The sequence below is a fragment of the Amycolatopsis silviterrae genome (genome assembly GCF_042684085.1).
In the GTDB taxonomy this organism is placed as follows: Bacteria; Actinomycetota; Actinomycetes; order Mycobacteriales; family Pseudonocardiaceae; genus Amycolatopsis; species Amycolatopsis silviterrae.
In genome coordinates this window covers 171583-283879 of sequence record NZ_JBHUKS010000023.1, presented here as the reverse complement: position 1 = coordinate 283879, position 112297 = coordinate 171583, and the positions used below count along the sequence as shown (strand labels likewise).

The 112297-nt window shown below is 69.1% G+C and carries 106 protein-coding genes and 2 tRNA genes (2 of these 108 running past the window's edge); 49 read left to right on the top strand and 59 right to left on the bottom strand.

The genetic code is table 11. The features are described from left to right. Both ACFSVL_RS29670 and ACFSVL_RS29665 read right to left on the bottom strand, forming a co-directional pair. A protein-coding gene (locus ACFSVL_RS29670; protein WP_378308847.1) for a DUF983 domain-containing protein crosses the window boundary here: on the bottom strand, nt 1-316 show its 5' portion. The gene continues 125 nt to the left of window position 1, outside the view; 316 of the gene's 441 nt are visible here — the first part of the coding sequence; the start codon lies at nt 314-316; the stop codon falls past the left edge of the window. A gap of 69 nt (nt 317-385) precedes the next feature. Further along, nucleotides 386-1999, bottom strand: coding sequence for a zf-HC2 domain-containing protein (locus ACFSVL_RS29665; RefSeq protein ID WP_378308846.1), 1614 nt, complete (start codon nt 1997-1999; stop codon nt 386-388). A 210-nt stretch (nt 2000-2209) separates the two neighbouring features. On the opposite strand from ACFSVL_RS29665, the gene ACFSVL_RS29660 reads away from it, so the two are divergent. Together ACFSVL_RS29660 and ACFSVL_RS29655 are read left to right on the top strand one after the other, a co-directional pair. After that, nucleotides 2210-2282 (top strand) — tRNA-Gly (locus ACFSVL_RS29660). A 250-nt stretch (nt 2283-2532) separates the two neighbouring features. Beyond that, nucleotides 2533-3996: an alkaline phosphatase family protein gene (locus tag ACFSVL_RS29655; RefSeq protein WP_378308845.1), complete on the top strand. Its 1464-nt coding sequence runs from the start codon at nt 2533-2535 to the stop codon at nt 3994-3996. Between the two features lie 42 nt (nt 3997-4038). On the opposite strand, the gene ACFSVL_RS29650 is transcribed toward ACFSVL_RS29655, so the two are convergent. The 4 genes from ACFSVL_RS29650 to ACFSVL_RS29635 form a co-directional block, all read right to left on the bottom strand. After that, on the bottom strand, nt 4039-4440 hold the full coding sequence (locus ACFSVL_RS29650; RefSeq protein ID WP_378308844.1) for an Imm7 family immunity protein: 402 nt from the start codon (nt 4438-4440) through the stop codon (nt 4039-4041). 26 nt (nt 4441-4466) lie between these two features. Beyond that, the gene (locus ACFSVL_RS29645) at nt 4467-4976 is read right to left on the bottom strand and encodes a DUF2716 domain-containing protein (protein ID WP_378308967.1); all 510 of its coding nucleotides are present in this window, start codon (nt 4974-4976) and stop codon (nt 4467-4469) included. Between the two features lie 223 nt (nt 4977-5199). After that, nucleotides 5200-5835 carry a hypothetical protein gene (locus tag ACFSVL_RS29640; protein WP_378308843.1) on the bottom strand — a complete coding sequence of 212 codons (636 nt, stop codon included), beginning with the start codon at nt 5833-5835 and terminating at the stop codon, nt 5200-5202. A gap of 76 nt (nt 5836-5911) precedes the next feature. Beyond that, nucleotides 5912-6403: a hypothetical protein gene (locus ACFSVL_RS29635; protein WP_378308842.1), complete on the bottom strand. Its 492-nt coding sequence runs from the start codon at nt 6401-6403 to the stop codon at nt 5912-5914. Between the two features lie 127 nt (nt 6404-6530). On the opposite strand from ACFSVL_RS29635, the gene ACFSVL_RS29630 reads away from it, so the two are divergent. The 3 genes from ACFSVL_RS29630 (at nt 6531) to ACFSVL_RS29620 (ending at nt 13072) form a co-directional block, all read left to right on the top strand. Further along, on the top strand, nt 6531-8081 hold the full coding sequence (locus tag ACFSVL_RS29630; RefSeq protein ID WP_378308841.1) for a hypothetical protein: 1551 nt from the start codon (nt 6531-6533) through the stop codon (nt 8079-8081). A 136-nt stretch (nt 8082-8217) separates the two neighbouring features. Next, nucleotides 8218-9405, top strand: a complete 1188-nt coding sequence (locus ACFSVL_RS29625; protein WP_378308840.1) for a hypothetical protein — start codon at nt 8218-8220, stop codon at nt 9403-9405. After that, complete coding sequence (locus ACFSVL_RS29620) at nt 9398-13072, top strand: FkbM family methyltransferase (protein WP_378308839.1); 3675 nt, start codon at nt 9398-9400, stop codon at nt 13070-13072. Before ACFSVL_RS29625 ends, ACFSVL_RS29620 begins: the two co-directional genes overlap by 8 nt. A gap of 21 nt (nt 13073-13093) precedes the next feature. Here the strand turns inward: ACFSVL_RS29620 and ACFSVL_RS29615 are convergent, their stop codons facing one another. After that, the gene (locus tag ACFSVL_RS29615; RefSeq protein WP_378308838.1) at nt 13094-14245 is read right to left on the bottom strand and encodes a hypothetical protein; all 1152 of its coding nucleotides are present in this window, start codon (nt 14243-14245) and stop codon (nt 13094-13096) included. 194 nt (nt 14246-14439) lie between these two features. Here ACFSVL_RS29615 and ACFSVL_RS29610 point away from each other — a divergent pair, with 194 nt between their 5' ends. After that, a complete protein-coding gene (locus ACFSVL_RS29610; protein WP_378308837.1) occupies nt 14440-16044 on the top strand; it encodes an acyltransferase family protein in 1605 nt (534 codons plus the stop codon). 131 nt (nt 16045-16175) lie between these two features. On the opposite strand, the gene ACFSVL_RS29605 is transcribed toward ACFSVL_RS29610, so the two are convergent. Continuing rightward, nucleotides 16176-16844, bottom strand: a complete 669-nt coding sequence (locus tag ACFSVL_RS29605; protein WP_378308836.1) for a response regulator — start codon at nt 16842-16844, stop codon at nt 16176-16178. After that, entirely contained in the window at nt 16841-17959 is a 1119-nt protein-coding gene (locus tag ACFSVL_RS29600) for a sensor histidine kinase (protein WP_378308835.1), read from the bottom strand. Before ACFSVL_RS29600 ends, ACFSVL_RS29605 begins: the two co-directional genes overlap by 4 nt. Nucleotides 17960-18096: 137 nt before the next feature. On the opposite strand from ACFSVL_RS29600, the gene ACFSVL_RS29595 reads away from it, so the two are divergent. Further along, complete coding sequence (locus ACFSVL_RS29595; protein ID WP_378308834.1) at nt 18097-18678, top strand: dihydrofolate reductase family protein; 582 nt, start codon at nt 18097-18099, stop codon at nt 18676-18678. Here ACFSVL_RS29595 and ACFSVL_RS29590 read toward each other — a convergent pair. After that, a complete protein-coding gene (locus ACFSVL_RS29590) occupies nt 18666-19511 on the bottom strand; it encodes a helix-turn-helix transcriptional regulator (protein WP_378308833.1) in 846 nt (281 codons plus the stop codon). The genes ACFSVL_RS29595 and ACFSVL_RS29590 overlap by 13 nt on opposite strands. Before the next feature lie 103 nt (nt 19512-19614). Here ACFSVL_RS29590 and ACFSVL_RS29585 point away from each other — a divergent pair, with 103 nt between their 5' ends. The 4 genes from ACFSVL_RS29585 to ACFSVL_RS29570 are packed head-to-tail and all read left to right on the top strand — an operon-like array spanning nt 19615 to nt 22950. Continuing rightward, a complete protein-coding gene (locus tag ACFSVL_RS29585; protein WP_378308832.1) occupies nt 19615-21057 on the top strand; it encodes an MFS transporter in 1443 nt (480 codons plus the stop codon). A 46-nt stretch (nt 21058-21103) separates the two neighbouring features. Beyond that, entirely contained in the window at nt 21104-21628 is a 525-nt protein-coding gene (locus tag ACFSVL_RS29580; protein ID WP_378308831.1) for an RNA polymerase sigma factor, read from the top strand. Beyond that, nucleotides 21621-22514, top strand: coding sequence for a VOC family protein (locus tag ACFSVL_RS29575; RefSeq protein ID WP_378308830.1), 894 nt, complete (start codon nt 21621-21623; stop codon nt 22512-22514). The genes ACFSVL_RS29580 and ACFSVL_RS29575 overlap by 8 nt, the downstream gene beginning before the upstream one ends. 52 nt (nt 22515-22566) lie before the next feature. Further along, nucleotides 22567-22950: a hypothetical protein gene (locus ACFSVL_RS29570; RefSeq protein WP_378308829.1), complete on the top strand. Its 384-nt coding sequence runs from the start codon at nt 22567-22569 to the stop codon at nt 22948-22950. A gap of 27 nt (nt 22951-22977) precedes the next feature. On the opposite strand, the gene ACFSVL_RS29565 is transcribed toward ACFSVL_RS29570, so the two are convergent. Together ACFSVL_RS29565 and ACFSVL_RS29560 are read right to left on the bottom strand one after the other, a co-directional pair. Continuing rightward, nucleotides 22978-23358: a VOC family protein gene (locus ACFSVL_RS29565; protein ID WP_378308828.1), complete on the bottom strand. Its 381-nt coding sequence runs from the start codon at nt 23356-23358 to the stop codon at nt 22978-22980. 136 nt (nt 23359-23494) lie between these two features. Beyond that, on the bottom strand, nt 23495-24802 hold the full coding sequence (locus tag ACFSVL_RS29560; RefSeq protein ID WP_378308827.1) for a UDP-glucose dehydrogenase family protein: 1308 nt from the start codon (nt 24800-24802) through the stop codon (nt 23495-23497). A 173-nt stretch (nt 24803-24975) separates the two neighbouring features. Here ACFSVL_RS29560 and ACFSVL_RS29555 point away from each other — a divergent pair, with 173 nt between their 5' ends. Further along, a complete protein-coding gene (locus ACFSVL_RS29555) occupies nt 24976-25734 on the top strand; it encodes an SDR family NAD(P)-dependent oxidoreductase (protein WP_378308826.1) in 759 nt (252 codons plus the stop codon). A 53-nt stretch (nt 25735-25787) separates the two neighbouring features. Here ACFSVL_RS29555 and ACFSVL_RS29550 read toward each other — a convergent pair whose 3' ends face one another. The 3 genes from ACFSVL_RS29550 to ACFSVL_RS29540 form a co-directional block, all read right to left on the bottom strand. Further along, complete coding sequence (locus tag ACFSVL_RS29550) at nt 25788-26468, bottom strand: class I SAM-dependent methyltransferase (protein ID WP_378308825.1); 681 nt, start codon at nt 26466-26468, stop codon at nt 25788-25790. A 160-nt stretch (nt 26469-26628) separates the two neighbouring features. After that, nucleotides 26629-27264: a PadR family transcriptional regulator gene (locus tag ACFSVL_RS29545; RefSeq protein WP_378308824.1), complete on the bottom strand. Its 636-nt coding sequence runs from the start codon at nt 27262-27264 to the stop codon at nt 26629-26631. Nucleotides 27265-27749: 485 nt separating this feature from the next. Continuing rightward, nucleotides 27750-29396, bottom strand: a complete 1647-nt coding sequence (locus ACFSVL_RS29540) for a TM0106 family RecB-like putative nuclease (protein ID WP_378308823.1) — start codon at nt 29394-29396, stop codon at nt 27750-27752. Between the two features lie 107 nt (nt 29397-29503). On the opposite strand from ACFSVL_RS29540, the gene ACFSVL_RS29535 reads away from it, so the two are divergent. Then, entirely contained in the window at nt 29504-29983 is a 480-nt protein-coding gene (locus ACFSVL_RS29535; RefSeq protein WP_378308966.1) for a DUF6474 family protein, read from the top strand. A gap of 66 nt (nt 29984-30049) precedes the next feature. Here ACFSVL_RS29535 and ACFSVL_RS29530 read toward each other — a convergent pair whose 3' ends face one another. The 4 genes from ACFSVL_RS29530 to ACFSVL_RS29515 are packed head-to-tail and all read right to left on the bottom strand — an operon-like array spanning nt 30050 to nt 33627. Beyond that, complete coding sequence (locus ACFSVL_RS29530; RefSeq protein WP_378308822.1) at nt 30050-31021, bottom strand: glycine betaine ABC transporter substrate-binding protein; 972 nt, start codon at nt 31019-31021, stop codon at nt 30050-30052. Then, entirely contained in the window at nt 31021-31800 is a 780-nt protein-coding gene (locus tag ACFSVL_RS29525; RefSeq protein WP_344282079.1) for an ABC transporter permease, read from the bottom strand. Before ACFSVL_RS29525 ends, ACFSVL_RS29530 begins: the two co-directional genes overlap by 1 nt. Next, nucleotides 31797-32993, bottom strand: a complete 1197-nt coding sequence (locus ACFSVL_RS29520) for an ABC transporter ATP-binding protein (RefSeq protein ID WP_378308821.1) — start codon at nt 32991-32993, stop codon at nt 31797-31799. Before ACFSVL_RS29520 ends, ACFSVL_RS29525 begins: the two co-directional genes overlap by 4 nt. Further along, entirely contained in the window at nt 32980-33627 is a 648-nt protein-coding gene (locus ACFSVL_RS29515) for an ABC transporter permease (protein WP_378308965.1), read from the bottom strand. Before ACFSVL_RS29515 ends, ACFSVL_RS29520 begins: the two co-directional genes overlap by 14 nt. A 280-nt stretch (nt 33628-33907) precedes the next feature. Between ACFSVL_RS29515 and ACFSVL_RS29510 the strand changes: the two genes are divergently transcribed. The 4 genes from ACFSVL_RS29510 (at nt 33908) to ACFSVL_RS29495 (ending at nt 36888) form a co-directional block, all read left to right on the top strand. Next, complete coding sequence (locus tag ACFSVL_RS29510) at nt 33908-34447, top strand: hypothetical protein (protein ID WP_378308820.1); 540 nt, start codon at nt 33908-33910, stop codon at nt 34445-34447. A 103-nt stretch (nt 34448-34550) separates the two neighbouring features. Beyond that, the gene (locus tag ACFSVL_RS29505) at nt 34551-35297 is read left to right on the top strand and encodes a YcnI family copper-binding membrane protein (protein ID WP_378308819.1); all 747 of its coding nucleotides are present in this window, start codon (nt 34551-34553) and stop codon (nt 35295-35297) included. Next, nucleotides 35297-35863, top strand: a complete 567-nt coding sequence (locus tag ACFSVL_RS29500) for a copper resistance CopC family protein (RefSeq protein ID WP_378308818.1) — start codon at nt 35297-35299, stop codon at nt 35861-35863. Before ACFSVL_RS29505 ends, ACFSVL_RS29500 begins: the two co-directional genes overlap by 1 nt. Beyond that, nucleotides 35860-36888 (top strand): copper resistance D family protein, encoded by a 1029-nt coding sequence (locus ACFSVL_RS29495; protein WP_378308817.1) that lies wholly within the window; start codon nt 35860-35862, stop codon nt 36886-36888. The genes ACFSVL_RS29500 and ACFSVL_RS29495 overlap by 4 nt, the downstream gene beginning before the upstream one ends. Nucleotides 36889-37059: 171 nt before the next feature. On the opposite strand, the gene ACFSVL_RS29490 is transcribed toward ACFSVL_RS29495, so the two are convergent. Together ACFSVL_RS29490 and ACFSVL_RS29485 are read right to left on the bottom strand one after the other, a co-directional pair. Beyond that, nucleotides 37060-37950 carry a phosphotransferase gene (locus ACFSVL_RS29490; protein ID WP_378308816.1) on the bottom strand — a complete coding sequence of 297 codons (891 nt, stop codon included), beginning with the start codon at nt 37948-37950 and terminating at the stop codon, nt 37060-37062. A 17-nt stretch (nt 37951-37967) separates the two neighbouring features. Then, nucleotides 37968-39275: a tetratricopeptide repeat protein gene (locus ACFSVL_RS29485; RefSeq protein WP_378308815.1), complete on the bottom strand. Its 1308-nt coding sequence runs from the start codon at nt 39273-39275 to the stop codon at nt 37968-37970. 420 nt (nt 39276-39695) lie between these two features. On the opposite strand from ACFSVL_RS29485, the gene ACFSVL_RS29480 reads away from it, so the two are divergent. The 3 genes from ACFSVL_RS29480 (at nt 39696) to ACFSVL_RS29470 (ending at nt 46227) form a co-directional block, all read left to right on the top strand. Next, a complete protein-coding gene (locus ACFSVL_RS29480; protein ID WP_116205318.1) occupies nt 39696-40055 on the top strand; it encodes a hypothetical protein in 360 nt (119 codons plus the stop codon). A 14-nt stretch (nt 40056-40069) separates the two neighbouring features. Beyond that, nucleotides 40070-40492 carry a hypothetical protein gene (locus tag ACFSVL_RS29475; RefSeq protein WP_378308814.1) on the top strand — a complete coding sequence of 141 codons (423 nt, stop codon included), beginning with the start codon at nt 40070-40072 and terminating at the stop codon, nt 40490-40492. A 530-nt stretch (nt 40493-41022) separates the two neighbouring features. Further along, nucleotides 41023-46227, top strand: coding sequence for an RHS repeat-associated core domain-containing protein (locus ACFSVL_RS29470; RefSeq protein WP_378308813.1), 5205 nt, complete (start codon nt 41023-41025; stop codon nt 46225-46227). 43 nt (nt 46228-46270) lie between these two features. On the opposite strand, the gene ACFSVL_RS29465 is transcribed toward ACFSVL_RS29470, so the two are convergent. The 4 genes from ACFSVL_RS29465 to ACFSVL_RS29450 are packed head-to-tail and all read right to left on the bottom strand — an operon-like array spanning nt 46271 to nt 49764. Further along, entirely contained in the window at nt 46271-46687 is a 417-nt protein-coding gene (locus ACFSVL_RS29465; protein WP_378308812.1) for a carboxymuconolactone decarboxylase family protein, read from the bottom strand. Next, nucleotides 46684-47148, bottom strand: a complete 465-nt coding sequence (locus ACFSVL_RS29460; protein WP_378308811.1) for a MerR family transcriptional regulator — start codon at nt 47146-47148, stop codon at nt 46684-46686. Before ACFSVL_RS29460 ends, ACFSVL_RS29465 begins: the two co-directional genes overlap by 4 nt. 41 nt (nt 47149-47189) lie before the next feature. Then, complete coding sequence (locus tag ACFSVL_RS29455; protein WP_378308810.1) at nt 47190-48449, bottom strand: MFS transporter; 1260 nt, start codon at nt 48447-48449, stop codon at nt 47190-47192. After that, entirely contained in the window at nt 48442-49764 is a 1323-nt protein-coding gene (locus tag ACFSVL_RS29450) for a GH1 family beta-glucosidase (RefSeq protein ID WP_378308809.1), read from the bottom strand. Before ACFSVL_RS29450 ends, ACFSVL_RS29455 begins: the two co-directional genes overlap by 8 nt. 114 nt (nt 49765-49878) lie before the next feature. On the opposite strand from ACFSVL_RS29450, the gene ACFSVL_RS29445 reads away from it, so the two are divergent. Then, complete coding sequence (locus ACFSVL_RS29445) at nt 49879-50538, top strand: TetR/AcrR family transcriptional regulator (RefSeq protein WP_378308808.1); 660 nt, start codon at nt 49879-49881, stop codon at nt 50536-50538. A 4-nt stretch (nt 50539-50542) separates the two neighbouring features. Here the strand turns inward: ACFSVL_RS29445 and ACFSVL_RS29440 are convergent, their stop codons facing one another. Further along, complete coding sequence (locus ACFSVL_RS29440) at nt 50543-51730, bottom strand: amino acid deaminase/aldolase (RefSeq protein WP_378308807.1); 1188 nt, start codon at nt 51728-51730, stop codon at nt 50543-50545. Nucleotides 51731-51830: 100 nt separating this feature from the next. On the opposite strand from ACFSVL_RS29440, the gene ACFSVL_RS29435 reads away from it, so the two are divergent. Continuing rightward, on the top strand, nt 51831-53132 hold the full coding sequence (locus ACFSVL_RS29435; RefSeq protein ID WP_378308806.1) for a D-arabinono-1,4-lactone oxidase: 1302 nt from the start codon (nt 51831-51833) through the stop codon (nt 53130-53132). Here ACFSVL_RS29435 and ACFSVL_RS29430 read toward each other — a convergent pair whose 3' ends face one another. Genes ACFSVL_RS29430 through ACFSVL_RS29420 form a run of 3 tightly spaced genes read right to left on the bottom strand, consistent with a single transcriptional unit; the run spans nt 53133 to nt 55431 of the window. Then, complete coding sequence (locus ACFSVL_RS29430; protein WP_378308805.1) at nt 53133-54077, bottom strand: ribose-phosphate diphosphokinase; 945 nt, start codon at nt 54075-54077, stop codon at nt 53133-53135. Further along, complete coding sequence (locus tag ACFSVL_RS29425; RefSeq protein ID WP_378308804.1) at nt 54077-54727, bottom strand: SDR family oxidoreductase; 651 nt, start codon at nt 54725-54727, stop codon at nt 54077-54079. Before ACFSVL_RS29425 ends, ACFSVL_RS29430 begins: the two co-directional genes overlap by 1 nt. A gap of 41 nt (nt 54728-54768) precedes the next feature. Next, nucleotides 54769-55431, bottom strand: a complete 663-nt coding sequence (locus ACFSVL_RS29420) for a hypothetical protein (protein ID WP_378308803.1) — start codon at nt 55429-55431, stop codon at nt 54769-54771. A 419-nt stretch (nt 55432-55850) separates the two neighbouring features. Between ACFSVL_RS29420 and ACFSVL_RS29415 the strand changes: the two genes are divergently transcribed. The 4 genes from ACFSVL_RS29415 to ACFSVL_RS29400 are packed head-to-tail and all read left to right on the top strand — an operon-like array spanning nt 55851 to nt 59626. Further along, the gene (locus tag ACFSVL_RS29415; protein ID WP_378308802.1) at nt 55851-56921 is read left to right on the top strand and encodes an HpcH/HpaI aldolase/citrate lyase family protein; all 1071 of its coding nucleotides are present in this window, start codon (nt 55851-55853) and stop codon (nt 56919-56921) included. Further along, nucleotides 56918-57772 carry an HpcH/HpaI aldolase/citrate lyase family protein gene (locus ACFSVL_RS29410; protein ID WP_378308801.1) on the top strand — a complete coding sequence of 285 codons (855 nt, stop codon included), beginning with the start codon at nt 56918-56920 and terminating at the stop codon, nt 57770-57772. Before ACFSVL_RS29415 ends, ACFSVL_RS29410 begins: the two co-directional genes overlap by 4 nt. A 43-nt stretch (nt 57773-57815) precedes the next feature. After that, nucleotides 57816-58934 carry an AAA family ATPase gene (locus ACFSVL_RS29405; RefSeq protein ID WP_378308800.1) on the top strand — a complete coding sequence of 373 codons (1119 nt, stop codon included), beginning with the start codon at nt 57816-57818 and terminating at the stop codon, nt 58932-58934. Beyond that, nucleotides 58931-59626, top strand: a complete 696-nt coding sequence (locus tag ACFSVL_RS29400; protein WP_378308799.1) for a DUF4276 family protein — start codon at nt 58931-58933, stop codon at nt 59624-59626. Before ACFSVL_RS29405 ends, ACFSVL_RS29400 begins: the two co-directional genes overlap by 4 nt. Here the strand turns inward: ACFSVL_RS29400 and ACFSVL_RS29395 are convergent. The 8 genes from ACFSVL_RS29395 to ACFSVL_RS29360 are packed head-to-tail and all read right to left on the bottom strand — an operon-like array spanning nt 59619 to nt 67933. Continuing rightward, on the bottom strand, nt 59619-61004 hold the full coding sequence (locus tag ACFSVL_RS29395; RefSeq protein ID WP_378308798.1) for an amidase: 1386 nt from the start codon (nt 61002-61004) through the stop codon (nt 59619-59621). The two genes, ACFSVL_RS29400 and ACFSVL_RS29395, sit on opposite strands and share 8 nt — an antisense overlap. A gap of 15 nt (nt 61005-61019) precedes the next feature. Further along, nucleotides 61020-61778 (bottom strand): SDR family NAD(P)-dependent oxidoreductase, encoded by a 759-nt coding sequence (locus tag ACFSVL_RS29390; protein ID WP_378308797.1) that lies wholly within the window; start codon nt 61776-61778, stop codon nt 61020-61022. Continuing rightward, nucleotides 61775-63199 carry an aldehyde dehydrogenase family protein gene (locus ACFSVL_RS29385; RefSeq protein WP_378308796.1) on the bottom strand — a complete coding sequence of 475 codons (1425 nt, stop codon included), beginning with the start codon at nt 63197-63199 and terminating at the stop codon, nt 61775-61777. The genes ACFSVL_RS29390 and ACFSVL_RS29385 overlap by 4 nt, the downstream gene beginning before the upstream one ends. Beyond that, nucleotides 63192-63959 (bottom strand): ATP-binding cassette domain-containing protein, encoded by a 768-nt coding sequence (locus ACFSVL_RS29380; protein ID WP_378308795.1) that lies wholly within the window; start codon nt 63957-63959, stop codon nt 63192-63194. Before ACFSVL_RS29380 ends, ACFSVL_RS29385 begins: the two co-directional genes overlap by 8 nt. Beyond that, nucleotides 63956-64690: an ATP-binding cassette domain-containing protein gene (locus ACFSVL_RS29375; protein WP_378308794.1), complete on the bottom strand. Its 735-nt coding sequence runs from the start codon at nt 64688-64690 to the stop codon at nt 63956-63958. The genes ACFSVL_RS29380 and ACFSVL_RS29375 overlap by 4 nt, the downstream gene beginning before the upstream one ends. Then, entirely contained in the window at nt 64687-65502 is an 816-nt protein-coding gene (locus tag ACFSVL_RS29370) for an ABC transporter permease (RefSeq protein ID WP_378308793.1), read from the bottom strand. Before ACFSVL_RS29370 ends, ACFSVL_RS29375 begins: the two co-directional genes overlap by 4 nt. Continuing rightward, nucleotides 65502-66446, bottom strand: a complete 945-nt coding sequence (locus ACFSVL_RS29365) for an ABC transporter permease (protein ID WP_378308792.1) — start codon at nt 66444-66446, stop codon at nt 65502-65504. The genes ACFSVL_RS29370 and ACFSVL_RS29365 overlap by 1 nt, the downstream gene beginning before the upstream one ends. Beyond that, nucleotides 66443-67933 carry an ABC transporter substrate-binding protein gene (locus ACFSVL_RS29360; protein WP_378308791.1) on the bottom strand — a complete coding sequence of 497 codons (1491 nt, stop codon included), beginning with the start codon at nt 67931-67933 and terminating at the stop codon, nt 66443-66445. The genes ACFSVL_RS29365 and ACFSVL_RS29360 overlap by 4 nt, the downstream gene beginning before the upstream one ends. 75 nt (nt 67934-68008) lie before the next feature. Here ACFSVL_RS29360 and ACFSVL_RS29355 point away from each other — a divergent pair, with 75 nt between their 5' ends. Continuing rightward, the gene (locus ACFSVL_RS29355; protein ID WP_378308790.1) at nt 68009-68746 is read left to right on the top strand and encodes a FadR/GntR family transcriptional regulator; all 738 of its coding nucleotides are present in this window, start codon (nt 68009-68011) and stop codon (nt 68744-68746) included. 105 nt (nt 68747-68851) lie between these two features. Here ACFSVL_RS29355 and ACFSVL_RS29350 read toward each other — a convergent pair whose 3' ends face one another. From ACFSVL_RS29350 to ACFSVL_RS29335, 4 genes are all read right to left on the bottom strand, one after another. Continuing rightward, nucleotides 68852-69454: a class F sortase gene (locus tag ACFSVL_RS29350; protein ID WP_378308789.1), complete on the bottom strand. Its 603-nt coding sequence runs from the start codon at nt 69452-69454 to the stop codon at nt 68852-68854. Further along, nucleotides 69454-70170, bottom strand: coding sequence for a hypothetical protein (locus ACFSVL_RS29345; RefSeq protein WP_378308788.1), 717 nt, complete (start codon nt 70168-70170; stop codon nt 69454-69456). The genes ACFSVL_RS29350 and ACFSVL_RS29345 overlap by 1 nt, the downstream gene beginning before the upstream one ends. Before the next feature lie 237 nt (nt 70171-70407). Beyond that, on the bottom strand, nt 70408-71439 hold the full coding sequence (locus tag ACFSVL_RS29340; RefSeq protein ID WP_378308787.1) for a trans-sulfuration enzyme family protein: 1032 nt from the start codon (nt 71437-71439) through the stop codon (nt 70408-70410). A gap of 46 nt (nt 71440-71485) precedes the next feature. Beyond that, nucleotides 71486-72322: a LysR family transcriptional regulator gene (locus ACFSVL_RS29335; RefSeq protein WP_378308786.1), complete on the bottom strand. Its 837-nt coding sequence runs from the start codon at nt 72320-72322 to the stop codon at nt 71486-71488. A gap of 78 nt (nt 72323-72400) precedes the next feature. On the opposite strand from ACFSVL_RS29335, the gene ACFSVL_RS29330 reads away from it, so the two are divergent. Next, nucleotides 72401-73177 carry an EamA family transporter gene (locus tag ACFSVL_RS29330; protein WP_378308785.1) on the top strand — a complete coding sequence of 259 codons (777 nt, stop codon included), beginning with the start codon at nt 72401-72403 and terminating at the stop codon, nt 73175-73177. Here ACFSVL_RS29330 and ACFSVL_RS29325 read toward each other — a convergent pair. Continuing rightward, nucleotides 73131-76346, bottom strand: a complete 3216-nt coding sequence (locus tag ACFSVL_RS29325; protein ID WP_378308784.1) for a penicillin acylase family protein — start codon at nt 76344-76346, stop codon at nt 73131-73133. The two genes, ACFSVL_RS29330 and ACFSVL_RS29325, sit on opposite strands and share 47 nt — an antisense overlap. Before the next feature lie 163 nt (nt 76347-76509). Between ACFSVL_RS29325 and ACFSVL_RS29320 the strand changes: the two genes are divergently transcribed. The 5 genes from ACFSVL_RS29320 to ACFSVL_RS29300 all read left to right on the top strand — a co-directional run bounded on the left by ACFSVL_RS29320 (nt 76510) and on the right by ACFSVL_RS29300 (nt 80665). Next, nucleotides 76510-76884, top strand: coding sequence for an FKBP-type peptidyl-prolyl cis-trans isomerase (locus ACFSVL_RS29320; protein ID WP_378308783.1), 375 nt, complete (start codon nt 76510-76512; stop codon nt 76882-76884). Nucleotides 76885-77006: 122 nt separating this feature from the next. After that, the gene (locus ACFSVL_RS29315) at nt 77007-77765 is read left to right on the top strand and encodes a S1 family peptidase (RefSeq protein ID WP_378308782.1); all 759 of its coding nucleotides are present in this window, start codon (nt 77007-77009) and stop codon (nt 77763-77765) included. Nucleotides 77766-77890: 125 nt separating this feature from the next. Next, nucleotides 77891-78625 carry a S1 family peptidase gene (locus tag ACFSVL_RS29310; protein WP_378308781.1) on the top strand — a complete coding sequence of 245 codons (735 nt, stop codon included), beginning with the start codon at nt 77891-77893 and terminating at the stop codon, nt 78623-78625. Between the two features lie 36 nt (nt 78626-78661). Then, a complete protein-coding gene (locus ACFSVL_RS29305; RefSeq protein ID WP_378308780.1) occupies nt 78662-78997 on the top strand; it encodes a hypothetical protein in 336 nt (111 codons plus the stop codon). Between the two features lie 108 nt (nt 78998-79105). Next, on the top strand, nt 79106-80665 hold the full coding sequence (locus tag ACFSVL_RS29300; RefSeq protein WP_378308779.1) for a hypothetical protein: 1560 nt from the start codon (nt 79106-79108) through the stop codon (nt 80663-80665). Here the strand turns inward: ACFSVL_RS29300 and ACFSVL_RS29295 are convergent, their stop codons facing one another. Next, nucleotides 80666-82678 carry an NB-ARC domain-containing protein gene (locus ACFSVL_RS29295; protein ID WP_378308778.1) on the bottom strand — a complete coding sequence of 671 codons (2013 nt, stop codon included), beginning with the start codon at nt 82676-82678 and terminating at the stop codon, nt 80666-80668. 237 nt (nt 82679-82915) lie between these two features. Here ACFSVL_RS29295 and ACFSVL_RS29290 point away from each other — a divergent pair, with 237 nt between their 5' ends. Continuing rightward, entirely contained in the window at nt 82916-84463 is a 1548-nt protein-coding gene (locus tag ACFSVL_RS29290; RefSeq protein WP_378308777.1) for a hypothetical protein, read from the top strand. Here ACFSVL_RS29290 and ACFSVL_RS29285 read toward each other — a convergent pair. From ACFSVL_RS29285 to ACFSVL_RS29275, 3 genes are read right to left on the bottom strand one after another with little or no spacing between them, the layout of a single operon-like run. Beyond that, on the bottom strand, nt 84425-86470 hold the full coding sequence (locus tag ACFSVL_RS29285; RefSeq protein WP_378308776.1) for a hypothetical protein: 2046 nt from the start codon (nt 86468-86470) through the stop codon (nt 84425-84427). The genes ACFSVL_RS29290 and ACFSVL_RS29285 overlap by 39 nt on opposite strands. A gap of 40 nt (nt 86471-86510) precedes the next feature. After that, a complete protein-coding gene (locus ACFSVL_RS29280; RefSeq protein ID WP_378308775.1) occupies nt 86511-86954 on the bottom strand; it encodes a hypothetical protein in 444 nt (147 codons plus the stop codon). Beyond that, nucleotides 86954-87118, bottom strand: a complete 165-nt coding sequence (locus tag ACFSVL_RS29275; protein ID WP_378308774.1) for a hypothetical protein — start codon at nt 87116-87118, stop codon at nt 86954-86956. Before ACFSVL_RS29275 ends, ACFSVL_RS29280 begins: the two co-directional genes overlap by 1 nt. 308 nt (nt 87119-87426) lie before the next feature. Here ACFSVL_RS29275 and ACFSVL_RS29270 point away from each other — a divergent pair, with 308 nt between their 5' ends. Then, nucleotides 87427-88269: a hypothetical protein gene (locus ACFSVL_RS29270; protein ID WP_378308773.1), complete on the top strand. Its 843-nt coding sequence runs from the start codon at nt 87427-87429 to the stop codon at nt 88267-88269. 200 nt (nt 88270-88469) lie between these two features. On the opposite strand, the gene ACFSVL_RS29265 is transcribed toward ACFSVL_RS29270, so the two are convergent. Then, nucleotides 88470-88555, bottom strand: a tRNA-Leu gene (locus ACFSVL_RS29265). Nucleotides 88556-88685: 130 nt separating this feature from the next. On the opposite strand from ACFSVL_RS29265, the gene ACFSVL_RS29260 reads away from it, so the two are divergent. From ACFSVL_RS29260 to pknB, 7 genes are all read left to right on the top strand, one after another. Continuing rightward, nucleotides 88686-89909, top strand: a complete 1224-nt coding sequence (locus ACFSVL_RS29260) for a DUF3662 and FHA domain-containing protein (protein WP_378308772.1) — start codon at nt 88686-88688, stop codon at nt 89907-89909. A gap of 102 nt (nt 89910-90011) precedes the next feature. After that, nucleotides 90012-90473, top strand: coding sequence for an FHA domain-containing protein FhaB/FipA (locus tag ACFSVL_RS29255; protein WP_037718919.1), 462 nt, complete (start codon nt 90012-90014; stop codon nt 90471-90473). Next, nucleotides 90470-91846 carry a PP2C family protein-serine/threonine phosphatase gene (locus tag ACFSVL_RS29250; protein ID WP_378308771.1) on the top strand — a complete coding sequence of 459 codons (1377 nt, stop codon included), beginning with the start codon at nt 90470-90472 and terminating at the stop codon, nt 91844-91846. The genes ACFSVL_RS29255 and ACFSVL_RS29250 overlap by 4 nt, the downstream gene beginning before the upstream one ends. Further along, nucleotides 91846-93333, top strand: coding sequence for an FtsW/RodA/SpoVE family cell cycle protein (locus ACFSVL_RS29245; protein WP_378308770.1), 1488 nt, complete (start codon nt 91846-91848; stop codon nt 93331-93333). The genes ACFSVL_RS29250 and ACFSVL_RS29245 overlap by 1 nt, the downstream gene beginning before the upstream one ends. Continuing rightward, nucleotides 93330-94793 (top strand): peptidoglycan D,D-transpeptidase FtsI family protein, encoded by a 1464-nt coding sequence (locus tag ACFSVL_RS29240; RefSeq protein WP_378308769.1) that lies wholly within the window; start codon nt 93330-93332, stop codon nt 94791-94793. The genes ACFSVL_RS29245 and ACFSVL_RS29240 overlap by 4 nt, the downstream gene beginning before the upstream one ends. Before the next feature lie 3 nt (nt 94794-94796). Continuing rightward, the gene (locus tag ACFSVL_RS29235) at nt 94797-96035 is read left to right on the top strand and encodes a serine/threonine-protein kinase (protein ID WP_378308768.1); all 1239 of its coding nucleotides are present in this window, start codon (nt 94797-94799) and stop codon (nt 96033-96035) included. Further along, entirely contained in the window at nt 96032-97999 is a 1968-nt protein-coding gene (gene pknB / locus ACFSVL_RS29230) for a Stk1 family PASTA domain-containing Ser/Thr kinase (protein ID WP_378308964.1), read from the top strand. The genes ACFSVL_RS29235 and pknB overlap by 4 nt, the downstream gene beginning before the upstream one ends. 62 nt (nt 98000-98061) lie before the next feature. Here pknB and ACFSVL_RS29225 read toward each other — a convergent pair whose 3' ends face one another. The 4 genes from ACFSVL_RS29225 to ACFSVL_RS29210 form a co-directional block, all read right to left on the bottom strand. Further along, complete coding sequence (locus ACFSVL_RS29225; RefSeq protein ID WP_378308767.1) at nt 98062-98388, bottom strand: effector-associated constant component EACC1; 327 nt, start codon at nt 98386-98388, stop codon at nt 98062-98064. A 105-nt stretch (nt 98389-98493) separates the two neighbouring features. Beyond that, nucleotides 98494-99138, bottom strand: a complete 645-nt coding sequence (locus ACFSVL_RS29220; RefSeq protein WP_378308766.1) for a hypothetical protein — start codon at nt 99136-99138, stop codon at nt 98494-98496. Next, nucleotides 99126-99929 carry an ABC transporter ATP-binding protein gene (locus tag ACFSVL_RS29215; RefSeq protein ID WP_378308963.1) on the bottom strand — a complete coding sequence of 268 codons (804 nt, stop codon included), beginning with the start codon at nt 99927-99929 and terminating at the stop codon, nt 99126-99128. The genes ACFSVL_RS29220 and ACFSVL_RS29215 overlap by 13 nt, the downstream gene beginning before the upstream one ends. Before the next feature lie 14 nt (nt 99930-99943). After that, a complete protein-coding gene (locus tag ACFSVL_RS29210; RefSeq protein WP_378308765.1) occupies nt 99944-100588 on the bottom strand; it encodes an aminodeoxychorismate/anthranilate synthase component II in 645 nt (214 codons plus the stop codon). A 110-nt stretch (nt 100589-100698) separates the two neighbouring features. Between ACFSVL_RS29210 and ACFSVL_RS29205 the strand changes: the two genes are divergently transcribed. Then, the gene (locus ACFSVL_RS29205; RefSeq protein WP_378308962.1) at nt 100699-102015 is read left to right on the top strand and encodes an FAD-dependent oxidoreductase; all 1317 of its coding nucleotides are present in this window, start codon (nt 100699-100701) and stop codon (nt 102013-102015) included. Here ACFSVL_RS29205 and ACFSVL_RS29200 read toward each other — a convergent pair. Then, on the bottom strand, nt 102012-102914 hold the full coding sequence (locus ACFSVL_RS29200; protein WP_378308764.1) for an NADP-dependent oxidoreductase: 903 nt from the start codon (nt 102912-102914) through the stop codon (nt 102012-102014). The genes ACFSVL_RS29205 and ACFSVL_RS29200 overlap by 4 nt on opposite strands. Nucleotides 102915-102964: 50 nt before the next feature. Between ACFSVL_RS29200 and ACFSVL_RS29195 the strand changes: the two genes are divergently transcribed. Then, nucleotides 102965-103543: a TetR/AcrR family transcriptional regulator gene (locus tag ACFSVL_RS29195; RefSeq protein WP_378308763.1), complete on the top strand. Its 579-nt coding sequence runs from the start codon at nt 102965-102967 to the stop codon at nt 103541-103543. On the opposite strand, the gene ACFSVL_RS29190 is transcribed toward ACFSVL_RS29195, so the two are convergent. Together ACFSVL_RS29190 and ACFSVL_RS29185 are read right to left on the bottom strand one after the other, a co-directional pair. After that, nucleotides 103536-104192 carry a response regulator gene (locus ACFSVL_RS29190; protein WP_378308762.1) on the bottom strand — a complete coding sequence of 219 codons (657 nt, stop codon included), beginning with the start codon at nt 104190-104192 and terminating at the stop codon, nt 103536-103538. The two genes, ACFSVL_RS29195 and ACFSVL_RS29190, sit on opposite strands and share 8 nt — an antisense overlap. Next, entirely contained in the window at nt 104132-105919 is a 1788-nt protein-coding gene (locus ACFSVL_RS29185; protein WP_378308761.1) for a sensor histidine kinase, read from the bottom strand. The genes ACFSVL_RS29190 and ACFSVL_RS29185 overlap by 61 nt, the downstream gene beginning before the upstream one ends. Nucleotides 105920-106086: 167 nt before the next feature. On the opposite strand from ACFSVL_RS29185, the gene ACFSVL_RS29180 reads away from it, so the two are divergent. From ACFSVL_RS29180 to ACFSVL_RS29170, 3 genes are all read left to right on the top strand, one after another. Beyond that, nucleotides 106087-106803, top strand: coding sequence for an ABC transporter ATP-binding protein (locus ACFSVL_RS29180; protein WP_378308760.1), 717 nt, complete (start codon nt 106087-106089; stop codon nt 106801-106803). Continuing rightward, nucleotides 106803-107528: an ABC transporter permease gene (locus tag ACFSVL_RS29175; protein WP_378308759.1), complete on the top strand. Its 726-nt coding sequence runs from the start codon at nt 106803-106805 to the stop codon at nt 107526-107528. Before ACFSVL_RS29180 ends, ACFSVL_RS29175 begins: the two co-directional genes overlap by 1 nt. Nucleotides 107529-107620: 92 nt before the next feature. Beyond that, nucleotides 107621-108007, top strand: coding sequence for an SCO5389 family protein (locus ACFSVL_RS29170; RefSeq protein ID WP_378308758.1), 387 nt, complete (start codon nt 107621-107623; stop codon nt 108005-108007). On the opposite strand, the gene ACFSVL_RS29165 is transcribed toward ACFSVL_RS29170, so the two are convergent. Genes ACFSVL_RS29165 through ACFSVL_RS29150 form a run of 4 tightly spaced genes read right to left on the bottom strand, consistent with a single transcriptional unit; the run spans nt 108004 to nt 110343 of the window. Next, nucleotides 108004-109002, bottom strand: coding sequence for an LLM class flavin-dependent oxidoreductase (locus ACFSVL_RS29165; RefSeq protein WP_378308757.1), 999 nt, complete (start codon nt 109000-109002; stop codon nt 108004-108006). The genes ACFSVL_RS29170 and ACFSVL_RS29165 overlap by 4 nt on opposite strands. Then, nucleotides 108972-109130 carry a hypothetical protein gene (locus ACFSVL_RS29160; protein ID WP_093572273.1) on the bottom strand — a complete coding sequence of 53 codons (159 nt, stop codon included), beginning with the start codon at nt 109128-109130 and terminating at the stop codon, nt 108972-108974. Before ACFSVL_RS29160 ends, ACFSVL_RS29165 begins: the two co-directional genes overlap by 31 nt. Then, the gene (locus ACFSVL_RS29155; RefSeq protein WP_449224390.1) at nt 109130-110077 is read right to left on the bottom strand and encodes a class E sortase; all 948 of its coding nucleotides are present in this window, start codon (nt 110075-110077) and stop codon (nt 109130-109132) included. The genes ACFSVL_RS29160 and ACFSVL_RS29155 overlap by 1 nt, the downstream gene beginning before the upstream one ends. Beyond that, nucleotides 110032-110343 carry a hypothetical protein gene (locus ACFSVL_RS29150; RefSeq protein ID WP_378308755.1) on the bottom strand — a complete coding sequence of 104 codons (312 nt, stop codon included), beginning with the start codon at nt 110341-110343 and terminating at the stop codon, nt 110032-110034. The genes ACFSVL_RS29155 and ACFSVL_RS29150 overlap by 46 nt, the downstream gene beginning before the upstream one ends. 408 nt (nt 110344-110751) lie before the next feature. On the opposite strand from ACFSVL_RS29150, the gene crgA reads away from it, so the two are divergent. Continuing rightward, nucleotides 110752-111018 (top strand): cell division protein CrgA, encoded by a 267-nt coding sequence (gene crgA / locus ACFSVL_RS29145; RefSeq protein ID WP_378308754.1) that lies wholly within the window; start codon nt 110752-110754, stop codon nt 111016-111018. Between the two features lie 133 nt (nt 111019-111151). Next, the gene (locus tag ACFSVL_RS29140; RefSeq protein WP_378308753.1) at nt 111152-111532 is read left to right on the top strand and encodes a PH domain-containing protein; all 381 of its coding nucleotides are present in this window, start codon (nt 111152-111154) and stop codon (nt 111530-111532) included. On the opposite strand, the gene ACFSVL_RS29135 is transcribed toward ACFSVL_RS29140, so the two are convergent. Further along, nucleotides 111518-112297, bottom strand: the 3' portion of a protein-coding gene (locus ACFSVL_RS29135; RefSeq protein WP_378308752.1) for a rhomboid family intramembrane serine protease. It continues 183 nt past the right edge of the window; 780 of the gene's 963 nt are visible here — the last part of the coding sequence; its start codon lies beyond the right edge, outside the window — the gene reads right to left on this strand; the stop codon is at nt 111518-111520. The genes ACFSVL_RS29140 and ACFSVL_RS29135 overlap by 15 nt on opposite strands.

The window sequence follows — 112297 nt, the reverse complement described above, 5'->3', positions numbered from 1 at the left end:
ACGGCCGGTCGCCCGCGACGTCGCCCTCGGTCTCGGCGACCACCGTCCACGGGCGGCGCAGAATCCATCGCAGCGGGAAGAACAGCACCACCAGGAGCAACGCCAGCAGCACCCACGCGGGCACCTTGACCACGTCCGGGGTCCAGATGACCAGCGCGGCCACCAGGAACACCATGACCACGATCATCGCGATGCCAGGCCCGTAACTGCCTGCGACGTCGTGTTCGAAATCGTCCGCGGTGGCGGGAGCCCGCCATTCCATCTGGGCACGGACCACCCAGTCGCGACCGTCTTCGCCGCGTACCAGCCGGTTCATCCTGTTGCCTCCCGGGCGACGCCGAACTCGGTCAACGTTACCGTGACCGCGCGGTCGAGCGCGAGGTGCTCACCGAGAGTGACCGTCGGTATGCCGGGTTTTGCCTGTTCGGCGGCCCGCGTCCGTTGAGGAATCGGCCGAATTGGTGACATCCTGCCCGTCCGTGGAACGGGTCTTGGCGGACCGCGCGGACTTCACGGGCTTCTCCGAACCAGCAGAACCAGCCGCGGCGGAGGACTCCGGAGCGGCCGAAGCGGCATGCCGCGACCCGGCCGGCGTCGTGGTGACCGACGGCGGCAGGTACGAATCCGGCGACGGCACGTACGACGAGTGCGGCGGAGCGTACGACGAACTCGTGGTGTCCGTCGTCGTGCTCATGACCCCCGGGCTGGACGAGTTGGTGGACGTGTCCAGATCCGACCGCGACTCAGTGCTCGACGACCGGCTCGTCATCGGCGAACCCGAACTGCTGCTGTCCTGGCCAGGAAGATCGTCCCGCGGCGTCGTACCGGAGGTGTCCGACGTCGACGACTCGCCTTGCGGAGCCGGCTGATGCACCGCAGGCAGATTCGGCATCTGGGCCACGCCCAGATGCGGCGAAATCCCCGGATGAATCGCCGACCGCGCCGGCCGCGCACTGCCGTAGAGCTTCCCGGCGATGACCCGCGGCCCCTGCTGCGCCGGCGGCGGAGGCTGCTCCGGCGGTTGCAACGCCAGCTCCGGCGCACCGCCGCCCAGCCCGACGTTCTGCGCCGGATGCGACCCGAACACCAGCGGACCGGCGGTCAGGCTCACCGCTCCCGCCGCCGCGGTCGACGCCAGCGCCAGCCCGACCTTCACCTTCGAGCCGAACACCACGCTCTTCACCGTCGCGATCGCGCCGCTGGCCTTCCCGATCCCGGCCAGCGCCGGAACGGCGACCACCAGCACCTCGGCATGCGCCCGCAACGACGAGCACACATCCCGCAGCTCGTCCTGCGTCGCCCGGCACGACGGACACCCCAGCAAATGCGCCTTGATCCGCTCCGCCTCCGCGCCGGTGACACTGCCCGCGGTGAACCCGCCCAGCTTCTCCACCACCGCCCGGCACGTCTCCGGACCGCGATTCACCGACAAATGCGCCTGCAGATACGCCGCCCGCAGCCCTTGCCGCGCCCGCCGCGCCAACGCCGCCGTCGCATTCGCCGACAACCCGAAATGCGGAGCCACCATCGACGGCTGCTCGCCCTCGACCTCGGTCTGCCACAACACGGTCCGCCATCGCTCCGGCAAACTCGTGAACGCCGTGGTGATCAACGTGTGCTCGGCCGTCCGCGCGGGCGTGTCCACCCCAGCACCCGCACGGAACGTCAGCTCGTCATCGGTCACCGGAACATCGCGCCGCGCCCCGTGCCACTCCCACGACACCCGGCGCGCCACGGTCAGCAAATAAGCCCGGATGTAGTCCCGCGGACCCGCACCACGGCGCAACGCCTGCAGCACGCGGAAGAAGGTCTCCGCGGTGATGTCCTCAGCTTCGGAGCGATCGGAGGCAAGGCTCTGCGCCAATCTGCGCACCGCCGCCGCATGCAGCTCGAACAACTCCCCGAACGCGGCATCCTCGCCGTCTCGCAGCCGCTTCAAAAGTGCCTGCTCGTCGGATTCCGAGGCCGCTGGTGGCGGCGCCGTGCCCAGCTCGGTCATCCGGCAAGGCACCTCCTCCCCCGAAGGACTCACCACTGAAGTCGATTGGGGACACCATACGGAGCAGAGCGCCCGTCGTCACCCCTTGTGCGCCCGGCGTGACGCGCGAGCACCAAGTCTCAGCAGGTCCACGCCTATGTCGGGGCCCCCGAAAGTGTCACCGGGACGACGGTATAGAGTGTGTTCAACACCGAGCACCAAGCGGTTAACGCGGATGTAGCGCAGCTGGTAGCGCATCACCTTGCCAAGGTGAGGGTCGCGGGTTCGAATCCCGTCATCCGCTCAGGTCCTGAAGGCCCTGTATCCACGGAAAGCGTGGATACAGGGCCTTCGCCATATCACCCGGGGGCCGAGCCCCCGGACCCCCACGGTGCTTTGGTGGCGGTTGGGTGCGTCGTTGCTCGCGGGGCGGGCGTAGAGCCAGCGTAGAAGGTCTAGACCGCTGGCGATCTGGGTGTGTGCGTTGGGGGCGTTCATGAATTGTTTTTACTTGGTTGGTTTTTGACGTTGGTGGGGCGCGGGACCGTTGGCGCATGACTGAGTTGACTCGTCGGCGGGTTCTTGGGGTGGCTGGGGCTGGGGTTGCTGCGGCTTCTGCTTCGTTGTTGCCGGGCAGTGTTCGGGAGGCGCTGGCTCGGGGGGTGCCGGGGCGGGGGTCGCTGGCTGATGTTGAGCATGTTGTGTTGCTGATGCAGGAGAACCGGTCGTTTGACCACTACTTTGGGACTTTGTCTGGGGTTCGGGGGTTTTCCGATCCGGGGGCGGCTCGGTTGCCTGACGGGCGGTCGGTGTTTTACCAGCCTGATGCGGTGAATCCGGCTGGGTATGCGTTGCCGTTTCATCTCGACACGCATGCGACTAACGCACAGAAGATTCCGTCCACCTCGCACGCTTGGCAGGTCCAGCACGACGCCCTCAACGGGGGCAAGATGGACAACTGGCTTCCCGCGCACCGCAAGGCGGACGGGAAGAACGGGCCCTACGTGATGGGCTATCACACCCGCGCTGACCTGCCGTTTCAGTTCGCGCTGGCGGAGGCGTTCACGATCTGCGACGCCTATCATTGCTCGGTCCTCGGGCCGACGTGGCCCAACCGGATGATGTGGATGACCGGCACGATCGACCCGGACGGGAAGCACGGCGGGCCGATTCTCGACAACAAGGCACCGGCGGGTGGCTACACGTGGACCACCTACGCCGAGCGGCTCCAGGCGGCCGGCGTGAGCTGGAAGGTGTACGAGCAGAGCGACACCTACGGCTGCAACATGCTCGAGAACTTCGCGAACTTCAAGAACGCGGACAAAGACTCACCGCTCGTCGTCAATGGCACGACCCACCGGCCCGAGGGCCAGTTCGAGTACGACGCGCGCAACGACAAGCTGCCCACCGTCTCCTGGATCATCTGCACTTCGACCGCGTCCGAGCATCCCGACTACACGCCTGCCGAAGGTGCGGCGTTCGTCGCGTCCAAGATCGACGCGATCGCCTCCAACCCGGACGTCTGGGCCAAAACCGCGTTCATCCTCAACTACGACGAGAACGACGGCCTCTTCGACCACGTCATCCCGCCGATGCCGAAGCCCGGCACCCCGCACGAGTTCGTCACCAAGACCTCGCCCGGCGGTACCAAGGGCAACGGGCTGTCCGTCGGAGCCGGTTATCGGGTGCCGTGCATCATCGTGTCGCCGTGGACCGCGGGCGGTTGGGTCGCGACCGAGGCCTTCGACCACACGTCGACCCTGCAGTTCCTGGAGAAAGTCACTGGCGTGGCCGAACCCAACATCTCCGACTGGCGGCGCTCCACCTTCGGCGACCTGACCTCGGCGTTCCGGTTCCGCGACCAGAAGGCAAAGCCGCCGACGCTGCCCGACACCTCCGGGCCGCTGACGCTCTCCCGTTACGAGGCCACCCACTTGCCCGCGCCGAAATTCCCCGGCACTGGCCAGAAACCGCCGGGGCAGGAGCCCGGCAAGCGCCCGCAGATTCCGCCGCGCTGAGCCAGCCGCCCCTGTCCGCGGCCTGATCGGGCGGGCAGGGGCTCACAACTCGTAGCTGTCCAGCGCGGTCGGCGCGACGGGCGACAAATGCGGATCGCTGTGGTCGGTGACCTGGCCGCGCGCCATCCGGTACACGCGGAAATCGTTGTCGTGCTCGGGGTCCTGGTCGTCCCACACGTGCAGCAGGCCGTAGGAACCGGGGGCCAGTTCGCCGACCCGCGCGAAGGTTTCCAGCAGCTGCGGCCCGATTGCGCCGCCGTGCTTGTCCAGACCACCCAGATGGAGCATCGGCAGCCCGGCGCTCCACCGCAAATCCACCAAATCCAGCGTGCCCGCGTCGCGCAGCGACCGGTTGACGCGCTCGACCAGCCGCTGCAGCAAAGCCGCGTCGTCGTCGCCCGTTGCGGTGGCGGCGATGGTCACCCAGCCGTGGTATTCGAACACGTGCGAGACGGTAGCAGCGGCGATGCTCAGCGGGTCAGCGCAGAGGGCTGGCCGTCCCGGCGCAGCTGGTTCGCGAGGATGCCGTCGGCGTGCTTTTCGACCGCCGGGAGCAGTTTGTCCCCGAAGACGCACAGGGTGCGCTCCCACGGGTGGCCGAGGGTGCCGTAACTGAAGTCGGCGGCGAGGAACAGGTGGTAGTCGCCGCGCGGGAAGACCGAGACCGGCCAGGGCGCGTCGTGGCGCATGCGGTGCGGCCAGAACTTGAACGACTGGTGCTGCCAGTGCAGCACCCACAGCCAGTCGTCCTCGGCGGTCGTCTCCTGCAGGGCGGCCAGCACCGCGCGGGCGACGTCGTGCTCCTCCACCGCGTACGGGCCGAGGCGGAACTCGGCCGAGGCACGGTCGTACTCGCCGGTGGAGAGATCCCAGGCGGCCGACGGGCGCGGCTCATGGAAACCCGGCCAATCGTGCGCGAAGGTGCTCGGCCAGAACCTGAGCTTGTCGTGCACCCAATACCAAGCGGGCTCGTCGGCCACTCGCGAGAGCGGCTCCCAGGCTGCAGCAGCGTTCACTTGTCGACCTCGAAGTCATCGACCGGGCTCGAAACTGCCGAAAGCTTCGTGTCCGGGGCCGGGATTGTCCAGTCCACCGGAGCCGAGCGCCAAGCTGTCACTCGACCGGGTGGCCTGCGGACCGGGAACCACGACCCGGTCCGCAGCTACCTTTACCCGACCGGCCCTCCGGTCATGCACGCAGCCGTTATGCGGCGCGCCACAGCGTGACGAACGCGGACGCCTCGCTGGCCGCCCACGGCCGCAGCCGCTCCCGGTCCCGCGCCGACAAGGTGAACTCCTTCGCCCGGCGCACGTCCACGACCAGCGCCTCGCCGCCCGGAAGCAGATCCGGCATCCCCTCGGTGAGCAGCCACAACGCGAGCTGCGCGGCGTCCCGGGTGAGCGGCTCCTCTTTGAAGTACAGCCAGGTGGCGTACTTGCGGCCGTTCGACTTCCGCAATCCCAGCTGCGGGCTGATGCCGATTTCCAGCTCGCCGAGCGCGAACTTCGCCCGCCCCACCTCGACCAGCTTCGGATCGCGCCTGCCGAGGTAGCGCAGCCAGCCCTCGGCGATGGCGGCGTAGTGCGGCCGGGTGCGTTCGTCGGCGTTGTTGACCAGCGCGCGCATGGCGACCTCGTCCTGCCGGGCCGCCCGGCCGGCCCGGACCGCGTTCGCCGCGCGCCGGTAGTAGTTGAACGCCGCCCGCGCCGGGTCCTCGTAGAGCCGGCGCTGCCTGCGCACGAACGACGAACGCGACGGTCCCTTGCTGGCGCTGTATCCGACGAACGTGGGCAGCGTGACGTAAGCCGGCTTGGGTGTGCTCAGCTTCGGACTAGTCATGGGCGGCCGCCTTCCGGTGGATGGTTTCCCCAGTACACGCCCAATTTTAGAACATATGTACGACAGTTTTTGCCGCTCAACGGGTGACCGGCGGCCACGGACCGGCCAGTACCTCGCGCGCCTGCTGCAGTACCTGTTGCTCGCAGTAGCTGACCGGGGTGACGTCGGTCGGAATCCAGGTCGCGAGCATCGACAGCCACTGGCGAAGTTCGGCGAGCGCGGCGGGGTGGCCGAGCCGTCCGTCGAAGGCTTTGACGCTCTTCGCGGCTTCGGCGAGCGGGACGTCGCCGCGCACCATTTCGCCGAGGTGTTCGCCGAGCAGCTGCCATTGGGCGGCCGTGGCGTCGGCCGGGAGTTCGATGCCCAGCTCTTCCACGACGTGCGAGAAGGCGGCGGAGACCGCCTGGTGGTTCCGGTGGTCGAGGCCGGCCAGTTCGGGCAGGGAGGGCGCTTCGAGGCCCTCGCCGACGGCCCGCGCCCCGGCCTCGACGAGTTCGGCGGCGGTGATGTCGAGACCGGCGAGCCGATCCACGGCAAGGGCGGCGAGCGCACCGCGCGCGGAGGACATGCTCCCGATCGTACGGACGCCGTTTCCCTGGCGGGCCGCTGATCTCGGCTGATCTTGTGCGCCTGAGCCCCACGGAGCCGGGCCGCATGGAACACTATCGCCCGAACCGGTGACAGGGGGTTGCGTGATGAGCTGGCAGGAAGAACTCCGGCGGTTGGACGCCGAGTTGGCCGCCGGCCGCCTGGGCCACGCCGAACACCGCCGCCAGCGCGACGAACTGCTCGCCGAGGCGTCGGGCGGCGGGACGGCTTCGCCAGTGGCGTCGCCGTTGCGGCAGGACGCGCCCTCGGCCAGCGGGTCGCCCGCCTGGAGCACCCCGGTGACGTCGGACAGCTCGGACAGTTCCGCGGCGCCGAGCAGTCCGAGCACGGAGACGCCGGACGCCACCGGAACTCCGCGGAACGTCGCGACGATCACCGGGCACGGTCCGTTCGACGGCCCGACCACGGCTCTGCGGATCGGGCCGGACGGCGCCACCTTGCCGAGCGATCAGCCCGGCGGCACCGCGGCACCGGAGCAGCCCGCCGCCAGCTCAGCGCCTACTCCCGCCGCCGACCCGGCAGCGCCTTCCGGCCCCAGCCCGACAACACCTTCCGCGGCCAGCCCGCCGGGGTCCTTCTTCTCCCCGCAGCCGAGCCCGGTCACGCCGCCGCCAAGCCAGCCCAACCCGGCCGCACCGCACCAGCCTCAGCAGCAGATGCCCGCGCAGCCGGGAACCTGGCCCGGCGTCGCTCCCGTGCAGTGGAACACCCCCGGCCAGCAACAGCCGCAACAACAGCCGGTCGTCGGATGGGCCAGCACGAACCCGGCGATGCCGGCGCCGGAACCGCCCGCGGTCGAGTCGTTCCTGAACTCCGGGGCGACGGTCCCGTCCGCGGAGAAGACCCAGCCCGCCTTCTCGCACACCCCGGGCACCCCGTTCTCCACCGACCGGCCGACGACCGCGCCCAGCCCGGCCGACGACCGGCCCACCGCGGTCTTCGGGGCGGTCCCGGCCAACGGCGGGCAGCCGGAGCCGCGCCGGCTCTGGGAGGACGAGGGCAAATCGCGCGGGTCGAAGCCGACCTGGCTGTTCCTGTCGCTGGCCGTGCTCGTGGTGCTGGCGCTGGTCGTCGGCGTCATCTGGTTCATCGGCAACAAGGACGACACGTCCGGCACGGCCTCGCCGCCACCCGCCTCCTCGTCCGTGCCGAACACCCAGCCGCCCTCGCTCGAGGACAAGCTGCCGACGCTGCCGGGCACCGCGAGCCCGCAGAACTCGACGATGGCGCTGGACAAGGCGGTCCAGGCCAAGGCCGTCTCCGACGCCGACGCGAACCTCATGCGCGCGGCCGGCGCGGACCAGCTCGTCTACCACGCCTACGCCGGAGCCGACGGCGGCACGACGCTCATCGCCGTCCCGACGCCGTCCAAGGCGCAGGCGGGCCAGCTCGTCCAGGGCCTGCGGCAGAACCTCGTCACCGGCGGGTTCGACAGCAGCCCGCTCGGCCCGGCGGCCACCGATCTGCTCTACTCCGCGAGCAGCCCGGCCGGACGCGTGCTGGCCTCCTGGTACACCTCGGGCGGGGTGTCGATCGGCATCGGCGTGTCGGGCCCGGTCGGCCAGGATCCGGCGGCGCTGCGGTCGCGGATGGAAGAGATCCGCGCGAAGGTCGCGGCCGCGCTGCCCGCCAGCTGAACTCACCCCGGCTCGGAAGGCGACCCGCCAGGTCACGTGGGGTCGGACCCGTGCACAATGTCCACGTCGTCACACCACAATCGGGTAGCGACGACGCATTGACCCGTCGCCATGCCGACAGATAAGGGGGGCCCTGGTGTCCTGGCAGGAGGAGCTGCGCCGGCTGGACGAGGAGCTCGCGTCAGGGCGCCTCTCCGCGGACGACTATCGCATCCGGCGTGATCAGGTGCTGTCCTCGGCCGTGGGCCAGCAGGATCAGCCCGCCCCGCCGCCGCCGAGCCAGAGCGCGGACTCGACCCAGGTGATCGCCCCGGTCAGCCCGCCCGGCGGCATGCCGCAGCAGCCGCCGCAGGCCCCGCAGCAGCCGCCCGCCGACGGCGGTGCCGAGCGCACCCAGGTCGTGCAGTCGTGGCAGCAGCAACAGCAGCAGCCGCCCGCGGACGCCGGTCCCGAGCGGACCCAGGTCGTGCAGCCGCAGCAGCACCAGCCGCAGGCGCACTACTCCCCGCCCGGCGGGTTCCCGCAGGGCGCGCCGTCCTCGCCGCCCGGGGGCTTCCCGCAGCAGCAGCCGTGGAACGCGGCCGAAAGCGACCAGACCCCGCCGTGGGGCGGCGGCGACCTGCCTCCGCTCGGCCCGTCCGGGGGCGACTCCGAATGGGTCCGCCAGGGTCCGGAGTACTTCAGCGACAAGCCGAAGAAGAGCAACGGCAAGAAGATCGGCGCGATCGTCGGCGCCGTGGTCGTGCTGGCCGGCATCGCGTTCGGCGCGTACTGGCTGTGGGGCCGCGACAGCGGAGGCGGCGGCACCGAGCAGACCACCGCGCAGCACAGCTCGTCGGCGGCCCCGAAGCCGCCGGACCCGCTCGGCGTCGCGAACATGCCGGGCAAGGCCGAGACGCACGACGACATCACGTCGTTCTCGCAGGTCGACACGCTGAAGTACCTGAACCCGCAGGAGCTGAGCGCCTACCAGTCGGCGGGCGCGTCGAAGGTCAAGTTCGTCGTGTACCACCTGGACGACGGCAACCTGATCACGCTCTTCCTGGCACAGGCCAGCAGCCCGACCGCGGCGAAGACCGCGGCCGAGAAGCTGATGGACGTCCAGGTCACGAACGGGGCCAAGCGCGACACCACCGCCCCGAACGGCGTGTACGCCACCTCGATCGACGCGAAGGAAGGCCAGTCGGCCCAGGCGCGCGGGCACTACGCGCACGGCAACGTGGTCGTCCGCGTCGAGGTGTCCGGCAAGGCAGGCGCCCAGACGAAGACCGACTTCACCACCGCGCTGAACCAGCAGCTCACGGTTCTGACCGCCGATGCCTGAGCCCGGGACCACCGCCTGCACGATCGTCGCCCGGAACTATGTGCCAGCCGCGCGCGTGCTGGCCCGCTCGTACCTCGAGCACCATCCGGGCGGCCGCTTCGTCATCGCGGTCATCGACGCCCCGCGCGACCAGTCGGACCGGGCCGGCGACGGACTCACCGTCGTCGGCCCGGCCGCGTTCGGCATCGACGAGGACGACTACCTGCGGATGGCGACCGCGTACTCGGTCACCGAACTCGCCACGTCGGTCAAGCCATACCTGCTGCGCGAGCTGCTGAAAGAGTCCGAGGCCGCGATCTACCTCGACCCGGACATCGAGCTGTTCGCGCCGATCCCCGAGGTCGCCGAACTCGCCAAGAAGCACGACATCGTGCTCGCGCCGCACTTCCTGACCCCGTTGCCGCAGGACGGCATGGAGCCGGACGACGCGGTGATCATGGGCACCGGCATGTTCAACCTCGGCTTCATCGGCGTCGGCCGCGGCGCCGGGCCGTTCCTCGACTTCTGGGCGGGCAGGCTGCGCCACGACGCGATCGTCGCGCCCGAGCAGCAGCTGTTCACCGACCAGCGCTGGGTCGACCAGGTGCCGTCGCTGTTCCGGCACCACGTGGTCACCGACCCGGGCTTCGACGTCGCGTACTGGAACCTCCACGAGCGTCCGATCGGCCGCGACGAAGCCGGCGACCTGACCGCTGGCGGCGCGAAGCTGCGCTTCTTCCACTTCAGCGGTTACCGGCCGGAGAAGCCGTGGCTGCTCAGCTTCCACTGCGCGCGCAAGCCTCGCGTGCTGCTGTCGCACAACGACGACCTTCGCGCCATCTGCGATTCGTACGGCACGAAGCTGCGCGAAGCGGGGTACGCCGAGTCGCTCGACTCGATTCCGTACGGCTTCAAGGACTTCCGCGACGGCACGCCGGTGCCGAAGCTCGCCCGGCGCGTGTTCCGCGAGGGCTGGATCAAGACCGAGCGCAAGAAGAAGCCCGCGCCGCCGCACGCGTACGCCGAGGACGGCGGGCTCGCACTGCGCGAATGGCTCGCCACCCCGGAGGACCAGGGCCAGGCCGCGGCCGGGTTGAACCGGCTGACGCACGCGATCTGGGCGTCGCGGATCGACCTGCAGATGGCGTTCCCGCACCCGTATGGCGACGACGCCGACGGCTTCCGGCACTGGTGCGCCGGGTCCGGCGTCTCCGAGGCCGGGCTGCCGGAGTGGGCGCTGCCGTCCGAACCGGTCGCCACGCGTCCGCCGCACGACGAGTTCGGCGTGAACCTGCTCGGTTACCTGACCGCTGAGCTGGGGCTCGGCGAGATGGGCCGGATCGTGCTCGAGGCGATCGAGACCGGCGGCGTGCCGGTGGTCTCGGTGCTGGAGGAGAAGGCGGTCTCGAACCGCACCGGGATCGAGCGGCCGGCGACGGTCGGCGATCCGCGGTTCCCGGTCAGCGTGTTCGCGGTGAACGCGGACCAGACCCGCACGATCCTCACCAACCACCCCGAGGTCGGTGCCGGGCGCTACCGGATCGGGCTGTGGGCGTGGGAACTCGAGGATTTCCCGCAGTGGCAGCACGAAGCGTTCGGAATGCTCGACGAGATCTGGACGGTCAGCGACTTCTGCCGCCGGGCGTTCGCCGCGCACTCGACGATCCCGGTCAAGACGATCCCGGTGCCGGTGCGCGATCCCGGTGAGCCGTCGCCGCCCGCGCGCGAAAAGGGCGAACCCGTGCGCTTCCTCTTCGCCTTCGACTTCAACAGCGTCGCGGAGCGCAAAAACCCTTGGGGCGCAGTCGAAGCGTTCCAGCGGGCGTTCCCTGGCCGCGACGACGTCCGGCTCACCGTCAAGGCGATCAACTCGAAGCTGCACCCGCAGGCCGCCGAACGGCTGCGCGCGGCGGTCCGCGGCGACGACCGGATCGAACTGATCGAGCGCTACCTCAGCGTCGCCGAGCTGCACGAGCTGTACGAGACCAGCACGGCTTACGTTTCGCTGCACCGCAGTGAAGGCTTCGGGCTCACCGTCGCCGAGGCGATGGCGCGCGCGATGCCGGTGATCTCGACGGACTACTCCAGCACCACCGAATTCCTCGACGCGTCCACCGGCTGGCCGATCCCGTACCGGCTGGTGCCGGTCGGCGAGGGCAACTACCCGTACCACGCCGACGCGGTCTGGGCGGAGCCCGATCTGGACGCCGCCGCGGCCGCGATGGCGCAGATCGCCGACGACCCGGCCGAGGCGATCGCCCGCGGCCGCCGCGCGCGGGAGGTCATCCTGCGCGAGCGGTCGATGGCGACCGCGGCCGAGTGGATGCGGCGCGAGCTGGAGCAGGCGCACGAGACGTGGCAGGAGCGGCAGCGCGCCGCGACCCCGCCGCCAGAGCACCCGCTCAGCCCGCTGCAGCAGGCGACCGAGGCGTTGCGCTGGCGGCCGGAAGCGGACACGCCGTCGCGGCTGCCGCTCGCGCCCGCGCTGCGCAAGGCCGTGCTGCGCGCGATCGACCACTACGACGTGCACCAGCGCCACGTGATGGGCGCGCTGCTCGACGCCACCGAGGAAAGCAACCGGCGGTTGCTGGACCGGATCGAAGGCCTGGAACGCAACATCGACGAGTCCCGCCGCGCCGCGCTGTCCACGCGCACGCTCGGCGAACGGCTCGAAGCGTTGCGCGGCACGGTCAACGAGCTGCGCCGGCAGGCCCCGGAAACGGACCTCGCGCTGCGCAATCTCGAAGCGGACGTGGCGAAGCTGGCCGAGGGCTACGACGGCGTCGGCGCGCAGGTCGAAACCGCGGCGGGCACCGTGCACAAGATGTTCGCGAGCCGCGACGAACGGCTCGACGCCGACGAGAAGGCCATCCAGCGAGTGACCCTCGACGTCAGCGCGATGCGGGACGCGGCCCGGCTCCGGCACGCTCCGGTGCCGCGCGGGGCGGACGTCGTCCAGTGCGACGTCGGCGCGCTCCTGATGCCGATCGACGAGGTCATGCTGCCCTGGATCCTGTTCCACCGGTCCTGGGAGGACAGCGAAGCCGAGCTGATGGCGTCGCTGGCCGAGGGCGCGTTCCTCGACGTCGGCGCGCACGTCGGCTACCACACGCTGCGGCTGCTGCGGGCCACGCCGGAAGTGACCAGGGTGATCGCGGTGGAGGCCGACCCGGTCAACGCCTCGTACCTGCGCCGCAACGTCGAGGTCAACCTGCCCGCCGCGGCGGGCGAGCTGGTCACCGTGGTCGAGTCGGCCGCGTGGGACGAGCCCGGCACCGTGCACCTCGCGCAGGCGACCCCGGGCAACAGCGGCGACAACCGCGTCACCACGGACGGCTCCGGCGTCGAGGTCCCGGCGGTCCGGCTGGACTCCGTGCCCGAGGTGACCGAACAGCGGATCGGCCTGGTGAAGGTCGACCTGCAGGGCCGCGACCACCGTGCGCTGGCGGGGCTGGCCGAGGTGCTGCGCCGCGACCGGCCGCACGTCGTGTGCGAGTTCGACCCGGGCGCGATCGCGGAACTGGGCGACGACCCGGCCGCCGTGCTCGCCGGATACCGCTCGCTCGGCTACACGCCGAAGGTGGTCACCGACGACGGTCCGGCGGACAAGGTGCTCAAAGACCCGGCGATCATCGCCGCGGCCAAGGCGGACGAGAAGGAATTCGTCACGCTGTGGCTGGCCCCCTGAGCTGATCGCGCGCGTGGTGCCTCAGGGCGCCACGTGCGCGATGGTCAGCAGGAACGCGCCGTACCAAGCACTTCCGACGGTGATCACCGGCAGCAGCACCGCCAGTACCCGGTTCGGCAGCTTCGCCAGCATGAGCGCGACCGGCACGGTCAGCACGAACGCCGGCAGCAGGAAACGCGCACGGGACTGGAAGAAGTTCGAGGAGCAGAGCGCGATCACGACGGTGAGCGTGCCGTAGATCTGCCACGGCAACGGCAGCCGCGTGGCCCACGTCCAGAACTGCAGCACGACCGCGGCGAGCACGACGAGCGCGGTCACGGTGATCCAGCTGGCGTCGTCCGAGGTGAGGCCGTCGCGGACCTGGGTCCAGGTGAAGACGCCGAAGTCGAAGTGCATCTGCCACGCGTTCTGCAGCCAGAACCAGCCGTCCGGGCGGCCGGTCTGGATCCAGACGTAGCCGAGATAGCCCAGCAGGCCGAGCGGCGCGATCAGCCCGCCGACCCACGGCCGCCAGCCGTCACGACGCTGGAACACCGCGATGAGCGCGGCGATCCCGACGGCGGCGATCAACGCGCCCGAACTCGCCCTGGTCAACCCGGCCAGCACCGCGAAACCGCCCGCGACCAGCCATTCCCGGCGCGCGAGCATCACGAACGTCCAGGACACGAGCGCCATCAGCAGCGATTCCGAGTACGCCAGGTGCAGCGCCGTCGAGCCCGGCCCGATCGACCACAACACGGCGACCAGCAGGCCCACCCGCGGTCCGGCCAGGTCGCGGCCCAGCACGAACAGACCCCACGCGGCCGCGCATCCGGCCAGCAGCGAGATCGTCATCCCGGCCCCGAGCGGCGGGATCCCGACCAGGGTGAGAAGAGCCACCATCGCCGGGTACAGCGGGAAGAACACCAGGCTGTTCTCGCCGGGCAGGCCGTCGGCGTCGAGCGTGACCGGCTGGTCGTAGCCGTGCTGTGCGACCGACAGGAACCAGTTCGCGTCGAAATTGTCGATGAACCGGCCTGGCGACACGTCGGCCTTCCAGCTCATCATCCACAGCACGCCGAACGCGAGGACCTGAAACAGCAGGTAGAGGCTGATCGCGGGGGCGGCGTCGCGGAACGCGGCACGCAGGGTCGGTGAACGCTCGACGGCACCGTCGAGACTGGACTGCTGCACGCTCCCCGAACTCCTGAACTCACTCGCGCAAAACCGGACGAATTCCTGCCTGATCGTACCTGGCAACCACATAATCCGAGGCCAGACCGGGTTTTGTGAATTATCCCCTTGTCACCGCCAAATGCGGGGAGTACGTCCGTGGCCCGCCGGAGAGGCGGTAACCTTCACCAGGTTGCCGGTAGCGGAAGACGGGGGTGATCACGCTGGCCGAGCCGGATTCCGCTGCCCTGGCCGAGCCCTCGTCCGCGACGCCGAAGAAGACCCGGATCGTCTTCATCGACATCGGCCGCGGCCTCGGTGCGCTGCTGGTCTTCTACAGCCACATCGTCCATCCGTGGATCATCGCGAAGAACGAGAACGCCCCGTACGCCGATTTCATCGAGGCGCTCACGAGCGACCCGATGCACATGTCGAAGCAGGGCATCGGACAGATCGCGGTGCCGTTCTTCTTCCTGGTGAGCGGTTTCGTCGTGACGCCGATCGCGCTGCGCCAGGGTCCGGGGCGCTTCGCGCTCAACCGGTTCATCCGGGTGTACGCGCCGATGCTGTTCGTGGTGCTGCTGACGGTGTTCCTGCTTCTGGTGAACCTGCACCCGCCGTCGACCGGGCAGGCGCAGACGCTCAACCCGTTCACTGTCTTCACCAACACCGCGCTGGTCAACTACCTGATTTTCCCGCAGGTCGTGCTGGTGCCGGTGGCCTGGACGATGATCGTCGAGGTCATCTTCTACCTGCTGCTGATGGCGGTGCTGCCGCTGCTGCGCCGGTGGGTGTGGCTCGGGATCGCGGTGGAGCTGACGTTCATCTTCGTGGTGATGATGAGCCGGTCGCAGCTGGGACCGTCGTGGTCGCTGTTCGCGGTGAACGTCTCCTACCTGCCCGCCATGGTGATCGGCCAGGTCGTCTGGGCGACGACCAAGAAGAAGATCCCGCTCTGGACCGGCGCGCTGTACGGCGGCTGCGCGTGGTCGCTGTACGTGCTGGCCGACATCATCAACGTCGGCCGCGTGGACAGCTCGTACAACCTCGCGCTGGCGTTCGCCGTCGCCTGCTTCCTGATGGGCATGTTCGCCGAGGACCGGCTGAAGCAGCGCAAGATCTGGACCATGCTGTCCGAGCGCAGCTACTCGATCTATCTGCTGCACATGCTGGTCACGTTCGTGCTGCTGCAGCTGCTGCGCCCGGCGGTGCCGCTGCCGATCGCGCTGCTGATCGTGATCCCGGCGGTGTTCGGGGTGGTCGAGCTGAGCTACCGGTACGTGGAGCGGCCGAGCCATTCGCTGGCGCGGCGGTTGTCGCATCGGCAGAAGCCGCCTCCGCCCGAGCCGGAGAAGCCCGAACCGCCGGTTGAGCCGCCGGTCGAAACGCCAGGGGAAACCACTCACCTTGAGGACCCGTCCGAGGTGACCGTCGAGATCCCGAAGGTGACCGCCGAACAGCGGCCGCCGCGGCGTCCAGCGCCCCGGCCGCGTCCGATGCCGAACGGGCGGATGCCGAGGAACGGCGCTCCGCCGCCGAACGACGTTCCACGCGGCGAACAGCCACGCATGCCGCGCCCGAATGGCGACGAGCAGCCGCGCGCGATGCGCCCGAATGGCGGCGCGCACCGGGCGCGTCCCGTCGAATCGGGCGTCGACCGCACCGCCGAACCGCCGGTGCGCCGCGCGATGCCGCCGCGCCGGCGGCCGTCAGCTCCGCCGGAGCTGCGCTACCAGCCGGACCAGGAAAACCAGGCCCAGCGCGGCGACCAGGACGATTTCCCACGCCACCGGAACTCCTTCCGCCACACCCCTCGCTGAGTGATGCTCTGCCTAGAGGGCGCGCGAAGGTGGGAGGGCGTTCACCGACACGGCGTAACTCACACTCCCGGCTTAGCTCACGCGTACGAGACCTCGTGAGTGTTTATGCCGGTTAGAACCGGCATAGGCGCTCACGAGCGGCGTGGGGTGACCAGGCCGGATTCGTAGGCCAGCACCACCAGCTGCGCCCGGTCGCGCGCGCCGATCTTGGTCATGATGCGGCTGACGTGCGTCCGCGCCGTCGCGGCGGAGATCACCAGGTGGGCGGCGATTTCGTCGTTCGACAGGCCGCCCGCGACGAGCGCCAGCACCTCGCGTTCGCGTTCGGTCACCTCCTGCACCGCCGAGGTGTCGATCCGCCGGTGCTCCGGCCGTCCGACGATCTCGGCGATCAACCGGCGCGTGACGGTCGGCGCGAGCAGTGCCTCGCCCGCCGCGACGACGCGCAGCGCGTGCAGCAATTCGACCGGTTCGGTGTCCTTCAGCAGGAAGCCGCTGGCCCCGGCGCGGAGTGCTTCGTAGACGTACTCGTCGACGTCGAAAGTGGTCAGGACCAGCACTTTCACCCCGGCGAGGTCGGGGTGTGCGGTGATCCGGCGGGTGGCTTCGAGCCCGTCGGTGCCGGGCATCCGGATGTCCATCACCACGATGTCCGGCCGGTGCTCGACCGCCTGCGCGACGGCCTGTTCGCCGTCGCTCGCCTCGCCGGCCACCTCGAAGCCGTCCTCGGTGTCCAGCAGCAGCCGGAATCCGGCGCGGACCAGGGCCTGGTCGTCGGCCAGTACGACGCGGATGGTCATTTCTCCCCCTCCACGGGCAGTTCCGCCCGCACCTGGAAACCCTGTCCGGTGACGCTCGCCTCGACGCTGCCGCCGAGCGCCGTCGCGCGTTCCCGCATGCCGCGCAGACCGTGGCCGGGCGTCGGCTGGACGGTGCCACGGCCGTCGTCGCGCACGGTCAGGACCAGCGTGCCCGGCTTGCGCTCGAAACGGACCTCGACGCGCTGTGCCCCGTCGGCGTGCCGGACGACGTTGGTGAGCGATTCCTGCAGGATCCGGTACGCCGCGCCGTCCACCGGGGCGGGCAGCTCGCCGGCTTCGCCGTGCAGCTCGACTTCCAGCCCGGCGGCGCGCGCGTGGTCGAGCAGCTCGTCGACCTGCGCGAGGCTCGGCGCGGGCGCGCGGTTCTCGCCGGAACGCAGCACGGCGAGCGTCGCGCGGAGGTCGTTGAGCGCGGACGCACTGGCCGCCTTGATGTTCAGCAGCGCCTCTTTCGCCTGCTCCGGCCGCCGATCCGCGACATGCGCGGCGACGCCGGCCTGGACGTTGATCATCGCGAGGCTGTGCGCGACCACGTCGTGCACCTCGCGGGCGATGCGAAGCCGCTCTTGCTCGGCCATCCGGTGCCGATGCTCGTCGGCCTGCTCGCGCCGGGCGGCGACGGCCGCGAACTGGAACCGCACCGCGGTCGCGATGCCGATCACGGCGACCATCCAGACCACGGCGAACAACGCCCAGGCACTGATCGCAAACGTTTGCGCGATCACGATGTGGGTCACGTACGCCGCCACGAGGACAGCCGCCCCGGTGCTTCCGGCGACCACCGGGCCCTTCCGCCGGGTCAGGACGAACAGCGCGATGGTCGGGACGAGGATCACCGGCCCGCCGGGTTCCGGCGACAGGTAGTAGGCGTAGGCCGAGGCCGCGGTGAGGACGAACAGCGGCAGCGGATACCGGTGGACGAGCAGCAGGGTCAGCACGGTCGCGGCCAGCCAGGCGGCGCCGAGCGGGCTCAGCGGGTGTTCGGCGTGCTGCCAGCGGCCGGACGCGCTGGAGCCGCCGAGCACGAAGGCGAGCACCACGAGGGTCCGGAACACCCGCCCGAACCACGGGTTCTGCGCCCGCCACCAGTACATGATGCGAAAACTACCGGGGAAGACGGCCGGGCGCGTCCGTCGTGGAGCGCGGGATCGGACTACGTCGGGCGAGGTATGTCGAGAAACCCGATCGGGCTCCGTTCTTTGGTTAAACGACAGGAACGGAGATGGTGGCGATGGGTGAGGTAGTGGCCGGGGCGAGCATGTCGCTGGACGGTTTCGTGGCCGGACCGGGCGAATCGGGGTTCGATCTGCTCTTCGGCTGGATGGGCGGCGGGACCGAGGAGGTGCAGACCGCGCAATCCGGCCGCGTGCTGCGTATGTCCCCGGCGAGCGCGAAGGTCCTGCGCGCGCAACTGGAGTCGACCGGGGCGATTCTCGTCGGACGGCGGCTGTTCGACCTGACCTCGGGCTGGGGCGGGATGCATCCGTTCGGCGGTCCGGTGGTCGTGCTGACGCATCAGCCGCCCGCTGGCTGGGAGGACTCGCCGTTCACCTTCGTCACCGAGGGCATCGAGGCCGCGGTGGAGCGGGCCAAGGAACTGGCCGACGGCCGCGACGTCGGCGTGAACGCGGGCGAGATGGCCCGGCAATGCCTGCAAGCCGGGCTGCTCGACGCGGTGCGGATCGATCTGGTGCCGGTGCTGCTCGGCGGCGGGGTGCCGCTCTTCGGCGAGTTCGGGCTCGACCCGGTGCGGCTCGGCACGCCGGACGTCACCGTCAGCGAGGGCGTGACGCACCTGCGCTATCCGATCTGAGGCACGAACTCGCGCAGTTTCTCCAGCGTCTCGATGTTGCTCGGGGTGTAGACCGACATCCGGATCTCCGAACGGCGGCCGGCGTAGAGGTAGGTGAAGTCGAACGTCAGCAGGCCCGCCTCCGGGTGCAGGTACCGCTTGCTCTTGGCCTGTTCGGTGTTCACGTCGTGGCGGCTCCACAGCTCCTCGAAGCACGGCGACTCCGCCCGGAGCCGTTTGACCAGCGACTTCCAGCCGGGTTCGCCCATGTGCTCGGCCATCGCGGCGCGGAAGGACGAGACCATCCGGGGCACGTTCTGCTCCCAGTCGACGATCCGCTTTTTCCACTCCGGGTTGAGCATGCACTGCACGAGCGTGTTGCGGTCCTCGTACGGAATGGAGTCGACGCCGCCCATCAGCCAGTCGTAGCCGGCGTTGTGGCCGAGCACGTCGAAGCGCGCGTTGCGGACCGCGACCGGGAACGGCTCCAGTTGGACCATCATGTCGTACATCGACGTGGTGATCGCGGAGCAGTTCTTCTTCGCCGTGACCGGCTCCGGCGCACCGGCGAGGGTGAACAGGTGCACGTGCTCGTGCGGGTCGAGCCGGAGCGTGCGGGAGATCGCGCTGAGCACCTGCTCGGACGCGTTGATGTCGCGGCCCTGTTCGAGCCACGTGTACCAGGTGACCCCGACCCCGGCGAGCTGCGCGACCTCCTCGCGGCGCAGCCCCGGGGTGCGCCGCCGTCCGCCGAGCGGCAGGCCGACCTGCTCGGGCGTGATCCGGCCGCGCCGGTTGCGGAGGAACTCACCCAGCTCGGTCCGGCGCAGGCGGTCTTCGATGGCAGTGGTCACGAATACCAGGGAAGCACACCCCGCACCCTGTTACCAGGTAGTCCCAGTACCAGGATAAGAGCACACCTGGTACCAGGGTGCGGCGCGGCGGAACGTGGTACTCATGACGACTACCACCTCCGCCCCGGCAGCGGCCACCGCCGCGATCGGGACGCCGGCGAGAACGGGACTCACGTCCGCCGGCCTGATCACCGTGCTGCTGGGGGCAGCACTGCCGATCATCGACTTCTTCATCGTCAACGTCGCCCTGCCCACGATCGATGCCGACCTGCACGCGTCCACCGCCACGCTCGAACTCGTCGTCGCGGGCTACGGCATCGCGTACGCGGTGCTGCTCGTGCTGGGCGGACGGCTCGGCGACACCTTCGGCCGCCGCAGGCTCTTCCTCCTCGGCCTCACGCTGTTCACGCTCACCTCGCTGGCCTGCGGCGTCGCCCCGGACGCGGGCACGCTGGTCATCGCCCGCGTCGCACAGGGCGCGGCTTCGGCGATGCTGCTGCCGCAGGTGCTGTCGATCATCCAGGCAGGCACCACCGGCGAACGCCGCTCCCGCGCGATCGGCCTCTTCGGCGCGACCGGCGGGATCGCCACCGTGGTCGGGCAGCTGCTCGGCGGCGCGCTGGTGGCCGCCAATCTGTGGGACCTGAGCTGGCGGCCGATCTTCCTGGTCAACGTGCCGATCGGGATCATCGGGCTGCTGCTCGCGCGCCGCACGGTGCCGGACAGCCGGGCGAGCAACCCGCTCGGCGTCGACCGCTGGGGCACCGTGCTGCTGGCCGTTTCGCTGCTGTCGCTGCTGATCCCGATCATGGAGGGCCGGGCGCTCGGCTGGCCGTGGTGGAGCATCGCGCTGCTGGTGCTCTTCCCGTTCGCGGCGTTCGGCTTCGCGCGGGTCGAGCGGAAGCTGGAAGCCTCGGGCGGCACGCCGTTGCTGCCGCCTGCCCTGCTGCGCACCGCGAGCGTGCGGCACGGCCTGACCGTCGCGGTGCCGTTCTTCTGCTCCTTCGGCTCGTTCATGTTCGTCTACGCGGTGACCCTGCAGAACGGCCTGCACCTCGGCCCGCTCGGCGCCGGGCTGGCGCTCACCCCGATGGCCGTCGCGTACTTCACGACCTCGCTGGTCAGCAGCCATCTGGTCGCCCGGTTCGGCCGCAAGATCGTGCCGATCGGCGGGGTGATCCTCACCGTCGGCCTGCTCGCACTCGCTGGAACCGCGCTGCTCGACTGGCCCGATCTGTCGATCTGGCAACTGGCCCCGGCGATGGTGCTGATCGGCGTCGGCAACGGGCTCGCGATGAGCACGTTGTTCCGGGTGGTGCTTTCGCGAGTGCCCGCGGACCTGGCCGGGGTCGGCGGCGGTGTGCTGACCACGACCCAGCAGACGTCGCTGGCGCTGGGCGTCGCGGTGCTCGGCAGCCTGTTCGCGAGCCTGAGCGTGCCCGGCGCGATGGGGTACCAAGGTGCGTTCGTGCTGGTCATCGGGATTTTGGCGGTACTGTCGCTGCTGGTGGCCGGGCTGGCGCGGAAGCTGCCCGACCCGCGCTGAGAAATTCGACCGACGGAAAACCCCGCTCCCGGACGACGATGGAGATGTGACGGAACCTCGGGTGCAGCCAGACCCGGCCTTCGCGCTGCTCGGCCTCTACGAGACGGCCCTGCCGGAGGTCTATGGCTACCTGCTCGCGAGGTGCGGCGACCGCGTGCTGGCGGAGGAACTGACGTCGGAGACGTTCCTCGGCGCGGTCGCCGCGTGCCGCAAGGAGCACGCGCCGCCGGTGAGCACACCCTGGCTGATCGGGGTGGCTCGGCACAAACTGGCCGACCACTGGCGGCGCGCCGAACGGGAACAGCGCGGGCTGCGGCTCGTGCACGACGCCGAATGCGACGTCGAGGATCCCTGGGACGAACAGCTCGACGCCCTGCGCGCGCGGCAGGTGCTCGAATCACTGTCGGTCTCGCATCGGGCGGTGCTCACCTTGCGGTACGTCGACGGCCTTCCGGTGCGCGACGTCGCGACGCACCTAGGCCGGACCATCCACGCGACGGAGGCGTTGCTGACGCGGGCCAAAACCGCGTTCCGCCGCAGCTATCAGGAGAAGGAGGGACGCGATGCCTGAACCGTTCGACGCGCTTGCGCTGCCCTCGACTCCGGCCGACCCCGATCCGGCCTTCGCCGACCAGCTGCGCGACGACCTCCGCCGCCTGATCCTGAACGGAGCGGAGATGTCCACCACCGAAACCACGCCCCAGCAGGCCGAAGTAGGCGCACTGACGCCGTACCTGGCGGTGACCGACGCGCGTGCCGCGCTCGACTTCTATGTCGAGGTCTTCGGGGCGCGGCGCCGGGCCGAGCCGATCGTGATGGACGACGGCCGGGTCGGGCACGCCGAACTGGACATCGGCGGCAGCGTGCTGATGCTGGCCGACGAGTTCCCGGAGATGGGCCTGGTCGTGGCCCCCGAAAGCGGCACGACGATGCGGGTCGAGGTGCCCGATCCGCGCCGCGCGGTGCAGCGAGCCGTGGAGCTGGGCGCGCAGCAGCTGGGGCCGGTCGAGGACCGCGGCCACGGACTGCACGGCGCGATCCGGGACCCGTTCGGCCAGCGGTGGATGATCGGGCTGGCCGCGCCGCGCGCGAAGACACCGGAGGAGCGCACGTACCGGCACGGCGAAGCCGGGTACTTCACCTTCCAGGTGCCCGACGACGCGCGGGCCAAGGCGTTCTACGGCGCGGTGCTCGGCTGGCAGTTCCGCAAGGGCAGCCTGCCGACCGCGTGGGGCATCGAGGGCCATGGCCTGCCCGGCGGGCTGTGGGGCGGGTCGGAGCTGCAGACCGGCTGGAAGCTGATGTTCGCCGTCGACGACCTCGAGGCCGCGCTCGGCCGGGTCCGCGAACACGGCGGCCGGGCAGGCGAGGTGGAGCACCAGCCGTACGGCCGATCGGCGGATTGTGCCGATGACCAGGGCATCGAGTTCTGGTTGTGGGAACAGCCACGCACGTGACCTCGGCCAAAGCCCCGGCGGCAAACCGGCCGTCGGGGCGCACACTCAAGGGATGGCCGCGCACTGGACGCCCCGCGACGAAGCCGAACTGACCGCCGGCTGGCAGCTGTGGCTCGCCCTGGGCTCGTGCGCCTGGCCGGGACCGGACTGGGACGGCACACCTGCCGAAGCCGTCCGGGGCCTGGAACGGTGTTTCACCACCTGCGACGAAATCCTCGCCGCGTACGACCAGCCGGGCTCCGCGGTCGCGGGGCTGGTGCGTTCGATGATCCTGGCCGCCAACTGGACGCTGGAACTCTGGCGCGACGACTCGAATCCGCTCGATTCCGAACGCGCCGCGCTGCTGCACGCCGATCTGGCGGCGTTCGCCGACCACGCGGAAAGCGTTCGTGCTTTGCTGGCCGCGGGCGGCGGGTGGGCCTCGCTTCCGCTGTGACCCGCCCGTCGTCCGTCTACAAAGGACCTACCAGCTGGCCGGGCGTTTCCGCTCCGGCTCGTACGGCTGCGTGAGGACCTCGATCCCATTCCCGCCTGGATCAAGGAAATACACGCCGCGGCCGCCGTGGTTGTAGTTGATCTCGCCGGGGCCCTGACCGCCCGGCCCGGCGTGGTAGTCGACCCCGGTTTCCTTCAACCGCAGGAAAAACGCGTCGAAGTCGTCTTCCGGGATGAGGAAACAGTAGTGCTGCAGCTTGCGATCCTCGTCCGGGACCGTGGCGAAGTCGAGCCGCACGCCGTTGCTGGTCTCGACGGGGACGAACGGACCCCATTCCTCGCCGATCTCGAACCCCAGCAGGTTCGCGAAAAACTCGGCGGATTCCCGGTTGTTCCGGGACGGGATCATAAGGTGATTCAACTCAAGAGAAACTGACACGAAGCAATGCCTCCAGAAGGCATCCCAGCACCTCCATGTCTCACCCAGCCGGTGACCGACACGCGATGCCGCCGCAGAGCATAGCGCAGCCGCGGCGAATCTCCAATCAGGAAATCGCCACCCGCCGCCGGGCCGCACGCGGGCGCCCGACGCCCTGCCACGACAACCCCGCGTCGAGAATCATCCCGGGGTCGAGCAGATTGCGGGTGTCGACGACGTCGTCGCCTTCCATCGCGTCCGCGATCGCGACCCAGTCCAGATTGCGGAACTCCGCCCATTCGGTAAGCACCACAACAACATCCGCGTCCTTGGCGACCTGGTATGGATCGTCCACGACGGTCATCCCGGCGATCCCGCCGGACACCGCCGGGTCGTACGCGGTGATCTCCGCGCCGAGCGCGCCGAGCACCGAAGACACTGCCAGCGCTGGAGAATCGCGCAGATCGTTCGTGCCCGCCTTGAATGCCAAGCCCAGCACGCCGATCCGCGCGCCGGCCAGCGTTCCGCCGCAGGCGCCGGCGATCTTCGCCACAATGCGGTCGCGCTGGGCGATGTTCTCGTCGATCGCCGAGGTCAGCATCCGGAAGTCGTAGTCGACCGATTCGGCGACCTTGACCAGCGCGCTGGTGTCCTTGGGCAGGCACGAACCGCCCCAGCCCGGGCCGGGTTTGAGGAAGGTGCGGCCGATCCGCCGGTCGTAGCCCATGCCTTCGGTGACCAGGTCGATGTCCGCGCCGAGCCGTTCGCACAGTTCGGCGATCGAGTTCACATAGGACAGTTTGAGCGCGAGGAAGCAGTTCGCCGCGTACTTGACCAGTTCCGCGCTCGCCGCGTCGGCGACCACGATCGGGGCGGCGAGGTCGCCGTACAGCTGCCCGACCCACGCCGCGGCGGCGTGCGAATCCGACCCGACCACGATCCGGTCCGGGTTCAGGAAGTCTTGCACCGCAGTGCCTTCGCGCAGAAATTCCGGATTGGACACCACCGGCACGTCGTCGCGTCCCACCATCGCGGCGATCCGTTTCGCGGTGCCGACCGGCACCGTCGACTTCGTGATCAGCGCGCAGCCGGGAGGCAGCACATCGCCGATCTCGGCGGTCACCGCCTCCACCGCGCGCAAATCCGCGGACCCGCCCGCGCCCATCGGCGTCGGCACGCAGAGGAACACGCCCTCCGCGCCGCGAACGGCTTCCCGCGCGCCGACCACGAACGACAGCCGTCCGTTCGCCAATCCGCGGGAGACCAATTCGGCAAGTCCTGGTTCGAGGATGTCCACGCGGCCGGCCGACAGCCGGTTCACTTTCGCCACGTCCACGTCCACACAGGTGACGCGGTGCCCGAGGCTCGCGAGACAAGCCCCCGTGGTCAATCCGACGTATCCCGTCCCTACCACCACGATCCGAGCTGCGCTCATGCTGCTGAAGGTGACAGCCGGAGTTGACCTCAGTGCTAACGGAAGCAGTCGTGGCCGAATACTCCTCGCGACGAGAAGCGGGTGAGGCGACACACTCCAGCGCAGGTGCGAACGAGCGTTAACCTGGGCGCGGAGGTGCACCGCGGCACCGGAGAGCAGGAGGAAGGCTGAAGATGCAGATCACCGACACCGCAGCGCTCGTCACAGGTGGCGCGTCCGGTCTCGGCGGCGCGACCGCCAAGGCACTGGCCGCGAAGGGCGCGCGAGTGTTCGCCCTCGATCTCGCGCCCTCGATCGAGAAGGCCGAGCAGATCGACGGCATCACTTACGTCGAGGCCGACGTGACCGACCCGGACCAGGTGCAGGCCGCCGTCGACACCGCGGCGGGCTCCGGCGTACCGCTGCGCACGGTGGTCAACTGCGCGGGCATCGGACCGTCCGCGCGCATCCTGTCCAAGAAGGGCAGGCACGACCTCGGGCTGTACGCGAAGGTCATCCAGATCAACCTGATCGGCACCTTCAACGTGCTCACCGTCGCCTCCGAGGCGATCGCGAAGACCGAACCGCTCGCCGACGACGCACGCGGCGTCATCATCAACACCGCGTCCGTCGCCGCGTACGACGGCCAGATCGGGCAGGTGGCGTACGCGTCGTCCAAGGGCGGCGTGGTCGGGCTGACCCTGCCCGCCGCGCGCGACCTCGCCTCGCACGGCATCCGCGTGCTGACGATCGCCCCCGGCATCGTCGACACTCCGATGCTCGCCACCGTCAGCGAAGAGTTCCGCGCCGGCCTCGCCGCTGGGGTGCCGTTCCCGAAGCGGCTGGCGCGGCCGGACGAGTACGCGCAGCTCGCCCTGTCGCTGATCGACCACGACTACCTGAACGGCGAGGTCGTCCGCATGGACGGCTCGCTGCGGATGGCCCCGCGCTGACCTGCTCGTGAGTGGCTAGGCCGGTTCTAACCGGCTTAGCCACTCACGACCCCTCACTCCCTGCGCATCCGCACGTCGAGCCCAATCCCGTCCGGCGTCACCTCACAGGTGCGGAACCGGCTCGCCGCGACGGTCTCGACGAACTGCTCCGGCGTGTACGCCCGCCGCCGCAGCCCACGCAGCGCGCGGACGGTGGTGAACGTGCCCACCGGACCGAGATTCATCCGTGCGACCTCGTCGTCCAGCTGCGCGTCCGTCGTGCTCTTGCTCAGGTCCTGCACCAGCGCGACACCGCCCGGCCGCAACACCCGGTGCATCTCGTCGAGCGCGTCCACCGGGTCGGCGAAGTTCTTGAACGCCGCCTGGCACACCAGGAAGTCGAACGACCCGTCCGCGAACGGCATCGCCGCCACGTCCCCGCGGCGAAAATCGACCGAGACGCCCTGTTCTTCCGCATACTCCCTGGCCAGCTGAACAAACGTCCGGCTGACGTCCAGCCCCGTCACCGTGCACCGCCCGGTGCGAGCCAGTTCGACCGCGAAGAACCCCGGCCCCGGCGCGACCTCGAGCACGTCAGCGCCCTCGGCCAGGTCCGCGGCCAGCATTTCGGCCGATTCGCGATACTGCACAAGCTGCGGTTCGGTGCCCCGCCCACGCGCGTACGCACGGGCGACCGGCCCTTCCATCTCCGGCAGCAGCTTCGTGCGATGGCGTTTGACCTGTGTGTTCCCCATGTGCTTCTCCCTGTTCGGTATGGACCGAACCGGTGCCCGCGAGAGGGGTAACCCGTATCCTGGTGATCGCAGCCTGAGGACAGGATTCCGCACTCGCGGTTCCAGTTCGACTGGTTCCCGGTCCCGGCGGCGGTGTGCCAGCACCTCCTCCGGGACCTCTTTATTCGCCCTCGTTCTCCACGAGGGCAGCCATGTTCGGCAGCTCCCCGGTCTCCCGGTAACGCCGCCATTCCTCGACCCCGCGCAACGCGCCGGTCGCCATTTCGTCCCGCAGCCCGCGGACCCACTCGGCCTCCGCGCGCCACATCGCCAGCTGATATTCGCTCTCGACGAGCACCAGCCGCGGCACCTCGGTCTGCGTCTTCGCCAGCGCTTCCACGCGACCGTCGATCATCCGCTCCAGCTCGCCGACGCGGTGTTTCAGCTGCTGATCGACAACGTCCGGCCCCAGCGCGAGCATCACCGACAGCCCAGCATGAAACCGCGTCGGCTCCCGATCCGGCACGCCAAGCAGCTCCGCGACCCAATCCTCCAGCTCAGCCTGCCCCGCGCCAGTGATCCGATAGACGGTCCGCTCCGGCCGGGCCCCATCGCGCACGTTCTCGACCGCCTCGATGAAACCGTGCTTTTCGAGGTTGCCGACCACCGTGTAGAGCGAGCCCCACTTGATCTTCAGATCGCCCTCTTTGCCGCGTTCCCGCAGAAGGGTGGCGATTTCGTACGGATGCATCGGCCGCTCGCACAACGTGGCCAGCACGGCGAGGCCCAGCATGTTGGACACCTTCCGCCGCTTCACACCGGACCTCCTCGTAGGCGAGTACTCGTGGACGAGTATATGTGGCGGCGCGGCGGACGGCAACGAGGAGAACGCCGGGAACAGCCCCGACCCGGTTGAGATACGGCTTTGCGGTCCGCGAGGACCCCTTCGCGGACCCAGATTCCATGCCAGGGGCTTAAGGGTGTGGATTGGGGCGTGTCGACGGGGTCAACGCAGCCCTTGCCGACGAGGGCAAGTTGTCGGTCCGTGAAGGACCCCTTGAGGGAATCCGATTCCCATGCCAGGGACTTAATGCGGCGCTGCGAGTGCCGTTGAGGATCGTCTTGCCCAGGTCGAAGCGGCTGACCAGGGGCGGCACCGCTCTTGGCGGGCCGGGCTCGCGCGGGGTTTGGTCGTCCGTGTTCCCCTCACGGACCTCCAAATATGGTCATGCGGGAACAAACCGGACAACCTTGAGTTCCGAGGACGGGCATCGAGCAAGCCGATGGCACCCCACCGAGGACTCAGATATCCAGCATGTATGGCACCTCGCCCTGAGCCCGCTCGCTCATCCACTCCCGCAAGGCCCGAGTCGCCAGCACGTCATCCTCGTTATAACGCAACAACCGCTCCCGCTGCTCGTCATCGGGAACCGCGCCATCCATCCCCACCGCGTCGCGATACCACCGCATCGAAGCTTCCCCACCGGCCTCCGGATCCCGCCAAGCAAACCCGGCCACCGGCGCGATCACCTTCAGCCCCTTCCCCCGGGAACACAGGAACTGATCCGTGACGCTACGGAACAAATCCACCCATTCCTCAGAGTCCACAAAGGACTGAATAGCCCGCTTCTCCGGCACCCCGGCGTACTCCCCGAACCGCTCCACCGACCCGAACAGCCACCGGTTCTCCGCGAGCGCGTTGTAGCAATAGGCCCGGAACGTCAAGCCAGCGGCGAGAGTCCGCGAACGAACATCGGTGAACCAAGCCCAAAACTCAGCGAACGACCGCGCCTCGTCCACCGTTGGCAGCGGCTCCCAGGTCGCGAACGCCCGGTACCCCTGCGGCACCCCGATGTCCACCCCGGACAGCAGCGTCCCCCACAGATAAGCCCCGGCGTCGCCGAAACTCTCCATGTCCACGTCGACCTCGACGTCCGCGCGCGGCACCTCGACCCGCGGCGTCCGGCGGACCACCGTCAAATCCGCCAGCCACGCCCTGGCCAGCATGATCGCGTCGGAGAACGTGCCGCCGGTCCAGTTCATCGGCGGCGGCTCCGCGGCCGGGTCCAGCGCGGCCAGCTTGTCCACAGTGGACACCCCGACGCGGCGCAGCTCGCCCGCGTCCTCCCCACGCACCACCAGGCTCACGTCGCGCGTTTCGGTGAGCACGACCTCGCAGGTCGCCCAGAACGGGCACCGCCGGCACTCCAGTACCCGCGAGGGCGCGGCCAGCGCCTCCGCGCCGGTGGCGGCCGCCGTCGCCACGGCGAGCCGGTCCGCGAATCGCGCGTCGTATTCGTCCAGCGCGCTGCGGCCGCCCGGCCAGGTGCCGGCGGTGAGGTCGTGCCACACGACGACGTCCGCGTCGAGGCCGATCGCCCCGCCGACCGCGCGTCCGCTGGCCGCTAGCCCGCGCGTCTCCAGCATGCGCCGCAGATGCGCGAGCCGCAGCTGGTCCCGCGGCTGCGAGCGCACCTTGCGCAGCTCGTCCGGCGAACGGCGGGCCGGATCCAGCTCCGTCATCGCCGTGGTGGGCGCGCCTTGGCCGCGATCGGTGATCCGATGCCGGACGACCAGCACCGGCACGTATCCCTCCCCGACCCGCACGAGCAGGTCGATGCCGCCGCGCCGGTGCCCGACCGGATCGGCGGGCAGCAGCGCGCCCCAGATGTACTGCGCGCCATCGGCGAACGCCTGCTCGGTGAGCCGCACCCGCTCGCCCGCCGGTGCGGCTCGCGGCACCCGCGCCCACGTGGCATCCGGCCCCGAGGCCGCGACCAGCTGTTCGAGGATTTCCTCGCGGTGCGCGGTCGCGTCGTCGATGCGCTGTTGCGCGGTCGGATCCGGCGGCGGCAGCGGAACGTCGCGCATCGCCGGGTCGTGCTCCAGGTGCACCCGGCGGCGGCAACGACTCACTGCTCCCGCGTCGAGCAACACCTCGTCTCCCATAGCGATCACAATAGATCGTGGGTACGACATTCCCCGCGCGAGCCGACATGCCCGTCACGTCGGGGACCAGTAAGTTCATGCCGGAGAAGGCGTGGGAGGTAACGGCCATGGCGCGCAAGGCCAAGCAGGACAAGGCCAAGCAGGACGAGGGTGAAGCCCGGATCACCCCGAAGAAGGCGAAGAACGCGGTCGCGGTGGCCAGGGTGCTCGGGCCGGCGGTGCTGCCGGTGCTCGCGCCGTACGCGGTCCGCGCGGCGGGTGCGGCGCGGGAGGCGTACGACCGCTACCAGGCCCGCAAGCTGGGCGTGGCCGTCGATCAGCTCGGCGAGTACACCGGCCGCGGCGCGGCTCTGCACGCCCGGATCGCGGGTCTCGTGCAGGGGCTCGGCGAGCTGAAGAAGTCGGCGAAGGCGACCGACGCGGACCAGAAGTTCGCTGCCGAGACACAGTCGACGCTGGAGCAGCTGTCGGCGACGGTGCGCGCCGCCGAGCGCATGCCCGCGGCTCGGCGCAAGGCCGCGCACCGCGCGGTGACCGGCGAACTAGAGCGCCTTGAGGATCAGCTGCTGCACCGCCTGGGCATCTGAAAGCCGTGAAGGACTCCTTGAGGGAATCTGATTCCCTCAAGGAGTCCTTCACGGACCTCGGTGGACCTACTTGATGAAGCCCTTCTGCAGCATCCACTCGTGCGCGACGGAGCCGGCGTCCTTGCCGTCCACGTCGACCTTCTTGCACAGCTCGACCATCTGCTTGTTGTCGAGCGCCGCCGCCACCTTCTCCAGCGGACCGCGGATCTCCGGGTACTTGTCCAGGAACTCCGTCCGCAGCGTCGCCGCCGCGTTGTACTGCGGGAACGCCTTCTTGTCGTCCTCGAGCACGCGCAGGTTCAGCCCGGAGATCCGGCCGTCGGTGGTGAACACCTCGCCGATCGGGCAGGTGCCGTTGGCCACCGCCGAATAAATGGTGCCGATCCCGAAGTTCTCGATCTTCGGGTTCTTGAACCCGTACGCCTTGACCGCCGCCGGGAACCCGTCCTGCCGGCTGGTGAACTCCGTCTCCAGGCAGAACCGGTTCTGGTCCGGATGCGTGGTGAGGAATTTCGCCAGGTCCGAGGTCGACTTGAGGTTGTTCTTCGCCGCGTACGCCTCGGTGGTGGCGAAGGCGTACTGGTCATTCAGCGGCGAGTAGTTCAGCCAGGTGACGCCGTACTTCTCCGCGTCCGCCTTCTTCGTGGCCTCGTACTGCGCCTTCTCCCCGCCCGGCACCGGCAGCTCGTTGCCCTGGTAGTTGATCCAGCCGGTGCCGGTGTACTCCCAGGTCACGTCGGTCTGCCCGTTGAGCAGCGCCTGCCGGGACGAGTTCGACCCCTTGATGTCGGTGAGGTCGATGACGTCCATGCCCGCCGCGCTCAGCGCCATTTCGGCCATGTAGCCGAGGATGATGTTCTCGGTGAAGTCCTTCGACCCGACGACCACCCGCTGGCCTTCGAGCGACGGGACCGGCCGGATCGACCCCGGTTCGATCTTGAACGGGATCGAGGTGTTGACGTCGAGCCCGCACGCCGAGAGCGTCCCGGCGAGCAGGGCGGCGCTGACCAGCGCGCCCGCCTTTTTCAGGACGTTCATCAGCGCAGTCCCTTCGGTCCGAAGTACTGCTCGGCGACCGCGCCCAGCCAGTCCACCAGCAGCGCCAGCGCGACGGCCAGCACCGAACCGGTGATCAGCACCTTGGTGAGGTTGAGCTTGTAGCCGGTGTCGATCAGGAGGCCGAACCCGCCCGCGTTGACGAACATGCCGAACGTCGCGGTGCCGACCGCCAGCACGAGCGACGTGCGCAGACCGGCCAGGATCAGCGGGACGGCGAGCGGGAATTCCACCCGCCACAGCACCTTCTGCGCGGACATCCCGATGCCGCGGCCGGCGTCGATGAGCGACGGGTCCACCTGCTGGATGCCGACCATCGTGTTGCGCAGCACCGGAAGCAGCGAATAGAACGCCAGCGGCAGCGCGGCGACCCAGAGCCCGCCGACCGCGCCGGTGAAGATGAACCACAGCACCAGCACGCCCAGCGCGGGCGCGGCCTGTCCGATGTTCGCGATCGCCAGGAAGATCGGTGCGAGCCACTTCGCCCACGGCCGGGTCACGATGATGCCGAGCGGCACCGCCACCAGCACCACGATCGCGGTGACCACGACGGTCATCGCCAGGTGGTCGCGCAGCGCGGTGAGCAGCGACTCCGCGTTGAGCGTTTCCTTTTCGGTCGCGGTGAGCCCGCTGGCGAACACCCAGATGAGCGTCACCGCGACGATCAGCACGACCACCGCGGGCTGGGCGAACAGGCGGACGCGTTCCGCGCGGCGGGAGCCTGACTCGGTACTGAATCCGGTATCGACGGCAGCGGTCATGCCGTGGCCCCGTCCTCGTCGACGTGGTCGTCGGCGTGCTCGTCGCGCAGCTGCTGGATGGTCGCGATGACGGTGTCCAGCTTGATCGTGCCCGCGTACTCGCCGCGCGCGCCGGTGACCGGCACCGAACCGCCTTCGGCGAGCATCGCCTCGAGCGCGTCCTGCAGCGTCGACTGGAGGCTCACGATGTCGCGCAGCGGCTTGCCGACCGAACCCAGCGAGGTGGCGTTGGTCAGCTCGCGCACGTGCACCCAGCGGATCGGCCGTCGCCGCTGGTCGAGCACCAGCGCGAACGGCTTGCGCGATTTGCTCAGCTTCTCCCGCACGTCGGCGGGCGATTCGTCGATCGTCGTGGTGAGCGCGTCCTGCTGCAGTTCGACGTCGCGCACCCGCAGCAAGGTCAGCTGCTTGAGCGAGGCGCCGGCCCCCACGAAACCGGCGACGGTGTCGTCCGCCGGGTTCGCCAGGATCGACTCCGGAGTGTCGTACTGCAGGATCTTCGACTGGTTGCCGAGCACCGCGATCCGGTCGCCGAGCTTGACCGCCTCGTCGAAGTCGTGCGTGACGAAGACGATCGTCTTCTTCAGGTCGGTCTGCAGCCGCAGCAGTTCGTCCTGCAGGTTGCCGCGGGTGATCGGGTCGACCGCGCCGAACGGCTCGTCCATCAGCAGCACCGGCGGGTCGGCGGCGAGCGCGCGGGCCACGCCGACGCGCTGCTGCTGCCCGCCGGACAGCTGGCGCGGGTAGCGGTCGCGGAAATCGGCCGGGTCGAGCCCGACCAGGTCCATCATCTCCTCGACCCGCGCGGTGATCTTCTTCTTGTCCCAGCCGAGCAGGCCGGGCACGACGGCGATGTTCTGCGAGACGGTGAAGTGCGGGAACAGCCCGGCCTGCTGGATCGCGTAGCCGATCTGGCGGCGCAGGGTGTCCACGTCGAGCTTCAGCGCGTCCTGGCCGCCAATGGTGATACGGCCGGACGAGGGCTCGATCAGGCGGTTGATCATCCGCATCGTGGTGGTCTTGCCGCAGCCGGACGGGCCGACGAACACCACGATCTTGCCCGCGGGCACGACCATCGAGAAGTCGTCGACCGCCGGGGCCCGGGTGCCGGAGTAGCGCTTGGTGACGTGGTCGAGTTCGATCTCGACGCCGGAGACGTTTTCTTCGGTCGCAGTGTGCTCAGCCACGGACACCCCTAGAAATGGTGAATCGCTTGATCAGGACGTAGATGCCGTCGAGCACCAGCGCGAGGATGACGACGCCGACGGTGCCGGTGAGGGCCTGGTTGAGGGAGTTCGTGCTCCCGGCGTTGGTGAGGCCGGAGAAGACCTCCGCGCCGAGGCCGGGGCCCTTGGCGTACGCCGCGATCACCGCGATGCCCATGAGCATCTGGGTGGCGACCCGCATGCCGGTGAGGATCGCGGGCCAGGCCAGCCGCAGTTCGACCCGGGTGAGCACGGAGACCCGGCTCATCCCGATGCCGCGGGCGGCGTCGGTGATCGCCGGGTCGACCGCGTCGAGGCCGACGATCGTGTTGCGGACGATGGGCAGCAGGCCGTAGAGCACGAGCGCGATCACCGCGGTGGTCGAGCCGAGTCCCGACAGCGGGATCAGCAGACCCAGCAGGGCGAACGACGGGACGGTGAGGATCGTGCTGGCCAGCGCCGTGGCGACGGCGGAGCCGATGGGGCTGCGATAGACGGCGATGCCGATCAGCACGCCAAGGATCGCGGCGAGGATCGTGCACTGCACCACCATGCTGGTGTGCAGCCACGCCTGGAGCAGCAGCCTTCCCCACCGGTCCGAGATGTACTCGAAGAGGTTCATCCGTATTCGTTCTCCCGCCAGCTTGCGAGCCCCGGACGTCACCCGTTCGGAGTAGCCCATCAATCGGCAGGGTGACTACCCGGAACGGATACGGTCGAAACCCCCACTTCTCGGTTGTGATTACCCACCGTTTCGCATCCGCCTGGGGTCGGCAACCGAAGCGCCGGGCTCGACCGGGCGGTTTTTACCGGATCGAGACCCGCCTACCTGTGCGTTTTCCGTGGGTGCTCACCATTCGAGACGCTTCAGTCACCCACCGGAGTGCCGTTAAGCTGCCCGAATGAGCACTCCGGCCCGGCACCGCGGCGCACTCGCCGCTGTCCGTGGCGGATTGCTCGCCCTGAGTTCGGCGTCACTCGCCGTTACCGCGCACGCGGCCGCCGACGGCGGGCTGCCGGATCCCGCGCTCACCCTGCTGCTGACCGGCCTGCTCGGCTGGACCGCCACCGCGCTCGCCGGCCGGGCGCGGGGACCGCTCGGCACGATCGCCGTGCTCGGCGGCGGACAGCTCGTGATGCACCTGGTGCTGACGACGCTCGGCGGACACGACCCGAGCGGGTCGGCTCCGGCGGACGGCTGGGCGATGACCGCGGCGCACGCCGTCGCGACGCTGCTCACCGCGCTGGTGCTGGCGCGGGCGGACGCGATGCTGCTCGCGGTGCTGAACGTGGTGCGGATGATCCTGCCGCTGCTGGTCCGGCCGGTGCCGGTGCCCGCGGCGGCGGGTGGGGTCGTGCGGCCAGCGCCGGAGCGGGCGGTGCGGGTGGAGCGGGTTGAGTTGCGGCGGGTGAGGGGACGGAGAGGGCCGCCGGCCTCGTGAGTGCTGATGCCGGTTCTAACCGGCTTTGCCACTCACGACCACCCTTCCCCCTTTCCGGCGCAGGCGTTGCCCTCCGCCGGCCCTTCCCTGTTCAGGAGCAGTTGTGTCCCACCATGTCTTCCGTCGCGCCGGCGTGCTCGCCGCGACCGTCGCCGCCACTGGTTTGCTCGGCGCCGGCATCGCGTCCGCGCACGTGACCGCCAACGTCTACGGCGAACAGCCTGCCAAGGGCGGCTACGGCACGATCTTCTTCCGCGTTCCCAACGAGGACGCGAAGCTCGGCACCATCAAGGTCGAGATCGACGTCAAACCGGACTACGGCATCGGCAACATCCGCACCAAGCCGATCCCCGGCTGGACCGCCGAGGTCACCAAGTCGAAGCTGCCGCAGCCGGTGACCACCGCGTCCGGCACCAAGATCACCGAGGCGGTCACGAAGGTCGTCTGGACCGCGCAGCCGGGCACCAAGATCGGCGCCACCGAATTCCAGGAATTCCAGATCAGCGGCGGCCCGCTGCCGTCCAACGTCGACCAGCTGGAGTTCCCGGCCATCCAGACGTATGAGGGTGGCAAAGTGGTGGACTGGAACCAGCCCACCCCGCCCAGCGGCGAGGAACCCGAGCACCCGGCCCCGGCGATCAAGCTCGCCGCCAAGTCCGCGGAGCACGGCGGCCAGACGCAGACCGCGACCGCCGACGAGCACGCCGAAGCCGCTTCGTCGTCGGACAGCACGGCACGCTGGCTCGGCGGGGCCGGCCTCGTGGTCGGCGCGCTCGGGCTCGGAGTCGGCGCGGGCGCGGTGCTGCGCTCCCGTCGACCGGCCGCCGGAAAGACCGAAGGAACCAAGTAATGCGTAAAGCGCTCCTCGCGCTGGCGATCTCCGGGGTGGCCCTGCTCGGCACGGCCACCCCGGCGCTGGCGCACAACGTGCTGATCAACTCCGACCCGGCCAACGGCGCGTCCGTCGCCAAGGGCCCGGCGAAGGTCACGCTCACGTTCGACCAGTACGTGCAGAACGCCGACGTCAACCAGATCGCGGTGACCGGACCGGACGGCAGCCAGTGGGCCGAGGGTCCGGTGTCGGTGGAGAACAACGTGCTCAGCGCGCCGCTGCGGCCGCTCGGCCCGGCGGGCAAGTACACCGTCGGCTACCGGGTCCTCTCCGCCGACGGGCACCCGGTGTCCGGCGAGATCCCGTTCACCCTCACCACCGCGGGCACCGGCACCCCGGCGCAGGGCGACGCGGCCAAGGCGGCCGGCGCACCGGCTCAGTCGGCCCCGGCGGCCTCGTCGTCATCGTCGAGCGGGGTGCCGATCTGGGTGTGGATCGCCGGTGCGGTGGTCCTGCTCGCGATCGGCCTCACCGTCGCGCTGCGCACCGGCCGCGACCCCGGATCGGACAAGGCGGACCAGTGACGCGAGCCGAGACCACCTCCGCGGTCCGCTGGGCCACGCTCGCCTGCGTGGTCGTCGCGGGACTGCTGGGCGCGCTGATCGGCATCGCGCTCACCGCGTCCTCGCCCATTCCGGGCGTGGTGGAACCCAGCGAGGTGGTCTCGGCGGCCATCCCGATCGTGCGCGTGCTGCTGGATCTGGCGGCGGTCGCGACGATCGGGCTGGCCCTGTTGTCCGTGCTGGTCGGCTACGACCGGCCGAAGCTCACCGAACCGGTCATGCGGCGGGCCCGTCCCGCCGCCGTCGCCGCCGCGCTGATCTGGGCGGCGACCGCGGTGATCGCGCTGATCCTGCAGACCGCGGAGTACAAACCGGGCAACAAGATGCTGACCGCGGGCGACATCGGCAGCTACATCGCCGACGTCGGCGCGGGCAAGGCGCTGGTGATCGTCGCGGTGCTCGCGCTGCTGCACGCGGCGCTCGGCTTCGTCGCGTTGCGCAAGGGCGAGAAGGTGCCCGCCGAAGTGCGGGTGGGCCTTGGCATGTTCGCGCTGCTGCCGTTGCCGGTCACCGGCCACGCGTCGAACTGGGCCTATCACGACTACACGATGATCTCGATGGAGCTGCACGTGATGAGCGCGGTCGCCTGGTGCGGCGGGCTCGGCGCGATGATCGTGCTGCTGGCCGCCAACCGGACGCTGCTCGCGCACGCGCTGCCGCGGTTCTCGAAGCTGGCGACGCTCTGCCTGCTGCTCTCCGCGGTGACCGGTCTGTTCAACGGCGTCGTGGAGATCCTGGCCAACCCGACGATCGGCTTCTGGGCCGGCGTGTTCACCACGCCGTATGGCCAGCTGATGGTGCTGAAGCTGCTGTGCACCGGCGCGATCGCGCTGCTGGCCGCCAACTTGCGGTGGCGGCTGATGCCGCGCATCGTTCGGCATCAGCGGACGGCGCTCGCGTCGTGGGCCACGCTGGAACTGACCGTGATGGGGCTGGCTTTCGGCTTCGCGGTGGTGCTCACCCGGGCCCCCGTCGCGGTGTCCTGACCGGCCGAAGTGACGGCGGGTAGCCGCAACTTGCACAATGGGACTAGCAATACGCTAACTGGGGCGACCCGCCGGACCGAATTATCGCTGCGCAGCGATACGACATCAGCCATCGACGGGAAAGCGGCGAACGGTCATCTGCAGTCGGCGAATGCACGTGCAGAATGCCGTTCAGCGGTATCTCGTCCACGCGGTGGCCGTCCGCCCGGCACGCAGATCCGCTAACCGGCGGCGCAATTCGGCCCGCACCGGCGGATGACTGCGCAGAATCGGCAGCACGCTCGTCGTCAGCTTCAGCTCCCGCACCGCCCGGAGCACGGAAAACCCTGGCCAGGCGGTCACGTCGAAACCATAAGCCGTCACGAACTCCGCATATCGGGCAGGTGGGTCACCGAACCGTTCGCGGCCGACGGCCAGCGGCGTCAGATCCCATTCCGGCGGGCCGACGCAGGAGGAATCGAAATCGCACAGCACCGGTCCGTCCGGGCCGGGCAGCACGTTCCCCGGATGCGCGTCGCCGTGCACGAATCCCCTGGCCAGCGGGAAATCCAGGGTGTCGAGCCGGTCCTGCACCTCGGCGCAGCGCTCCAGCAGGAACCGCTGGTCGTCGTCGGCGAGCTCCTCCGCGTCGGCGACTCTGGCCTCGACCGAACGCAGCGGTTCCCACGCGGGCAGCCCGTCCGGCGGGGGCAGCGCGTGCACCCGGCGCAGCAGCCCGGCCAGGTCGGCCGGCGTCGGCGAGGGTCCGGAGAACGGGACCAGCTCCCACACCGTCACGAGATGTCCTTGCACGTCAAGCGGTTGCTCGACCCCGGAAAGCAGCCGGACCGCGGGCACGTCGTACCGGGCGAAATGCTCGGCGACGCGCACGACCGTGCCGACGCGGTGGCGCAGTTTGGTGGAGCCGACGATCCGCACGACGACCGGTGCGCCGTTCAGCGCGAAGACCGCGTTGTTGGTGAACCGCAGCAGGCGCGCGCCCGCCGGATCGAGGCCGAGCCGAGCGCACGTGGCGACCAGCACCCGGCGCAGTTTCGCAAGGGTGAACCTGCCTTCGGGCAAGGGGCGATCCGGTCGGCTCAGGCCGCGTAGAAAATCTTGAGCCGGTCGGCGAGGTCACGGGCGTCGGGGTTGTTGCTCCGCCGCTCGGCCTCCGCCTGCAGCGGCCGCATCCGGTCCTTGACCCGCGCGGATTTGATGCTTTCCGCGCATTCGATGGCCTTGCTTCCGATCTTCACGCCGTGGTCGATATCGCCCTCGAGCAGGTGGTTCGTGGCGAGCGCGCTGAGCATGAACGCCTTGCTGCGCGCCATGTCGTCGGTGTACGCGTCGACCGCTCGGCTCAGTGCCGGGATCGCGTACTTCGTGTGTTCCGGGTTCTTCATCGCCAGCACGGTGTGCACGGTGCCGGTCATCGCGTAGACGTCGGTCTCGTTGAAGAACTTGACCCACGATTCGGCCTTGGCCAGGTCGGCGCGCGCGAACTCGTCCTTGCACCGGCCGAGCAGCTTCACCGACTGTTCCTCGTTGCCCATCATCGCGTAGGCCCACGCCTCGTTGGCGCAGAGCACGGCGACGGCCAGCTCGGAACCGGATTCCTGCGCGGCGATCTGGCCGAGCTGGAACAGTTTCAGCGCGTCGTTCGCGGCGTCCTGGTGCAGGTAGACGCGACCCATCCGGTAGAGCACGTTCGCCACCAGATGGTGGTCGCCGCCCTGTTTGGCCAGGTCGAGCGCCTGCGCGAAATGGCCGCGGGCGGAGTCCATCAGACCGGTGTCGAACGACGTCCAGCCCGCGAGGCTGTGCAGGTCGGCGATCGCGGTGAACAGCCGCTGTTTCACCGGATCGGCCGCGCTGGAGTCGAGCATCTGCTGTCCCCAGGACAGCTGGGCGACCACCGCGTCGCGGCAGAATCCGCCGCCGTACTGGTAATCGAGCGCGCGCAACGCTCTGGTCGCCGCCTCGACCTGGCGCACGTCGGTCGTCCCGATGCGCCCGGGGGCGGGAGTGCGCGCGGGCGCCTCCGACCACGTGCCGGATTCCGGACCGAACACCGCCGCACCCATCGTGACCTGGGCGGCGTGCGCGAGGAACCTCCGTCGCTTCACGGACTCGTCCTCCTCAGCCTGCCGGCCGTCGGACGCGCCGACGACCCGTATCGCCGTGGTCTCGTCATAGGCGAGACCCATGTATCCACGGGGGACACCCAGGCCGTCGGCGATTCTCGTGAGCACGTCGTAGGCCATGACCTGGCGACCCTTGAGGATCTCCGACACCTCGGACTGCGACTGGCCGGTCATCGCGGCGATCTGGCGCTGCGATACTCCGTGTTTGCGCAACAGCCGGTACACGGCGCTGACCTCGCGGGCGGCGAGCGCCTCCCGCATCTCGGGCTGTTCCCAGGCGTCGGCCGGAACCGGACTGCCTGACCGGGCGTCTGCGTGAGAGACTCCGGACCCATTGCCAGCACTGGCATCCATTGCCATTGCGCCCCCTCACCGTCTCCTGGGCGTCTGATCAGCACCCTAAGCACCCGCGAGAACCTTGTGAAACGCGCGAACAGCGGGGTTGATCGGCAGGGCCGAACTCCGCTGACCGCTTACCGTGGAACGCGGTCCGGTCACCGCTATGACGCGGTTTCGACCTTCTCTCGCACCCGGTTTCACTTCACTGTAGTTGCCAGATCTCCGTCACCGCCCGGATACCCGCAGCGATCACGGAGAGCGATGGACCCGACGACACAGATCTGCCGGGACAGGTGCATCCCGCAAGATGCGCCGCCCGGGACGACAAAGCGTGGAGGGACAGTGGAGTTCGTGGATTCGCTCGGTGGAGGACAAGCCGGGACCGCGGTGCGGTCCGTTCGGCCGGCCGCACCGGGAATCGCCACGGCACGTCCGGTGCCGCCTACTGTCGCTTCCGCCGTCGCCGCCTCGGTGTCCGCTGACCCGCGTACCGCGGGCGTGCGGCATTTCGAGGGCGGCCAGGTCGTGTGGCGCGTGCAATGCGGCGATCTCATCAGCCGTGAGCGCGCCGTGACGGTGTTCGTCGAGGACGACGAGGTAGTGGTGGTGTCGCCCCCTGGGGAGACCGCCCGGCTCACGTCCGGACAGCTCGGCCAGCTCCGGGCCGCGCTCAACGAAGCCGCCACTATGGCGGAAAGGTGACGGTGAGTTTCTCCATGGATCAGGTACTTGGCCAGGTTCTCCGCAACGCGGTGTGGGAGCGCCTCGACATGCTGTCCGACCTGGCGGAACGCGCCGACGCCCCGTCGCTGGTCTCGGTCGCCCGCTCGGAACTGCCCCGGCTGGCCGAGGGCTGGCGCGCGATGCTGCAGGCCCACGAGCCCGACGAGCGCGGCGACTGCCCCACCTGCTCGACCCGCTGGCACCGCTGCAAGGCCCCGTGCTCGGTGTGGCAGGTGGCGCACGAACACCTGGTAGCCGGCGGCCTGGCCCCGCAGGCCTTGTCCGCCGCCGGACACCGCCCTGCCCGCCGCCGCGCCGGGGTCCCGACCGTCCCCGGCCAGAACCGCCGAGCCGAGTCCCCCGCGGAGACCACCGGCAGGCACGCACTGGTGAAGCCGCGCCCGGTCAGCGCCTAAGCCCTCGGGAGTGGTGCTTCCGGGCGGAACACCACTCCCGACCCCGACTGGCGAGCGAGCGACTGTCCCGGACGCCCCATCCGGCAAGGTCGCCGGCATCCTCGCCCGGCCGAGGGCTGGTTCGTCCGTACCCCCGAGCGAGACGGACCGCCCTCGGCCACCCCCTAGCCTCGTAACGCGATTAATCGAAAAATGTCCGGCAGAACACCTAGCGAACGCAGTAATCCGGCGCTAGGTTGAAGATCATCGCACCGGCCCCCGCAGCCGGACGCGACCTAGAACTCCGCGGACCGGTGCCGTTGCACTCCCCTCCCCCGACCGGCACCGGTCCGCGGTTCCACTTCCCCGGCCCGCCGCGGATTCCTCGAAACCCGCGGCGGGTTTGGCGTGTTCGCACGGGTATCGACGAGGTAATTCCGTGCACCACCAGGGCTAACGCCCCGCAACGGTCGGTATCCTGTTCCGGGGGCCGTGCGTTCGAATTCGGCTGCGCGCCCAAGAGATGGTGTTGAGCGTGGAGAAGGGCCGGCATGTCGAATCCTTTGGTGGCCGAAAAGAAGGATTCGACGTCGGCGATCTCCGGCATCACGATCCTCGAGGCCGGAAAGGGCCTCAAAGACGGCATCGAGTCCGGCGACTGGGCGGCGACCGTGATGGGCGCGGTCGGGGTCGGCATGGAAGCGCTCGCCGCGGTGATGGACCCGTTCGGCGCGATCCTCGCCGCGGGCGTCGGCTGGCTGATCGAACATGTCGGCCCGCTCAAGGAAGCGCTCGACAAACTGGCCGGCGACCCGGATCAGGTCCACGCGTACTCCGAGACCTGGAAGAACGTCTCCAAAGAGGTCAGCTCCGTCGCACAGGATCTGGCCGCACAGGTCAAAAAGGACATTGAGTCGTGGGAGGGCGGCAGCGCCGACGCCTACCGCAAACAGGCCGAGGAGGTCGCCAAGACCCTCGAAGGCGCCGCGCAGGCCTGCGAGGGCGCGGGCAGCGGGGTGAAGACCGCGGGCGAGGTCGTCGGCGCGGTGCGGATGCTGGTGCGCGACATCATCGCCCAGGTCGTGGCGCACCTGATCTCGTGGGCGCTGCAGGTGCTGTTCACCCTCGGCATCGGGATGGCCTGGGTGGTGCCGCAGGTGGTCAACCTGGTGGCGAAGACCGCCAAGCAGATCGCCGAACTGGTCAAGAACCTCACCAAGGCGCTCAAGGAACTCGGCAAGCTGCTCACCAAGGCGCGCGGCCTGTTCGACGATGTCGCCAAGTCGATGAAGGGCATCAAGTCCGGCGGCAAGGACGCCACGCACACACCGAAGGACATCAAGTCGGGCGGCGGCTCCACGAAGCCCTCCGGAGCGAAAGACACCCCGAACGAAAAGAGCGGCGGCGGCGAGAAACCACCACCGCCGGTCAAGGACGAATCCACCAACACCTCCGGCGCGCACGACGGCCCCGGCGAAAACAAGGGCGGCGGGAACCACGAGCCGCCACCGCGCGAGCCGGTGAAAGACGAGGGCAACGGCGGATCCGGCGGCGAAGCGGGCAAAACCGACCGCGGCGGGAACGAGTCGGCCACCGGGCCGACGGGCGGCACCGAAACGTCCGGCGCGAAGAAGCAGAGCGACCCCGAGCCGGAATGCAAGACCGACCCGGTCGTCATCTCCAGCGGCGAGGTGCTCATCGAGGACTTCGACCTCGAACTGGCGCACCTGCTGGTGCGACGGACGCATCGCTCGTCCTACCGCTCGGGGCGCTGGTTCGGCCCGACGTGGGCGTCCACTGTGGACCAGCGGCTGGAGTTCGGCGAGGAATACATCCGGTACTACGGGCCGGAAGGCGTCATCCTCTACTACCCGATGCCCGCCGGGGACGAGCCGGTGCTGCCGATCGAGGGCGCGCGCTGGCCGTTGACCCAGCACGCCGACGGCAGCTGCGTCATCGACCAGGTGCACCCGGAGCGCACGATGCGGTTTTCCGGCGAGGGCAAGGTATTTCCACTGCGCTCGATCGAGGACGCCGACGGCTCGTGGACCGAACTGTCCTATGCGGACACCGGCGCGCCCGCGCTGCTCACGCATTCGAGTGGGGTCCAGGTCGGCTTCCGCACGGACGGGCACCGGATCACCGAACTGCGGATGATCGGCTCCGGCCCGGCTCCGGACGTCGTCGTGCGCGGCTATCGCTACAACTACCAGGGCCGCCTTTCCGAGGTCGTCAACTCCTCGGGGACGGCGAAGCGCTACACCTACGACCCCGACGGCAGGGTCACGACCTGGGAAGACCGCAACGGCGTCAGCTACCGCTACGTCTACGACGCCGAGGGCCGCTGCGTGCGCACCGAGGGCGCGCAAGGCTTCTACAACGGCGCGTTCGAGTACCACCCCGCCGCCCGCGTCACCCGGTTCACCGACTCGCTCGGCCACGTCTCGGAATACGAGTACAACCTGGAGGGCAGGCCGGTCCGGGAGACCGATCCGCTGGGCAACGTGACGCTGTCGGAATGGGATCGCTACGGCAATCTGCTCCGCCGGGTCGACCCGCTCGGCCGGGTCACCGAGTACACCTACGCTGACGACGGCACGCCGCTCACCATCACCCGTCCCGACGGCAGCCTCGCCGAACTGGAGCACGACGGCACCGAACTGGCCGCGATCACGGTGCACGGCAACGGCCGGAGCTGGCAGCGCCGGTACGACCAGCCCGGCTCCGCACTCGAGGTGCCCGAGTTCTTCGCGAGCGAGCCCGAGACCGACGACCCCGCCGCGGAACTGGACCAGTTCGGCAGGCCGCGTTCGGCACCCGAGGCCGGCGGCGGACGGACGCAGCTGGGCTGGACGGTCGACGGCAAACCCGCCTCGCGGATCGGGGTGCGCCGCGAGCGCGCGATGTGGCGGTATGACCGCGAGGGCAACGAGATCGAGCACGTCGACGAGCTCGGCCGGGTGACCCGGCGGGAGTACGGCCCGTTCGACGTGGTCACCGCGGTCGTGGACCCGTCCGGCGCGCGCACCAGCTACACCTACGACACCGAGCTCCGGCTGACGTCGGTGACCGATCCGCTGCACCGCACCTGGACCTACACCTACGACCCGCTCGGCAGGCTGGTCGCGCAGACCGATTTCGACGGCCGGACCCGCACCTACTCCTACGACGCGGCCGGGCAGCCGATCCGGGTGACCGAGCCGGACGGTTCGGTCACCGAGAACGGGTACGACCTGCTCGGCAACCGGATCGAGGTCCGCGGTCCGCACCGCACCGTGCGCTACGCCTACGACCCGGTCGGCAACGTCGTTCGCGTCGAGTCGGCGGACTCCGTGGTGGAGTTCGACCGCGATCTGTACGGCCGGGTCGTCCGCGAGGCGATCGACGGCGTCGAGGTGCGCTTCTCCTACGACGAGCGCGGCCAGACCATCCGCCGCCGTACGCCGTCGGGCGCGGAGAGCGTGTGGACCTTCGACGAGGAAGACCGGCCGGTTTCGCTGACCACGGCGGGACACACCGTCCGCTACCGGCTGGACGACGAGGGCCGCGTGCTCGCCCGCGACACCGACGGGACCAGCACTCTGCAGCAGGCGTTCGGCCCGCGCGGGCTGGTCACCGCGCAGCAGGTTTCCCGTGGAACGACGCCGGTGCAGCGACGCGGTCTCGAGTACTACGCGGACGGCAGCCTCGCCGCGGTGCAGGACAGCGTTGCCGGGAAAACCGCCTTCACCCGGGATCCGGCCGGACGGGTGGTCACGGTGTCCTCGCCGGCGGGCGGGGAAGAACTGCGCTACAACCCGGCCGGCGAACTGACGGCCTGGTCAGGCAGCCCCGGCCTGTCCGCCGACTACGACTCGCTCGGCCGCCGGATCCGGCACCGCGAGGTGCATCCGGGCGGAGTGCGGGTGTGGGAGTACGCCTGGACCGGCGATCTGCTCACCGGCCTGCGCACGCCGGACGGCGCCCAGTGGCGCTACCGGTACGACCCGCTCGGCCGCCGGATCGCCAAGGAACGGCTGCTGGCAGACGGTTCGGTCGCCGAATCGACCCGGTTCGTGTGGGACGGCTTCGTGCTCATCGAGCAGGAACACACCGACCCGGCCGGAGTGCGCCGCACGACGACCTGGGAACGCAGGCCGGGCAGCGACGAACCGGTCACCCAGCTCGAACGCGGCCCGGGCGGCGACCGGTTCGCGTCCGTCGTCACCGATGCCATCGGCACGCCGACCGACCTGATCGACGAGCACGGCGGCCTCGCCTGGACCGCGCGTCGTTCGCTGTGGGGCCGAGTGCAGCCCGGCGGCATCCCGCTGCAGTTCCCCGGCCAGTACGCCGACGCGGAATCCGGCTTGCACTACAACGTTTTCCGCTACTACGACCCGGCCGCCGCGCGCTACCTCAGCCAGGACCCGCTCGGGCTGGAGGGCGGGCCGAACCCGGTCGCCTACGTCCCCGACCCGTTCGCCGCCTACGACCCGCTCGGCCTCGAAGGCTGCGGAAAGGGCAAAGGCAAGGCCACGGATCCGCCGCCGGCGGACTCCACGGCCAAGCACAACGCCGGCAACGGCGGCGGGAGCAGCAAGTCCGCCGCCGCCGACGGCGGCAAGGGCAAAAACAAGCGCAAACGCGACGACGGCGACGACGGTTCCAGCGGCTCCGACGGCAAGTCGAGCGCGAAGAAAAAGAAGGACCCGGACGTCTGGGACCGGATGGCGTGGAACTCGGACGCCAAGAACGCGCGCAAGAACCAGACCGGCGACAAGAACGATCCGTTCCACAAGGCCGGGAGCGATGTCGCGCAGCGGCACATCATCTCGTTCCAGAAAATGCGGGACGGGCTGAAGAACTGGGTGCACGAACAACCGGTCGAAAAGCAAAGCGCGCTGACCAAGAAATACGGCGAGGACGAACTGCCGAAGCTGCACAACGAGCCCAAGAACCTGCCGCTCGGCCCGCAGCACACCAACGCCGGGATCGGCGGCGTCTCGACCCGGATCGGCAACATCGAGGACGGGATCGCGGGCAAGCTCAAGGTCGGCAAGAACGACAAGATCACGACCGAGAATCCGAAGTGGCCGAGCGATTCGCTGGACAAGAGCGGCGGCTACAAGCACAAGGACCACCCGGAACTCGACAAGAACTGGCGTCCGATCGGCCAGCAGGCGGACCGCATCACCGATCCGAAGGAAATGAACCGGGCCACCCGCGACATCGGCGACAGCGCGGACTTCGACTGGCCCGGCGGCACGAAGGACGAATTCGAGAAGTGGCACAAGTCCTTCAACGACTTCACCGACCTCAAGGAAAACCCCAAGAACTACACCGAAAAAGACGTGGACGACATGATCAAGCGGTTCCACGATCTGCCCTCGCCGTCCGGGCGGCATCCCACGATCGACGAGTACAACAAGGCTCCGGACGGGCATCCGTACCGGTTCGACGACAAGGGCAAGCCGGTCGACGTCGACACGGATCCGCATCCGGACTGGAAGCGCCCGGACAAGCCGCTCGACGGAAACCAGATGCGCACCGAATGGGGCAACCGGAACGAGCAGGGCATCGGACCGACCAAGAAGGACTGGGACGACCTCGAAAACGGGAAGTACGACCCGAAGGAGTGGAACGACCCGGACAAGAAGAAGTACCTGGACGAGGTCGGCGAGCCCAGCAAACAGGACGTCAAGGACGCCGCCGCGGAGGCGAAAGCCAAGTCGGACAAGATGGCGGAGGACGCGCGGAAGAACCGCGGCTGGTGATCGCCGGAGCCCGGCACGAGAACCGGGCCGGGCTCCGCGGACGTCAGGCGGCTTCCTCCGCGTCGCGGGCGGCGAACACCTCGCGCGCGGCGAAGGTCGCGTTCAGCGCTCGCGGGAATCCCGCGTAGACCGCCGAGTGCATGAGCGCCTCGGTGATTTCCTCGCGGCTGAGCCCGACGTTCAGCGCCGCGCCGATGTGCACCTTGAGCTGCGGTTCGCAGCCGCCGAGCGCGGTCAGCACGCCGAGGGTGACCAGCTGGCGGCTGCGCGGGTCGAGGCCGGGCCGGTCGTACATGTCGCCGAAGGCGAACGCGGCCACGTGGTGTCCGAGGGCGGGGTTGATGTCGGCGAGGGAATCGATGACGGCTTCGCCCTGGTGGCCGTCGATGCGGGACAGCACGTCGAGCCCGTGCTTGCGGCGGGCGAGGTTTTCCGGGCTGTCGACGTCGTGCTGGATCACGGCAGGGGGCCTTCCTGGTAAGTGGCGATCTTGTATTCGGTGGCGGCGAGGGAAAGCTGCAGCTGGGCGATCTGCGCGCGCAGCGTGTCGCGGTGCTCCAGGAGCATTTCGCGCCGTTCGGGCACGGTGTCCGCGCCGGACTCGATCAGCTCGACGTAGCGGCGCAGGTCGCTGATCGGCATGCCCGAGACGCGCATCCGGGTCAGGAACACGAGACGGCGCACCGCCGCCGCGTCGTAAACCCGGTGCCCGGCGCTGTCGCGGGCGACCTCGACCAGCCCGATCCGCTCGTAGTACCGCAACGTGTGCGGGTTCAGCCCGAGATGTTCCGACGTGGTGGCGATGTCCCACTCGTTCGCGTCGTCGTCCCGGGCCAGTTCCCGCAGCGCTTCGACCGACACCGTGCCCGGCGGGTCGACCGCCAGGCGCAGCGCCTCGGTCAGCGCGTCTTCCTTCTCCATACCGAAGACGCTAAGCCTGTGAGCGCGCTCAAACGCAAGCGCTAACCCACCGACCGCACTCTGGTCACCAAAACCCCGGCCACCAGCGTCGCCACCGCGGACGCCGCGAACAGCCCCGGATAGCCGCCCAGCCAGTGCAGGATCAACGTCGTGAGCAGCGGCGCGACCACCTGCGGCAGCGAGTTCGCGATGTTGACCACGCCAAGGTCCTTGGCCCGGTTCTGCGCCGCGGGCAGCACCTGGGTCAGCATCGCCAGCGCGACCGCCATGTACGTCCCGAAGCCGACCCCCAGCAACGGCGACGCCACCAAGGCCACCGGCCAGCTCTGCCAGATCACCAGCAGCAACGCGGCCAGCGCCATGATCGCCGCCGAGCCGAGGACGTAAGGCTTGCGCTTACCGGACTTGTCCGAGAAGTGCCCGGCCAGCACCGCGCCGATCACCAGCGCCACGCCGTACAGGCCCATCATGATCAGCAGCCCGTTGTCCGGATCCGGGTAGTGCACCGCGTCCTTGAGGAAGAACAGCAGGTAGAGCGTCCCGAACGCGTTGCCGAGGTTGATCATGAAGTGACAGCCCCAGGCCCACGCGAAGTCCGGGTGCCGGCGCGGCGAGACCCACAGGTCGGCGAGGATTTCGCGGATCCGGCCGCTGGGGCGGAATTCCACCGGAAGCCGGGCGTCCGGGGTGCGCAGCACGAACGCCGCGGCACCGGCGAGCACGATCGCCGCGCAGGCCGCGTAGCCGAGCGGGAGCCCGGCGAGGTCGAGCATCACCACGACCACCACCGCGCCCAGCACGGTGCCGAGCATCTGCGCGATGCCGACCAGGCCGCCGACCTGCGCGCGCTGCCCGACCGGAACCCGGTCGGCGATGCCGGACATCAGCGTCGCGAGCATGCCGTTGAGCCCGGCCTGCACGAGACACCAGCCGATCGTCATGACGGCGACGTTCGGGGCTTCGGCCAGCACCAGCAGCCCGGCCGCACCGATTACGCCGCCCGCGATGGTCCACGGATGCCGCCGGCCGAAGCGCGAGCAGGTGCGGTCGGAGAGCAGGCCGATCGCCGGGTTCGCGACCAGCGCGACCGCCGCGCCGATGCCGGTCACGACGCCGAACACGGTCTCCTTGTTCGCGGCGTTGAGCAGTTCGGCCTGCTGCGGCAGCAAAACCTGGATCGGTGCGTAAATTCCCAGCCACAGCGCGATGTTCGCGAGGGTCAGCAGCGTCATCCACCCGGCGCGGACGCGTTTGACCGGTTCGGCGAAGACGTCCGGGACAGCGGCGGCGGTGTCACTCATGGCGGACCAGCTTCCGGTACCAGGCGAAGGAATCCTTGGGGGTGCGGCGCTGGGTCTCGTAGTCCACGTGGACGAGTCCGAAGCGGGGTGCGTATCCCTTGGACCATTCGAAGTTGTCCAGCAGGGACCAGACGAAGTATCCGCGGACGTCGACGCCGGCGTCCATGGCTTCGCGCACGGCCTGCAGGTGGCTGGCGAGGAATTCGATGCGTTCGGGGTCGGGGACGGTGCCGTCGGCGGCGGGTTGGTCGGCGAAGCTGCAGCCGTTTTCGGTGATCTGGATGGGCGGCAGGTGTTCGCGGTAGCGCTCGCGGAAGGACACCAGCAGTTCGCGCAGCGCCTGCGGGACGATCGGCGAATCGTTGGTGGTCATGGGATAACCCTCGATCGGGCGCAGTTCGAACGGCAGCGGGTTGCCCTCGCCGGGTGCGGTGACGCCTTGGGGTTCGTAGTAGTTGACGCCGTAGAAGTCGAGCGGCTGCGCGATCGTGGCCAGGTCGTCGGCGAAGTTCTCCGGCAGGTGCGGGTGGACCTGTTCGGGGTAGCTGCCGAGCAGCATCGGGTCGGCGAAGGTGCGGTTGATCAGCGCGTCGAGCCATTCGGCGGCGTCGCGGTCGGCCGGGGTGTCGTGGTCGGGCCAGATCGGCGAGTGGTTGTTCGCGGTGCCGATGCCGGTCGCGCCCGCCGCGCGCAGTGCCTGCACGGCCAGTCCGTGCGCGAGGTTCTGGTGATGCGCGGTGGGGAGGGCGTCGAGCAGCAGGAACTGGCCGGGCGCGTACTCGCCGATGGCGTAGCCGTAGATCGACATGACCATCGGCTCGTTGAGCGGGATCCAGAGTTTCGCCCGATCGGCGAAATGCTCCCCCACGATCGTGGCGTAATCGGCGAAGCGGAAGGCGGTGTCGCGCGAGAGCCAGCCGCCGGCGTCCTCGATCGCCTGCGGCGTGTCCCAGTGGTAGAGCGTGATGGCCGGGGCGATGCCGGCCGCGCAGACCTCGTCGATCAGCTTGTCGTAGAAGGCGAGCCCCTCCGCATTGGGCTTACCGGTGCCGTCGGGCTGGATCCGCGGCCAGGCGATCGACATCCGGTAGGCGCCGACGCCGAGTTCCGCCATCAGTGCGACGTCGGCGGAGTAGCGGTGGTAGTGGTCGGCCGCTACCTTGGCGTCCTCGCCCCGGGCGATCTTGCCTTCGGCGGCGGTGAAGGTGTCCCAGATGGACGGTCCGCGGCCGCCTTCGGCCGTCGCCCCCTCGATCTGGAACGCCGAGGTCGAGACACCCCACAGGAAGCCGGGCGGGAAGGTCGGATGGTCCACGCTGAGCACCCCAAACTTTCGGCCACCCTCGCGGGTGAACGTGAAAAGTTCTCATATGTTAGGTCGTCACTCTTCTCGGGGGAAGCCCCTCGGGACGCTAAAGTCCCAGATCAGATGAGTGATTCGCGAGAGACTCCGAGGAACGACGTGGCCGAGACCCAGGCTGAGCCCACTCCGCTCCGGCGAAAGCCGGTTCAGCAACGCAGCGCCCGGCGCGTGGAACAGATGCTGGACGCGAGCGCCGTGCTGATCGACGAGCTGGGGTACGACGCGCTCACCACCACGCTCATCGCCAAACGCGCGGGCGTGGCGGTCGGGTCGCTGTACCAGTTCTTCCCGGACAAACGCGCGGTCGTGCAGGCGCTGACGCAGCGGAACCTGGAACGGTTCGTGGCCGCGGTGAACGAGCGGCTGCAGGAGCTGAGCCCCGAGCACTGGTGGAACATCGTCGACTCGGTGCTGGACATCTACCTGCGGATGCACCGCGAGGTCCCGGGGTTCTCGAAGGTCCACTTCGGAGACGTCATCGACGTGCGGCTGCTGGCCGACGACCGCGACAACAACTCGGTCATCGCCGATTCGCTCGTCGAAATCCTGCGCGGGCACGTCGACCGGCCCGCCGACGAACTCCGTTTCGCCATCGCGATCGCCAACGAGACGGCGGACGCGCTGCTGAAGCTCGCCTTCCGCCGCGACCCGAACGGCGACGAGCGGATCGTCGCCGAGGCGAAGCACGTCGTGAAGGGTTATCTGGCAAGCAAATTCGGCGACTGACCGGTCAGCCGAAGCTTTGCCCCTCGCCGCGGTACGTCGGGACCGTTCGCTCGACCTGGCTGCCGCGGACGAGGTGGTACTGCAGGAACCGTTCGGCCAGCTCGCCTGCTTTCGCGTGCCGCAGCCAGACGCGATCGCCGAGCCGCAGGGTGCGCGCGGCCTCGCCGGTGACCGGCGTCTGCACTTCGCCGGCACCTTCAAAACCGAGCAGGCGCAAGCCTTCCGGCAGGTACGGCGACGGCACGCGAGAGGGGCCAGTGGGGCCGGAGGCGATGTATCCGCCGGAGAACAGCGTCGCGACGTTCTTCGCCGGGCGGCGCACCACCGGCAGTGCGAACAGGGCGGCCGGGCGCGGCTGGAAGTGCGAGTAGCCGTCGAACAGGGTCGGTGCGAGGAAGCCGGATCCGGCGGCGATCTCGGTGACCACGTTCTCCGCGCCGGTCGTTTCGATGCTTCCGGTGCCACCGCCGTTGACGAACTCCAGGTCGGCGACCTCGCGCACGGCACGCACCGCGGCGCTCCGGCGGCGCGCCAGTTCGGCGGCGGAACGGCGTTGCATCCAGCCGATCACCCGGTTTTGCACCCCGCGACCGGCGGCGTCGCCGAGACCGGCGATCTGGCCCTCGTACGCCATCATCCCGACCAGCCGGAAGCCCGGCCGCGCCACGATCTGGCGGGCGACCGCGGCCGCTTGGCCCGGCTTGAACACCGGAGAGCGCCGCGTGCCGACGTGGACGCCGGGCAGCGGACGCCACGACGCGTCGAGTTCCAGGCACACGCGGATGTCCGGGTGGCCGTGGCCGAGCGCGGCGTCGACGAGGTCGAGGTGCTCGGTCGAATCGACCATGATCGTGACCGCCGCGCGGGCGCGCTCGCTGGCGGCCAGGCGGCGGAGCGCCTCGTGGTCGGCGGTCGGGTACGCGACCACGATGTCGTCGGAGGTGCCCAGCTCAGCGTGCCAAACGGCCTCGGCGAGCGAGTAGCACATCAGGCCTTCGAAGCCGTCTCGCGCGAGCGCTCGCTCCAGCAGCGCACGGCAGCGCACAGACTTGCTGACCACCCGGATCGGCTTGCCCGCGGCGCGGCGCAGCAGGTCGTCGGCGTTGGCGTCGAAGGCGTCCAGGTCGACGATCGCGAGCGGCGGATCCAGGTCCTTCGTCGCGAGGTCGTACCCGTGCGCTGAGGTGGTCACGCGCTCAACGGTACGACAACGACGCTTGAAACGCGAATACTATTCACTTACGGTTTCGGCATCTATCGTGGGAACCTTCCAGCGAAGAACAGGTGCCGCAATGACGTGGAGCAACTGGGCCGGAACGGCCAAGGCCACCCCGCAACGGGTGCACCGGCCGCGCAGCGCGGCCGAGATCGCCGAGGTCGTGGCCGGGGTTTCCGCGGCGGGACACCGCGTCCGCGCACTCGGCAGCGGGCACTCGTTCACCGCGATCGCCGCCGCCGATTCCGACGCGCTCGACCTCACCGGGTGGACCGGCATCGAGCGCGCTGACCTCAAAACGCAGCAGGTCACCGTCCGTTCCGGCACCACGCTGCGCGCCCTCAACGCTGCGCTCGACGCGCTCGGGCTCGCCATGACGAACCTTGGCGACATCGACGCGCAGACCATCGCCGGCGCGATCTCCACCGGCACGCACGGCACCGGTGCGCGCTTCGGCGGGATCTCGACGCAGATCGTCGCGCTGGAACTGGTGCTGGCGGACGGTTCGGTGGTCGGCTGCTCGGCCGACGAACGCCCGGAACTGTTTGACGCCGCCCGGGTCGGCCTGGGCGCACTGGGCGTGATCACCACCGTGACGCTGCAGTGCGAACCGTCCTTCGCGCTCTCCGCGCAGGAACGGCCGGAGCCGCTGGAGCAGGTCCTCGACGGCTTCGACGACAGCGCGGCGAACAACGACCACTTCGAGTTCTACTGGTTTCCCTACGGCAGCAAGGCCTTGGTGAAGCGCAACAACCGCCTCCCACTGCACGCCGAGCGGAAACCGTTGTCGCGCCTGCGCCGGTTCGTCGACTACGACCTCACCGAGAACGTCGCGTTCGGCGGGCTCTGCCGGCTCGGCCGCGCGGTGCCGAAACTGGTGCGTCCGCTCGGCTCGTTCGCCTCGCAGGTGTCCTCGCCGCGCGAGTACAGCGACCTGTCGCACCGCGTTTTCGTGACCCACCGCGGCGTCCGGTTCGTCGAGTCGGAATACGCGGTGCCGCGCGAATCAGTGCTCGACGTGCTCGCCGAACTGCGCGGACTGGTGCCGCGGCTGAAAGATCCGGTGGCGTTCCCGGTCGAGGTGCGGGTCGCCGCGGCCGACGACATCTGGCTGTCCACCGCCAACGGCCGCGACTCCGCCTACATCGCGATCCACCAGTTCCTCGGCATGCCCTACCGCGAGTACTTCGCCGCGTTCGAAGCCCTCGCGGGCCAGGTCGGCGGACGGCCGCACTGGGGCAAAATGCACGACCTCGACGCGTCCGTGCTGCGCACCCGCTACCCGCACTTCGACGACTTCCTGCGGGTGCGCAAGGAGTGCGACCCGGCCGGGACGTTCGCCAACACCTATCTCGACCGGGTCCTCGGCCCCGCGTGATCAGTTCGGCTCGAACAGCGAACTGACCGACTCTCCATTGTGGATTCGCCGCATCGCCTCGGCCAGTGCCGGGGCGATGGACAGAATCCGCAGCTTCTCCGTGCGTTCCTCGGCCGGCACCGGCACGGTGTTCGTGCACACGATCTCCAGCACGTCCTCCTGGCCGCCGATCCGCTTGAGCGCGCCGTCGGCGAACAGCCCGTGCGTGCACGCGACCCGGATCGACCGCGCACCCATCTCGCGCAGCCGCCCGAGCAGTTCGAGCACCGTGCTGCCGCGCGCGATCTCGTCGTCCAGCACGATGATGTCGCGGCCGGCGATCTCGCCGATGACCGACGTGATCTCGACCCGATCGTCGGCGAAGCGCTGCTTGGCCCCGGCGGCGACCTTCGCGCCGAGCAGCCGGGCGAAGTGCGCGGCCTCCTTGGCGTTGCCCAGATCCGGCGATACGACCGTGGTTTCCGACAGGTCGTACTGCCGGAAGTACTGGGCCAGTTCGCGCAGCGCGTGCAGATGGTCGACCGGCACGCTGAAGAACCCGTGCACCTGCGGCGAATGCAGCGTCATGGTGAGCACCCGGTTCGCGCCCGCGGTGACCATCAGGTCCGCGACCAGCCTGCCGCCGATGGAGATCCGCGGCGCGTCCTTTTTATCCGAGCGCGCGTAGGAGTAGTGCGGCATCACGACGGTGATGCGCCCGGCCGAGGCACCGCGAGCCGCGTCGAGCATCAGCAGCAGCTCGACCAGGTTTTCCTGCACCGGCTTGACCAGCGGCTGGATCAGGAAAACGTCCCGCTCGCGGCAGTTGGCCTGCAACTGGACCTGCAGGCAGTCGTTGGCGAACCGGTCGATCTCCACCGGCAGCAGCGGGACGCCGAGGTTGGCGCAGATTTCTTCGGCCAGCTCGGGATGCGCGCTGCCGCTGAAAACCGCGATGTCGCGCATCAGATCCGGGACAGCGCGTCGGCGATGGAGTCCTCGCCGGAGACCAGCTCCAGCGTGCGCCCGGCCGTCGCCGGAGTGTCGAGCAGCGCCAGCAGCACCGCGGCGACGTCCTCGCGCGGGATCTCCGCGGTACCGGTCTTCTCGGCGATCTTCACCCGGCCGGTGCCGGACGCGTTGGTGAGGCGGCCGGGGCGCAGGATCGTCCAGTCGAGGTCGCGGGCCTTGAGGTCGTTCTCGGCGGCGAGCTTGGCCCGCAGGTAGGCGGCGAAAACCGGGTCGTGGCCGGGGTCGTCCGCCTTGTCCGCGTTGATCGAACCGACCTGGATGAACCGCCGGACGCCCGCCCGCTGCGCGGCGTCGGCGAACAGCACGGCCGCGCCCCGGTCGACGGTGTCCTTGCGGCCCTCGCCGCTGCCGGGGCCCGCGCCCGCGGAGAACACCGCGGCGTCCGCGCCTTCGAGTGCCTTGGCGACCGCGTCCACATCGGACTTTTCGAGGTCGAGCACGACGGTCTCAGCGCCAACGGCGGTGAGGTCCGGTTCGTGGTCCGGGTTGCGCACGATGCCGACCGGCGCGTCGTGCCGCTGCGCGAGCAGCTTTTCCAGGTGCAGGGCGATCTGGCCGTGTCCGCCAGCAATGACGACTCGCATGCGCCCGACTCTATCGCCGCGCGGAAACCGACGCCGGAGCCTCAGTCCGCCTCGGCGGGGACCGGGGCGTCGGCGTCCTCGCGCAGCAGCAGGTCGTAGGCCATCTCGTTGACCCAGCGCGAAACCGGGTCCTCCCGCAGCAGCACCCGGTCGTGGTGGGTGTCGAGGTCGAGGTCGGTGGTGGCGTACGGGTCGGCGGTGACGACCGCGAGGCCGTACGCACGGGCGCGCGGCAGGCAGTTCGACACGTAGTCATCGGTCAGCACGGCAGGCGATGGGAGCACCATCGCGGCCTCGCCGTAGCGCGAAAAGGGCACCGCGGAGGCCATCGCGGTCCGCCAGTGCCGGGCGACCGCGAGGACGCCGATGATCTCGGCGGCCGGCGCGGGTGCGGTCGCGGCCAGCTCTGGCCAGGTCCAGGTGTCGACGAGGGCGCGATCGGCGACGGGACCGACACCCATCGCGATCCGCTCCGCGTGCACGTCGGTCTTGAGCTTCGCGACGATGCTGACCTTGCGGCCGAGCAGGGTCGTCGCGGGCAGCACTACGCCGTTCCAGCCCAGCAGGGCCGCGGCCTTGCGCGCCAGCTCGTCGACGCTCGCGGGCAGCTCGATCGGCGGCAGCACCCGGCTCGCTGTCGTCCGGCTGCGCTTCGCACCGCCGGCGACCGTCGAGCGCTCGGTGTTCTGTGGGGTAGCCGCCACGAGTCCGCCTCCTTCAAGCACCTGTTCCCGAATACCGGCGAAAACCGGTACATGAACTGAGTACCAGGGCAAAGACGCGAGGTCTCCGGGTTGCCTCGCCGCGTGCGATCGGCGGCGCTCAGCGGTCGGTGACCGGTCGGTAGGCGGTCGTTCGACTTCAGCCCGACCGTGCGGCCAACCGAGTGAGACGGGGGTGAGTGGCGCGTACGGAGCGCGTCCCCTGGGTGTCCCGCCACCCGCACGGGGGCGGGGCAGGCAGCGCAGTGCCTTACTCCGATCGGCCTAATCGATCGGGTTCCACAGTGGACTTCCGCAGGTCACCGGCCTCACCCGGATGGCGGGTGAGCTTCGCCGCAGCGAGCGGGCACGGCCCCGGTTTAGGGTTACCCGTCGGTCAAGTACCCGCCGGGAGGACCAGGATGCGCTCGCCGAAGGACTTCTTCGCCCCGCTCGCCGTCGGAGCGCCGCAGCCGCCGCGGCAGATCCCGGTGCGGCCGTCGCGCATGATCCACTTTTTCGATCCGGGCAACGAAAAGATGGCCGCGAAGGTCCCGGACATCGCGAAGAAGACCGACGTGCTGCTGGGCAACCTGGAGGACGCGGTCCGCGCCGACCGGAAGGTTGCCGCGCGCGCCGGGCTGGTGTCGATCGCGAAGGCGACGGACTTCGGCCGCACGCAGCTGTGGACGCGGGTGAACAGCCTCGACTCGCCGTGGGTGCTGGACGACCTGATCACCCTGGTCACCGAGATCGGCGACAAGCTCGACGTGATCATGGTCCCGAAGGTCGAAGGCGCGCAGGACATCCATTACGTCGACCGGTTGCTGGCGCAGCTGGAAGCGCGCGCCGGGCTGACGAAACCGCTGCTGGTGCACGCGATCCTGGAGACGGCGAGCGGCGTCGCGAACGTCGAGGAGATCGCCGGCGCGTCCCCGCGCATGCAGGGCATCTCGCTGGGCCCGGCCGACCTGGCGGCGAGCCGCCGGATGAAGACGACCCGCGTCGGCGGCGGGCACCCGGGATATCTGGTGCGCACTGACCCGGTCGGCGAGGACCTCACCGAGGGCCGCACGACGTATCAGCAGGACCTGTGGCACTACACGGTCGCGCGGATGGTCGACGCGTGTGCGATGAACGGAATCCTTCCGTACTACGGACCGTTCGGCGACATCCGCGACGTGGTGGCGTGCGAGGACCAGTTCCGCAACGCCTTCCTGCTCGGCTGCGTCGGAGCGTGGAGCCTGCACCCGGTACAGATCGACATCGCGAAGAAGGTCTTCTCGCCGGCTCCGGCCGATGTGGCGTGGGCCCGGCGGGTGATCGCCGAGATGGGCGACGGCACCGGCGCGGTGATGATCGACGGGAAAATGCAGGACGACGCCTCGGTCAAACAGTGCCGGGTGGTCGTGGAACTGGCTGACGAACTGGCCGCGACCGACCCCGAACTGGCCGCCGCGTACGACGCCGCGACGAAGGAGATCCAGTCATGACCGAACTGCGACCGCGGCGGTCCGTGCTGTACATGCCGGGCGCGAACGAACGCGCGCTGGAGAAGGCGAAAACGCTGCCGGCGGACGCGTTGATCCTGGATCTGGAAGACGCCGTCGCTCCGGACGCGAAGGAAGCCGCGCGGGAACGGGTGTGCGCTGCGGTTTCCTCTTACGGCTCGCGTGAGGTGACGATCCGGGTCAACGGCCTGGACACCGAATGGCACGACGCGGACCTGCGCGCCGCCGCTGCCGCCGGCCCCGCCGCAGTGGTGGTGCCGAAGGTGAACTCGGCGGCCGAGGTGCACAACATCGAGCGCGCGCTGGAACTCGGCGGAGCGCCGGACCACACGAAGATCTGGGCGATGGTGGAGACGCCGGTCGCGATGCTGCACGCCGCGGAGATCGCGGGAGCGTCGGAACGGTTGACCGTGCTGGTGATGGGCACGAACGACCTGGCGAAGGAGCTGCACGCGGAATTCGTGCCTGGTCGGGGGCCGTTGCTGGGCGGGCTTTCGCTGTGTCTGCTGGCCGCCCGGGCGACCGGGAAGGTGATCCTGGACGGGGTCTACAACGACGTCAAGGACGCGGCCGGGTTCGAGGCGGAATGCTTGCAGGGGCGGCAGTACGGGTTTGACGGGAAGACGTTGATCCATCCTTCGCAGGTGGAGCCGTGCAACCGGGTTTTCGCGCCGTCGGAGGAGGAGATCGACCGGTCGCAGCGGATTATCGCGGCGTTCGAGGAGGCTTCGGCTGCCGGGCGCGGTGTGGTGACCGTGGATGGGCGGATGATCGAGAACCTGCATGTGGAGAACGCCCGGCGGGTGCTGGCGTTGGCGGAGGCGATCGGGTAGCGCCTTGCCCGCGAATGTCAGTGCTCAGCCGTAAGGTGAGGGCATGGTCGGCCAAAAGCTTCAACGGGTCACGATCGAGGGCTTCACCTCGATCCGGTCGGCGACCGTCGACCTCGGGAACATCAACGTCCTCGTCGGCGCCAACGGTGCGGGAAAAAGCAACTTCATCCAGGCGCTCGGGCTGCTGGGCCGGATCGTGGATCGGGAGCTGGGGCTGTTCGTAGGGTTGAACGGCGGCGCGTCGGCTCTGATGAACAAGAGCGACGACGCCAATCTCATCCACCTTGAGCTGGACGCCGACCCGAACTCCTATGAAGCGCAACTGGTCGGATCGGCAGATGACGAGCTGATCTTCTACCGAGAGGTCATCTACTTCCACCGCCCAGAGTACGATCGCCGCTACGACGAGGTCCTGGGCAGCGGTCATCGTGAAACCCGGCTGGTCAAGAAAGCCGAAGAGCGTCCCGGTCGGGTCGCCTCGCACGTGATCGACCTGCTGAAAGGCTGCAAGGTCTTTCACTTCCACGACACGAGCGCTAACGCGCCCGTGAAACGCTTCTCGCCCACTGCGGACAATATCGCCCTGGCGCGCGACGCCGGGAACCTCGCCGCCTATCTCTTCCGCCTCCAGGAGAGCGAGAACAAGACCGAGCGCGCTGCCTTCCGCCGCATCACCGGAGCGATCAAGCTCGTCGCCCCGTTCTTCCGGGAGTTCGTGCTCCGCCCGGAGAACGACCGGATCCGGCTGCGCTGGCGGCAAACGGATTCGGAGGCAGTGTTCTCAGCGAACCAGATGTCGGACGGCACGCTGCGGTTCGTCTGCCTCGCAACTCTGTTGCTGCAACCGGAACTGCCCGCGCTGGTGGTGCTCGACGAACCGGAGCTGGGCCTGCACCCGTTCGCGATCGTGCAGCTGGCAGACTTGCTGCGGCAGGCGGCGAAAGGCAGTCAGGTACTGATCGCGACGCAGTCGGTCACGCTGATGAACCAGTTCGCGGTGACTGATCTGATCGTGGTGGAGCGCGACGCAGGTGCCACCTCGTTCTCTCGTCCGGACGAGAATGCGTTGCGGGAGTGGCTCGCCGACTACTCGCTCGGTGAGCTGTGGGAGATGAACCTGCTCGGAGGCAGGCCGTCCCGAGAGGAGCCGTCAGCGGAATGACCGGCGAGTACCGGCGAATGCACCTGCTGTTGGAAGGGCAGACCGAGGAGAACGTAGTCACGATGGTGCTCCAGCCGTATTTGGAAAGCCTCGGGTGGACGGTCGCCAAGTCTGTCGTGATCACGAAGCGAATGGCGAACGGCGCGGCGTACCGCGGCGGGGTCAGCAGCTGGGCGAAGCTTGCCGACAAGATCAGCAAGCACCTCAATGACTCTTCGCTGCACGTGCTGACCACGCTCTTCGACTACTACGGGTTCCCGTCGGACGCCCCTGGTATGGATTCCCGGCCGCGAGGATCCGCCTGGCACCAGGTCGAGCACGTTGAAGAGGCGCTCGCAACCGCAATCGGCGACCCACGGTTCATACCGAATCTGATCCTGCACGAAACCGAAACCTGGGTCTTCGCAGCAGCCGACCAACTCGGCGAACTCCTGGGATCCGACAGCTTGGCCGGACGGCTGCGAAACGACGTAAAAACCGCAGGTGACGTCGAGTTAGTCAATGACAGTCCCGAGACTCGCCCTTCGCGACGGCTCGAAAAATACTTCGAGCGGTACTCGAAGACGACCGATGGGCCGCTCGCCATCGACGAACTCGGCATCGAGGCGCTTCGCGCACAATGCTCACATCTGGACCGCTGGCTCGGCTGTCTCGAACAACACCCGGTCAACGCGGAGAAACCGGCTAGCTGACTGGCCAAGGACGCTGTTCGCCGCGCAGCTTCTCGAAGGCCGCCGCGACCCGCAGGACCTCCAGATCCGCGAACCGCCGCCCGGTGATCTGCAGCCCGATCGGCAGGCCCTCCGGGGTGTAACCGCAGTTCAGGGACACCGACGGCTGGCCGGACATGTTGTACGGCACGGTAAACGCGATGTGCTCGAACGGCCGGGTCGGGTCGTTCGTCGGGGACGGCCAGTCGGCGGGCGGCGGACCGACGGGGCAGGTGGGCGACAGGACGACGTCGTACGGTTCGGTCGCGCGCAAGGCGGCCACGCTGATCGCGTCGATGGCGGCGAAACCGCGGTAAGTGTCCACACCGGACGCATCCGCGCCGCCGGCGGCCCAATCCGCGATGTACGGCAGGACTTGGGCGCGTCGGTCGTCGGGCAAACCAGCCATATCCGACCAGGCGCGGACTCGCCAGAAGGTGTCCAGGCCGTTGAGGTGTTCGCGGGTCAGGAAGGGATCGACGGGTTCCACTGCCGCGCCTTCGGACGCGAACAGGGTGGCAGCTGCGGTGACCGCGTCGGTGATGGAGGGGGCGACGGGGAGGCCGACGCCGGGGTCCAGCTGCAGGCCGACGCGTAGGCCAGCGAGGGAACTGGTCAGGGAGAGCCAGTCGATGGAAGCGGGCGGCAGGCTCAGGTGATCACGCGGATCGGGTTGGGCCAGGACGCTCATCAGCAGGGCGGTGTCGGCGACAGTCCTGGTCAGGGGGCCGACGACCCGGCCGAGGAAGGGCGGATCGACCGGTACGCGACCAAAGCTGGGTTTCAGGCCGACGAGGCCGCACCAACCGGCGGGGAGACGGATCGAGCCGCCGATGTCGGTGCCTACGTGCAGGGGGCCGTAGCCCGCCGCGGCGGCGGAGGCGGCACCGGCGCTGGAGCCACCGGGAGTGCGCGTGACGTCCCACGGGTTGCGCGAAGCGGTGTGGAAGCTGGAAAGGCCCGAGGTGAGCATGCCGTAGTCGGGCATGGTCGTCTTCGCCAGCAGTACCGCACCTGACTCGCGTACGCGGGCTGCGGCGGGAGCGTCGGTGGCTGCAGGGCTTAGGGCGGTGGCGGCGGTGCCTAAGGGCGTGGGGACGCCGACGGACGCGATGTTTTCCTTCAGCGTCAAGGGGACGCCGTCGATGGGGCCGGAGGGTTCGCCGGCGTGCCAGCGTGCTTCGGAGGCCTTCGCTGCTTCGCGGGCTGAAGAGGCGTCGTACGCGTATAGGGCGTGCAGGTCGGGTTCGCGGGCATCGATGCGCGCCAGGACGGCTTCGGTGACTTCGACTGGCGAGAACGTCTGTGCGCGGTATCCGGCTACCAGCTCGTTAGCGGTCAGGTCGGCCAATTCGGTCATCGCGGAACCTCCGATTCACGAAGCGGGTGGGTCAAAGCGGCCGTCGACTGCGGTCCAGCCGCCGTCGACAGCCAGGACGGAGCCGGTGACGAAGGTTGAAGCGTCCGAAGCGAGGTACACGACGGCGCCGGCCAGTTCGTCGGCGCGCGCCCAGCGGCCGAGCGCGCCCTTCTGGGCATAGGCGTCGTACCAGTCGGGACGCGCTTTGATCTGTGCGGTCAAGGGGGTCTCTACGACGCCAGGGGCGATGGCGTTGACGCGTACGCCGGACGGTCCGAACTCAGCGGCAGCAGTACGGAAGAGCTGTACAAGGCCGCCCTTCGTTGCCGCGTACGGGCCTTGACCAGGCTCGACGGTGGTGCCGCGGATCGAGGAGAAGCCGATGATGCTTCCCCGGCCCTGCGCGACCATCGGTGCGCCGAACGCGCGTAGCACCTCGAAGGCGACACCTAGGTTCAGCTCCACCACGCGGTCGAACTCTTCGCGGGTGTAGTCCAGCAGGCGTTTCCGGACGTTAGTGCCCGCTGTCAGGACAACTGCGTCCAGCTCGCCAAGCTCAGCGGCGGCCGCGGCGACGGCACCGGGCGCGAGCAGGTCGATCTCGTACGCCTCGCCGACGCCGGTCTCCCGGGCGGCAGCGACGTCCCGGTCTGCGCAGATCACCGACGCGCCGTGCGCGGCCAGGGCGCGGGCGGCTTCGCGGCCGATCCCGCTGCCCGCGCCGAGCACGACGGCCCGGCGACCGTCCATTCGAAACAGTCCGGTGTAGTTCACGGGCGCAGCACCGCCATCCTGGTCACGGTCAGCTCTTCCACAGCGAAGCGTGGCCCCTCACGGCCGATCCCGGAGTCCTTGACGCCGCCGTACGGCATCGTGTCGGAGCGGAAACCGGGCACCTCGTTCACCACTACCCCGCCGACCGCCAGCTCGTCCAGCGCGCGGAACGCGGTCTTCAGCGAGGAGCTGTACACGCTCGCGTGCAGCCCGTACCGCGACGCGTTGACCGCCGCGAACGCTTCGTCCACATCGGACACTGTGCGCAGGCAGACGACCGGGCCGAAGATCTCCTCGTCCCAGCATTCGACACCGTCCGGGACGTCCGCGAGCACCGTCGGCTCCAGCACGCCGTCCCGCACCGAGCCGCCTGCCAGCAACTTCGCACCGGCGGCGATCGCTTTGTCGACCCACTCGGCGACCCGGGCGGTCGAGCGTTCATCGATCAGCGCCGACACGCGGGTGTCCGGGGAACGTGGGTCACCGATGGTCACTTCGCCGAGCCGCGCGAGCACCTTGCCGGTGAACTCGGCGGCCACGGACGACACCGCCAGCACGCGTTGTACCGAAATGCAGGCCTGGCCGGACGCGTAGAACCCGCCACGCAGCACAGCGTCCGCAGCTGCGTCGAGGTCCGCATCTTCGGCAACCACCAATGCCGCGTTGGAGCCCAGTTCCAGCAGAGTCTTCGTCGGCGCGGCGTCGCGGGCGATCTGGTGGCCGACGGCGGCCGAGCCGGTAAACGACACCGCGCCGATCCGTCGATCCGTGACCAGCGCCGATCCGACCGCGGCGTCGCCGGTGACCAGCTGGACCATCGCGGGCAGGTCAGTGTGCGAGCGGACCAAATGCACCAGCCACAACGTCGCCAACGGTGTTTGCGGCGCGGGCTTCACCACCACCGGGCAGCCAGCGGCGATCGCGGGGGCGATCTTGTGCGAAGCCAGCAGCAGCGGGTAGTTGAACCCGGCGATGCCGACCACCACGCCGATCGGCTTGCGCTTCCAGAACCCGACCAGCCCGTCCCCCGACGGCAGCAGGTCGAGCGGCACGGTTTCGCCGTGCAGCCGCGACACCTCCTCGGCCGCGGCTTCCCAGGTGACGATGGTGCGCGCGACCTCCACCTGGCAGTCAACCAGCGGCTTTCCGGTCTCCAGCACGAGGAGCTGCTCAAACTCAGCCCGACGTTCACGGATCGCCGAAGCCACGTCGTTCAACAGCGCCCGACGAGTCCGCGAAGGCAGCGAAGCGACTTCGCGAGCCACGGCCACCGCTTCGTCGATAGCCCGCGAAGCCAGCGCAGCAGTACCAACCGGCGCGCGGCCGATCACGCTTCCATCGTAGGGAAACACGACGTCCGCCGAGTCCACTGTGGACATCCAGCCGGGACCGATCGGCAGGCCGTCCGGATAGTCAGGCATCCGTTTCTCCCTTCAACCGAGCCAGCTCGGTCCGCAGATTCGGCGCGGCGGCCAGCAGTTCCCGCGTGTACTCGTGCTCCGGAGCGGCGTACACCTGGTCGACCGCACCGATCTCCACGATCTCCCCGCGCCGCATCACCGCGACGCGGTCGCACACGTGCCGCACCACACCGAGGTCGTGCGACACGAAAATCAGCGTCAGCGAAAACTCCTCGACCAGCCGGGCCAGCAGGTCCAGGATCTGCGCGCGCACCGAAACGTCCAGCGCGCTCACCGGTTCGTCCGCGATCAGCACGCTCGGGTTCGGCGCGAGCGCGCGGGCGATCGAGATCCGCTGCCGCTGTCCGCCGGAGAACTGGTGCGGGTACCGCAGCGCCGCGTCCTCGGGCAGTCCGACCGCGGTCAGCAGCTCGGCCACGCGCTCCGGCGACCGGCGGCCGAGCGGTTCGGACACGATGTCCCGCACGCGCATCCGCGGGTCCAGCGAGCCCATCGGGTCCTGGAAAACGATCTGCATTTCCCGGCGCAAGAACCGCAGCTTCCGTTCCGGCAGCGAATCGATCCGCTTCCCCTGGAACGACACCGTGCCCGCGGTCGGCCGGTCCAGCGCGGCGAGCAGGCGGACCAGGGTGGACTTCCCGGACCCGGACTCGCCGACGATCCCGAACCGCTCACCAGCGGAAACCTCGAAACTCACGCCGCGCAACGCATGCACGTCCCGCCGCGCGTACCGCCGTTCCAGCTCCCGTACGGAGATCATCGCGCGCCCTCCAGATCGGACGCGGCCAGCAACCGTTGCGTATAAGCATGCTGCGGCGCGGTCAACACCTCCCGGGTCGAGCCATGCTCCACAATGGACCCGTCCAGCATCACCAGCACCCGGTCGCACATCTGCGCCACCACCGCCAGGTCGTGCGTGATGAACAGCAGCGAACTCATCCCCGACAATCGCTCGCGAATCAGGCCGAGAATCTGCGCCTGCACCGTGACGTCCAGCGCGGTGGTCGGCTCGTCGCAAATCAGCAGCGCCGGGTCGTTGGCCAGCGCGATCGCCAGCACCACGCGCTGCCGCTGCCCGCCGGACAGCTGATGCGGATACGCCCGCGCGACCCCCGGCAACCCGACCGCGGCCAGCAGTTCCTCCGCCGGCCGACCGCGACGGCCGTGCACCCGGAACGGCTCCGTGACCTGCCGTCCGATCCGCATCGCCGGGTTCAGCGCGGTCATCGGCTCCTGGAACACCATCGCCATCCCGTTGCCGCGCAACCGGGACAGCTCCTTCTCGGACGCGCCAAGCAGCTCGCGCCCGTCCAGCCGCACCGAGCCGGTAGCCGACAGCCCTTCCGGCAGCAGTCCCAGCACGGACAGCGCGGTGAGCGACTTCCCCGACCCGGATTCGCCGATCAACCCGACCCGCTCGCCCGCGCCCAGCTCGAACGAAATCCCCCGGACCAGGTCCGCGACCTGCAGGTTCTCCACCGTCAGCGTCATACCCGCGCCGCCAATCGGGGGTCGAGACGGTCGCGCAGACCGTCGCCGAGAAGGTTGAAGCCGAGCACCGCCAGCGCGATCGCGACGCCGGGCACGAGCGCGAGCCGCGGCTCCGAGGTGAGCAGTTCCTGCGATTCCTGCAGCATCCGGCCCCACGACGGCGTCGGCGGCCGGGTGCCGAAGCCGAGGAACGACAGCGCCGCCTCGGCGAGCACCGCGATCGCGAACGACACCGAGGCCTGCACGATCAGCAGCCCGCCGATGTTCGGCAGCACGTGCGTCCAGGCGATCCGCGGCCGCGACCGTCCGCCGGCCCGGGCGGCCAGCACGTATTCGCTGCTCATCACCTGCAGCGACCCGGACCGCGCGATCCGGGCGAACGACGGGATGGTCGCGATGCCGATGGCGGCCATCGCGGTGAGCGTGTCCGCGCCGAACACCGCGCCGAACATGATCGCCAGCAGCAGCGCGGGAAACGCGAGTACCAGGTCGTTCACCCGCATCACGAACTCGCCGAGCCAGCGCGGGGCCATCGCCGCCAGCACGCCCAGCGGCGTGCCGAGCACCGCCGCGATCCCGACCGCGACGACGCCGACGTACAGCGTGGTCCGCGCGCCGACGAGGATCTGGCTGAACACGTCCCGGCCGAATTTGTCCGTGCCGAACACATGTCGCGCGGAGAAGCCGAGCAGCCGGTCCGCCGCGTTGACCTGCACCGGGTCGTACGGCGTCCAGACGAACGACACCAGTGCGGCCAGCACGACGAGTGCGACCAGCACCCCGCCGAGCAGGAGATTTCCGTTGCGGCGCATCAGGACCCCCGCAGTCTCGGGTCGAGCACCGTGTACAGCAGGTCGACCACGAAGTTCACCAGCAGCACCCCCGCCACCAGCACCAGCACGATCCCTTGCACGGTCAGCAGATCGCGCTGCGCGACCGCGTCCAGCAGCATGCTGCCGAGCCCGGGCAGCACGAACACCCGCTCCACCACGACCGCGCCGATCAGCAGCGTCGTCAGCTGCAGCCCGAGCACGGTGACCACCGGGACGGACGCGTTGCGCAGCCCGTGCCGGAACAGCGCCTGGCCAGGCAACAAGCCCTTGGACCGGGCGGTGCGGAGGTAGTCCTGGCCGAGCGTGTCGAGCACCGCCGAGCGGACGTACCGGGTGAGCACCGCGCCCTGCACCAGCCCGAGCGACAACGCCGGGAGGATCAGCCCGCGCAGGAACTCGCCCGCGTCCTGGTCCGGCGGTGTCCATCCGCCGCTCGGCAGCCAATGCAGCTGGACGGCGAAAATCTGCACCAGGATGATGCCCGCGAGGAACGCCGGGATCGCCACGCCGACCTGCGACAGCCCGGAAACCGCGACGCCGCTGGCCTTCCGGTGCCGCACCGCGGCGAACGCGCCGGCCGGCAACGCGATCACCAGCGCGACGATCATCCCCGCGCCGACCAGCCACAACGTGACCCCGAGCCGGTCCAGCAGCTGCGGGCTGATCGCCTCGCGCGTGACGTACGACCGGCCGAAGTCGCCGCGGGCCACGCCGCCGATCCAGCTCAGGTACTGCTCGACCAGCGGCCGGTCGATCCCGAATTCGGCGCGGGTTTTCGCGAGCAGCTCCGGCGTCGCGTTCACGCCGAGCGCGACCTGCGCGGGATCGCCCGGCAGCACCGCCATGAACAGGAACACCACAATGGACGCCACGAACAGGCTCACCGCGAACACGGCCACCCGCCGCACCACGCGCCCGGTCATGCCGGCCTCACCGCGGTCAGGTCGAACGACTCGCTGACCTGGTTCCGCGCCAGCCCGGTCACCTTCTTCTTGGCGACCACGACGTTCGGGAACAGGAACAGCCAGTCCGCGGCCGCGTCGGTGTTCAGCTGGCGCGCGACCTCCTTCATGTCCGCCACCTGCTCCTGCGGGGTGCCACGATCGGCCGCGGCGAGCAGCTGCTGCACGCGTTTGTTGTCGTAACCCCAGTAGTACTTGGGTTTCCCGAACGTGGCGATGTCGCGTGCCTCAACGTGCTGGATGATCGAGAGGTCGTAGTCGTGATCGGTGAAGACCTGTTTGAGCCACACCGCCGGAAAGTCGAGCGGCTCGATCGTCGCGGTGACGCCGACGTCCGCCAGCTGCGATTGCACCACCTGCGCCGACGACACCGCGTACGGCAGGTTCGGGATGCGCAGCCGCAGCTTAAGGTCGTGTACGCCAGCCTCGGCGAGCAGTTGTTTCGCCTTCGCCGGGTCGTACGGAGAGGCCTTCGACAGATCCTCGTACCACGGGTCGGTGGGCGGAACCATGCTGCCGATGAGCGTGCCGCGACCGTTGAACACCAGGTCCAGCACGGCTTTCCGGTCGATCGCGTAGGTGAGCGCGCGGCGGACCCGCACGTCGTTCAGCGGCGCGCGCCTGCCGTTGAACGCCAGTGTGACCTCGCTGTTCGTGGTGCCCTGCTGCACGGTGAACCGGTCGTCGCCCTGGAACTGCGGGATCGAATCGGCCGACGTGAGGTTGGAGATCACGTCGATTCCGTTGGACAGCAAGGCGTTGTTGAGTGCGGTCGGGTCGGCGAAGTACTTGAGCACTACCGTGCGATACGCCGGTTTCCGTCCCCAGTACTGCGGATTCTGGCGCAGCACAATGGAATCGCCGCGACGGCGCGAAGCCACCTCGTACGGTCCGGTGCCGACCGGATGGTTCGCCAGGTCCGCGACACCGGTGGGGCTGAACATCGCGCCGAGCCTGCTGGTGAGGCTGAACAGCCAGCCGTTGCTGGGTTTCGACAGCACCACGCGAGCGTGGTCCGGCGCGACGACCTCGACGTGGTCCACGACGTCCATCGCCGACTTGAGCGAGATCGTCCAGTCGGTCTTCACCCGCATCAGCGAAAACTGCACGTCCGACGCGGTGAACGGAGCGCCGTTGCTGAACTTGACGCCCTGCTGGAGCTGGAAGTCGTACGTCGTGCGGTCCGGGCTGATCGTCCAGGACTTCGCGAGCAGCGGCACGATCCGGCCCTGCGGATCGAGCTTCACCAGGCCCTCGTAGACGTTGTAGAGCAGCGCCTGCGGGATGGCCACCCCGTCGGAACGGGTGAAGTCGAAGTTCGCCGGCTCCGCCGTGTATCCCACGGAAAGCGTGTCCGGACCTGGGGAAACACTCGCGCTGGAGCCCGCCGAGCAGCCGGATGTCACGAGCAGCAGCGCCAGCGCCGCGGCAGTGCTCCGGGCTTTCATTCCGCCTCCTGCTCAGTACACTGGTCTGACCAGTAACCTAAGGCAGGTTCGCATCCCGCAGACACCGAGGTCAAGATGAAGTTCGAACCGGTGGCTCCGGTCCGCGCCTACGAGCGGATCGTCGAGCAGATCGAGGAAGCCGTGGTCAGCGGCCGCCTCAAGCCCGGCGAACGGCTGCCGGGGGAACGGGAGCTGATGACGCAGTTCGGCGTCGGCCGGTCGACCGTGCGCGAGGCGCTGCGGGTGCTGCAGGCCGCCGAACTGATCCGGTCGCGGCCGGGCGATCCGCGCGGGCCCGAGGTGCTGGCCGCGTCGCCGGGTGCCCTGCACCGATCGATGCACCGGCTGGCGAGAGCGGAACACGTCGGGCTCGCGGAACTGCTGCAATTCCGAATGGTGCTCGACGGTTCATCGCACTTACTGGCCGCGGAACTGCGTACCGCGGAGGATTTGACCTCGCTCGACACGGCACTGGAAGGAATGGCGGCCGCGGACGGATACGCCGAATTCAGCCGCGCGGACGTCGCATTCCACGACGTCATTGCCCGGGTTTCGCGGAATCCGCTGCTGGTGGTGAGCGGAGAAGTGGTCCGCGGCGTGGTACTGGAATTGATCGAGGACAAACTCAGCCACGCCAACGACCGCGGCACGCTGATGCGTTCCTGGCTGCGGCACCACGAAGAGGTGCTGAACGCGATCCGCGCCGCCGACGGAGAGTCGGCGGCGCGGCTGGCGCGTCAAGCGCTGTATGACAACTACGCGGAATACGTGCCGAAGGACCAGCGCACGCTGCTCACCCCGCTGCTGACCTGAGTCCCGAACGCCCCAATGTGGCATTGGGTGCGTCCTGCGCACCCAATGTGGCGTTCGGTGCGTCACATGCACCCAATGCCACATTGGGGCAGCGGCTGACCTGAGTCAGGCGACCAGGTTCGCGTACACCACGATGTTGTCCTTGTAGCTGTGCTCGGCGTGGTCGAACACGCCGCCGCAGGTGATGATGCGCAGCTGCGGCTTGTCCGTGTTGCCGAAGACGGCCTGCGTCGGGAAAGTGTCCTTGGGGACCTGTTCCTTGCGGTCCACCACGAACTTCAGCTTCTTGCCGTCGCTGCGTTCGACGTCGACCTCGTCGCCCGGGTTCACGTCCTTGAGCTTGTAGAAGATCCCCGGCTTGTGGTTGCCGTCGACGTGCCCGAGCACGATCGCCGGGCCCACGTCGCCCGGCACCGGCGAAAGCCGGTACCACGCGGCCTGCATCGGGTTCTTCACCGACGGCACCGAGATCTGCCCGTCCTTGTTGGGCATCACCGTGATCAGCGTCGACTTCGCGCCGATCTTCGGGATCTCGACCGACGTCGGCCGCAGCCCGGTGAACGGCTTGGTCACCGGGACCGCCGCACTGGCCGGAGCCTGCGCCTGCGCGGCCGGCGCCGGAGCGTCCGACCCGCCGCACGCGCTCAGCGAGAGGGAAAGGAGCAGAGCGCCCGCGAGAGCGACGCCCTGCCCGTACTTCCTGGTCATCAGGCGGCCATGCCCCCGAAGCCGGTCTCGATGCCGCGCTTCGGCGTGTACTTCACCTGCGAGCCGCCGTGGCCGCCGGTGGTGCCGGCCGAACCCGCGCCCGCGCCGCCGGCCGGGGGAAGCTTGCCGCCGTCGGTCGGCTTGCCGCCGCAGGTCCAGACCGCGCGCACGTTGCCGCTCTCGAAGGTGACGCCGTCGTGGCGCTTGACCAGCCACTCCCAGTAGCGGCCGTCGGCCTCGTCCTGGTGCGGGCCCTCGAGCAGGTCGAAGTCGTTGGAGTGCAGGCCGGTCGGCTCGCCGGCGGCGCACGCGATCACGACAACGCCGAGGTTGTCGTCGAGGTCGACGCCGTAGCCGGTGTCGTCAACGTACGGGGGCTCCTCCGGCGTGGAGGTCTCCGACGTCGGCGTGGTCGGCTTGGTGGTGTCGGTCGGCTTGCCGGTCTCAGTCGGCTTGCCCGTCTCGGTCGGCTTCCCGGTCTCGGTCGGCTTCCCGGTTTCCGTCGGCTTGCCGGTCTCAGTCGGCTTGCCCGTCTCCGTCGGCTTGCCGGTCTCGGTGGCCGGGGCGTCCGAGGTGGGAGCCGTCTCGCCCGAGGTGGCCGGAGCCGAGGCGGACGTCGCCGGCGCCTCCTCCGCGTTCGCGGCGGGCACGACGGCAAGGCTGATCAGGGCGCCCGCGAGCACAGCGCCCGCGAGTCTGCCCAGGGTCTTCTTCAAGATGATTACCCCTCTGAGGAAAAGCGCGATGACCCCCACCGCGCCCGCTGATCCTGCCGAAGATTCAGCCCATAGGGGTAACCCTTTAGCTGGTGATTAATGACACGAGAGAAAGCCGTAACGAACGTCTTCCCGGTGGCGATGATTTCGCCCGGCTGCCGTATTACCGGCGCGTTGTGCTCGTACCGTAACACTCGCCAGGCAACCCGCACAGCCCTGGTTAAAGAATGGCGGAAATCAGCCGAGCGCGGTCAGCAAATCCCGCCACAGGTCTTCCGGGTCTTCCAATCCGACGGAAAACCGGATGAGCCCCGGCGGCACGCGTTCCTCGCCGGGCAGCCACGCACGCCGTTCCATCAGGCTTTCTACGCCGCCGAGACTCGTCGCGGGCCGGATCAGCCGGACGCTCGCGCACACCTTGTCCGCCGCGTCGGCATCGGCGACCTCGAACGCCACCATCATTCCGAAACCGGGATAGCGCACCTTGGTTACCGCCGGGTGTTCCGCCAATCGGGACACCAGCAACTCCGCCGTCCGCGTTTGCTCGGCGAGCCGCACCGGAAGCGTCCGCAAGCCGCGCAACGCGAGCCACGTTTCGAGTGCGCCCGGCGTCGCGCCGACCCGAGTCCGCGCGGCGCGAAGTTCGTCCACAATGTCCTGATCGGCTGCGACCGCGACGCCGAGCAGAAGATCGCTGTGTCCGCCAATGAGCTTCGTCGCGCTGTGCACAACAATGTCCGCGCCGAGCGACAGTGGTTGCTGATGCAGCGAAGTCGCGAAGGTGTTGTCGACGACTACGCGTCCCTTCGTACCGCGCGCGATGGTCTCGATGTCCATCACGTCGAGCGTCGGGTTAGTCGGCGATTCAAGCCACAACAGATCGGCGTCGCAATCGAGCCACGCCTGTGTGTCTGTCGGCTCCAATTCCGTGACGGTGAGCCGACCGATCTGCTGTGCGTGCTTCAACGCTCCGCGCGTGACGGCGTAACTGAAGGACGGAACCGCAACCGTCGACCCGACCGGCAACGAATCCAGCACTGCGGACAACGTGGCGACGCCGGACGCGAAAGCGACCGCAGTGCCGCCCTCAAGCGAACCGACGACCTCTTCGAAGGCAGCCCAGGTAGCCGTGCCGTCGGAGCGCGCGTACACCGCGTCGCCGCCGGCCTCGAAGGTGCTCGTGGCAACGATCGGCGTCGTCAGCGGCTCGCCGGGGCCGTGCGGCCGGCCCGCCGCGATCGCGCGGGTCCGCGGAGTCCAGTCGTCCATGCGGACACGGTAACTTCGCGATCGGCCGGACGGCAGGCGATGAATATCACCAGGTGGTCAGGTGTTCCACAAAGTGGACGACCTCGGCGTCGGCGAGGCGATAGTGCAGGTAGACGCGCCGCGACAGCCGCGGTGCCAACGGTCGGACGGTGACGGCGACCGGGAGCGGATCCGGCAAGGCCATCGCTGGCGCGACCCCAGCGGTGATTCCGGCGGCGGCCATCGCGACCACCGTCCGCACGTCACGAACCACATGATCCGGCCGCCATTCGACCCCGTTCGCGGCGAATCCTTCCGCTAACGCGGGCCCGCACGTTCCGCCCGGATCAGCGACCCCGAGCCGGATCAACTCCGCGAGCCGCACTCGATCCTGACGGCTGGCCGGATGGTCCTTCGGCACTACGGCAAGGAATTCGTCATCGAGCACCCGCTGCGAATCCGGGCCCGGCTGAGTGGTGACGGCGAGATCGATGGTGCCGTCGGCGAGCCAGGCCAGGAGTTCGTCGTCCTCGCCCTGCAACGTGAGCACCTGGCTCCGCGGCCAATCCCGTTGCAGCCGCTGCACTGCCGTCGGCACGAAGCTCACCAGCGCACTCGCCACCGCGCCAACCCGCAACGTCGGCGTGCGAACTTCCGCGGCGAGACCGTTGATCGTCCGCAATCCGTCCAGCACCGCCGAAGCGTGCGTCGCCACCGTGCGGCCCAGTTCGGTGAAACCGACCTCGTCGCGATGCACAACCGGCCCGCCGAGCGCGCTTTCCAGCGCGGCGACCGCCCGGCTGACCGCCGACTGCGTCCGCCCGAGCGCCTGCCCGGCGCGCGTGAAACTGCCGTGCTCCCCCACCGCGAGCAAGGCTTCGAGCTGCGCCACCGTCACGTCCACCGCTCGATGATCTCACCGCATCCGGCGGATGACGAGAAGTTGTTGGACGCATACTCGCAGGTGATCTGTCCTGGAACCATGGTCGTTTTCGCGTTGACAGGCCTCTGGCTGTGCTGGGGGACGTCGTTTCCGGCGATGCGGGTCATGGCGCAAACGCTGCCGCCGCTGTCGGCGTCCGGCGCGGCCTTCTTCGCCGCAGGTGCCGCCTTGGTCCTGCTCCGGCCGACCGCGTTGCGCGGCTTGCGCTTCCGCCAATTCGCCACCGCCGCCGCGATCGGCGTCTGTCTGCTCGGCGCGCAAGGCACCGTGGCGCTCGCCGAACGCACGACCTTCGCCGGAACCGCCGCGTTGGTGGTCGCCGCGCTTCCGCTGTGGGTGACCGTGCTGAACGCCGTGCTCGGCGAACGCCCGACCCGGGCCGGTTTGCTGCGCGTCCTCGTCGGTTTCTCCGGCGTGGCGCTGCTGACCGGCACGCAAGCCAGCGCCTGGACTTTCGCCGTGGCCGCAGCCGGTTTCGTCTGGGCGATCGGGACGGTCGCGGCGGCCCGCACGACGAGCCTCCCCGGACCGTGGGCGACCACCGCCGTGTCCTGGCTAGCGCTGGGCTACCTCGCCTTGGTCGATTCACTGGCCGGCTTCGGCCTCTACACCTGGCTGCTGCGCACGACCTCCACCGCTCTCGTCAGCACCTACGCCTACGCCGTACCCGTCCTCGCCTGCCTAATCAGCGTCCTGTTCATGAAAGAACCGCTCCGGCCGATCATGCTGGCCGGAGCGGTCCTCATCGTCACTTCAGTAGCGACCGAAGTCAGTGCGCGTAAACCTCGAACTCATACAGCGAATACCCGTACTTAGTCCCGCGCGAGACCCCCTGCATCCGGACGAACCGTGCGTCCGAAGGCGCGAAGGACACGTTGTCCACTCCGCCGTTCCCGTCCGTCACCGCAGCCGCGTCGTGCCAGTCGGTGCCGTCGGTGGACAGCTGGATCTTGTACCCCTTCCCGTACGCCTTCTCCCACGACAGCACCGCGCGCGAAACCGGCTGCACCGAGCCGAGATCCACGGTGATCGACTGGTTGTCGCTCCAGTCGCTCGCCCAGCGGGTGCCCGCGTTGCCGTCGACCGCGTTCGAGGCCGGCGAGTTGTAGAACCCGGTTTCCGCGCTGGACGCGTTCACCGGCTTGCCCGCCGCGAGGTTCGAGACGTTGTCGCCGCGGTGCGCCGGATACTCCACGACCTGCTGGAACGTCGGCCGGTTCTGGGTGCTGATCTTGCCGTGCGCGATACCGCCCAGCGGACGCTGGATCACCGTGTCGGCACACCACTGGTCACCCGCCGAGCAGTCGCCGTCGCCCGGGTACACCGTGTTCGCCGGCTGCCCGGCGGCCGTGGTCAGCGAGTCGACCAGCACCTGACGGCACGCGTTCAGGTCGCCGCCGCCGCAGAACTTCGCGCCGAGCGGGCCCGCGACCGGCTGGCCGAGCGCCGTGCGGATGTCCTTGCTGACGTAACCCCACCAGCCGTGCTGATACGCCGAGCCCTGGTGCGGCTGCCCGACGTGCTTGCCCGGCTCGCCGTTCTGGAAGCCGGACGGGCTTTCGTTGATCTGCAGCACGTTCGTCATCGCGCCGAACGCGTCGTCGCCCATCGCCGGCTTGAACTCGCCGGTGACCAGCAGCGGCCACCAAGCGTCCATGATCCGGATCGCGTCGGCGTCGTTGTAGGTCTTGCTGCCCGGACTTGACTCGACGCGCTGGTGCCCGTGCTGCATCCACGTCTTCAGCTTCGCTTCGGCGTCCGCCGCGGCACCGGTGAGCGGGGCCTTGTCGAGCACCTGCAGCAGCAGCGGCAGCACCTTCTCCGCCCGCAGGTCAGCCAGCGCCGCGTCCTCCATCGCCTGGGTCAGGTTGACCCGGGTCACCTTGGTGCCGCTGGAAAGCAGCCCCTTGACCCGCGCGTCGAGCAGATCGCCACGGTGCACGGCGGACTTGTCCGCGCCGCCGGACGCGTAGCCGTTCGACTGCGCGTTGTTCCAGCTGATGTAGTAGTCCTGGTTCACCGACTGCGGATGCTGCGACGCGGGCGTGTAGTCGGCCTTGTTGCCCGCCGGGTTCCAGCCCTTCCAGTCGAATCCGCGGTCGCCCCAGGTGGGCATCATCGGGTCCACAGTGGAATTGCGGACCGGGTTCGCACCGGAGTTGAAGTACGCGATGTCCTTCGAATCGGCGTAGAACCAGTTGAAGGTGAAGTTGACGTCGTTGGCGGCGCGCTGGAAGTCCGCGGCCGATTTGACGTAACCCGGGTCGTTGAACTCCTGGAACCCGATCAGCGAGTCCACCTCGTGCATGTACGACGACCGCAGCGACGAGTACGCCACCGGCTTTCCGTCGACCGTCGCCCGCGAGGTCACCGGACCGTACTTCGTGCGGTAGCTGCGCAGGGTGTACGACCCGGCCGCGGTGCCATCCGCGACCGTCGGCGACCAGGCGTTCTTGCGCTCCACGGTGTCCATCGGGAGGCATTTGCCCTGGTACAGGTAGTAGTTGGAGTCCTTTGTGGCCGGTTTGCCACTCGGGTCGCACAGCGGCAGCGCGTAGGTATCGATGATGTCCTGCGCCGCGGTCGTCGCGCTCCACGAGTAGTCCTGGCCGCGACCGAGCAGCACGTACATGCTGAGCCCGGCGAACGACGCGCCCCGCGCGCTGATGCCCGGGCCCTGGATTTCCTGCAGCATCAACAGCTGCGGCGCGAAGTACCCGGTCTGCGGACCGAACACGGCGACCGGATGTCCGCTGGCGGTCTTCGCGCCGGACACCAGCAGCGCGTTGGACATGCCGTGCTTTTCCTTGAGCATGTTGCCCGGCAGCACGCCGTTGTCGAACATGCCGCGCGCGGACTCCTGGTCCTTCGGCGCGGAAACCTTGACCTTCGCCTGCGCGGCGGCGGCCGAACCGGTCTGGTCGAACACGAGCTGCTGGTTCTTCACCGAGCCCTTGTCCGGCAGCGCGGCGCCCTGCGGGTTCGCCGGAGTGTTGCCGTACGGGAAGTTCTGCCCGTCGTGCAGGGTTTTCACGGCCTCGGGATCGTCCGCGGCACGCAGGCTCTGCCACACCTTCTCGCCCTGCTCGACGCCGTACTTCTCCTGCAGTGCCAGCTTCGCGACCGCGTTCTGCACCTCGCCGCTGCCGCCGGCCCCGAACTGCGCGCCGACCACCGAGGCGAGCACCACGAGGTCAGTGAGCTTGAACGGTTCGATGGTGCCCGCGTTGGTGATCGCGTCGACGTGCCCGGTGAGCACGTATTCACCCGGGAAGTACCGGCCGTTGTGCGAATCGGTGATGTATTTGTTGATGCCTTCGAGGTACGCCTTCGCGTCGTCGAGGCCCTGCTTGCCGCGCGGGCCGCTCGCCGCCACCGCGTCGATCTGCTGCTGCAGCTCGTCCTCGGTGTAGGGCGCGGAGGCGAAGAAAGACTGCTCCAGCTCGCGGTTCGCTTCCGCGCCGCCCGCGTACGACGTCAGCTGGCCGCGCCCGACCCGGCGCATGATGTCCATGAGCCACAAGCGGTCCTGCGCCGCGGCGTATCCCGCGCCGTACTCCGTGCCGGACCGCGTGGTGCCCTGGATGTGCGGGACGCCGGTGGCCTTGTCGCGCGTGATCGTCACGTCGGCGCGCGGTTTCAGCATGCTCGCGACCTGGTCGGCGGGCACGCCGAAGGACGAGTCGTTGAAGAACTTGCCGATGGTGTCGGTGGTCAGCGTCTTGTACCCGCCCGCCAGGTCGGCGTATTTGCCGAGCTGGTCGTCCGCGTGCCCCGGCTGCGTGCCGAACGCCTTGTTGGCGAGGATTTCGGCGAGCGTCGCGTTGCCGTTCTCGCCCGGCGGGAGGATGTCGTTGCACTGGCCCGCGCAGTAGTCGTTGCCGGGCAACGCGGCGGAAGCCGGTGCCGCGGTCCCGATCTGCACGAGTCCGGCCGTGAGCACGGCTACCGCGCTCGCGGCCAGGATTGGGATGCGTCGTCGCATTCCGCAGCTCCGTCCACGAAGGATTCCCCAGGGTGACCCAGCGCACGCTACCCACGGGTAGCGCACATGTGAAGACTTTTCGCGTTTATCCCCTCGTTGGGAGTAGTCCGCCCTGGTAGCGGTCCATCAGGCGCGGCGTTTCGGCGATAGGTACGGTGAGCCCATGAGCGTGGAAAAGCCCCAAGTCGAGCGCCCGGACGGACCGCCGCCCGCCGAGCTGCAGATCAAAGACATCACCGTCGGCGACGGCCCCGAAGCCAAGCCGGGCAATGCCGTCAGCGTGCATTACGTCGGGGTCTCGCACTCCACCGGCGCGCAATTCGACGCCTCTTACGACCGCGGCGCGCCGCTCGACTTCCAGGTTGGCGCCGGCCAGGTCATCCCGGGCTGGGACCAGGGCGTCGCGGGCATGAAGGTCGGCGGCCGCCGCCAGCTGGTGATCCCGCCGCACCTGGCCTACGGCGAGCGGGGCGCGGGCGGCGTGATCGCCCCGAACGAAACGCTGATTTTCGTCGTCGACCTCGTCGGCGTGAGCTGATCGGCGAGAAAACGCGGGCAGCCGGGCAAGCCCGATCGGGCAGCCCCGGCTGATCCCCCTTTCGGGGGAACCGGAAGGCGCCTAACGTTCGCATTGAGTAGTCGTCTTCCGGAGGATATTTCATGCGTTTGCGTGCTGCCCTTTCCGCTGCCTTCCTCGCCGCCGGCGCCGCGCTGGCGGTGGCCGCGCCCGCGTCCGCGGTCGCGAACGGCAACGATGTGGCGCCCGGCGAGTATCCGTTCGCGGCCAAGCTGTCCATGCCCGTCATCCCGAAGGCGGACGGCACCACTTATTCGAGCGGATGCTCGGGTTCGCTCATCGCGCCGCAGTGGATCATCACCGCCGGACACTGTTTCCACGACGTCGACCGCAAGCCGGTTTCCGGCCCGGTGCCGTACAAAACTTCGGTGCTGCTCGGCGCGACCACCGACGAACCCGGCAAGGGCGTGCGGCGCAACGTCACCGAGGTGCAGCAGGCGGGCGTCAACGACGTCGCGATCGCCAAGCTCGACCAGCCGGTCACCGAAATCAAGCCGCTGACCGTCTCGCCCGCCGCGCCGACCAACGGCCAGAAGGTGCTGCTCGCCGGATGGGGCAGCCTCACCGAGGTTTCGCCGAAGCCGTCGGACAAGCTGCAGCAGGGCGAAATGCAGGTCGTCGGCTCGGACGCCACCACCGCGACCATCGTCGGCGTCGCGCCGAAGAAGGACACCAGCGCGTGCAGCTACGACTCGGGCGCGCCGTACTTCGTCGACGACGGCGACCACACCGGCCGCCTCATCTCGGTCGAGTCGACCGGCCCGGACTGCCCCCACGCCACGCCCGAGACGACCGCGCGCGTCGACATCCTCAAGGACTGGATCGCCTCGCACGTCCAGTGAGGGCAAGTCGCGAGATCGGTCGGTTTTCGTCGCCCATCAAGGGAATTCCGCATCGCGGACGGTGTCGTTAGCGTGGAAGGCCGAGTTCATCGGCATCCGCCGGTGGCACCGGACGAAGGGACAGAATGCGCGTCCGCGCCGCGATCTCCGCAGCAGTACTCCTGCCCATCCTCGCCGCGAGCCCGGCTCTCGCCGTCGCCAACGGTTCTGACGTCCCAGCAGGCCAATTCGGCTTCGCCGCGAAGCTGAGCATGACCGGAATCCCGCTGCCGAACGGAAGCACGTACTCGAGCTTCTGTTCGGCAGCGCTCGTCGCGCCGCAGTGGATCGTCACCACCGGCCACTGTTTCCACGACGCCAACAAGAACCGCGTGTCCGGCCCGGTCCCGTACCCGACGGCGGTGTCGCTGGGCCTGGTCGACGAGACCAAGGAAAAGGGCGTCCAGCGCAAGGTGACACAGGTGCTGCAAGCCGGCCCGAACGACGTCGCGCTGGCCAAGCTCGACAGCCCGGTCACCGAGGTCAAGCCGCTGACGGTGAACCACCTGGTGCCGGGCGTCGGACAGCAGGTCACGCTGGCCGGCTGGGGCAGCCGGACAGCGCAGAATCCGGTGCCGACCAAGCAGTTGCAGCAGGGCACGATGAAGATCTCGGCGGTCGGCGGCACGACGGTCGGCATCCACGGCGTCTCTCCCTCGGCCTCCACCAGTGCGTGCACCTACGACACCGGCGCGCCGTATTTCACCGACGGCAAGCTGATCTCGATCGAGAACAACGGCCCGGACTGCCCGCACACCGGCGCGGAAACGACGTCGCGCATCGACGTGATCGCCGACTGGATCGACGAGCACGCGAAGTGAGTACGGTGGAAGGGCCGCCGACCTGAGGAGAGTCGCATGCCCGAGCCGATTTTGACCGCTGTCGCCACCGCGCTGGCCACGAAGGCCGCGACCGGGCTGTACGACCTGGTCAAGCGCAAGTTCTCCGGCAACAGCAAGGCAACCGCGGAACTGGAGGCGGCCACCCCCGACAACCCGGCCACGGTCGCGGCCCTCGCCGAACGCCTCGACGAGGCCGGCCGCCAGGACCCGGAATTCGGTGCCGCGCTGCGCACCGAGTTCGAGGTGCACCAGGAAGCACGCAGCGGCGGCGTGACGAACCACGTCGGGACGGTGGCCGAAGGGGCCAAGGTCGTCCAGCTGCGTGACGTACAAGGCAATATCAGCCTCTGAGCCTTTTCCGGCGACCGGCACGGAGCGCGATCGGTAGGATCGCTCTCCGTGCCGTCGTCGTCTTTCCCCGTGCCGCGCCGATGGCGCACCGTGCCCACGGAACGGACGATGCTGGCGGTAGTCCACAACGTCACCGCGGCGACGCGACTGCTGGACGTGCTGCCGTTGTTCGCGGGAGACCCCCGGGTGCAGGTGGTGTTCACGTGCCCGGATTCGAGCGCGTTCACCCGGGGGACGGAGGAGTACCTCGCCGCGCGCGGGATCCCGCTGGAACCGTGGGCGGACGTCGTGGGCGAGGACTTCGACTGGGCATTGGCCGCCAGTTACGGCGGGGATTTGCAGGAATTGCGTGCTCCGTTAACGGTTCTGCCGCACGGAATGGGGTACAATAAATTCTTGGAAACCGGAAACCGGAAACCGGAAACCGGAAACCGGAAACCGGAAACCGGAAACCGGAAACCGGTTTTCGGGTTGTCCGAGCAATGGCTGATGCATCACGGCGAGGTGATCGCCGAACACCACGTGCTGTCCCATCCCGAGCAGCTCGCCCGGCTGCGCGAGTACTGCCCGGAGGCCGCTGACCACGCCGTCATTGCCGGAGACTCCTGCCTCGACCGCCTGCGAGACGCCCGCGAACTGCGCGAATCCTACCGCCAGGCCCTAGGCGTAACCGGCGAGCAAACCCTGGTGCTGATCTCGTCCACGTGGGGCTGGCTCTCGTCCTACGGCTCCGGCCCCGATCTCCCCGCCCGCATCGCGCACCAACTGCCATTGGACGAATTCGCGGTAGTACTAGCCCTGCACCCCAACATCGGCCAGGGCCATTACCCGTGGCAGCTAAAAATGTGGCTGCAGAAATGCGAAAAAGCTGGCGTAATCGTCTTGCCGGAAGAAGACCTGTGGCAACCAGCCGCAGTAGCCGCCGACGTCACCATCGGCGACCACGGCTCCGTCACCTACTACTCCGCCTGCCTAGGCACCCCGGTCCTGCTGGCCGCCGCCCCGCACGAAGCCGTCGATCCAGACTCCCCGGTAGCCGCCCTGCTGCGCACCGCCCCCGCGCTGACCAGCGAAAACCTAGCCGACCAGCTCCGTACCGCGACCCAGCCCGCCGATCTGGTCGCCGCGACCGCACTCGCCACCAGCGTCCCCGGACAGTCGGCGGCCCTCCTGACTGAACTCGGCTACCGCACGCTCAATCTCCCGCCGCCAGCTCAACCAGCCGGATTCACCGCGTTCCCGTTGCCGCGCGTCCGCCGCCCCGAGCCTGGCGCACAGTGGATCCAGGTCCGCGGCGACGAAGTCACCAGATTCGCCGCCGAAGCTGCCGACGCGCACCTGGTCGTCCACGTCGACGGCCCCGACCCGCGCCTGCTGCGCCGCGCCGACATCGTGCTGGGCGACCAATTCCCCGAGCCAGGCCGTTGGATCGCCACCACGCTCGCCGAATTCCCCGGTTGCGAATGGGCCGCCTGCCCCACCGCGGCCGGCTGGCTGGCCGGCAGCCGCGACGGTCTCGTCGTGTCCTACACCGGCACCGACCTGCCGCAGGCCGTGCCGTCGCTGCTGTACACCCGCGACCGGCTAGGCCTGGATTTCCCCGAACAACTGCCCTTCACCGCGGGCGGCCGCAAGCACGAGGCCAAGCTCACTGTCCACTATGGATAGTCAGAGCCGACCGAGCCAGATCAGCAGATCGGCCGCCTCCGCCGTAAAACCGTGCAGCCGCGCGATGCTCAACGCGTCCTCCACGTGCGCCTTCGCCTGATCGCGGAAACCCCGCGCGAGCGCCGCCTCCGCACGCGACCACAACGCGGCAATGCGTTCCCGGTGCAACCGCGACTGTTCCGCCACCGAGTCGAGTTCGGCCAGCTCAGCCGCGCCTTCCTCGTACGAACCGGCCTCGATCAGCTTCCGCCCCCGCCACAACCGGATCTTCACCAGATTGCCCGGTTCATCCTTCAGGTCCTGCTCCGCTTGCGCCAGCAGCACGGCCGCTTCCTCCGGCGGCACGACCTTGGCCAGATGCATCTGGATCAACCCGAGCCGCCGACGAGCACCGATCTGCTCGGCAAGCGCGAGACTCTCCCGGAGGCAGACTTCCGCCTGTTCCAGCAACGAAACCGCGTCGTCCGGCCGCCCCTGCTGCCGCGCGATCAACCCAGGCTCGAAGAACGCGAGCCCGCGGGCTTCCAGCGCGGACGCGTGTTCCTCCGGTGTCGTAGCCAGCTCGGCCGCCGCGGCGTACTGCTCTTGCGCCCCAGCCCAATCCCGCCGCTGCATCCGAGCGAACCCAAGCTGCGTACGGACCTGCCCTTCGGCAAGCGGCATCCCGGCGGCCTGCGCGGCCTGCACCGCGTCCTGGCTCACCGCCGCCAGCTCGACGGGGTAAGCACCGTCCTTGTAGACCGGCCACAACGCCCTGGCCAGCCGAATCACGTCCTCGTGCGCCCCGGCCTGCAACGCGACCTCCGCCGCGGCAAGCAGATTCGCCTGCTCGGCGAACAACCACTCCCAAGCGTCCGCCTCCGGCACCGACGCACGGACGAAGCCCGGCCAGATCTTCTCCGGCCAGCGGGTGTGCAGCGCCCGTTCCGCGATCTTGAGCCCATGTCCGGCGTAGTACCCGACCACGATCTCTTCAAGGTCGCCGCCCAGCCCGGCGGCGTGCAGGCGAGCCAGCTCGGACATCCGGTACCGGCCCTTGATGACCTCGATCAGCTTGGCCGAAACCAGGTTCTCCAACGCGTCCTCGGCGTCGAACTCGTCAAGGCTGAGGACCGCCGCGACGGTTTCCAGCCGAACGTCCCCGCTGCCCGGATGCGCGCCGAACAACCGGTACGCGGCTTGCTCCCGCTCGCCCATCAGGTCGTAGGCGACGTCGAACACCGCGCTGGCCAGGGCACCTTTCGCCCGGATCCGCGCGAGCAGCCGCTGCACCGTCCCGCCCTGCCGGGCGAGGATCATGCCCGCGACGTTGAGTTCCGCGGCAGATCCAGCGCAAATCCGCAGCAGTTCTTCCCGCTGCTCCGGCTCCGCGGCAAGCTTTTCCTCGCCCACCAATGCGGTGAGCACGCCCAGCGCCGCCTCGTCGCTCAACGGCTCCAGCTCGACGTCTCGCGCGGAATACCGGGCCCGCAGCGCTTCCAGCCCCGAGCCGACCACGAGCACGTACGACCCGGGATGCGTCGGCAGCAGCGCCTTCACCTCAGCCGCGCTCAACGCGTCGTCGACCAGCAACGCGACCTTGAACTCGGCGGTCTGCGCCTGCCACATCGCCGAGCGGCCTTCGAGGCTCGCCGGCATCTCGTCCAGCCCGTATCCCAGCTTGGACAGCAGCTCGGCCAGCACGTCCGCGCCCACCCGGTGGCCCACGCGCACCTCGTAGATCCGGTCAAACCGGCCCTGATGCTGGTGCAGCCAGGTTTCGCACAACGTCGTCCGCCCGCTGCCCGGCGCACCCCGCACGGTCGCGATCGCGACCCGGTCGCTTGCGGCGTCGTGGATCTCGGTGAGCAGATCAAGCTGCGGCTGGTTGTTCCGGTAATGCTCCGGCGGCGCCTGGACCTGCAACGCCGGTGCCGCGGGCTGCTTCGGCCCGTGGAAATGCACGCTGCCGTACACATCCCGCGCCTGGAAGACCTTGTCCGCCTCGCCGTCGAAGTAGTTGCCGTCGCTCACCGTTTCCCCCGCCCAGCCGGTCCCGGCTCAGGCTACCGGAAACGTCACGGTCCGTGTCCAGCCTTTCACCACGATCAGGTCCAGGTAAGGTTCTGTCCAGGAATTCCAGGACGGATTTGGTAGAATTGAATTGAGCAGCAAAGCAGCAAAGCAGCAAAGCAGCAAAGCAGCAAAGCAGCAAAGCAGCAAAGCAGCAAAGCAGCAAAGCAGCAAAGCAGGTGGCGGACCTTCGACCCGGTGGTCGTGCTCGGGGTCGTGCGCACCTGGACTTCGGCGATCAAGCTGCTCGAGGTCTGCCGCCTCTTCCAGGATGACCAGCGGATTCGCTTCACGTTCACAGTGGACCGCGGGTCCCGGTTCAGCGCGGGTGTCGAGGAGCTGCTCGCCCGCGCACAAGCGCATTGCACCCCCTGGGAAAATGTCCCGCAGCTCAATTACGCACTCGCCATCACGGCAAGCGAAAATATTGATTTCGACCACGTCTCCGGACCGGTGCTCGTCCTTCCGCACGGCGTCGGATTCCACAAGTACGTCCCCGACTCCGGTTCCGCCGGCACCCGGCTTTCCGGACTGATCCCGACGGCCGCGCTGCGGTCCGGGCGGGTGCTGATGGCGGTGTCGCATCCCAGCCAGCAGCGGCAACTGCGCGACGCCGACCCGCTCACCGACGGTCAGACCGTGGTCGTCGGCGACCCGCAGTTCGAGCAGCTTCTCCGGAGCGATCCGCACCGCGACCACTACCGCGCCACCCTCGGCGTGACCGGCCGGAAGTTCGTGCTGGTCAGCTCCACCTGGGGAGAAACGTCCCTGATCGGCCGACGACCGAGGCTGCCCGCCGAACTGCTGGCCGCCCTGGACTACGACGCCGCCGCCGTCGGTCTCGTCCTGCATCCCAACGTCTGGTCGCGCTACCGGCCCTTCCAGATCCATTCTTGGTTCGCCGCCGCCGAAGAGGCCGGGTTACTACTCCTGCCGCCCGAACGCGGATGGCAGGCCGCGATCGTCGCCGCGGACGTCGTCGTCGGCGACCACGGCTCGGTCTCCCTGCTGGCCGCCGCGACCGGACGGCCGTTGCTGCTCGGCGCGTTCGGCAGCGAGGTCGTGCCCGGCACCAGCGCCGACCTGCTCGGCCAGCACGCGTCCCGGCTCACCAGAGACCGCCCGCTGCGTACCCAGATCGAGGAGGCGGAAACTCAGCCCTGGCAACAAGATCTCGCCGAACGCACCTTCGCCAACCCACACGGCGCGACCGAGGAACTCCACGCACTCGTGCTCCGGTTAGCTGGCCTAGACCCCCAGCCCCTGACGCTCCTGCGCGCCCCAGACCCGGACCCGCGCCCGTCCGTTCCGCGCGCGTTCACCACATACCCGGAGTTCACCGACCCGGATTCGCTTACCCTGCACCGTTTTCCCCGCTCAGTAGAAGAATGGAAACCAGACTTCGACCGTGCGTCAACCAAACTGAGACACGTAGTAGCCGACGAAAGCGACGACAACCTAGGCCGGATCGGCAACGCCACCGTGCTCACAAGAACAGCACCACGCCCCGCCCCAGAAGACTGGTGCGCCAACGCATTACGGCTCCACCCCGCCTGCACCCTGGCCGCGGCCGCCGTTCCGGGCGGATGCGTCGCCCTCACCAGAGACGGCAAAACGTTCACCGTCACCGGCTCAGCAGACCTCGCCGCGCTGGCCTCCGCACTGCACGCCTGCGTGGAGATCGGCCGCGCAGGAGGTCCGCTATCCCTACGACTCGGCTCCGTCGAGACCACCATCGTCTTCTGACGCCAGCTTCTCGGCCCGCGGACTGCCCAGCTCTCGATACAACTGAACCGCCCGCTCCAGGTGACGACGTGCCTCCGCCGAATCCTCGACGAGCGCCGCGTGCAGCGCTTCCCGGGCCTGAGCTTCGTAAAACGTCGCCCCGCTCGCCTGAAACGCCTCCGCCGCCTCAATCAACGCGTCAACCCCACCCGGCACCCCGGCCCGTACCCGCACCTGCCCGGTGATCAACAAGGCACGCGCCGCCAACCGTCCGTCACCACGCTCGCTGAACGTCCGATGCGCCGCCTCCAGCTCGCGCAGTCCCTCCGCATCACCGAGCGACTGACCAAGAAACATCCGGCTCAGCGCCTCCCCGCGCTCCTCGCCAGCCTCCTCGTTCAGCGCGATCGACTCCCGATACCTCTGCCGCGCCCGCTCCGGCTGCCCGGTCAAATCGTGGTACCGGCCAGCGAATTCCCGCACCGACGCCCGCAGCACCAGATGCCCGTCCGCGTCCGCCAGCTCGATCGAGCGGCCGACGAACCCTCCGGCTTGCTCGAACTGTTCGAGATCCGTCAACGGCCGCGACGCCAGACTGAGCAACCGCGCCTCCGCCGCCCGGTTCCCCGCTTCCGCCGCGGCCTTGATGCCGTGCCGGAGACTGCTGAGCGAATCGGCATACCGCTTGCGATCGAAGTAGTAGGCCGCGAGCGACTCGGCGAGCTGCCAAATCTCGTCCACCAGGCCGATTTCCCTGGCCACCGGCAGCAGCTCGTGCAGCGCGTGCCGATTCTCCTCGAACCAGGCGAGCCCGTTGGCTCGCCGGTCGCCGGAGAAGGGATCCGGAATCGCCGGCGCGTCCGCGACCCGGAGCCGCTCAACCCCGATCATCGCGGCGTCCGCGTAGTAAGCGACGTCGCGGAACGCGCACACCACCCGGGCGAGCGCCTCGTACGTCTCCTCGTCGCCCAGCCCCGAAAGGCTCGCCGCGTGATCGTGGACGAGCGGATGCATGAAGTACCGGCCGCGCTCCTCCTGAAGCACCTTCAGCAGGACCAGCTCGGCGAGAATGTCCCCCGAGGCAACCTCGTCGAGACCGATGAGCAGCTGAAAGACCGGCGCGGTGAACTCGACCGCCGGATACGCGCCGAGCAGCCGATACGCCCGCCGGGCTGGCTCGGCGGCTTCCTGATAGGTCGCTTCGAACACCGGCTCCCCCTTCTTGGGCCCGCGGTCGGATCGCATCAGCTCGGCACGCGAACGACGAAGCCGCGCCGCCAGCTCCGGCAGCGAAGGACACCGCCCGACCACGACGAGCGTCGCGGCGTTTCGCAGGGACAACGGCAATCCGCCGCAGTAGCCGAGAATCTCCGCGAGCAGCGGATCGTCCGCGTCGACCTCGAGTCCGCTCAGCTCCCGAAACAGCTCGGCGGCCTGGTCCTTGTCGAGCGGTTCGAGCTTGATCATCTCCCCGCCGAGTTCGCGCACCTCGATCGGCGATTCCACCCGCCCCGCGGCGAGCACCAGCCAATCCTGCCCGCCAGGCAGCAATTGCAGGATCTGCTCGGCCTCGGTGACGTTCTCCAGCAACATCACCCCAGCCGCCCCGGACGACCGGCTCCGCCACAAACTCGGCAACCCGGATTCGGCGGGCATCACCTCGTCCCGGACCCCGTCGCGGCGCAGCAGCGAACGCAGGGCCGCCGAAATCACCGGCTCCCCGTCGACCGTGTGTGTCGAGTAATCGGTGTAATAGGCCCCGCCGGGATAACGGTCTTTCACCCGCTCAGCGATAAACCGGGCCAACGCACGCCGCCCGACCCCGGTCAACCCGTCGAACACCACCAGCGGCGCACGCTGATCGTCAAGACATGCCTCGATCAGCTTGTCCCGCCCGACCAACCGCCGCAACGCACGCGGCGTTTCGTGCGGCACCACCCGTTCGGGCAGCTGCTGATTGACCGTGCCGATGTAGTTCGCCTGCACAACGGAACTGCCGCCGCGCACCGATCCGACTTCGTTGTGCACCAGTCCACCCCTCACCCCGAGTGACCGCCAGCCTACCGATTCACCGTGGCGCGAGCAGCAACATCGACCCGTCTTCCCAGTACAAAGAGGCAGGCGAAGAACTCCATTGCGCCCGCCCCTCCCACACCACGACCGGCTCCGGATCCCGCACCTCAACCAACGCCACCCGCGCCGCCCCGCGCACCACCGCGATCTCCCCGCCGCACTCCCGCAACCCCGCAGCGACCGCAAACGCCTGCCCACGCGCCGGCCCGCTAGGCACCGCCACCGGCTTCCGCCGCCGCTTCGGAACCGTCACGAACTCCCACAGCGCGGCAACCGGCCAGGTGAGGTGGGCGAGAATCTCAAGAACAACCTCCGCGACGCACCCCAGCGACCGGTCAGTCTGCCGCCGCCGATCGCGCCTCACCTTGACCCGCCCGAGCACCACCACGCGCACCGGCTCGCCCCACTGCCCCTCGAAGTACTGCTCGACTTGGCCCATCAGTACCTGCTCAGCCGGCGGGGCGAGGGAAAGAAAAGCGAAAAGACGATGAGCAGATTGGCCGAGTTGAGCACCGCCGCGACGACTGGAATGCTCAGGTAGAGCCCGATCGGCACGGTGAAGTGCAGCTGTCCCACTCCGGAGTAGCCGCCCGACGTCGTCACGGAAATGACTTCCCAGAGAACGAATCCGATGGTCGACAGCCAGGCTGGAATAGCCGTCCCCAATTGGCCTCCGAGCACGGTAGCCGAAGACAGGCACCGCGACGATGACGAGAAGACCGATCCCAGCGCTCGCGGAACCCCAGCGCACGTGGTAGCCCGGATCGCCGCAACCAGCCCAGGAGGAAACCACCGAACAGGAGGCACCGCCGCAAACCCCATCGGCAACTACTTTCCGCAGACTGCCGAACACGCTACACAAGACCGTCGGCCAGCCAAAACGCTCCCGGACCGAAGCAAGCGGACTACGAATGACGAAACGCAAACTCCTTATGACAGCCTTTTCCGCCGTTATTGTCGCAACCGCCGGGGTTGTCGTAGCAGTGCAGCGCGACGATGACTCGGCGGCAAAACCGTGCGATATCCCGGACGTGGTTCAGGAACATCCGACGTCAGCGAAGCACGCACCGAGCGGCGGAGCGATCGAAGTCGCGGAAAAAGGCGTTTCTTCATCAGGCTTGGCAAGCATGGGCGCAGTGCTGCACAACACCAGCGACCACATCGCCTACCGAACCAAAATAACGCTCAAAGTGATCGTCTCGGTCAACGGCCTGCCACCCGGCCCCATCCAGGGCGCGCCGATGACGATGGAGATCCCGGTGCTGCTGCCAGGTCAGCGAACAGGCATCGGCAGGACCCTCATCAACATCGGCGGCACAAACAAGGTGCACTCGGCCGACGTAGAAATCCAGACAACAACCTGGCTGCCAAACGGCGCACTAGGCACATTCGCCCCAACGACAGACACCCACGAATCCACCAGCCGCTCCCAGTCATCCCCACCAGCAGACACGGTGAGCTACACAGAAAAATCAACCAACTGCCGAGCACTGACCAGCCGCCGCACAGCCGTAGTCTTCCGCGACGCAAACGGCAAAATCACCGGCGGCGACCTAGTCCCCCCAGACGGCAAAGGCAACCCACCCGCCAGCCCTCAAGCCCCTCCAGCAAGCCCGTCCTGCTCACCGGGAGAACGCAAAACCTGGATCGTCCCCCTGCAACACATCCCGCAAACCGCAGACGACACCCAGACCGAACTGTCCTCCTACTGCGACCTCAACCCCCCACCCAACGACACAAACAACGCCCTCTAACGCAACTCTCCGCACCCACCCAACCACCCACCGCCACACAACCAGAACCCGAAAATGTGTCCTGGCCCACCCCAAACCCAACCACCCCACCAACCGCCACCGAAGGCACCGCGGGGCTCCGGGGGCTCGGCCCCCGGGCAGAAGAACGACCGACAAACGGAAAAGGCCCCCAGTCGCGCAAGCGGCTGGGGGCCTGACCATGGTGGGCGAGGAGGGAGTTGAACCCTCACGTCCTTTCGGACACACGGACCTGAACCGTGCGCGTCTGCCATTCCGCCACTCGCCCGAGTTGCTTCCTTGAGGCAGCCAGCAAAGCTTAGCAGGGCCTTCTGACGGGTTTCACCGGGGGCATGCCCAACCCTTCCTCCCCCGGATAGGATCGATGCGGAAGCACACGTGTGAGGAGGTTGTCCCCGGTGGGTCGCGTTGAGCGCTTTGACAGGCGACTCGAGAACCTGGTGGGGAATACTTTCGCGCGCATGTTCGGCGGCAACGTCGTCACGCAGGAAGTGGCGGTTGCGCTCGAGAGGGAAGGCGAGGAGAACGTTCGTGAGCTGGCAGGCGGTCGGCAGCTCGCCCCGAATCACTACATCGTGTCATTGGGGGCGGCTGACCATGATCGCATGGCCGGCGATGAGCAGCGGGTCACCGGGGTTCTCGCCAAGGCGGTGGCGGAACACCTCGCCGCACAGGGCTGGGACACCTATGGTGACGTCGTCGTATCACTCGAGCGCAACGAGGCGCTGCATACTGGACAGTTCAAGACCCGTTCGTCCGTCGATCCCGACGCCCGCGGCACCGCGGGGGAAGGGCCGTCGCGGTCGGCACGACCCAGCAACGCAGGAGACCCACCAATGAGCCAGCCCCCCGGCTACGGCCAATACGACCAGGGTGACCCGTACGGCCAGCAGGGCCAGTACGGCTACGGACAGCAGGGTGGCCAGCAGCCCGGGTACGACCAGGGTTATGGCGGTCAGCCGCAGCAGGGCTACGACCAGGGCTACGGCGGCCAGCCCCAGCAGGGCTACGACCAGTACGGCGGCCAGGGCCAGCAGCCCGGATACGACCAGGGCTACGGCGGGCAGCCGCAGCAGGGCTACGACCAGGGCTACGGCCAGCAGCCCGGGTACGACCAGGGCTATGGCGGCCAGGCCCCGCAGGGCGGGTACGACCAGGGCTACGGGCAGCCGCCGCAGCAGGGCTATGACCAGGGTTACGGCGGGCAGCCGCAGCAGGGCTACGACCAGGGCTACGGTCAGCAGGGCGGGTACGACCAGTACGGCGGCCAGCCGCAGGCCGGGTACGGCCAGGACCCGTACGCGCAGCAGGGCGCGCCGGCGGCCGGACGGCAGCTTCAGGCGAGCCTGCAGCTGGACGACGGCTCCAACCGCACCTACTCGCTGAAGCAGGGCGCGAACGTGGTCGGCCGCGGCCAGGACGCCGACTTCCGGCTCCCGGACACCGGCGTGTCCCGGCGGCACCTGGAGATCACCTGGGACGGCCAGAGCGCGACGCTCGCCGACATCGGTTCGACCAACGGGTCCACGGTCAACGGCACTCCGGTGCAGACGTGGCAGCTGGCCGACGGCGACGTGATCCGGGTGGGCCATTCGTCTCTGGTGTTCCGAACCCAGGGCTGATCGCAGACCGTCCACGGGGTTCCCGCAGAATTGTCGTGCGGGGGGAACCGCGGCGCGCGTGGCGTCGCGGCTTGCAGGCACAGGCGGGAGCGGACACAACAAGTGCCAGAGCTGGTCGTTCAACTCACCAGAGTGGGCTTTCTCGTGCTGCTCTGGCTCTTTGTGTTCGCTGCTTTGCGGGTGGTGCGCTCGGACCTCTACGCCGCGTCGGGCCTTCGGGTCCAGGTGCCGTCCTTCCGCCGCAACAAAGAGAAGAAGCCGCGGGGCAGCAAGGCCCCGCAGCAACTGCTCGTGACACACGGGGCCCTCGCGGGCACCCGCATCGCGCTCGACGGGCGGCCGATCCTCATCGGCCGGGCCGACGACTCGACGCTGGTGCTCGACGACGACTACGCATCGACCCGGCACGCCCGGATCGCGCTGCGCGGGGAGGACTGGTACGTGGAAGATCTGGGCTCGACGAACGGGACCTACCTCGACCGGGCTAAGGTCACTGCACCCCTCCGGGTCCCGCTCGGAGTCCCCATCCGGATCGGCAAGACGGTGATCGAGCTTCGCCCATGACTCTCGTCCTCCGCTACGCGGCCCGCAGCGACCGGGGCCTGGTGCGTTCCAACAACCAGGACTCCGTGTACGCCGGCCCGCGTCTCCTCGCGCTCGCCGACGGCATGGGCGGGCACGCAGCAGGTGAGGTGGCCAGCAAGGTCGTCATCGCCTCGCTCGCCCCGCTCGACGACGACGAACCCGGCGACGACCTGCTCGCCCAGCTCCGCGAAGCCGTCCAGAACGGCAACGCGGCCATCGCCGAACTGGTGTCTCAGGACCCCGACCTCGACGGCATGGGCACCACGCTCACCGCCGTCCTGTTCGCGGGAAACCGGCTGGGCCTGGTGCACGTAGGCGACTCGCGCGCGTACCTGATGCGCGGCGGCCAGTTCGCCCAGATCACCCGGGACGACAGCTTCGTCAACGAACTGCTCGAACAGGGCCGCATCACGCCGGAAGAGGCGGCGGTGCACCCGCAGCGGTCGCTGCTGCTGAAGGCGCTCACCGGGCACGAGGTCGAGCCCAGCCTCACCGTGCGCGAGGCGCGTCCCGGTGACCGGTACCTGATTTGCTCGGACGGACTGTCCGGCATGGTCAGCGACGAAACGCTCGCCGAGGCCGTGCAGATCCCGGATCCGCAGGACTGCGCCGACCGGATGATCGAGCTGGCGCTCAAGGGCGGCGGCACGGACAACGTGACCGTGATCATCGCCGACGTGGTCGACGTCGATTTCGGCGACGACGCCCCGATCGTGGGCGGTGCCGCAGGCGACGGCAGCGACGAGATGCATCAGGGCGACTCCCCCGCGGCCAGAGCGCGCGCGCTGACTCAGCCGCCGCCTCCGCCGAGGCAGGAACCGCAAACTCCGCAAGAGGACCCGAAGGCGAAACGGCGGAAACGGTTCCGCTGGCTCGTCGGGGCGGTCGTGGTGCTGATCGTGCTGGGCGCCGCCGCGATCGCGACTCGATACTTCGTGCTCAGCCAGTACTACGTCGGAGAGGGACCCGATCAGGAGGTCGTGATCTACCGCGGCGTCCCGGGCAGCATCCTCGGCATCGACCTGCACGCGCTCGAACAGGGCTCGTGCCCGCCGGGCCAGCTGTGCACCGACAAGCTCCGCGTCACCGCGTTGCAGGAGGACGCCCGGATCGCCGTGCAGAACGGCGTGAAGCGCGAAAGCCTCGACGACGCGCGCAAGTACATCGACGATTTCCTGCGGCTCAAGAAGAAGCTGTCGGACTGCAAGCCGCCGGGCACTTCCGGCGCCCCGCTGCCGGGTACTCCCAGCTCGAGCGCGCAGCCTCCCGGCGGCACGCCTTCGTCGGCGAACCAGCCTGCGGGGAGGGACTGCTCGACGGCGGGTACGCCGCCGACAGGGGGCGGTAACTGATGGGCCAGCCATTGGCCGACCCGACGTCCGCCCAGTTCGCCACGAATCCGCCGCGAGACCTCCCGAAACGCCGGGGCACGGAACTCGCGCTGCTGGCGTTCGCGGCGGGCATCGTCACCCTGGCGCTGGTCATCGTCGAAGCCAACCAGGAGCAGGAGCTGACGCTCTCGATCCTGTGGGTGGGGCTGGCGTACCTCGGCGTGCTCGCCACGACGCACTTCGCCGTGCGCCGCTGGGCCCCGTACGCCGATCCGGTGCTGCTGCCGTGCGTCGCGCTGCTCAACGGGATCGGGCTGGTGATGATCCACCGGCTCGACCTGGCGAAGGCCGAATCGGCGTTGCAGCGCGGCAAGGAGTACTCGCCGGAGATCACCAAACAGCTGCTCTTCACCGCCGTTTCGCTGGTGCTGTTCGTGATCGTGCTGGTAGTCGTCAACGACCACCGCACGCTGACCCGCTACAGCTACATCGCCGGGCTGATCGGGCTCGGCGCGCTGGCGCTGCCCGCGGTGCTGCCCGCCAGCCTGTCCGAGGCGGGCGGCGCGAAGGTGTGGCTGAAGCTGCCGTTCGTCTCGATCCAGCCGGGCGAGTTCGCGAAGCTGCTGCTGATGATCTTCTTCGCGTCGTTCCTCGTGTCCAAACGCGATTTGTTCATGGTGGCGGGCAAGAAGTTCCTCGGCGTCGAACTGCCACGCGCCCGCGATCTCGGCCCCATCCTGATCGCCGCCGCGGTCGCGATCGGCGTGCTCGTGTTCGAGAAGGACCTCGGCACGTCGCTGCTGTATTTCAGCATCATCCTGGTGATGCTCTACGTCGCGACCGAGCGCGTGATCTGGGTCGTCGTCGGGCTGACGTTCTTCGTGGGCGGCTGCCTCATCGCCTACAACCTGTTCGGCCACGTCCAGCAGCGGGTGGAGAACTGGCTCAACCCCACCGGCCCGCGCTACGACGTGCTCGGCGGCAGCTACCAGCTCGCGCAGGGCCTGTTCGGGCTCGGCACCGGCGGCGTCGGCGGCACCGGGCTCGGCGCGGGCCGCCCGGACATCCCGCCCGCCGCGAGCACCGACTTCATCACCGCCGCGATCGGCGAGGAACTCGGCTTCATCGGGCTGGCCGCGGTGCTGATGCTGTACGTGCTGCTCGCGATGCGCGGCATGCGCAGCGCGCTGGCCGTGCGCGACACGTTCGGCAAGCTGCTCGGCGGCGGGCTCGCCTTCACCATCGTGATCCAGGTCTTCGTGGTCGTCGGCGGCGTCACCGCGCTCATCCCGGAAACCGGCGTCACCGCGCCGTTCCTGTCCTACGGCGGCTCCTCGCTGCTGGCGAACTACATCCTGGTCGCCCTGATGCTGCGCATTTCGGACGCGGCGCGCAGGCCGGCCTCCCGGCCGAAGCCGCAGCAGCCGCAGGCTCCGATCGCCGAAGCGCACACCGTGATGGTGCGGCGCCCGCCAGCCGAAGGCGACCTGAACGGGAGGACCGCGTGAACGCGCCCCTGCGCAAGGTCGGCATGGCGATGCTCGTGATGATCGTGCTGCTGCTGGCCAACGACACCTACGTCCAGGTCATCAAGGCCGACACGTACCGCACCGACCCGCGCAACCAGCGGGTGCTCTACGACGAGTACTCCCGCCAGCGCGGCCAGATCGTCACGCCGGACGGCACCGTGCTCGCCGGCGTGAAGCCCTCGACCGACAAGTTCAAGTTCTTCCGCACCTACGCCGACGGCCCGATGTACGCCCCGGTCACCGGGTACTACTCGATCAACTACGGCGCGGGCGGGCTCGAGCGCACCGAGGACGACGTGCTGAACGGGTCGGACCCGCGGCTGTTCGTGCGGCGGCTGTCGGACATGGTCACCGGCCGCGATCCGCGCGGCGGCAACGTGAAGCTCACCATCGACCCGAAGGTGCAGAAGGCCGCCTACGACCTGATGACGAAGCGCGGCTACACCGGCGCGGTGGTCGCGATGGAGCCGAAGACCGGCCGCATCCTGGCGATGGTGTCGACCCCGTCGTACGACCCGAACCAGCTGGCCACGCACGGCACCGACCAGAACAAGGCGTGGGACGCCTACTCCAAGGACAAGAACAACCCGATGCTGAACCGGGCGATCTCGGAGAACTACCCGCCGGGGTCGACGTTCAAGATCGTCACCGCCAGCGCGGCGCTGGAGAGCGGGATCGGCCCGGACACCCAGATCAGCACCGCGCCGAACGTCCAGCTGCCGGGCACGAACACGACGCTGGAGAACTACGGCGGCGAGACCTGCCCCGGCAACACGTTCAAGGACGCGCTGGCGCACTCGTGCAACGTGCCGTTCGCGACGTTCGCGGGCCAGCTCGGCGCGGACAAGATGAAGGCGACCGCGGCCAACTTCGGCATCGGGCAGACCGACCTGACCGTGCCGATGCGGGTCGTCGGCTCGACCGTCGGCCCGCTCGACTCGCCGGGCGCGCTCTACCAGAGCGGCATCGGCCAGCGCGACGTCCGGCTCACCCCGCTGCAAGACTGCCTGCTCTCGGCGACCGTCGCCAACGGCGGCATCGCGATGAAGCCCCAGCTGATCCAGTCGAAGCTGGCCCCGGACCTGTCGACGATCGAGGACGTCGACCCGGAGCAGCTCACCGGAAAGCCCGCGCTGTCGCCGGAGAACGACAAGATCCTCACCGACATGATGATCGCGTCGGAGTCCTTCACCAAGGGCGGCGGCAAGAACGACGCGCTGAAGATCGCGTCGAAGACCGGTACCGCCGAGCACGGCACCGACTCCAAGAACACCGCGCCGCACGCCTGGTACACCGCGTTCGCGCCGTCGGACAACCCGCAGATCGCCGTGTCGGTCATCGTCGAGAACGGCGGCAACCGCGGTCTCGCCGCGACCGGTGGCTCGGTGGCCGCCGAGATCGGCCGTGCCGCCATCGCCGCCCGGCTCGGGGGTGGATAGCCGATGCTGTCCTCGGGTCAGCTGCTGGCCGAGCGCTACAAGCTGACGAACCGGATCGCCGTCGGCGGGATGGGCGAGGTCTGGCAGGCGAGCGACACCCGGCTCGACCGGGTCGTCGCGGTGAAGGTGCTGAAGGCCGAACTGTCCGGCGACGCCGAATTCCTGCACCGGTTCCGCACCGAGGCGCGGATGACCGCCTCGCTCAACCACGCCGGGATCGCCGCGGTGCACGACTACGGCGAGACGGTCAACGAAGACCTCTCCATCGCGTACCTGGTGATGGAGTACGTGGAGGGCGATCCGCTCGCGGGCATCCTCGCCAAGCACGGGCGGCTCACCGCGGACTACACGCTCGACCTGCTCGAACAGGCCGGCACCGCGCTGCAGGCGGCACACGAGCAGGGCCTGGTGCACCGCGACGTGAAGCCGGGCAACATCCTGGTCACGCCCGCGGGCAAGGTGAAGATCACCGACTTCGGCGTGGCCAAGGCGGCGGACGCGGCCCCGGTCACCCGGTCCGGCATGGTCATGGGCACGGCGCACTACATCGCGCCGGAGCAGGCGCTCGGCCAGGACGCGGAACCGGCCAGCGACGTCTATTCGCTCGCCGTGTGCGGGTACGAATGCCTCGCCGGGCACCGGCCGTTCCTGTCCGAGAACGCCGTGACGGTCGCGATGATGCACATCCGCGACGTCCCGCCGCCGCTCCCGCCGGACGTCCCGCCGGGCGCGCGGGCGGTGATCGAGGCGACGCTCGTGAAGGATCCCCGGCAGCGGTACGCGAGCGGCGGCGAGTTCGCCGGCGCGGTGGCCGCGGTCCGGGCCGGCCGCCCGCTGCCCACCCCGCTCGGTCTGGTCAACGCCGCGTACGCGGCTGGCCAGGCGCCACCGGTTCCGCCCCCAGTGCCGCAGGCGGCCGCCGGAGCGCCGATCGGGCCAAGCTCCAATCCGGCGTTCCGGACGCTGCCCGGTCCGCCGGTGCAACCGGTCCCGCCGGTGCCGCCGCCGAGGCGGAATCAGTGGGGCTGGTGGGTGCTGCTCGCGGTGGTCGTCGTCGTGGTCCTGGTGGCCGTGGCGTTCCTCATCGCGAGAGTGGTGTCCTCCGGCAACGGCGGGACGCCGCGAAGCGTGGACAGCGGGAGCGGACCGACCTCAGCCACCCCGGCCGGTACGAGCGAGGCCCAGGGCCTGCAAGGCATGATGACCACACCTTGGACGGAATGGAACGGCACGAAGCGATGACGACACCCAGACTGCTCTCCAATCGGTACGAGCTGGGCGACACGCTCGGGTACGGCGGTATGTCCGAGGTCCACCATGGGCATGACGTGCGGCTGGGCCGGGAAGTCGCGATCAAGGTCCTGCGCGCGGACCTCGCCCGCGATCCGCAGTTCCAGGAGCGATTCCGGCGCGAGGCGCAGAACGCCGCCGCGCTGAACCATCCCGCGATCGTCGCCGTGTACGACACCGGCGAGGCGAACACCGACGTCGGGCCGCTGCCCTACATCGTCATGGAGTACGTCGAGGGCCGGACGCTGCGCGACATCGTCAAGACCGAGGGCCCGCTGTCGCAGAAGCGCGCGATGGAGGTCATGGCCGACGTCTGCGCCGCGCTCGACTTCTCGCACCGGCACGGCATCGTGCACCGCGACGTGAAGCCGGCGAACGTGATGATCACGAAGAACGGCGCCGTCAAGGTGATGGACTTCGGCATCGCGCGCGCCATGCACGACGGCCAGTCGGCGATGACGCAGACCGCGGCCGTCATCGGCACCGCCCAGTACCTCTCGCCGGAGCAGGCGCGCGGCGAGTCGGTGGACGCCCGGTCGGACGTCTACGCGGCGGGCTGCGTGCTCTACGAACTGATCACCGGCGAGCCGCCGTTCACCGGCGATTCCCCGGTGGCGGTGGCGTATCAGCACGTGCGGGAGGACCCGAACCCGCCGTCGTCGGTGAACCCGGCGGTGTCGCCGGAACTGGACGCGGTCGTGCTGAAGGCGCTGGCCAAGGGCCCGGCGAACCGGTACCAGTCGGCCGCCGAAATGCGCTCGGACCTGGTCCGGACGCTGTCCGGGCAGCGGCCGTCGGCTCCGATGGTGATGTCGGACGACGAGCGCACCCAGGTGATGAACGCCGACCGCCGCCAGCCGCAGGTCTACGACGACTACTCCGACGAGCCGGAGGAGGACCCGCGGGCCAAACGCCGCCGCCGGATCATCTTCTCGGTGATCGCCGCGCTGCTCGTGGCGGGCGTCGCGCTGCTGATCGTGTGGCTGTCCGGATCGTTCCGCGACACCAACAAGGAAGCGCAGATCCCGCCGGTGGTCAACCAGCCGGTGGTGCAGGCGAAGGCGGCGCTGCAGCAGTCGGGCTTCTCGTCGTTCGCGCCGAACAAGATACTGGTGTGCGGGCCCGAGGCCACCAACCCCGGCGGGCAGACGTGCACCGAGGACCAGATCGACAAGGTCATCGCGATCGACCCGCAGGTCGGCGCAACGGTGTCGACCACGACGCAGATCACCCTCACCGTCGGCCAGAAACCGGGCAGCACCACCGTGCCGGACCTGCACGGCAAGTCGCCGGACGAGGCGAAGTCGGCGCTCGAGCAGGCCAAGCTGAAGCTGGGCAACACGACCTCGAAGACCGTCGAGAACCAGAGCGACGTCGGCAAGATCGTGTCGCAGAGCCCGACCGCGAACTCCGCGGCCGCCGAGGGCACGGCGGTGGACATCGTCGTCGGCTCCGGCGTCGCGCAGAAGCAGGTGCCGAACACGGTCGGCCAGGACTACGAGACGGCGAAGCAGACGCTGGAGAACGCCGGTTTCCAGGTCAAGCGCACCGACCAGAACTCGGACAAGCCGAAGGACCAGGTCATCGACCAGCAGCCCAACGGCGGCAACCTGCCGCCGAACAGCACGGTGAAGCTGACCGTGTCGTCCGGGCCGCAGCAGATCCAGATGCCGGACCTGACCGGGATGACCGAGGAGCAGGCGACCCAGCAGCTGCAGAGCCTGGGCTGGTCGGGCAGCATCCAGACGCAGACGACGCCGTTCGGCAGCGGCAAGCCGAACACCGTGGTGAAGCAGAGCCCGCAGCCGGGCAGCAAGATCAGCCCGACCCAGGCGGTCACGCTGACGATGAAGGCGGACGACGGCGGTTCGCCGACGTCGAGTTCCGACGGCGGGATCTTCCCGCCACGAGGATGACCCGCTCGTAAGGAGGGCCCGCACGGTGCGCACCGTGCGGGCCCTTTTTTCGCGCCGGCCGATCAGTCTTGGTCGAGAAAGCTCCGCACGCTGGCGAGCACCTCGTCTACGTCGTGGCCACCGCAGTCGACGTCCAGCTCTTCGACGGCCCCGGAACGTTTCACGGTGAGCGACACCTGCCGTCCGTCGCGCTGCCCGCGCAGCCAGCCGAAGAGGGACCGGCAGAAAGTGCCCGCCGAACGGCTGCTCACCATCACGACGACGCCGCTGCCCGGCCCGGCGAGCCGCACCCGGCCGGCCAGCTCGTCCTCGGCGCCGAGCCAGGAAACCAGGTGCTGCAACTCGTCCGTGGAGCCGTCCACGGTGATCGCGGCGATCCCTGCCGTCACGGATGCTCCCCTCCCGGGCCCAACAGACGGCGCGAGGGTAACCGACTCGCTACCGGAGTAGGAACCCCCAATTCGGCATTTGCCGAATGCAATTTGCATAAAGAGTCAAGACCGGCGGGCCGAGACCGCGCCGACCACCGTCATGCTGGCCGCCAGCAGCACCACCGACGTGCCGATCGCCAGCGCGAGCGGGCCGCCGTACGGGGTACCGCTCGTGAGGGCTTCCAGCAGCGGATGCACCAGCGGAACCCACCTGCCGAGCAGCACCGCGCCCAGTACGAGGACCGCGGCGAGCACCGTCCAGCCGATGCGCGACACCAGCAGCCGGGAGCACGGCAGGCCGATCGCGATGCCTACCAGCGCGCACGCGAGGTGCGTCGCCAATCCGGTGCTGATCGTCTGCCAATGCAGCTGATTCCGATGCGTCCCGGCCCACGCGACGGTCGCCAGCGTGCACACCACGGTGCACCCGAAAACCGCCAGTACCGCGCCGCGGATGGTCTTGCGGTTGCCGCCGGCGTGGTTGAGCGTGATCAGGCGCTGCACCGGGTCTTCGATGTCCAGCACGGCGATCGTGAGCCAGCAGCCGAGCACGAGAACGCCCGCGCCGCTCACGCCGTACAGCGGCAGCACCGGCGAACTCGGGTCTGCGTAAAGGATCGAGCACAACGCGAGGTACGCGAGCCCGGCGGGCAAATACCGCTGCGAATGTCCCAGCAGCGCCAGGTAATAGCGGCTCACGGCGAGCACGGCGCCACCTCCCGCACTGACCAGCCGCCGGACAGCGCGCGCAGCAGCACGGCGTCGGCGTGCTCGGCGTCGACCGTCAGGACCACGCCGCCAGCCTGGTCGGCGACCGCGTGCACGCCTGGTTCGGCGGACCAGTTGTCAACGCTGGACGACACCGGCAGCAGCGTGATCCGCTTGCGCTCCGGATGCGTTTCCAACGGCGCGACTCGGCCGGATTCGAGCCGGTAGACGTCGTCGGCATGCTCGCGCACGACGTCCGGCCGGTGATCGGTGAACACGACGCTCGCGCCTCGCGCGCGGGTTTCCGAGACCAGTTCGCCGAGCACCGTATGCGTGCCGACGTCGAGGCCGGACCACGGTTCGTCGAGGATCAGCAGGTCCGGCCGCGCCAGCACGGCCTGGGCGAGGCCGACCTTCTGCGCGTTGCCTTTCGACAGCGTGCGCAGCTGCGCGTCCGGGCTGCCGACCAGCGCGAGCCGGTCCAGCAGCGGGTCGATCCCGGACAGGTCAGCCAGCCCGCGGATCCGCGCGAGATGCCGCAGGTAGGCCCGCGCACTCAGCCGCTGGCCGCCGGGGAACCGGTCCGGCAGGTAGCCGATCGCCGGGGTCCCGGTGACCTCGCCGTAAGAAGCTCGCGACACCCCGGCCAGGATCCGCAGCAGCGTGGACTTGCCCGACCCGTTCGTGCCGAGAATCCCGACGACCCGTCCGGCGGGCACCTCGAAATCGATGTGCGTCAGGACCGGTTCGCCGCCGCCGTAGCGTTTTCCGACTCCGCTGAGCCGGATCAGCGGAGTCGGGGCGGTCACGCAGCCGCGGCCTTCTGCAGCGTGCGGGTGGCCCGCTCCAGGTCGTCGACCACGGACGGTTCGACCGGGTGGCCCGCCGAGGCCATCCAGTTCGCCAGCATCCGGTGGCCGCATTCGGTGAGCACGGATTCCGGGTGGAACTGCACGCCTTCCAGCGGCAGTTCGCGGTGCCGCATGCCCATCACGATGCCGCTCTCAGTGGTCCCGGTGACCTCGAAAACCGCCGGATCGATGGTGTCCGGCAGCACGGTGAGCGAGTGGTAGCGAGTGGCGGTGAACTCCTCCGGCAGCCCGGCGAGGATGCCGACGCCGGTGTTCCGCACCCGGCTGGTCTTGCCGTGCAGCAACTCGTCCGCCCGGTCGACGGTGGCGCCGAAGTGCACGCCGAGCGCCTGGTGGCCGAGGCACACGCCGAGCATCGGCGTGCCGGTCTCGGCGCACTTGGCGATCACGTCAATGCTCTGACCTGCGCGTTCCGGCGTGCCCGGACCCGGCGAGACGAGCACCGCGTCGAATTCCGGCACGCGTTCGAGGTCGACGACGTCGTTGCGCCACACCGTGCAGTCGGCGCCGAGCTGCGCCAGGTACTGGACGAGGTTGTAGACGAAGCTGTCGTAGTTGTCGACGACGAGAACGCGCATGCCGCCAGCTTAGCGGCTCCCACCTGGTGGACCGTACGCCAGATCACAGTGAAAGTTAGGATCACCTAACTTACCGTGGACCGGTGAGCCGAATCCTTCGTGTCGCCGTGGTGGGCGCCGGCCCCGCCGGCATCTACGCCGCCGACCTGCTGGACAAGTCCGAAGCGGATGTCGAGATCGACCTGTTCGAGCGCATGCCCGCGCCGTTCGGGCTGATCCGCTACGGCGTCGCGCCCGACCACCCGCGCATCAAGGGCATCGTCAACGCCCTGCACAAGGTGCTGGACCGGCCGAACATCCGGCTGCTCGGCAACGTCGACTACGGCACCGACCTCAAGCTCGACGACCTGCGCGAGTTCTACGACGCGGTCATCTTCGCGACCGGCGCGATGGCCGACCGCGCGCTCGACCTCCCCGGCATCGACCTCGACGGCAGCCACGGCGCCGCCGACTTCGTGTCCTGGTACGACGGCCACCCGGACGTCCCGCGCACCTGGCCGCTCAACGCGTCGTCGGTCGCGGTGCTCGGCGTCGGCAACGTCGCGCTGGACGTGGCGCGCATGCTCGCCAAGACCGCCGACGAGCTGCTGCCGACCGACATCCCGGCGAACGTCTACGAGGGTCTCAAGACCAGCCCGGTCACCGACGTGCACGTGTTCGGCCGCCGCGGCCCGGCGCAGGCGAAGTTCTCGCCGCTGGAGCTGCGCGAACTGGACCATTCGCCGAACGTCGAGGTGATCGTGCACCCCGAGGACATGGAGTTCGACGAGGCGAGCGTCGCCGAACTGCGTTCCTCCAAGCAGACCGACATGGTCGTGAAGACGCTGCAGGAATGGGCGATTCGCGACGAGGGCACCCGCCCGCGGCGGCTGCACCTGCACTTCTTCCACTCCCCGGTCGAGGTGCTCGGCGAGGACGGCAAGGTGGTCGGCCTGCGCACCGAACGCACCGAGTACCGCGACGGCAAGGTCGCCGGCACCGGCGAGTTCCACGACTGGGACGTCCAGGCGGTCTACCGCGCGGTCGGGTACCTGTCGTCGCACCTGCCGGAGATCCCGTTCGACCACACCGCGGGCGTGATCCCGAACCAGGGAGGCCGCGTGCTGGACCTGGACGAGAACCAGGTCCCCGGCGTGTACGTGACCGGCTGGATCAAGCGCGGCCCGGTCGGCCTGATCGGGCACACGAAGGGCGACGCCGCCGAGACGGTCGCGAACCTGCTCGCGGACGCGGACACGCTCGCCGCGCCGAGGCATTCGTCGCCCGACGCGATCCTGGATTTCCTTGCCTCGCGCGGGATTTCGTTCACCACCTGGGAAGGGTGGGGCAAGCTCGACGCGCACGAGAAGTCGCTCGGCGAGCCCGAGGGGCGCGAGCGGGTGAAGGTCGTGGAGCGGGACGAGATGGTGCGGGTTTCGCGCGCCTAGTTCACGTAGACGATCTTCCCTCGGCCGTGCCTGCTTTCGCTCAGCTCATGCGCGGCCGCGGCCTCGCTCAGCGGGAAGGTCGCTGCGACGGGAATCCGTAGTTTCCCCTGCTCAGCGAGCTTCACCGCGGCGGCGAGGCCGTGGACTGCCAGCGGGTCGGCACCGGGAATCGCGGCGCTGTGCGAGAAGTGCACGCCATGCTGAGCCGCGGTGGCGTCCGTGATCGTCACGACCCGAGCGGGGTCCCCGGCGATCTCGATCAGGTCCGGCAGTGCTCCCCCAGCGCAGTCGAAAACCGCGTCGACGCCGCTGACCCGGTCGACAAGACCCGGCCCGTAAGTCGTCGGCTCGGCACCGAGGGAACGCAGGAAATCGTGGTTGCGCGGGCTCGCGGTGCCGATCACCGTGGCACCGCGGGCCACCGCGAGCTGAACGGCGACCGTCCCGACCCCGCCCGCCGCGCCGTGCACCAGGATCGTTTCGCCGATGAGCTGGTCCAACACCCGGGTAGCGCTTTCGACCGCACCTGCCGCACCGCCCGCCTCGGCCCAGCTCCACGCGTCCGGTTTGGGTGCCCAATGAACGAGAACGGCGTACTCGGCGTTGGCCCCGCGAAGATGCGCAGCGGTCATCCCGAAGACCGGCGCACCGATCTCGATCCCGTCGACCCCTTCGCCGACCTCGTTCACCACTCCGGCCGCGTCGTACCCGGTCCGGAACGGGAACGTCACCGGCAGCATTTCTTTGCGCGCACCGGACCGGATGCTGGTTTCCCCGGTGGAAAAACCGGACGCCCGCACGGAAATGCGGATCTCACCAGGTCCGGCGTGCGGTTCGGCGACATCGGCGACGTGCACGACGCTGGGCGGGCCATACTGGGAAAACTGGACGGCTTTCATGCGTCCGACGGTATTCCGGCAGGCCCTCGGTTCGGCCGGAAGTGAGAGGGATGACGGCCAAAGTGAGGCGCACCGACTCCGCGCACAACCGGGTACGCATTCTCGCGGCCGCCCGGATGGCTGGCTCCGGCGCGCCGATACGGGAGATCGCACGGCGGGCGCAGGTGAGTGTCGCGACGGTTTACCGGCATTTTCCGACCAAGGACGCGCTGGTCGCCGAGGAACTGGCGTTGTGCTCGGCGATCGTCGAGGAAGGGCTCGCCGAGGCTGATCCGTGGCAGGGTTTCGTCCTGGTGCTCGAGAAACTCACCGAGGCGCACGCGCGTGATCAGGGGTTTCGTGCGTTCGTCGCGCAACTGCCGGAACGGCTCGACTTCCCCGCCGACCGCGCCCGGACGTTGCGGATGCTGCTCAAACTCATCCGCCGGGCCAAGGAATCCGGAGACCTGCGACCGGATTTCGTACTGGAAGACCTGGTGCTGGCCTTGGTCGCCAGCGAAGGCATCCAGGCGGAACCCGACGTACGCGTCGCGGCGGTGCGCCGCTTCACGGCGCTGCTGATCCAGTCGTTCCGGGCGTCTCCGGCGGCCGAACCGCTGCCGCCGGCCGTGCGAGTGCCGATCAGTTAGCGCCGAGGAACTTCAGCACCGCCAGCACTCGGCGATTCGTGTCGTCCGAAGCGGAGATACCGAGCTTCGCGAAGATGTTCGCGGTGTGTTTTCCGACCGCGCCTTCGCTGAAGTGCAATCGGGTGGCGATCGCGGCGTTTGAACAGCCCTCCGCCATCAGGCCAAGCACCTCGCGTTCCCGCGGCGTCAAGGCGGCCAATGGATCAGAAGCATTGCCCGCCAAGAGTTTCGCAATCACTTCCGGATCCATCGCAGTCCCGCCCGCAGCGACGCGACGAACCGCGTCGATGAACTGCTCCGCGTTGAATACCCGGTCCTTCAACAGATACCCGACCGCGCCGGTGCCGTCCGCCAGCAGTTCGCGCGCGTACAGCTGCTCCACATGTTGCGACAGCACGAGAATCGGCAGCCCAGGCGTCTCCCGCCGCGCGGCGAGGGCGACCTGCAAACCCTCGTCGGTGTTGGTCGGCGGCATCCTTACGTCCACAATGGACACATCGGGCCGGTGTTCGCGCAGCGCGGCGGCGAGTTCAGGCCCGGAACCGACCGCCGCGACGACGTCGAAGCCGTGCGCGGCGAGCAGATGGGTCAGGCCGTCTCGGAGGAGGTACTGGTCTTCGGCGACGACGGTCCGGGGTCGAATTGGCACGGCACCTCCACAATCGCCTCCGTCGGGCCGCCCGGCGGGCTGGTCAGCGCCAACCTACCGGCGAATCCCGACAGTCTCCGCTCGATCCCGCGCAAACCCGTGCCACGTGCGGCATCGGCCCCGCCCTTGCCGTCGTCGGTCACGGTCGCGCGCAGCAGGCCATCGAGGTAGTCCAGCACCACCGTCGCGCGCCGGGCCTCGCCGTGTTTCGCCGCGTTGCCCAGCAATTCGCACACCGCGAAGTACGCGCAGGCCTCCGCCGGCTGTTCGAGCCGACCCGGCACCGACGCCGTGACCTCGACTTTCAACGGACTGTCCAACGCCGCCGCGCGCACCGCGTCGACCAGTCCACGTTCCGACAACACTGGCGGATGGATGCCGCGCACCAGCGACCGCAGTTCGGTGAGCGCTTCCGACGAGGCTTCCCGCAGTTCGGCGGCCAATTGCTTCGCCTTGCCCGGATCGTGGTCGATCAACGCTTCCACCGCGCCGAGCTTCATCCCCATCGCGACCAGCCGCGACTGGATGCCGTCGTGCAGGTCGCGTTCGATCCGCCGCAGCTCAGCGGCCTGCGCGACGTTGACCTCGACCCGCGTCTGGTCCAGCCGGTGCACCCGCTGCGCCAGCCGGGACGCCTCGGTCGGACCAAGGAGCCACCGCCCAAGTTTCGCCTGGCACCTGGCGAGCCACGGCGTCGGCAGGTGTCCCACGAACACCGCCGCCAGCGCCACCGGCGTCATCGCGACCGCACTTCCCGACAGCCCGACCATCTCGAACCAGCCATGCTGGCCAGTGATCCACAACGCGACCAGGCCGTACAACCCCCAGAAGACCAGCGCCGCCGACGGCACCCACAGCACCGGCGACACCACCGTCAGCACCACCGCGGCCGCCATGTCCCGCCAGGTCGCGCGGTCGTGGAGCACCCAGTGGATCCGGGCGCGCAGCATCGGCCACCACGGTTCCTCGTACAACTGCTTGCCGAACTGGTACAGCCCGTCGCCGCGCGGCACCGGCAGCGCGGGCGGCGGCAGGTACGGCTGGGCAATCCGCACCCCAGTCCAGCGCTCCGCTTCGCGGCGGAAGGTGTCGGCGACCGCGCGGCTGGCCAGCGTGACGGTCGGAAACACCAGCACCGCGCCGGACAGCACGATGAGCTGGGCGACCGCCATCCCCAACTGCGCCACCGAGATCGCCCACAGCCCGAGCTGATGCCCAAGCGTCTCGAACCGTCGGTGAAGCCAGCTCTTCCCGCGCGGCTCATGCGGGCCAAGCCAGTACGCGGTCCACCGGGCGTACCCGCGCAGCGCGACCGGCCCGGCGACCAGCGAAAACGCCGCGAAAGCCAGCGCGACCAGCGGGTTCAGCAGCTGCCAGCCGAACTCCCGTCCGGTCGCCGGATCCTCCATGATCCACGTGAAACGTCGGTTCCAGCGGATCCACCACGCACGCCGGTAAAGCTGGGTGCCGTCGCGGAACCAGCCGTCGCGCTCGCGTTCCGGCTCCGGCGGCGCGGGCCGGTACGGGCTCGGGATCTCCCGTCCAGTCCACCGGCCGACCAGCTCCCGGGTCCGCCGCGACCGGACCCGCGCGAGTTCGATCGCGGGCGAGAAGAAGAACACGAGGCCGACACACAGCAGCGCGAACGCGATCAGTTCGAGCAGGAGATCGACCCAGCTCACCACCGCGAGACCGGCGAGTGCCCACGCGCGCCGCACCGACGTCATGGCCCCCTCCTTTCGCGTCCAGTCTCGTCTCTTCGGTCCGCCCGAACACTGGCCGCGGCCCCCTTGCCGGGGTGGCCCTAGCCCCACCCCGACACCCGCAAAACCCCACCTCAACTGGGGTTTCCGGCTCATTCTGCCGGACCGCGGGCACTTCTAGCGTCGTTCGCATGCGACTCATCGAAGTTTCCGAACTCCGCAAGGCCTACGCGGGCCGGGTCGTGGTCGACGGTGTCTCGTTCTCCGTCGAACGCGGCGAGATCTTCGGCGTCCTCGGCACGAACGGCGCCGGGAAGACCACCACTGTCGAATGCCTCCAGGGCCTGCGCTCCCCGGATGCCGGCACGATTTCCGTGCTGGGCCTCGATCCGGCGCGCGACGCCGCCGAACTGCGCCGCCGCGTCGGCACCCAGCTGCAGGACACGCGGCTGCCGGAGAAACTGCGGGTCCGCGAGGCGCTCGCGCTGTTCGCGTCCTTCTACCCGAATCCCGCCGACATCGACGTGCTGCTGACCCAGCTCGGCCTGGACGACCACCGCGACATCGCCTTCGGCAAGCTCTCCGGCGGTCTCCGGCAACGGCTGTCCATCGCACTCGCCCTGGTCGGCAACCCCGAACTGGCCATCCTCGACGAACTGACCACCGGCCTCGACCCGCACGCCCGGCAGGAAACCTGGCAGCTGATCGAGAACGTGCGCGCCTCCGGCGTGACCATCGTGCTGGTCACCCACTTCATGGACGAGGCGCAACGGCTGTGCGACCGCCTGGTGCTGCTCGACCAGGGCCGCGTCATCGCCACCGGCACTCCCGCCGAACTGCTCGCCAGCACCGGCCAACCCACCCTGCAGGAAGCGTTCGTCGCTCTCACCTCGCTTGGAGCTTTCTGATGCGCACCTTGCTCGCCACCGAAGCAAAACTGTTCCTGCGCACGCCGATGTGGGCGATCCTGGGCGTTTTCCTGCCGACCGCGATCCTGCTGGGCGTCGGCTCGATCCCCGGAATGCGGGAACCGAGCCCCGCCACCGGCGGCTACCGATTTGTCGACCTGTGGGTGCCGTCGCTGGTCGTCATCGCGCTGGCCATGCTGGGCCTGCAGGTGATGCCAGCCGCCGTCGCGACTTACCGGGAGCACGGCGTCCTCCGCCGCCTCGCCACCACCCCCGTGCCGCCCGCGTACCTCCTGTTCGCGCAGGTGCTGATCCACGCCGCCGTCGCGCTCGCCGGGGTGGCGCTGATGCTCGTCACCGCTCGGATGGCCTTCGACGTGCCGATCCCGCGGCATCCCGGGCTCTTCCTGCTGGCCCTGCTGTTAGGCCTGGTCTCGGTATTCGCGCTAGGCCTGATCGCCGCGTCCGTCTCCGGCTCCGGCAAATCCGCGGGCGGACTGGCGATGATCGCGTTCTTCCCGATCATGTTCCTCGGCGGCGTCTACCTGCCGCGGCCGCTGCTGCCGACGGTGCTCCAGAAGATCGGCGCCTACGTGCCACCGGGAACACAGCCGCTGCAAGACGCCTGGGTAGGCAACGGCGGACAGCCACTGCAGTTCGCCGCACTGGCCGCCTTCGCGCTGGGCGGAACGGCGCTCGCGGTGCGGCTGTTCCGGTGGGAGTGATCCACCAAAGTGGTGATGAAACTCGTTTTCTCTTGTGGCCGGGTCCGGCGGGCCGGTAGCTCTGAGGGGTACCGCCGACCATGGAGGTTGTCTTGTCTCTGGACGTATCGCCCGCGCTGCTGGAAAAGGCCGAACGCGGGGAGGTCTCCGACGCCGAGTTCGTGGCCTGCGTGCGGGAATCGCTGCCGTACGCGTGGGAGGTCATCACCGGAGTGATCGCGGAAGCGGACACCGCCGCGGACGGATTCGCGGACAACGAAACCCCTCCGCCGAGCGAAGCCGAACGCGGCCAGCTGCTGCGAGCACTGGCCTCCGACGCGATCCGGGGCGGGCTGGAGCGGCATTTCGGGGTGAAACTGGCGTTCCAGAACTGCCACCGGGTGGCGGTGTTCCGGGAGGCGGACGGGGATCGGTACCGGGCGTTCGTTTCGCCTCGCGGGCAGTTGCTGAACCAGAGCCCTGAGCTGCGGGACTGCTAGCCCTCCCGCAACGCGGGCAACACTTCCGCACCAATCCGCGCGATATTCGCCATCGTGCCCTCCGGCGTACCGGACGCTTCCACGAACATGATCACGTGGGACACCCCGGTACGCCGGAGGCTCGTCCGCAGGGTCTCGACGCAATGCGAAACCGGCCCAACCGGATGGATCGCGCACAGTTTTTCCGTGTACTCCCAAGGATCCCGGCCAGGCCCGGGTCGATCGTCCACCGGCACATGCGCGGCGAGGCCATCCGCCAGCCACCCCGGCAACGCGCCGCGCACTACCTCCCGCGCATCGTCCCCGACCTGGCACAGCACCGTCGACACATGCTCGGCAGGCGCGCCGTAAGCAGCGACCGTCTCCGCCTTCTCAAAGTCGTCCGCGTGCAGGCCCAGCAACAAGGGCAGCTCACGTTCCGCCGCCAACCGGACCGCCGAGGAAGCCGGGCCGCCGCAGGCCACCACGACTCGTGGGGTCCGTTGCGGAGTAGGGCGCAGCGGCACTTCACGAAAAGAAAAGTGAGAGCCCTCAGCCGAGACCCGGCCAGCAGCGGCAGTCAGCAAAAGATCCAGTGACTCGGCGAAACCCGTTTCGTAGCGCGACAATCCGGTCCCGAAGACCTCCAGATCCTGCCACGGCCCACCCCGGCCAACACCCAACCGCAGTCGTCCGTCGGAGATCGCGTCGAGCATGGACCACTGCTCCGCCAACGCGACCGGGTGCGTCGTGGACAGCACGCTTACCGCCGTGCCCACGTCGATCCGGGACGTCCGGCCCAGCACGTGTGCGGCGAGCGTGATGGCGGACGGGCACACGCCATACGGCATGAAGTGGTGCTCGGCCAGCCACACGTCGTCGAAACCGGCCGCTTCGGCCGCGATCGCCGCGTGGACCGTGCGCCGGAGTACGGCGGTGTCGTCCTGGCCCGGGAAGCGGCCCGAGACCAGGAAGACCCCGAACCTCAGTTGTTCACCGACACGTTGTTGAACCACAGCAACGGGTCCAGCCACGGGAACACCACGAACATCAGCAACGCCACGATGCCGAGCACCAGCACGAGCGCGATCGCGAACTTCACCGCGAACGGACCGGGCAGATGCCGCCAGAGCCAGCCGTACATCAGGAACCGACTCCGATCTTCTTCAGCAGCGTCGTGTAGTCCGGCACCTGTGTCTTCGGCACCTGGCGGGTCAGCACGGAGGTGATGATCAGCCGCTCCTTCGCGGAGAACTGCGGGTGGCACGTGGTGAGCGTGAGCAGCGAAGCCTGCTGCGCCTTCGGCAACGCCCCGGCCGGCTTGTACGGCACCGGGTTCACCGCGTCGCCCTGGCTCGGCTGGACGACCTTGCGGCCGAACGTCTCGTCGTACGGTCCGCCGCCGGGGATGCTCGCGTTGCGCAGGGTCGACACGCCCTTGCACTCCGGCTGCGCGCCCTTGCCGCTGCTCCAGCCCTTGACCTCGTCCTCGTACGGCAGCACCTGGTAGATGAAGAAATCGGTGTGCGTCTCGATGACGATCTGGTCGCAGGAACTCACGTTGTCCAGGTCGTTGAACGGCGCGCCCTTGCCGACCCGGTGCCCGGCGATGCCGAAGTTGCCCGGTTCGCCCGGCAGCGCGGTGCCCTTGTAGTGCCCGGGACCGACGGCCAGCGACTCCTCGCCGGTGCCTTCCTGGATGGTGAAGTTGAAGTCCGCGCCGAACGACGGGATGTGGATGCGCGCGAACGCCTTTCCGTCGATCAGCTCGGGGTGCAGCGTGCGATCCTTCGCCCAGTCGCCGTCCAGCTGATCGCTCGCGGTGTGCTGTTTCTCCGCCGAGAACAGGTCGGTGACCCACACCTCGTACACCATGAACAACAGCACGATCACGCCGAGCGTGATGAAGATTTCGCCCGCGGTGCGGATCGCGACCCCGCCCTTGCCCAGCGGCGGCGGGGCTTTCTTGGCTTTCTTGTCGTCCTCGTCGGCGACGGCCACCGCGGCGAACACCTCGGTCGGCTGCTCGGCGAACTCCGGACCGGTCATCCGCCTCCGGGACGGATCCGCGGCTCCCACTCGCCGGGGCATCGGCCTGCCTTCTTCCGGCTGCCGGCGAGGCTCCCCACCGCGCGGACGACGCGCGGGGTCTCCCGGCTGCGGGGGACGATCGGCGCGGAATTCCCCGGTACGGCCGGGGTCGCTTGGCCGTCGTTCGCCGCGCGGGCCTTCGGCGCGGAACTCGCCCGTACGCCGGGATGGACCGGCGCCGCGCGGGCCGCCGAAATCCCCGCCGCGGGGGTCACCCTCGCGGGGCCCGCCTTCGCCCGCCCGCCCTTGTCCAGGCCGGTTTTCACCGGGGTCCCGGTGCGGTCCGCCCCGGTCGATCGGCGTGCGCTGTTCGGGTGATCTGCGGCCAGGGTCGCCGGCCACTCTTCGCCGCGGCGGAGTCTCCCCGGACTGCCGCCTCGGCGGCGGGGGCTGGCGGCGGACCGGGCGGTCAGGTCCCGTGCCGGGGCGGCGGTCGTCCTCGCCCGGCCAATCCTGCGGCGTCACGCAAGCTCCTCCCGCGCCCGGCCGGAGTCCTCCTCGGCACTCCAGGTGGCGCTATTGTCACAGTCTGAGAAACCCCGACCGCTCCCGCCCGGTGCTGCGGAGCCGTCGTTTACGTTAACGTGTGCACGTGGCGCTGGTTGCGCACCCCGACAGCGGGACCTCGTCCAGGATGCCGCCACCAGGAATGCCCGAGAGCACGCGAGGAAACGATGCCGAAGTCGAAGGTCCGCAAGAAGACCGCGTACACCCCTCCTGTCGACCGCCGCACCCCGGTGAAGGTCCAGGCCGCGGGACCGTCGAACCTGTTCTACAAGATCGTCATGTTCGGCCTCATGCTCCTCGGGCTGGCGTGGCTGGTCGTGAACTACATCGCCGGCGACAAAGTTTCGTTCCTCAGCGAACTCGGAAACTGGAACTTCGCGATCGGTTTCGCCGCGATGATCGCCGGCCTGCTCATGACGATGCGGTGGCGCTGACCATCCGCCGGATCAGCTTTGCTCCGGTCGGCCGATTGACACCGAATCACATCGGTGTGACTCATCCCCAGTGTGGATAACCCCTGTGGATAACCACCCGGTCTCCTGGGCTCCACGCCGAAACCTCGTGGTAGTGGCGTGGGGCCTGACCACCTTGCTGCTGGTCGGAACCGTCCTGGACGCGCTCTTCGGCGACGGCAAGGGCGCGGTGCTGACCGGCCTCGCGACACTGGCCGCGGGCGCGTTCGCGGGTCACTGGACGCTCGTGCGTCCTCGTCTGTCGGCGGATCTCGACGGCCTGCGCGCCCGCACGCTCAACGGGACCCATCGGCTCCCCTGGACCGGCACGACGGTCCGGCTGCGCAGCACGCGGCGCCTCGGCCGCGACGGCGTGACGCTTGAGCTGGAACACGACGACCAGCTGTTCATCTTCGGGCAGACCGATCTCGGCGAGGATCCGCGCGACGTGCTGGACGTGCTGACTGAGCTGCGAGCCCGCTCAGCGGGAACCTGACAAGCCGCAGAGATAGCTCAACTGGCCTCGGGCCATCCCGAAATCGCAGTCGAGCGACGGGATCTGAGTAGCTCGCCACGCGACCAGCCCGACGAGCGCGATCGTGATGATCACCAGGCCGATGGTCTGCCACCGCACCCGGTTTCGCTCGGGCGCGTAGAGAATCGCGGCCGCCACCAACGCGCCGGTCACCAGCCCGCCGACGTGGGCGAGGATCGAGATCTGCGGGATCGTGAACGTGACGTAGGCGTTGATGACCAGGTTGATCAGCAGCGCGGTCGGATTCAGCCGGAGCTTGAGCACGATCACCGCGTAGGCGCCCAGCAGGCCGAAGATCGCCCCAGAGGCACCCGCGGACGGCCGGTTCGGCTCGTCGAACAGCAACACCGCGGTGGACGCGCCGAACATCGACACGAAGTACAGCGCCAGGAACCGCGACCTGCCGAAAACCTGCTCCAGCGCGCGGCCCATCATCCACAGCGAGAACGCGTTCGCCGCGATGTGAATGGGTCCGTAGTGCAGGAAGCCCGAGGTGAAGATCCGCCACCATTCGCCGCCGCCGAGCGCGGGATACGTCCACAGCTCGCCGAGTATTTCGAGGCGGGCAGCACCGTTGTTGAACAGGCTTTGCGCCTGGATCGCGGTGATCAGGAAGAGCACCACGTTCACCGCGATCAACGTGGCGGTGACGACGTAGGAATTCGACAGCCGGGCCCCGGCGATCGTGCGGGAGCCCAATCCGGCGTTGCGGTACTGCCGTTGCTG

Excerpts from the sequence above, each read along its gene's own strand:
- ACFSVL_RS29665 (WP_378308846.1), bottom strand. The coding sequence starts at position 1,999 with ATGACCGAGCTGGGCACGGCGCCGCCACCAGCGGCCTCGGAATCCGAC.
- ACFSVL_RS29655 (WP_378308845.1), top strand. The coding sequence starts at position 2,533 with ATGACTGAGTTGACTCGTCGGCGGGTTCTTGGGGTGGCTGGGGCTGGG.
- ACFSVL_RS29640 (WP_378308843.1), bottom strand. The coding sequence starts at position 5,835 with ATGACTAGTCCGAAGCTGAGCACACCCAAGCCGGCTTACGTCACGCTG.
- ACFSVL_RS29635 (WP_378308842.1), bottom strand. The coding sequence starts at position 6,403 with ATGTCCTCCGCGCGCGGTGCGCTCGCCGCCCTTGCCGTGGATCGGCTC.
- ACFSVL_RS29630 (WP_378308841.1), top strand. The coding sequence starts at position 6,531 with ATGAGCTGGCAGGAAGAACTCCGGCGGTTGGACGCCGAGTTGGCCGCC.
- ACFSVL_RS29620 (WP_378308839.1), top strand. The coding sequence starts at position 9,398 with ATGCCTGAGCCCGGGACCACCGCCTGCACGATCGTCGCCCGGAACTAT.
- ACFSVL_RS29605 (WP_378308836.1), bottom strand. The coding sequence starts at position 16,844 with ATGACCATCCGCGTCGTACTGGCCGACGACCAGGCCCTGGTCCGCGCC.
- ACFSVL_RS29600 (WP_378308835.1), bottom strand. The coding sequence starts at position 17,959 with ATGTACTGGTGGCGGGCGCAGAACCCGTGGTTCGGGCGGGTGTTCCGG.
- ACFSVL_RS29595 (WP_378308834.1), top strand. The coding sequence starts at position 18,097 with ATGGGTGAGGTAGTGGCCGGGGCGAGCATGTCGCTGGACGGTTTCGTG.
- ACFSVL_RS29585 (WP_378308832.1), top strand. The coding sequence starts at position 19,615 with ATGACGACTACCACCTCCGCCCCGGCAGCGGCCACCGCCGCGATCGGG.
- ACFSVL_RS29575 (WP_378308830.1), top strand. The coding sequence starts at position 21,621 with ATGCCTGAACCGTTCGACGCGCTTGCGCTGCCCTCGACTCCGGCCGAC.
- ACFSVL_RS29570 (WP_378308829.1), top strand. The coding sequence starts at position 22,567 with ATGGCCGCGCACTGGACGCCCCGCGACGAAGCCGAACTGACCGCCGGC.
- ACFSVL_RS29565 (WP_378308828.1), bottom strand. The coding sequence starts at position 23,358 with ATGATCCCGTCCCGGAACAACCGGGAATCCGCCGAGTTTTTCGCGAAC.
- ACFSVL_RS29560 (WP_378308827.1), bottom strand. The coding sequence starts at position 24,802 with ATGAGCGCAGCTCGGATCGTGGTGGTAGGGACGGGATACGTCGGATTG.
- ACFSVL_RS29555 (WP_378308826.1), top strand. The coding sequence starts at position 24,976 with ATGCAGATCACCGACACCGCAGCGCTCGTCACAGGTGGCGCGTCCGGT.
- ACFSVL_RS29550 (WP_378308825.1), bottom strand. The coding sequence starts at position 26,468 with ATGGGGAACACACAGGTCAAACGCCATCGCACGAAGCTGCTGCCGGAG.
- ACFSVL_RS29540 (WP_378308823.1), bottom strand. The coding sequence starts at position 29,396 with ATGGGAGACGAGGTGTTGCTCGACGCGGGAGCAGTGAGTCGTTGCCGC.
- ACFSVL_RS29535 (WP_378308966.1), top strand. The coding sequence starts at position 29,504 with ATGGCGCGCAAGGCCAAGCAGGACAAGGCCAAGCAGGACGAGGGTGAA.
- ACFSVL_RS29530 (WP_378308822.1), bottom strand. The coding sequence starts at position 31,021 with ATGAACGTCCTGAAAAAGGCGGGCGCGCTGGTCAGCGCCGCCCTGCTC.
- ACFSVL_RS29525 (WP_344282079.1), bottom strand. The coding sequence starts at position 31,800 with ATGACCGCTGCCGTCGATACCGGATTCAGTACCGAGTCAGGCTCCCGC.
- ACFSVL_RS29515 (WP_378308965.1), bottom strand. The coding sequence starts at position 33,627 with ATGAACCTCTTCGAGTACATCTCGGACCGGTGGGGAAGGCTGCTGCTC.
- ACFSVL_RS29510 (WP_378308820.1), top strand. The coding sequence starts at position 33,908 with ATGAGCACTCCGGCCCGGCACCGCGGCGCACTCGCCGCTGTCCGTGGC.
- ACFSVL_RS29500 (WP_378308818.1), top strand. The coding sequence starts at position 35,297 with ATGCGTAAAGCGCTCCTCGCGCTGGCGATCTCCGGGGTGGCCCTGCTC.
- ACFSVL_RS29485 (WP_378308815.1), bottom strand. The coding sequence starts at position 39,275 with ATGCGGGAGGCGCTCGCCGCCCGCGAGGTCAGCGCCGTGTACCGGCTG.
- ACFSVL_RS29475 (WP_378308814.1), top strand. The coding sequence starts at position 40,070 with ATGGATCAGGTACTTGGCCAGGTTCTCCGCAACGCGGTGTGGGAGCGC.
- ACFSVL_RS29470 (WP_378308813.1), top strand. The coding sequence starts at position 41,023 with ATGTCGAATCCTTTGGTGGCCGAAAAGAAGGATTCGACGTCGGCGATC.
- ACFSVL_RS29460 (WP_378308811.1), bottom strand. The coding sequence starts at position 47,148 with ATGGAGAAGGAAGACGCGCTGACCGAGGCGCTGCGCCTGGCGGTCGAC.
- ACFSVL_RS29455 (WP_378308810.1), bottom strand. The coding sequence starts at position 48,449 with ATGAGTGACACCGCCGCCGCTGTCCCGGACGTCTTCGCCGAACCGGTC.
- ACFSVL_RS29445 (WP_378308808.1), top strand. The coding sequence starts at position 49,879 with ATGAGTGATTCGCGAGAGACTCCGAGGAACGACGTGGCCGAGACCCAG.
- ACFSVL_RS29435 (WP_378308806.1), top strand. The coding sequence starts at position 51,831 with ATGACGTGGAGCAACTGGGCCGGAACGGCCAAGGCCACCCCGCAACGG.
- ACFSVL_RS29430 (WP_378308805.1), bottom strand. The coding sequence starts at position 54,077 with ATGCGCGACATCGCGGTTTTCAGCGGCAGCGCGCATCCCGAGCTGGCC.
- ACFSVL_RS29425 (WP_378308804.1), bottom strand. The coding sequence starts at position 54,727 with ATGCGAGTCGTCATTGCTGGCGGACACGGCCAGATCGCCCTGCACCTG.
- ACFSVL_RS29415 (WP_378308802.1), top strand. The coding sequence starts at position 55,851 with ATGCGCTCGCCGAAGGACTTCTTCGCCCCGCTCGCCGTCGGAGCGCCG.
- ACFSVL_RS29410 (WP_378308801.1), top strand. The coding sequence starts at position 56,918 with ATGACCGAACTGCGACCGCGGCGGTCCGTGCTGTACATGCCGGGCGCG.
- ACFSVL_RS29405 (WP_378308800.1), top strand. The coding sequence starts at position 57,816 with ATGGTCGGCCAAAAGCTTCAACGGGTCACGATCGAGGGCTTCACCTCG.
- ACFSVL_RS29400 (WP_378308799.1), top strand. The coding sequence starts at position 58,931 with ATGACCGGCGAGTACCGGCGAATGCACCTGCTGTTGGAAGGGCAGACC.
- ACFSVL_RS29395 (WP_378308798.1), bottom strand. The coding sequence starts at position 61,004 with ATGACCGAATTGGCCGACCTGACCGCTAACGAGCTGGTAGCCGGATAC.
- ACFSVL_RS29385 (WP_378308796.1), bottom strand. The coding sequence starts at position 63,199 with ATGCCTGACTATCCGGACGGCCTGCCGATCGGTCCCGGCTGGATGTCC.
- ACFSVL_RS29380 (WP_378308795.1), bottom strand. The coding sequence starts at position 63,959 with ATGATCTCCGTACGGGAGCTGGAACGGCGGTACGCGCGGCGGGACGTG.
- ACFSVL_RS29375 (WP_378308794.1), bottom strand. The coding sequence starts at position 64,690 with ATGACGCTGACGGTGGAGAACCTGCAGGTCGCGGACCTGGTCCGGGGG.
- ACFSVL_RS29370 (WP_378308793.1), bottom strand. The coding sequence starts at position 65,502 with ATGCGCCGCAACGGAAATCTCCTGCTCGGCGGGGTGCTGGTCGCACTC.
- ACFSVL_RS29365 (WP_378308792.1), bottom strand. The coding sequence starts at position 66,446 with ATGACCGGGCGCGTGGTGCGGCGGGTGGCCGTGTTCGCGGTGAGCCTG.
- ACFSVL_RS29360 (WP_378308791.1), bottom strand. The coding sequence starts at position 67,933 with ATGAAAGCCCGGAGCACTGCCGCGGCGCTGGCGCTGCTGCTCGTGACA.
- ACFSVL_RS29355 (WP_378308790.1), top strand. The coding sequence starts at position 68,009 with ATGAAGTTCGAACCGGTGGCTCCGGTCCGCGCCTACGAGCGGATCGTC.
- ACFSVL_RS29350 (WP_378308789.1), bottom strand. The coding sequence starts at position 69,454 with ATGACCAGGAAGTACGGGCAGGGCGTCGCTCTCGCGGGCGCTCTGCTC.
- ACFSVL_RS29340 (WP_378308787.1), bottom strand. The coding sequence starts at position 71,439 with ATGGACGACTGGACTCCGCGGACCCGCGCGATCGCGGCGGGCCGGCCG.
- ACFSVL_RS29330 (WP_378308785.1), top strand. The coding sequence starts at position 72,401 with ATGGTCGTTTTCGCGTTGACAGGCCTCTGGCTGTGCTGGGGGACGTCG.
- ACFSVL_RS29325 (WP_378308784.1), bottom strand. The coding sequence starts at position 76,346 with ATGCGACGACGCATCCCAATCCTGGCCGCGAGCGCGGTAGCCGTGCTC.
- ACFSVL_RS29320 (WP_378308783.1), top strand. The coding sequence starts at position 76,510 with ATGAGCGTGGAAAAGCCCCAAGTCGAGCGCCCGGACGGACCGCCGCCC.
- ACFSVL_RS29315 (WP_378308782.1), top strand. The coding sequence starts at position 77,007 with ATGCGTTTGCGTGCTGCCCTTTCCGCTGCCTTCCTCGCCGCCGGCGCC.
- ACFSVL_RS29310 (WP_378308781.1), top strand. The coding sequence starts at position 77,891 with ATGCGCGTCCGCGCCGCGATCTCCGCAGCAGTACTCCTGCCCATCCTC.
- ACFSVL_RS29305 (WP_378308780.1), top strand. The coding sequence starts at position 78,662 with ATGCCCGAGCCGATTTTGACCGCTGTCGCCACCGCGCTGGCCACGAAG.
- ACFSVL_RS29300 (WP_378308779.1), top strand. The coding sequence starts at position 79,106 with ATGCTGGCGGTAGTCCACAACGTCACCGCGGCGACGCGACTGCTGGAC.
- ACFSVL_RS29280 (WP_378308775.1), bottom strand. The coding sequence starts at position 86,954 with ATGGGCCAAGTCGAGCAGTACTTCGAGGGGCAGTGGGGCGAGCCGGTG.
- ACFSVL_RS29270 (WP_378308773.1), top strand. The coding sequence starts at position 87,427 with ATGACGAAACGCAAACTCCTTATGACAGCCTTTTCCGCCGTTATTGTC.
- ACFSVL_RS29250 (WP_378308771.1), top strand. The coding sequence starts at position 90,470 with ATGACTCTCGTCCTCCGCTACGCGGCCCGCAGCGACCGGGGCCTGGTG.
- ACFSVL_RS29245 (WP_378308770.1), top strand. The coding sequence starts at position 91,846 with ATGGGCCAGCCATTGGCCGACCCGACGTCCGCCCAGTTCGCCACGAAT.
- ACFSVL_RS29235 (WP_378308768.1), top strand. The coding sequence starts at position 94,797 with ATGCTGTCCTCGGGTCAGCTGCTGGCCGAGCGCTACAAGCTGACGAAC.
- pknB (WP_378308964.1), top strand. The coding sequence starts at position 96,032 with ATGACGACACCCAGACTGCTCTCCAATCGGTACGAGCTGGGCGACACG.
- ACFSVL_RS29210 (WP_378308765.1), bottom strand. The coding sequence starts at position 100,588 with ATGCGCGTTCTCGTCGTCGACAACTACGACAGCTTCGTCTACAACCTC.
- ACFSVL_RS29200 (WP_378308764.1), bottom strand. The coding sequence starts at position 102,914 with ATGAAAGCCGTCCAGTTTTCCCAGTATGGCCCGCCCAGCGTCGTGCAC.
- ACFSVL_RS29195 (WP_378308763.1), top strand. The coding sequence starts at position 102,965 with ATGACGGCCAAAGTGAGGCGCACCGACTCCGCGCACAACCGGGTACGC.
- ACFSVL_RS29185 (WP_378308761.1), bottom strand. The coding sequence starts at position 105,919 with ATGACGTCGGTGCGGCGCGCGTGGGCACTCGCCGGTCTCGCGGTGGTG.
- ACFSVL_RS29180 (WP_378308760.1), top strand. The coding sequence starts at position 106,087 with ATGCGACTCATCGAAGTTTCCGAACTCCGCAAGGCCTACGCGGGCCGG.
- ACFSVL_RS29175 (WP_378308759.1), top strand. The coding sequence starts at position 106,803 with ATGCGCACCTTGCTCGCCACCGAAGCAAAACTGTTCCTGCGCACGCCG.
- ACFSVL_RS29160 (WP_093572273.1), bottom strand. The coding sequence starts at position 109,130 with ATGTACGGCTGGCTCTGGCGGCATCTGCCCGGTCCGTTCGCGGTGAAG.
- ACFSVL_RS29155 (WP_449224390.1), bottom strand. The coding sequence starts at position 110,077 with ATGCCCCGGCGAGTGGGAGCCGCGGATCCGTCCCGGAGGCGGATGACC.
- crgA (WP_378308754.1), top strand. The coding sequence starts at position 110,752 with ATGCCGAAGTCGAAGGTCCGCAAGAAGACCGCGTACACCCCTCCTGTC.